Here is a 110,274-nt window from a genome sequence, read left to right on the forward strand (position 1 = left end):
AGTCCGGCAATTTAAATCCCCCCGCGTTTTATAAATGATTAACAGCCAGAGCTGAAAGCCAATTGTAACATCACTGCCGGACAGATAACAAAAATACGCCCGCCGCAGAGTGAACATTTTCAGCCCTTACTTCCCTTTAGGCCGCCAAGCAGTTAAAATGTAAGCTCATGGAAAATATAACTCCCCTGCGTAAACAATACCTGGATATAAAAAAGAACTACCCCGAAGCGATAGTCTTTTTCCGCTTGGGAGACTTTTACGAAACCTTTGAAGAAGACGCCCGCATAGCCGCCCGCGAGCTGGAAATAGTCCTTACCAGCCGCGAAATGGGCAAAGGGCTGAAAGTGCCGCTGGCCGGCATACCTTACCACGCCCTGGATAACTACCTTTCCCGCCTTATAAACCGCGGCTACAAGGTAGCCATTTGCGAACAGGTAACCAAACCGGGCGAAACCAAGGGCTTAGTGCAAAGGCAGGTGACCCGTCTGGTGACCCCCGGTACGGTAGTTGAGCCGAACCTGCTGGAGAGCAAACAGAACAATTTTCTGCTCAGCCTGTACCTGACCGAAGACAGCTGCGGGCTGGCCTTTGCGGATATATCCACCTCGGAGTTCGGCTGTACCCAGCTGGATATAAACGGGCTGGAAGCCGAAATAAACCGCCTGAACCCGGCGGAAATAATACTGCCTAAAAGCCAAAGCTTAAACCTGCCACTGCATCTGAAAGCCACTATAAGCAAGCTGGACGGATACTATTTTGAAGCAGACGTAGCCCGTGAACGTTTACTTAAGCATTTTGAGTGCCAGAACCTTTCCGCTTACGGCTGTGAAAACCTGCCGCTGGCTATTTCGGCGGCGGGTGCTCTGCTTAAATATCTGGAGGAAACCCAGAAATCATCCCTGAAGCAGCTGGAAAGGCTGGCCGCTTATACTATATCTGACTATATGCAGATAGACAGCCATACGCTTTCCAATCTGGAAATCTTCCGCTCAAGCGGCGGGAACTCCCTCAAAGGGTCTTTACTGGGGGTGCTTGACCAGACCAAAACAGCTATGGGCGGCAGGCTTCTCCGCAAGTTTTTAGGGCAGCCGCTGCTTCGGCAGGAAGATATTGAAAAGCGGCTTGCGGCGGTGGATTATTTTTTTGAAGAGAGTCTGGCACGCGCCAGCCTTGCCAAAGCACTGGGACAGATTGCCGATATGGAGCGGATAGCCAACCGTATCCGCCAGAAAACCATACTCCCCAAGGAGCTGATTTCACTTAAAAACAGCTTGGAAACTGTTTCCTCCATTCACCGCCAGTTCGGGCTTATGCCGCCGCCCCGTTTGGCATATTTTCTAAACGGGCTTAAACCCCTGCCCGAAATGCTGGACATTGTAAACGAAGCTATTACCGATGACCCGCCCTCCACCCTGGGTGAAGGCAAGGTAATACGAGCAGGTTTCAACCCCGAAATGGATAAACTCTGCTCTCTGGCCGGGGACGCCCGGACATTCCTTTCCCAGATGGAAGCCCGTGAACGCGAACAGACCGGCATAAAATCACTGAAGCTGGGGTATAACCGGGTTTTCGGGTATTACATAGAGGTGTCCAATGCCAATCTGGCTGACATACCCCAGAACTATATCCGCAAGCAAACACTGGTAAATGCCGAAAGGTTTATAACCCCCGAACTGAAAGAATACGAAAACCTTATCTTGAATGCTAAAGAACGCCTGCTGGAAATGGAAACCGGGCTTTACGAGCAGGTTTTAAACCAGCTGGGGGGCTTTTACTCCGCTTTGCTCTCAAACGCCGCCGCTTTGGCATCTTTAGACGTACTTTCAGCCTTTGCCGAAGTAGCGGTACGAAACGGCTATGTCCGCCCGCTCTTCCACTCTGAAAACAGCCTGGTTATCCATAGAGGCCGCCACCCCATGGTGGAACAGGGGCTGGGATACGGCAGTTTTGTAGCCAATGACATTTCCCTGTCCGCCGAAGACTGCCAGATAATTATCCTTACCGGCCCCAATATGGCCGGTAAATCCACTTATCTTAAGCAGACCGCCCTTATTGTGCTGATGGCCCAGATAGGTTCTTATGTTCCGGCAGAAACCGCCGAACTCTGCCTGACAGACCGTATTTTCAGCCGCATCGGGGCAAGAGAGGATTTGAGTGCCGGGCAGTCTACCTTCATGGTGGAAATGGTGGAAACAGCATCTATACTGAATACTGCCACCAGCCGCTCCCTGCTGATACTGGACGAAATAGGCCGCGGCACCAGCACCTATGACGGGCTGGCCATTGCCCAGGCGGTTGTGGAGTATATCCATTCCCAGCCTTCACTGCATGCCAAAACGCTCTTTGCCACCCACTATCACGAACTGGTGGAGCTGGCAAACTATCTGCCCAGGGTAAAAAACTACAATATTGCGGTCAGTGAAGACCGGGGGGAAGTGGTTTTCCTGCACAGGATAGTCCCCGGCGGAGTAGATAAAAGTTACGGTATTCACGTAGCTAAACTGGCCGGGCTGCCGGGGTGGGTTATAAAGCGGGCTTACGAAGTGCTTACAGAACTTGAAAATCCTGCTAAAAAAGAGCCGAAAACCCGCAACTGCCAGCCGCAGCTTCTGCTGCCCCTGACAGAGCAGACTTCGGCGCTGGCAGAGGAAATAAAAGGGCTGGAAATAGAATCTCTGACGCCGCTTGCAGCTCTTAACAAACTTTACGAACTGAAAAAGAAGGCCGAAGAACAGGGGCTTTAAAGGTTTACCGTACCGACAAATTCCGGAGAATTAACGTCAAATGTCCGGCTGATAATCTCTATACCATCATCTTTCTTGACAGCATAGCTTACAACCAGAATACCGTCTTTATACTTTTCCACCGTACAATCTTCAAGTGTCTCCAGTATAGCCTGACCGGACTGGTCCCACCCTACCCGGTAAGTAACCGAAACCATATCACCTTTACTAAGCATTCAATGCCCCCGGAATGTCCGCTATTTTTATTTCCGCAGCCAGAATACCGCCGGAAACAGGCGGGCTTTTCCTAAAAAACCGGTGCGGACTGCCCTAAACAGCCCAAACCGTGCATGATTATAGCACAATCGGTTTTGCTTTCAAGTTGACGTTCAGGCAGCACAAAAATATATTGACTAAGGGTTTTGAGGCATCTAATATAAACCGCAGGGTTAGTAAATATCTCGGTGGTTTTTGAGTATATGGGAAAACCTGACGGCATAATTATACTGGTAATCTGGCAGTTTTTTGCCGCTCTCTTCAGTCTGGCAGGCATACTGATAATGTTATTATTCTTTTTACCTGCAGTAGCCTGGTTATATGATTACGCCCGCACGGGAGCTATCTGGGGCTTAAGCATATTCCTCTTTTTCATCTGCACTTACTTTGCGGCCTCAATAGCGGGGGGGATAGGTCTGCTGAGCGGCCGTAAATACGGGCGGCTGGCCAGTTTATACCAGGCGGCGGTTTCGCTGATTTTATTCCCTTTGGGTACAGCCGCCGGCATATTCGGCCTTATATACCTCAACCGGCCAGATGCCAAACAGTATTTCCGGAAAACCTAAGCCGGGAAGATTTACTTTGAAGAGATACCCCGCCCTGAAAGCTTTATTTCAGAGCCAGGTGGTTTATCAAACTGCCTATACCTGAAATGCGTACTTCCACCCTGTCTCCGGGTTTCATCGGCCCTATGCCCGAAGGCGTGCCGGTGGCAATAATATCACCCGGCATCAGGGTCATTACCTCTGATACAAAGCTGACTATCAGGGGAATATCAAATATCATATCTGCCGTAAAAGCGCGCTGTTTAAGCCTGCCGTTCAGGTAGGTCTCCAGCAACTGGCCCTGGGGGTCAAGCTCGGTTTCTATCCACGGACCGCAGACCGCGAAGGTATCAAAGCCTTTAGCCCGTGACCACTGCCCGTCCGCCTTCTGCAAATCTCTGGCGGTTACATCATTAAAACAGCTGTATCCCAGTATATAATCAAAGGCAGTTTCGGGGCTTATATTGCGGGCTTTCTTTTTTATAATAACGGCCAGTTCCCCTTCATAATCCACCTGCCCGGATTGAGATGGTTTTATTATGTTATCTTCCGGGCCGATAATACCACCGGCATTTTTAAAAAAAATAAGGGGTATCCGGGGCAGATTTTCAGCCATCTCTCCGGCATGGGCTTTATAGTTTAAACCAATGGCCACTATTTTAGATGGGGCTGAGGGGGGAAGAAGCTTCACTGCCGAAAGGTCAAAAACCCGGCCTGAAAAAACAACTTTGCCGAAAGGATTGCCCTTTAGTTCCTTTAGCTGGGAACCTTCCAGCACGGCATACCCGGCCCGTCTGCCGGTAAGATTAAAACGCACTATTTTCATATGTACACTATTCTAGCCTGTAGCCCCGAAGGGTGCAATCAAAAGTTTTTACCCGCCTGCAAAGCCTGAGCCAAGCAGAAATACCCGGAGTTTGGCTTGACAGTCCCGTATGCCACTGTTAAACTTTATCTTCGGCGCTAGGCCGTATGTTGGGAGGATTTTTTTGGTAACAAACCATACCCCTTACCTTGAAAAAGGCCTTATATCCATATTCACCGGTGAAGGCAAGGGTAAGACCTCGGCGGCTGTCGGCACTGCTATCAGGGCTGCCGGTCACGGGCTGAGGGTTTGCCTCATTTTTTTTGCCAAGGGAAAACGTTTTGACCACGGTGAATTTAAAATATTGTCTTCCCTGCCGAATGTAACTTTGCAAAGCTTCGGCCAGGCCGGCTGGATACTCAAAAGCATATCCGAAGAAACCCGCACACAGGCGGAACGGGCTTTTGAGGCCGCCTCCGCAGCGGTAACCGGCGGGCAGTATGACCTGGTAGTCATGGACGAAATCATGATAGCCCTGACGGCCGGGCTGGTCACCACCGAACAGGTTATCCGGATGATAAACGCCAAACCGCCCTGCGTAGAGCTGATTATGACCGGGCGGGGCGCCCCGGCTGAACTTATAGAACTGGCTGACCTGGTTTCGGAAATAAAGGCAGTCAAACACCCGTATACTAGGGGCATCAAAGCCCGTAAAGGTATAGATTACTAATCTTCACCAAGGAGAAAATAATGAAAGTAACCCTTAGTGTTATTAAAGCAGATATCGGCGGTTTTGTAGGCCATTCGGACTCACACCCGCAGTGTCTGGTCAGGGCTGAAAAGCACCTGGCGGAGGCCAAAAAGAATGGCATGCTGATTGATTACCATATAACCAAGTGCGGCGACGACCTCCAGCTGGTTATGACCCACCAGAAAGGTATAAACAACAAAGTTATCCACGAAATGGCTTGGGATACCTTTGTAAGCTGCACCGAAGTTGCCAAAGAGCTGAAGCTTTACGGCGCCGGGCAGGATTTGCTGTGTGATGCCTTCTCCGGAAACGTAAAGGGCATGGGGCCCGGCGTAGCCGAAATGGAGCTTGAGGAACGGCCTTCCGAACCTATCATAATCTTCATGGCCGACAAGACCTCTTCCGGTGCCTGGAATCTGCCTCTTTACAAAATGTTTGCAGACCCCTTTAACACCATAGGTTTGGTCATAGCCGAAAATATGCATGACGGCTTCTCCTTTGAGGTTCATGACGTCAAGGAAAGCAAGGGCATTAGCTTTAACACCCCCGAAGAAATCTATGACATGCTGGTATTTATCGGCGCCCATTCCCGCTTCGCTATCAAGAGCGTTTCCACCCGCAAGGGCGAGATTGCGGCTGTTTCTTCCACCCAGAAACTGGCCTTTTTGGCTGACCGTTATGTAGGTAAAGACGACCCGGTTTGTATTGTCCGCGCTCAGGGGTCTTTCCCGGCTGTGGGTGAAATACTTGAACCCTTCGCCCAGCCTTATCTGGTAGAAGGCTGGATGCGCGGCTCACACAACGGCCCTATTATGCCTGTCTCAATAGAAGACAGCACCCCCACCCGCTTTGACGGCCCGCCCCGGGTAACCGCTCTGGGTTTCCAACTGTCAAACGGTATGCTTATCGGTCCGCGTGATATGTTTAAAGATAAGTCCTTTGACAATGCCCGCCAGAAATCACTGGATATGGCAGATATGATGCGCTCCCACGGCCCGTTTGAGCCCCATCGCCTGCCGCTGGAGGAAATGGAATACACCACCATGCCTCAGGTATCCAAGAAACTGGCCGGACGCTTTAAACCCCTGGAAGACTAGTTTATGCCCAAGCTCCTGCTGGCAAGCAACAACCGGGGCAAGCTGAGAGAATATGCTTCTCTCCTTAGCGATTCGGGTTTTGAGCTTGTCACACCGGCAGATATGGGTATAGATATAACAGTTGCCGAAACCGGCACTACATTTGAAGAGAATGCCCGCTTGAAAGCCGCCGCTCTGGCGGAAGCAAGCGGGCATCTTACTTTGGCAGATGACTCCGGTCTGGCAGTAGACGCTCTGGGGGGTGAACCCGGGGTCTATTCTGCCCGCTATGCCGGGGAAAACGCTACCGATACAGACCGGAATGCATATCTCCTGTCTAAAATGCACACTATCCCCGCTGAAAAACGCACCGCCCGTTTCCGCTGCGTAATCGCCATTGCCCAGCCGGGCCATATCATCGCCACCTTTGAGGGTACTTGCGAAGGATTTATAAGCACTGAGCCCCGCGGCACTAACGGATTTGGCTATGACCCCGTTTTTTACCTGCCGGAATACGGTAAAACTATGGCCGAACTCCCGCCTGAAATAAAAAACAGCATTTCCCACCGGTCTATAGCCGCCCAAAAAGCCAGCCGGTTTCTGGCCAAAATAGCCACTAATTAGTTAAGACACACCAAATAAACTTACACACTCTGCTCTTTTTTAATCCCGTTTTTATTCCTTGATAAACTATTTACTGCTTCATTTTGAGCACAAAAATATCTTGTTTAAGTGCTATTCTTGGGATATACTGAAAGACCAGTAAATAACCCCGGGGGGTAAATATGAAACTTACATGCTTACAGGAAAATCTGAACAAGGGTCTAAACATTGTGGGCAAAGCGGCTGCCGGCCGGACTACCCTGCCCATTACCAACAATGTCCTTATCTCAACTGATGACGGCCGTTTAAAACTGGCCGCCACCAACCTTGAAATGGCTATCAGCTGCTGGATAGGAGCCAAGATAGAGGAAGAAGGGAGCACCACCGTACCTGCCAAACTCCTGACCGAATTTGTCAGCTCTCTGCCCAATGATAAAATAGAATTAAACCTTAATGCCAAGTCAAAGGCACTCAATATTAAATGCGCCCGCTTTGAGGCACGCATAACAGGCGTTGACGCAAAAGACTTCCCGCCTGTACCCAAAGTGGAAAACGGCATCTCCACCAAGATTAACGTTGAGGCCTTCCGCCAGGCCGTAAGCGAAGTGGTATTTGCTTCGGCAACTGACGAATCCCGCCCGGTGCTCACTGGTGTCAACGCCGAATTTGAAGGCAGCACCCTGACTCTGGCTGCAGCTGACGGTTTCCGTCTGGCTGTTTATAAACTGCCTCTGCTGGAAGCGGTAAAAACTGCTACTAAAGTAATCATTCCAGCCCGTACACTGGGTGAGCTTTCCCGCCTGGCCAGTATGGACGAGGAAGAAGCCCTGATGATAAATGTAGATACTGCCAAGAGCCAGATACTTTTCAGGCTTAAAAATATTGAGCTGGTATCTCAGCTGGTACAGGGGAATTTCCCCCAGTACAACCAGATAATCCCCCAAAGCTTTACTACCAAAGTGGTAGTAGATGCCAACCAGTTCCTTATGGCCACCAGAACAGCTACAATCTTTGCCCGTGACGGCGGCGGCATAGTCCGGCTGATGATGAACCCCGGAAGCAATAATACCCCCGGTAAGCTCACCATCTCCGCCCGCTCTGAAGAAGTGGGTGACAATACCGGTGAACTTGATGCCGTAGTTCAGGGTGAGGAAGCTAAAATAGCCTTCAACGGCAAATACCTTCTGGACGTCCTGGGAGTACTTAAAGCCCAGCAGGTATCACTGGAAGTAACCAGCCCGTCAAGCCCCGGTGTGATAAAACCGGTGGGGGCGGACAACTACATCCACGTTATCATGCCCATGTTCGTGCAATGGTGAGTACGTTCAAATCAAGGTAACCTTTGATGCTTACACCTTCCGGAGTAGCTGAAATTTTCAAATCCAGATAGGTGTAAGCATCTTTCTTTTCATCACTTGAGCAGCTATCCAAACAAGGCACTACCTTTGCACATAATTCCTTTATGCTTTCCTGCATCTCCAAGGCCTTTACCAGGTTTTCTTTAGCCTGAAGAAGACCACTAAGACGTACCTGATCTGCTTCCCGTTCCTTCTTCATAAGGTTTATTTCGTCCAGAACAATATCCGGCGTTGCCAAATCCATTCTTAATACATTCATAAGCCGCCGTTCCTGCCCATCATATCCCTTAAGGCGGCGACTGAGATCTTTAATTTCTTTATCCATTGTGCCTGTTGAATAGTGAGCCTTTTCATTTTCTACTTGCTTGCCCACTTCAGCTAACAAAAGTTCAGGCTGGCTAAGAACGCTTTTTACCTTGTCCCAGACCACTTCTTCAAGCCAATCTGCCTTGATATAGTGAGCATCACATATCTTTGCCCGCGATGCAGTGGGATACGTTCCACGACAATGGTAATAACGATAATTCCCACGCAGACAACTACCAACTAGCGGACTACCACACTTTCCGCAAACAGCAAATCCAGTTAGTGGATATTCATGCTTAGCTTTTCCGCTGTGAAGTCCTCTCAATTTTGCAAGGGCAGATTGAGTCTGTTCAAATAATTCTTGACTGATTATGGCAGGCGTAACATCCGTAAGAACGTGCCAAGTATCTTCATTTGTTTTCTTATGATCTTTGCCCACAGTACGGCCAAAATAGGTTATACCTGTATAGGCTCTATTAGCTAAAAGCCGGCTTACAGTCCGGGCTTCCCATTTTTTACCCGTTTTAGTAGGCACACTGGAATCATTCAAAGTTCTGGCTATAGCAAAACAACTCTTCCCGCTAGCAGCCATTTCAAACATATGCTGGACAGCCCTTGATTCATGGGCAAGAGGAATCCGTTTCTTAGTGGCAGGATCCCATTTATAACCATATATACCAACACCTGTTCCCTGCGGCATCTGTCCATTTTTCAGTAAAGCTCTTTTACCACGCCCGGTAGCATCACGTCTTCTTTCAGCATCCAGCTTGGCGGCATAACCCTTTATATAGAACACCAGCTTACCTACTTCGGAGTTATCTACCGTTTCAGTTGCCGCTTCCAGAGCAACTTCATTCTTCTCTAACTCTTGCATCAGAATAACCCCATGCACCGGATCGCGAGAGAATCTATCTAGACTATAAACTACAACCACCTCAATTGCATGGGAACGCACTGCTTCACGCAGTTCCGCCAAACGAGGACGCTCCAGAGAAAGACCAGACCAGGCTTCACTGAACTGGTACTTAACCTCATAACCTTTAACCTGACAATAGTTTAAACAGGCTTCTAGCTGGGTTTGAAGACTAGTACCGTCTTGTTCCTGGCCTTCAGTAGATACACGGCAGTAGATTGCAGCTTTCATATTTCACCATCCCCTAAAAACAAAGAAATATTAAGGTAACCAAATTCCTAATAATCCAAATAGAACTGCGATCCCCAAACCTACTTTTGTTAATGCGTAACGTTCCGTTCTAGGCCATTGCCATTTAGGGAACAACTTCTCAAACATTTTGTTTGTCCATTTTTTCACCTTATTTTCCCATTGATTTTTATCGAAATGTTTTTTATCTAGCGGAACAAAACCGATCCAAGTTGCAAAAGCGAATATGAGCACACTAAAAGAAGCAAGAATCATGTTACATAAAGGTGTAGTCATAGCTCCATCCTCTCCATTAAAGAGACCTGTAAATCTCTTTGCGGTTTCCGATACGCACAATAATCACCAAGCTTTGTTTGTCATCGATGTTATAAACTATCCGGTAGTCACCCTGACGGACACGCCATAAACCTGAAACTTTCAGTTTTTCAATACCTTTTGGTCTGGGAGTATTTGTCAGTTCTTTAATCGTTTTTATAACAGCCTCAAAGTCCTTCTTAGGCAGCTTATCTAAATCCTGCTGGGCTTTACGCCTTAACTCTATCCGGTACATAACCTATGCCAGGTTACCGCTGTGTACCGCTTTACGTGTTTCCAGATAGCTCTCAAGTGACAGTGTACCCTCAGTATCAGTCAGTGCATTCAAACCTTCAGCCACATCAATTTCATCTTCCATTTTAGAAATTATGGCTTCAGTCAGCCATTCTCTCATGCTCTTACCCTGCAATGCCGCATAAGCTTTCATCCGGTTACGCAATGAAGGCTCTAAATCCAGAAAATATCTTGTTCGATTAGCAGATTCTACCATTCTATTCCCCCTACTTTGGCTATGTTTACTCCTATTATATCCCTTGTGAAAATTTCTAGCAATCACTTTAATTTATTCCTTCCACTCTATCCTTTCAATTTTAGCCCCCATTTTAAGGGCCACTTCCAGAAGATGATTACTGTGCTTATCTACATTAGAAACCAGTCCTTGGCGTTTGGCTACATCATCCTTGAATTCTTCAGAGGTAAGCATTTCATACAGATCTTGCTTGAGCTTTACCATCCCTGCAACTGAACCCATGCCAGAGTTTAAAGAAGCCACCGCAGAAACCATACAGCCCCTTATCTGTCTTATTAGGTGGTCATACCTCACCTGCTTGGCTTTCATCCGGATTACCCCATTAGCCTGACCGAAGAGCCCAAAGCTCTGTTGGATTATTTGCCAGTAGTCTTTGCTCTCCCACCGGGCTTGATTGGTTTCCGAGCCTTTATCACATATCCTTAACCAGCTGGAGGTGCAGTAACGCCAGATATCAGCCAGGGTATCCATTAAGTCAGCAAAGGTGGTTACTCCCATCTCTTTTAAAAAGTGACGGCGGCACTGGAATTCAAATCTTATCACACTGGCTTTACTATCCCAGTTATTCGACTTCCAGATCTCTCTCATCCATTCTTTTTGCTTAAGGGTAATCTCCAAAGTCTTATCATAAATCCGGGCAGATAAGTCCCCTTCTCCGAATTTGTATCCGGTATGCTTCCGGCAGTTCATATAGTGTTCTGATTTATTCGATTCCATATATTCTGCCTTTACCCTGGCACGGGCCACTACTTCTGTTTCCATATCTAGGACAGGAAAGGGCATTTGCATATCAAGACCCAGGTCTGCCCTGGATATCCGGTTATTTTTGGGTACAGCCCATCTAGTAAGCCACTGGATAAAGTCGTTGACAGCCTTTTCCGGGCCGTTTGCCCACAGGTTTTGACTGCTGAAGGTTACATATACTTCCGGCATTATTGAGCCACCTCTAGCTTCTCTGGCTATGCAGACAGTTACATCCGCATTTCTAAGTACCCATTCATAACCCTTAGACCCGCGAGCTGAAATACTGAATTCAACCCCAAACCATTCAATACCGTATCCTTTAGAGTTGAACATCTTCTCTCCGGCTTTCTCTTTGGCTTCGGTGAGCATCTCAAAGCATTCTGTATCAAGATATTCCTGTATCTCAAACCCTATCACCAGGGTGTCTATTCCGCTTGCTGCTACTTTTATTCTATCCATTTTCTCTTACTAGCCTTTACTATCCAGAACCCCCCTGTTAGTTAGTGAGGGGGATTTCAGGCAACTAGCTTTCTGCGTCTCACTGGCTCGCCTGCCCTGCATCTTGCCCGTCACTCCGGCCGGGCAATCTTGCAGTGCAAGACTCAGTATGCATTCCAGCCTGGCGAGCCCGGTCAATGAGACTGCTGAAAAACCGCTTACCTGCTGTCTGTTGAGCCATGGAAATCATACGCATTCCCATGCTTAACTTAATTTCAGGGTACTGCTTGTTTACTTCCATGCAAATATTTTCTCATTGGAAAGAAGGTCACAGAGTATATCTTTTTTGCACAACCACGTTTGAGGGAGTATATATTTTTTGTACAAAATAAAAGAGCCACCCTTTTCAGGATGGCTTATGTATTTAGCCCTAATCTTAAATCTAGAGTTTTATACTCCTCTTGGATACCCCATAGCTTCATCACAGGGTTTGATTTCAAGACTAACATTGGAAGGTATTAAATCAGCATTAGATACTTTATAACAAAACTCAGTCGGGCCTGAATATTTCACCCGTGAGTAATACCACCTGGTGGCAATTTGAACTATCTTTTCATCATGCCGGAGAATATAGCCAGATTCTTTATATTGTTTTGTTAAATTCCTATGAATCCTACTAGTACTCTCATCTGTAAATATCTTACTCAAATCATAGGTTTTGCCGCCGTATTGTAATACCTTCTTTTCTTCCCATTCCTTGATCATGATTTTGCTGTGTTCAGCATATGAACGCATAAATATAGCTAAAAATAGCCACTCAGAACTCCCTGTTATTTTGCAGGAACCCTTGTTAATATCATCTTTAGTATTAAAACCATATTTTATCAATTCCTGCATACTATCAAACCAGTACCCGAAATCCTTACTGCGGAATTTGTTTTTCTTGATGTCCAGCCATGGCTTAAAAAGCCGTAAATATTTGGGTGCAAGTTTTTTTGAAAGGCCGCTCCATATATTTTTACCATTCGAGGTATGCTTGTTTACCGTTTCAAGTAAAGCTTTACCCTGAGGCAGATGATACTACTAATTGTGACGAAGTCGCAGCATACCTTGAAAACAGCTATCCTGATTTAAAAGATACTGTATTGGTAATACACACAAAAAATAACGGCGAAATATCTGAATCCGCTTCTGGGAAAAGCAAAGAGGAACTGGATAAATTAAGAAAACAGGCAAATGAAATAGATAACCCCTCAAGCCCATACAAAGCGGTTGTCTCTGTAATGGTTCTAAAAGAAGGATGGGACGTGCGCAATGTAACAACAATCGTCGGACTCAGGCCTTATAAGGCAAAAAGTAATATCTTACCGGAGCAAACATTAGGACGGGGTCTGCGTAAAATGTATTTTGGTGAGGTCACCGAATACCTGAGTGTAGTGGGCACACCTGCATTTATGGAATTTGTGGAATCTATCCAGGCTGAAGGTGTAATACTTGATATGAGACCAATGGGTCCAGGAACTGCCCCTCAAGCTCCGTTGGTAATTGAAGTAGATAAAGACAATTTAAATAAAAATATTGAGGCGCTTGATATAGAAATTCCCGTTTTAACACCAAGAATATATCGTGAATATAAAAACCTCATGGACATAGATGAAAAATCATTCGCAGTTATAAAAATCCCCTACATGCAATTTTCAGAAGAACAGCAGCGTGAAATTGTCTTTAGAGACATAACTAATGGGGAAATAACCCACACCACAATATTAGATTCAACTTGCATGCCCGATTATCATGCCGCAATAGGATACTTCACCCAAACAATAATGAAGGAACTCAGGCTGGTAAGCGGTTATGAGATTTTGTATGGGAAGATTAAATCTTTTATCCAAGAGCAACTGTTTAATCAAAAAATAGCTTTAGACAATCTCAACACGTTACGAAATTTATCTGAACTAAGAGCCACAAAAACCATTATTGAAACCTTTAAAACTGCAATTAATAAACTCACTATTCACGATATCGGAGATTCCGAAATCAGGGATAGTATTAAGATAAGCCAAACGAGACCTTTTGTTGTCAAGGAGAAGTCATATTTAATCCCTAATAAGAGTGTTTTTAACAAAGTAATAGGTGATAGCCATTTTGAGTTAATGTTTGCCGGATTTCTTGAAAAATGTAGTGACGTAAAAGCCTACGCCAAGAATTATTTTGGTGTGCATTTTAAGATTGACTATGTTAATGCCGATGGGAATATATCCGATTACTACCCTGATTTTCTTGTAAAATTATCTAATAAAAATATTTACATAGTAGAAACTAAAGGTCAGGAAGACCTTGATGTGCCGCTTAAGATGAATAGGTTACGCCAATGGTGCCAGGATTTAAACCAAATCCAATCTGATACTAGTTATAACTTCGTCTTTGTGGACGTGGTTAATTTCGAGAAATATCACCCTGATTCTTTTGAAAAATTGGTAGACTGTTTTAAAGAGTATAAGGAATGATCCTAATCCAATTTGGAGGTTAGAATGATCTTAAATTTTCAAACAACATGGGCCCAAATTATCAATTTATCAAACTCAGTATTTAAAACAAAAACCGGATTACCATTCACATATACGGTAGACAATAAAACTGTTTGGATATATCGGAATAATCATCGAATCAATCAGAGTATCGATATTAGCAATTTTAAACAAGTATACAATCTGAAGCAATCAGGCAAGAATATAACCCCTGGGAATATCAATAAATACGCTGTTGCCGCCAACCAAAGCCAAGTTAGAGGCACGAGTTATGTTTGGGCAATACTAAATGACCATAGGATCTAATATATTAAAATAAATTATATTTAGAGGTAAAAATACATGAGTTGGAGTAATGGATTATCCTCCGAACAACAAAATAACGCCAAAGATATCCATGTGCATGTACGGTTATTAGCGGGGCCTGGAACAGGTAAAACTCGCACTATGACAGCTCGAATCGCCTATCTGATAGAAGAGGACCATGTCTCCGCCAACGAAATATTGGCTCTCACCTTTACTAGAGCAGCTGCAAGTGAGCTTAGAAAACGCCTTACCGAATTATTGACAGGATCTCTAATTCCTCAAGTTAGCACACTCCATTCTTTTGCATTAAAGTCAATTCTGCAACTGGGAGCAGGAGACCGTTTACCTAGGCCAATACGCATTGCAGACGATTATGAGGAAAAAAATATAATCGAAGAAGAATTACAGCAAAAGACTTAATACATCAAATATTGAACTATCTCACTACGAGATTGTTGATTTACTTAAAAAGAGCAACAAACCCGAGTTAATTCTGAAATGTCTCGTAATAAATCCTCTATCCTTTGAAGAAAAGCAATTAAAAAAAACCGAGAAAGAGGGCGTAGGCGGTGTTTTAAAAATGAGACACAAATATGAACTAAGACTCATTGTTCAAAACATCGGCAACGTATTGGCGGAACATGCCAGAATAGCTGTTTCCTTTGAGCGTATCTCCATTAATAAAGTACTTAGGGTACCAGATATAAGGATCGATTACATCAGAAATAATATTCCTAGCCTTCAATGGGATTTTCAAAGACCTATATTCCCATCCACATCTGAAGCCATTTGGGATTTACGGGTTAGCTTGCATAGGAAAATGATAGGTAAAATCTCATGGACAGCTCAGGCAGAAGGAACAAATTCCATAGAGGGTTCACTAGTTTTATTGGGGATGGAAACAGCGAAATGGGGAGAGGAGATTAACCCTTATTACCTACCCCAGTATGACGAATTTTGGAAGACACCGGCAAAAAACGACCTGGAACAATCAACAAACCATCCACTTACATAATTTTCATTCAATGTCATATGCTACCTCATGCTGACATACGCTTCAAAAGGCAGATATCCCCATGTTTGTCTAGTGGTGAGTACGTTCAAATCAAGGTAACCTTTGATGCTTACACCTTCCGGAGTGGCTGATATTTTCAGATCCAGATAGGTGTAAGCATCTTTCTTTTCAGCGTTTGAGCACCTATCCAAACAGGGTACTACTTTGGCACAAAGTTCCTTAATGCTCTCCTGCATCTCCAGAGCCTTTGCCAGGTTTTCTTTAGCCTGGATAAGAACGCTGAGTATATTATGTATATCTTACCTTATGTTAAGATACGCCTTCGTTAATTACGATACTCTTTCATATTTGAAATAGTAGTACCAAGCAGTTCCTGAATGAGTAAACAAGAGAACTTTAAACGCAATTGCCTCTTCGGGTTTTACTCCATCTATAGAGTAAATTACGGGATTAAGCCTGCCACAATCGTCCGGAGACAATAAGCTGCCAGTTGTATATTCAGCGGCAGTACTAGTTGCCGCATCATAAGTTCCTAAAGGATGTATATTAGTTAATACCTGCTGCTTAGCTACTAGTTTGCCTGTGTTAAGATATAAATGCCCCTGGTAACTTATTTCCGAAGGCACAGGGGTTGCCCCCCATAACGCTTCGTCACTATCGCACCCGGTAAAACTTAATGCGGAAAAAGTAAGTATACTAAGTATTCCCAATAAGATTATTCTGTTTTTCATTTTAATCCCGCCCGGCAATATAATATCGAGTAAACAAATAGCACCACTTCTGTATTGCCTGGATTATCCATGGCAAAAAACTGTCAGCAGCGCTGCATAATTCATTTACGCAGGATAAGATAAGCTATTGAACCCAGAGGGGGGAGCAAAAAGGTAAAGATACCCCAGAATAGGTATGAGGACATCTGATAGCCACGTTTTTTGGCATCCCGCACAACAAGTATAGTGAACAAAACACTCATAACCAGCCACAAGAAAATTGGCGGGCTCAGCAAAATAGACCATATTTCATGCCAACCGAATACCGGCATTTTTTGATTCCTCCTGTTTATTTTTCAGAATGTAAGGCAGTATCTTAAGATTAATTATCAGGCTTATCCCCTTTTACAGCAACCGATATAGTTTACAAACTCAATCTGAACTGAAAATGAATAACCCGGATAAACTTTCTACAAATGCAGACATTTTCGTTAATCTGCACCCGGACTGAATGCTATAATATATGCTGATGAAACTGCTGTTAATCGAAGATGATACCAATCTGGCAAAAGTAATTACTTCCGGTCTTGAAGAAAATGGGTATGTAGTCAACTGGGAGTCCAATGGCAAACTTGGAGCTGAAATGGCTTTGGCATATACCTTTGATGTCATCATTCTGGATATAATGCTGCCTGAACTTGATGGTTTCGCTGTATGCCATAAAATACGCTCCAATGGCAATCAAACCCCCATCATAATGCTGACCGCCAGGTATCAGGAAGCTGACAGAGTAAGGGGGCTTAACTGCGGAGCGGATGATTACCTGGTAAAACCTTTCAGCTTCCCCGAACTGCTTGCCCGCCTGAGAGCCTTGCTAAGACGAGCCAATAACCAGCATTCCCCCTCTATTAAGCTCAGGAAACTTACTTTAAACACAGTGGACAGAAGAGCTTTTTACGATGGCAGGGAAATAGAGCTTACGGCTAAAGAATACGGCATTCTTGAGTATTTGGTACTGAACAAGAACTGTATAATTACCAAAAATATGATTGAAGAGCATATTTGGGAATCTGAAAGTGACATTTTTTCCAATGTCATAGAAGTGTTAATCAGCCGTATCCGCAAGAAACTGGACAACAATAATAAAAATTCTCTTATAAAAACGGTAAAAGGGTTAGGGTATATTATTGAGGATAAATAGCCTGCGCACCAAGTCAGCCGTCATTTTCGCCGTTATCATTAGCTTCCGGTATAAATACCCTAATCTGATTTTTTAAATGGATTTGTTAATTCCCTGATTAAAAACCTTGCAGGCTTTTCCCCCACGGATTTTACCGGCTCTATTTTCAGCGAAATTGAACCCGGTTTTGCTGCAAGAATGCCCTTAGGAGTAGAGCTGTATCAGAAATTCAGCTGATAATAAGGGCTTTTCTATGCCGACTGCTTGGGCAAAAATACCTTAAAGACAGTGCCTTTGCCCGGTTCACTTTCCACCTCAACCCGCCCTTTGTATATCTCAGAGGTACTCTTTACTATAGATAAACCCAAGCCAGTACCTTCCGCACTCCAATCAGCCCGGTAAAACCTGTCAAATATACGGGGTAGGTGCTCCTTACTTATCCCGATTCCGGTATCTTTTATGGCAAGCACCATAAACCCGCTTTCGTCTCTAAGGGAAATCACTACCTGCCCTCCGTCAGGGGTATATTTGGCAGCATTGGAAAAAAGATTATCAAAGAGACGGCTGAACTGTTCGGGCTCTCCGTATATGTTTAAACCGGGCTGGATATCCCGAATCAGCTTAATCTTTTTCGTTTCAAAAGCGGTCTGCCATTTATCAGCACTGCTTTCAAGGGCAGCACCCAAATCTATTTTCAAGCTTAGGGCCGGACGCGGACCGGCATCCAGACTGGCCAGAGCCATCAAATCATCAATAATCAGCGCCATTTTCTCAACTTGCTTTACAATATTCTTAAAAGCCTGACGGTATTCCTCGGTATTCCGCTCTTTGCGAAGCGCCAACTCGGACTCCGCCCTAATCACCGTAAGCGGGGCTTTCAAATCATGGGAGGCATCAGAAGTAAAGCGGTGCTGGCTCTGAATAAACCCGTAAACCCGGTCAAAAAGTGAATTTAAGGTTGCCGAGAGCTGGCCTAATTCATCATTTTGTTTCACCGGAATACGGTCTTTCAGGTCAGACGGATTTATATTATTGGTGGTATGGGTGATTACCTGAACCTGTTTTAAACACCGGTAAGCCAAAAAATAGCCCAAGGCAGCGGCGATAATAAGGACAAAGGGAATAGCCATAAAGAGAATCTGTTTATACTGGTCCAGAGTTTTATAAATATACCCGGCATCACCCACAAGTATAAGGAGCTGGTTGGGCTTATAATCATTATCATACCAGGCTACATAAAACCTTAACTGGGAATCCGGAATTTCCAAGCGCATGGCGGGCATATACTCATTTATGGCGGTTATGTCGGCAATGGAATCCTGGATAACAGATTTGTACCTTTCACTCCCGGATATAAGACCGGTTTCAATATCATATATATAAACCACTTCCGCAAACACATCCCCCGCATAATACAGGTTATTACCCTCAGACCGGATAATTTCTCCGGCTGCTTTTTCAGCATCAGCCGCCAAAGAATCATTCAGGCTGCTGAATAAATGGTAAGACAAAAAGAAGTACGATATGAGACCAAAAAACCCAAGTACCGAGAGCAATACCAGGGCATTAATAATGGTCAGCTTTATCTTTACGCTCATCTATCCAGCCTGTATCCCGCCCCGCGCAAAGTTTTGATAGGGCCGCTTTTTGCATCCCAGCCCAGCTTTTGGCGCAACTTTTTTATCAGGGAATCAATAGTATTGGAGACAGATGTACTTTCCGCCCCCCAAAGATGCTCCTCCAGCATGGACCGGGTGATAAGAACACCGGGATTGGTAATAAAATATTCCAGTATTTTATATTCTGCCGCTGTAAGCTTTATCTCGGTTTTCCCGCCGCAAACCCGGTGGGATACATTGTCAAAAGAAATGCCGGCTGTTTCAACAACCGGCAATACCCTCAGGGGCGGCCTCCGCTGAAGTGCCCGTATCCGGGCAAACAGTTCATCACAGGCAAACGGCTTGCAAAGGTAATCATCCGCACCGGCATCCAAACCCTTTACCTTTGAATCAAGCGAATCTCTGGCGGTAAGCATGAGCACCGGTGTAACTATGCCGTCAGCCCTGAGCTTCCGGCAGACCTCAATACCATTTTTATCCGGCAAGCCGATATCCAGAATCAACAGGTCAAATTCAGAATTTGCGGCAAAGTATTCTCCCAAAGCCCCGTCACAGGCATATTCAACCACATGCCCGGCCTCACCAAGAGCCCGCTCCAGGGTTTGGCAGAGACACTTATCATCATCAAGTAATAAAATCCGCACGCCGCAAAGCCTTTTACCTGTTAATCATTCATAATTCCTATAATAGCACTATTTTGGCCTCAGCGGTCATCCAATAATCATCTTTTGGTCATTTATTGTTCATCTTTATATGCTAGGCTTGTACTAATCAGCTATGAGGAGTAATTATGATTAGAGTATTAGCCTCGGTATTACTCGGTGTCATGGTATCCGCCCTGCCGGTTGCAGCCAATGTATCAGCGGCAGAAATAGCAAGCAAGTATTATCCGAATCCCCAGGTCTTTGACAACACTTATGGCACTATCCTCAGCCCTTCGGAAATAGTGGCCCTGTACCCTATGTCCGCAGAAGATGAAGCCAAGCTTATTCAGGTTGTACCCCAATGCCCGGTAAATGTAGACGGAGTGTGGTATAAAGCAGAGGAAATCACCCTTTTTAACGGGCACCAGCTTCACTTCACCACAGATAAAAAGGGCGGGTTATACGCTTTTACTGATGCCAGAGCCATGGAAATATTCCTTGAAGCAGAATACGGGGATATATTCAATACTTCCACTGACAAAGCGATGCAGATGCTGCGGCTGGACCGAAGCGAACTATTTGCAGACTGGCTGTACTCAGGCAACCTTATGCTGCTTGACCCTTATGCCCAAATATCTAATCTGGCAAATCTGGGCTGGGATAACCAAATCTCCTCCGCCCAGATTTGCAGTTCCGCACCGGTTACACTTTGGGAATATTCCGGTTTTCAAGGCAGCAGCTTTACCATGCTGGCGGATTCAAGCCATGCGGCTTTGACTTTTGAAGGCTGGAACGACAGGGCATCAGCTATATCTTAATGATTACTTTAAAGCAGGTATCTGTTTTAAAGATTGGCTAGACCTGTTTCAGGTAAGGCACGGAAATTCAAGGTAAGGGTTTGCTGTAGATTTGATATCCGGCAGTCTAACCCTTACCTTGAAAATTTAAAAAAGCTAATGACTATTTAAAAAACCTCCTCAGAAACAACCGCAAATGCCGGGCGAACTAACAAACTCTCTGTCTAAACATCCCCAAAACCAAACAGGGGATTGAACCTGCCCTGATTTAACCTTAGAATAAGATGATAAATGTCTGGCTACTTTTAACCAAACAGGAATAAGAAATGCAAAACACACCTGACAAAAGTATAGATAAATATATCCAGGGGTTCCCGGAGAATGTTCAGGTTATTCTCAGGGAGTTACGGCAGGTTATCAGTGAGGAAGCGCCTCAGGCCGTTGAGACTATCAGCTACGGCATACCCACATTTAAGCTAAAAGGCAATCTGGTGCATTTCGGTGCTTTCAAAAACCACATAAGCTTTTTCCCCTCATCATCCGGCATCACCGCTTTTGAGCAAGAGCTGTCAGCTTACGAGATATCCAAAGGCACAGTCAGGTTTCCGCTGGATAAACCGCTGCCATTCCCGCTTATCAGAAAAATTGTGGCTTTCAGAGTAAACGAAAACTTAGCGGATAAAAAATAAGAGTGATACCTAAATAACCGGCAAGAATACTCCATCAAAAGGCCAAACTCCGGCTGGCTATTTGGCAAGCCATATCATTTTAGTTTATGATGCACCCGTCCGGCGCACCCTTCCCGCCTGCTAAATATATAAACGGTAAGGTAAAATGGCAAAACTGGTCTTGGATTTACATGATATTTACAATAAAAGCGGTCAGATTGAGGCTGAACTGCACCGGGTAATCAACCAGGCGGTTGAAAAGAAAATCAGCCCGGTGGAGATTATCCCCGGCAAGGGCTCAGGCCAGCTCAAGAAACATGTCCTCAGGTTTCTGGCCCAGCCTGATATTAAAAAACTCTACCACCGGCTGGAAAAAGATGATAAAAACTTCGGGCGGGTGTTTGTCCATTTCAAGTTTTAGCCGCCCCAAAATGCGTAGCTGAAAAGATTGTCTTGACGATAAATAACTGCTAGAGTATGTAATAACTTTTTTAAAGAGAAGAATATGCCCAGCGCTATACTTAAAATTCACTGCACAGATAAAAAAGGCATTATTTCCAGTATTTCCAGCTTTATCTGCCGCAATAACGGCAATATTATTACCCTGGACGAATTTGTAGACCACCCGTCCAATACTTTTTTTATGCGCCTGGAATGGGATATTTCCGCTTTTGCACTTAGCCGTGAACAGATGGAAGCCGAGATTGCACTAATGGGGCAGGAATACTGCTACGCAGACAACTGGCAGATATTTTACTCTGACCGCAAACCCCGGCTGGCAGTATTTGTATCTAAATATGACCACTGCCTGTGGGATATAATGCTGAGGTATAAAGCCGGGGAACTTAAATGTGATATTCCCCTGATTATCAGCAACCACCCAGACTTGAAACAAATAGCCGATTTATTCGGCATTGATTACAAAGTAGTCAAAGTCACCCCGGATAACAAGCTTGAAGCCGAAAATGAGCAGACCTGTCTGATTAATGAGTACAACATAGACTTCATGATACTGGCCAGATATATGCAGGTGCTTTCACCCGAATTTGTAGCCCGCTTTGAAAACAGGATAATAAATATCCACCATTCGTTCCTGCCGGCTTTTGAGGGAGCGCGCCCCTACCACCAGGCGATTGAACGCGGAGTAAAACTGGTGGGTGCTACCGCCCATTTCGTAAATAACAATCTGGACAAAGGCCCTATAATCTGCCAGTCCACCATGCCCATAAGCCATGAGGATAGCGTAGAAGACCTGATGGTAAAGGGCAGAGATATTGAAAAACTGGTGCTTTCACAGGCAATGAAGGTATTTTTAGACCACCGTATCTTCGTGCACAACAACCGCACTATTATCCTCTAGGGATTGCCAGCCGGAGAAAATCTGAAACCGGCTTAAGGTATACCCCAAAATGCCGCCTGATGCTTTATATTTATGGTAAGGTTTTGTTATACTTACTTAGGTTGGTTTGGCCAATTGACCCCAAGTGCCGTAAAGGTACTCTCCCGCATACATTCCAAACTGCCAATATTTTTTAAGAGGGATAGTTTGTGAAAAAAAGCCTCAGACGTATTGCCTTTATGAGCCTTGTTTGCCTGCTTTTGGTACTCTCCGCCTGTGGCGGAGGAAATGACCCTGACAGTAACGCATCTAATCCCCCCCCAGATGATAACTCCAACAATCCTTCCAATCCGCCGCCTGTATATGACCCCTATGCCCAGTATGAGGGATACCTGCTGCAAGGATACCCTGAGCAGATGTGGCCGCTTTATGAGAGCAAGGCCATAAGCTCCTGCAATCTAGATGTGTTTTTCCCCGGTTTTAATATGAACCCGGGATATGTATGTACGTACAATGTTGTTTACTACAGCGAAAAGCCCAAAGCCGAGATTGTAGCTTATTATGCCGGGCTTGCCGGAAGCCTGAACCCTTCCAGCTTTTATGACGTGGACACTGATATAAATAATTATCACTTTACCGCCAGAGTTGTAGAAGAAGGCAGCCGTAATCTGATTTACCTGGCGGCTGATATGCCTGATAACTTTTATACCGAACATCCTCTTTGGGGGGATTTCCCGTCAGATGTATTCCCCGTTTTTAACCTTACCCAGCAGCGGTACCATGACGTAGCCTGCCGGAGCAACGGAGACGGCGAACTTCAGTACACCAATCACTATAATTTCAGCGGCGGCAGACAGGCCGCAGTGGAATACTACCGCACCCGGCTGCAGAATATGGCTGAATATGCCGAAACTACAAATTCGGATAGTACCTGCACCACTCTTTCCGGCGTAGTACGCGGCTTTGACTTTCAGGTATTGATTTACGATGACAATATTGCAGTTTTCCTGGAAAAACCGTTTGACTAATACTCAGGCCTAAAACTAAAAGGGGCGGCGGTGATGCCGCCCTTTTCTATGCAGCCAGCCTGTTTTCAAATATAAAATACCAAACAGCAGTTGGAAAAACACAGCTTTTTCTGATACCATGAACAGGTACAAATTTCTCAATACAGCCCGAATATTTTAATTTATATCAGAAAGGTAGACTAATGAAATCCACTAAAGCCCTTATTTTGGCTACACTTTTTCCCGTAACCCTGTTTGCCAGCGGCTGCAACGGCGGAGATGCCGCCCCTGAAGTAACCCCCATGTCCTGGGATGCTGCCCCGGCCATGCAGATAGACCCTGCCAAGCAATATTTCGCCACGGTGGAAACCACTTTGGGCAGCTTCAAGATTGAGCTTTTTGCCTCCGAATCCCCCGTGACGGTTAATAATTTTGTATTTCTGGCTAAAGAAAACTACTACAACGGGGTAATCTTCCACCGCATAATGAAAGCTTTTATGATTCAGACCGGTGACCAGACCGGCACCGGCAGAGGCGGCCCGGGTTACCGCTTTGCTGATGAACTGCCGGTAAAACATTCGTATGACCCCGGTATAGTTGCCATGGCAAACGCCGGCCCCAATACCAACGGCAGCCAGTTCTTTATCTGTACCGGCGCACAGGCTAAGAACCTGGACTACCAGCCCAACTACACCCAGTTCGGCCGGGTGATTGAAGGAATGGATGTGATTACCAAGCTGGCGTCAGTACCGGTAGTAGCTAACAGTTATGGTGAGGTAAGCACCCCCTCCAATCCCCCCAAGATTATCAAGATAACTATAACCGAAGGCTAAAACAGCTTTAACTTAAACTGAATATAAACTAAAGGCGGCTCTTAAAAGAGCCGCCTTTTTATTAGTCCGGAAAAACCTATTTCTGCATACCGCCGAAGTGTTCTTTCAGTTTATCCAGCTTCGGCTGGATAACAAAGCGGCAGTAAGGCTGATCTGAATGTGAGGCATAATACTGGCGGTGATAATCTTCGGCCGGGTAAAACTTTTCAAGGGGCAATACCCCGGTCACTATCCGCCCGGGAAAGCCGGCGCTTTCGTCAAGTTTCTTTATAGTCTCCTCAGCCTGCACTTTCTGGGCAGGCGTAGTATAAAAAATAACCGAGCGGTACTGCGTGCCTATATCTTGCCCCTGGCGGTTTGGGGTAGTAGGGTCATGCATTTGAAAAAAGATATCCAGCAAATCAGTATATGAAACCAGAGCGGGGTCAAATTCCAGCTTTACAACTTCGGCATGCCCGGTATCTCCAGCGCAGACTTGCTGATAAGTGGGATTCGGCAAAGTCCCCCCCGCATATCCGGGTTCAACCTTGAGTACCCCCGAAAGACGGCTGAATACTGCTTCCATACACCAGAAACAGCCCCCGCCGAATACGGCTGTTTCAGTCATTTGCCGCCGCTCTCAGGCATAAACTTAATCGAAAGTGAATTTACACAGTGGCGGGTATTTTTGGGGGTAAAGCTTTCACCATTAAAGACATGACCCAGATGTCCGCCGCAGGCAGCACAGAGTATCTCAGTCCGCCGCCCGTCCGGGTCAGGCTGGCGTTTAACAGCTCCCGGCAGTTCATCATCAAAGCTTGGCCAGCCGCAGCCGGAGTGGAATTTGTCTTTGGCGGAATAAAGGGGCGCACCGCACCGGCGGCAAACATATGTGCCGTCTTTAAACAAATTCACATATTCGCCGCTGAAGGCCGGTTCAGTTCCTTTGCGGATTAACACCGCTTCTTCTTCGGGGCTTAATTTATTGTATTCCATATGTTTTATTCCTTTTGCTCCTTTATACTTTTAGCATAATAAGCCGCAGGACAAAACACAATACTTTTTTACTTAAAAAATTAACGGGGCTGACCATTCAAGTACAGCCCCGTAACCCCCAGATTCAGAAACCTAATTCAGTTTTTTAAGCAAATCCGCCATATTTTTACCGAGCTGGATAAAGGTATTTTTGCCCTCTTCGTCTTTTTCAATATCACCCGGCGCTCCGCCCAGAGTCATATTCCAGTAAATAGAGCCCGGAACTATCATCTGGTTAATACCAAAGAAAAAGTTGATAGCCGAATAAACAAAGGTAGCCCCCGCCCGTCTGGCAGCCACCAGCGGCGCACCGACCTTACCCTTAAGGGCATGGTCATTAGCCCTGGCTACCATGCCTGCCCGGTCAATCAAGGCTTTTACCTCGGCATTTACATTGCTGAAATAAGTGGGTGAACCTATAATGATGCCGTCTGCCTCAAACATTTTAGCTATAAAAGCATTCATATCGTCATCATTACGGGCACAACGGAGATTTTTATTTATTTTGCACTGGCCGCAGGCCAGACAACCGAATACCTTCTTGCCGCCCAGCTGAATAATCTCAGTCTGAATACCCTCTTTCTCCAGCTCAGCCAGTACCATTTCCAGCCCCCGGCGGGTATTACCCTGCGCCCGCGGACTGCCGTTAAACGCCACCACTTTCATGTCTTACCCCCCAAAATATTGATTACTATGTTAGCCCGGATACATTTAAACCTGTTATAGGCCCTTAAACGTATCCCATACTATCTACTATACCACTTAGCCTGAGACCGCTGTCAAAACCGGCAAATATAGCTCTAACTTTTTTCACCGGATATTTTTTCAGACGCCAAACTAAACCTTGATTTAAAAAGGAAACCTGCTCCCATGTATAAGAGAGTAAGCCTTTTAAGAGGAGGATTTTAGACTTCAGCCACTTTCACAGCTTGGCTTAACAGTTTTGGGAAATAGCTATTTTTTGGAAGCCTTTTTGGCAGCTGCCTGCCTGGCCTGTATAACCGAACGTTCTGCCCATTTAACAAACAGAACCTCATCTTCAAATACCTCCGGCGGCACTTCGTAATACGGCATAGGTTTGAACTGGCGGCTGCCGTATGAAAGATAATCAGCCAGGTTGGTTTCTCCGGCCTTAAAATACAGGCTATTTTCATCTGCCAGCAGCCCGAACATAAGCCCCTGGTAATAAATGCCATAGCCGCCAAACATAGCCCGGCTATCAACTCCGGGCAGGGCGGAAAGTTTATCCAAGACCAACTGGAGAAATTCTTTGGTGGCTCTCACCAGAGTATCCTTTCCGGCGGTCAGGCCTTTTCGTACAGCCCGCGAGCCTTGTTCTGCTGGACAATATTGTAATACTCCTGGTCTACACTGACCCCTTTTTCCCGCAGGACCCGCTCGGTCATCTCTACCGCATGATTCAAATCCAGAAACTGGTGCAGCCATTTCTGGTGGTCTTCGGGGTTAGCGGCATAGGCCTGGGCAAATTCGGCATACTCTTCAGATATTTTTTTATACTGGTGGTCCAGGGTGAAGTTGCCCTTTACCCGGGGAAACTTGAATATCTCTTTGACCCGGTTAAAATGCCGCTGAAATATATACTTATCTACGTACCAGAAAACACAGGCCAGCACAAACTGGTTTAAAAGGAAGGCAGGAATAGTGGCAATGCCCAGTTTATCTGCAAATACAAACTGGATAAGGGCACCGGCAATGCCGGAAAGCAGCAACCAGCGGCCGATTACATATACAAACCACTCTTTGGAAAACATCTAGATTTCCTCCTTGCGCACCTTTTACAAGCCAAAACCGGGTGATTTATTATAGCTCTAATCCGCAAAACTTACACTTAATCCCGGCGGATATTCCAGAATTTATACCTGCCAAAAAATGCCTTTCTCCCCCGCCGCTAAACCCCTTTCGGATACTTAAAATAAATGTCTGGCAGGTTTGGCTGTCTTTGACAAAAACCGGGCCTGATTATATACTATTTCGGTATATACCGAAATACTTTTTGGGAAGTGCAACCTTTGGACAATCTGGTCTTCAAAGCCCTGTCAGACCCGAACCGGCGGCAGATACTGAAGCTTCTCAAAGATACCCCTTTAAGTGCCGGTGAAATAAGCCGCCAGTTTGACCTGGCTTTATCCACCCTTTCGGGCCATTTTAAACTCCTCAAAGAAGCCGGGCTGATACGGGAGGAGAAAAAGGGCAACCATATATTTTACAGCCTGAATACTTCGGTGCTGGAAGAGGTACTGAACCTGATGATGGAAATATTCAAAAAGGACAAACCAAACCTTCGCAATATAAAACAGGAAGGCTTATAATGCATATAAACTGGAAAGAACACCGCCTGAGTCTTTTTATTATACTGTCCATGTTTGTAACCGGGCTGATTACCTGGCCTAATGCCCCGGACTTGCTGCCAGTACACTGGGGGATTGACGGAACAGTAGACCGCTACGGAGGCAAGTTTGAGGGCTTGCTTCTGATGCCCCTGATATGCCTTGGCATATTTCTGCTGCTTATATACCTGCCCTACCTTGACCCCCGCAAGGCCAACTACCTGAAGTTTGAAAAAGTATACAGCCTGCTTATCCGCCTGATAGTGGTCTTCTTCGGGGGCATTTATGGCATAACCATACTCTATTCTTACGGAGTAGTCGCCAATACCAGCACCTTTATTCTGATAATGGTAGGGCTGCTGCTGGCACTGCTGGGAAATATGTTCGGCAAGCTCCGGCCTACCTGGTTCGTGGGCATACGCACCGCCTGGACATTAAGCAGTGACCTGTCATGGGATAAAACCCACCGTCTGGGCGGCAGGGTGTTTGTGGGTGCGGGTTTGCTGATGATAGCCAGCCTGGCCGGTTTGTTACTGGGGATAATAGGCCTGTTTGTCTACTCTTACCTGGTATGGAAAAAAGACCCGAATGCCAGGTCTTCCCGCCTGTAAAACACCTTATTCTGCCGCGCTAAAGAATGCTTAAACTGAAAACAGGGCAACCGGAGATTGCGCTTATACGTATATCTACGTATTGCCCTTGGTGTTGCAAAGAGTAAAAATAGTTGCAAATACCGTCAAGGAGTGCGAATATGCCTAAAAACATGAGCAAAGCTGACCGTATTATACGCATTATTCTTGGCATCATTGCCCTGGCACTGGCTGTTTTTGTAACCACAGGCGGTTGGTCGGTATTACTTTATATAGTAGCGGCAGTGTTTATTGTCACTTCACTGGTGGGTACCTGCCTGCTGTACATACCCTTCAAAATAAACACCAACAAATAGCCCGGTAATCCGTCAGGAGGCACCTTTGAGTGTAGCCGCCAGCGTTTGCCCCATATCCCGGGCAAGGCTGATAAGTTCGGCGTTGTCTTTGGCGTCTCCTTCACGGGCGGCATAACCGGTCAAAACCACCAGTTCATGGGCTTTTACTTTAAAGCTGCTGTCCAGATACTGCACCAGGGTATTCAGGGTATCATCCAACCCCTGCTCTTCGGCCAGTATCACCACCCCTACAGCTTTAAATTCCAATGATATATCATGTTTATACAGAAAATAATGGCGGTCTATAAAGGCTTTCAGCTGGGCAGTTACGTTGTAATAATAGACCGGAGTAGCCACAATAAGGCCGTCGGCTTCTGACATGTCTTTAAAAATGGCATCCATATCATCGTGCTGGAGACACTTTTTGTATTCGGCGCAGTTATCGTGCCCCAGACAAGGCTTGATATTCGCCTTAGCAATGTCTATTCTCCCGGTCTCAATACCTGCCTTTTCCAGCTCGGAAAGAACTTCATCCAGCAGAAAGGCGGTGTTACCTTGCGGACGGGGACTACCCGATACGGCTAAAACCTTCATCTTAAACCCCTTATATAAAACAGATATATCATAATACCTTAAACTTTATAAACCGGCTATATATATTGACAAATAATCTGCTTCGGTTGATTATTATAGTGCCGTAGTTTACGAGGTGAATATGTATAGTAGTGTAGTTGAGCAGGCCTGGCAGAGGTGCGGCGGCAAATGCGAATGCAAAGACCAATCTCACGCCCACACTTATATCCGCTGTAACCGCAAGCTTGTTTATGAGAACAAAGACAAATCCCGTATTGACGGCTGGAAGGTAATTTACCTGACCGGCGCAGCCGCCGATACCGCTGAAAATATCCGCATTTACTGCCAGAGCTGTTTCAAACAGGACTAAGCTGACAAACCTGCCCTTTTGAAGTCAAAAGAGACCCCTGCTTTGCCCTGCCCGTTTTGGCCAAATTACGTACTCCCACTAATAGCAATCCTGCAGGATATAACATAAAATATATTTAGACACCCTGTCCTGCAAGGAGACTATTATGGGACACACCCATGAATGGGTAAAACAGGAAAGCGGGGTTTATACGTGCCTTTGGTGCAAGCGCTCTATGACTAAAGATGACCTGTACCTGTGGCTGACCGGACAACGCAGCAGCCTTTCCCGGATTTGGCTGGATTCGCCGGTCCGGGAAGAATTCTTGAACCTCCGCAAAGCTGTTAAGACCCATAACCATGATTAATCACTTAGTAACGCCCTGCCCCCGAACAGGGTAACTGACCCAAACTCGCCCTCATAACGGATTTGGCAAAGCGGATTTTGTGTATTTTGGCTTTCACTCTTCAGCCTAAACCTGCTTTAAAATCACTTCTCTTGACATATGTGTATTATAGGTTATTATACATATAATAATTTTAAATATTATCAGCCTGAGTAATATCTGTCTGCAGCTTGGGAGGTGCGACCTTGATAGAGGTATATGAACTGCTGAAACTGGTAGTAGACAACGACGCCTCAGATTTACATATCAAAGCCCCTACCGCACCGGTACTGCGCATAAACGGGGATTTAATACGCCAGATGCAATACCCGCCTATTACTCCGGAAGATGCCGAACAAATTTTCACCGCTATCACTACCCCCCACCAGCAGGAGATATTTGCCGCCGAAAATGAACTGGATTTCGTCTATTCGGTTACCAATCTGGCCCGCTTCCGGGTCAATGTACTCCGCCAGAGGGGCAGCCTGAGTCTGGCTTTCAGGGTAGTCCCCTTTGCTATCCGCAACATAGATGAACTTAAGCTGCCGGTTATCCTTAAAAACCTGATTATCCGCCCGCGCGGGTTGCTGCTGGTTACCGGCCCTACCGGCAGCGGCAAATCCACCACCCAGGCCGCCATGATAGAACACCTGAACAACTGCCGCCGATGCAACGTGATTACTATTGAAGACCCTATAGAGTACCTGTTCCATGACAACGAGTGTATCATATCCCAGCGTGAGCTTGGGGGAGATACCCATTCCTTTGCAACGGCCTTAAAACACGCCCTCCGCCATGACCCTAATGTGATAGTCATAGGCGAAATGAGAGATTTGGAAACCATATCCACCGCCATTGCCGCCGCCGAAACAGGCCATCTGGTAATAGGCACCCTCCACACTACCGATGCCCCCCAGACAGTTGACCGGCTGATAGATATGTTCCCGCCCTCCCAGCAGCAGCAGATACGCCTCCAGCTTTCCCAGGTGCTGGAAGCCATTATCTCCCAGACCCTTATTCCCAGACTGGATAATAAAGGCCGGGTGGCCGCTTTTGAAATACTGATTGCCACCAATGCCGCCCGCAACCTTATCCGCGAAGGTAAAACATTTGAACTGCTGACCATAATGCAACTGGGCAAAAATGAAGGTATGCAAACACTGGATAATGAACTGACCCGCCTGGCAAAAGACGGGGTAATAAGCACCGAAAACGCTGTTTTAAAAAGCAGTAACCCCGAAAGACTGCGTAAGACCCTGTGCGGTGTGAACCGGGGGACTTAGAAACCCTGCTGACAGGCGGGTAAATTTCACCTTGCCCAGGTGCCTTTTTAAATTGCCCTCCGGCTTGGGAAGTGGTATATTCTAGTGCTATGAAAAGCAGTATAGATATTTTGCCTGACGGCAGCATTACCACACCCAAAGGTTTCAAAACCGGCGCTATTTATGCGGGTATCAAAAAGAAGTCCAAGAACAATCTGGATTTAACTATTTTGTACTCGGATACACCCTGCGTGGCCGCAGGCATATTCACTACCAACAAATTCCGGGCTGCCCCGGTCTATATTTCAGAACACAATCTGGGTTTCCCGGATAACCGGGCTATTGTAGTCAACAGCGGCTGTGCCAATGCCGGAACAGGTGAAGCCGGTATGGCAGATGCCATTGAGATGGTAAAGACTACGGCTGAAACCCTGAATATGCAGCCCAAAGATGTGCTGATAGCGTCTACCGGGGTTATCGGCCACCGCCTGCCCATGGATAAAATCAAAGAGAGTATCCGCCTGATAGGTCTTTCCCAACGCAACGGGCATGATTTTGCCCGGGCGATAATGACTACCGACACCCGCAGCAAGGAGATTGCAGTCCGGGTAAATATAGAAGGTTTCCAGTTTTACATAGCCGGAGCGGCCAAAGGGGCGGGCATGATTCACCCCAATATGGCTACCCTGCTGGGTTTTATAACCACAGATGCCTCCGTAAGCAAGGATTTTTTGCAGTTTGCCCTTAAAGAAGCGGCGGATATCAGCTTCAATATGATAACGGTAGACGGTGATACCTCTACCAATGACAGCCTCTTCATGCTGGCAAACGGCCAAGCCGAAAACCCCACCTTTGCCGGAGATACCGAATATTCGCTGGTATTCCAGCAGGCACTTAACATTGTCTGCCAGTCTCTGGCTAAGAGTGTTGCCCGGGACGGTGAAGGCGCTAAACGGCTGATTGAAATACAGGTGGAAGGCGCAGCCAGCCTGGAAGACGCCAGACTGATTGCCCGCGCGGTAGCCGGCTCACCGCTGGTGAAGACCGCTGTCCACGGGGCTGACCCCAACTGGGGACGGATACTGGCGGCCGCCGGACGGTCCGGAGCTGATTTTGATATAGAACGGGTGGACTTGTACCTTGGCGAAAGCCGGGTACTCCAAAAAGGCCAGCGCACAGGTGCAGACGAAAAAGAACTGTCTTCGTGGCTTAAACAGGTAGAAGTTATTATAAAACTGAACCTGAACCTGGGCGAAGGCAAAGCCACCGCCTGGGGTTGTGACCTTTCAGCCGAATACGTAAAAATAAACGCGGACTACACCACTTAAACTGAAATGAATGTATCCCAAGTGAGTAACCATATAGTTGTAATAAAGCTGGGGGGTTCAGTCCTTAGTTCCAAGGACACCTCCCTGAAAGATATTGCCGCCCTAAAACAGATGGGGCTTAAACCGGTGCTTATCCACGGGGGTGCCAGCACCGTAAGTGACTGGTCTGCCAAGCTGGGGCTGGAAACACGCCTTGTTAACGGAGAACGGGTGACAGATGACCCTACTCTGGACGTAGTTGCCGCTGTTTTAACGGGGCTGGTGAATAAGGAAATTGTGGCCGCCCTGCTGGATATGGGCGTACAGGCCGCCGGTATATCCGGGGTGGACGGGGCTACCATAACCGGGCAAATGCGGGCAACCGAAACCGGCTATCTGGGAGATGTGACCGCAGTAAATACCGGGCTTATTAACGCCCTGCTGGATAAAGATATTACTCCGGTGATTTCACCGGTCAGCTTCCATCACACAAAACGCCCGTCCGGCAGCCGCCGTTTAATCAATATAAACGGAGACCCGGCCGCCGGAGAGATTGCAGCCGCCCTTCAGGCCGAACGGCTGGTCTTTATGACAGATGTACCGGCCGTAAAGGGCAAAAACGGAGAGGCACTGGGTGAGATAAGTGCAGAGCACGCCGCCGAACTGCTCTCTTCAGGCACGGCCTCAGGCGGGATGATACCCAAGCTCCGCTCATGCCTTAAGGCTACTTTGGCAGGTGCTTCCGCCTGTATAATAGACGGCAGAATACCCCATATGCTGGTGCGTGAGCTTACCGAAGGCAATTGCGGCACTACCATAATAGGCCAGCACCTTAGGCGCAGTTAGACATAGTAACCTGTTAACCCGGCAGATTGCCTTTTTAAAAAGGCGATAATACTATTAATAAAAGAGGTTAAAGTGGATAACTGGCAAGAGCTTGAACATAAATATTACATGCAGACTTTTTACCGCGCACCCATCACTATTGTGAAGGGGCAGGGAGCAAAGGTCTGGGATGATAAGGGCAAAGAATATCTGGATTTTGTAGCCGGCTGGGCGGTAAACAGCCTGGGGCACTGCCACCCGGCAGTAGTCAAAGCGGTTTCAGAGCAGGCTGGCACACTTATCCAAACTTCCAACAATTTTTATACCATTCCCCAGCTTAAACTGGCCAAACTGCTGGTTGATAACAGCGTACTGGACCGCATTTTCTTCTGTAACAGCGGCACCGAAGCTACCGAAGGGGCAGTTAAGCTTGCCCGCCGCTACGGCAAACTGAAACTCAAAGGGGCTTACGAAGTAATTACCGCCACCGGTTCTTTCCACGGGCGGACCCTGGCCATGGTTTCGGCCTCCGGCCAGAGTAAATACCAGGAGCCGTATACCCCCCTGCCAACCGGTTTTATAAACGTGGAGTACAATAACCCCCAGGCTATAAAAGCGGCCATTACAGACAAAACCTGTGCCGTTATGCTTGAACCCATACAGGGCGAAAGCGGGGTAAACGTACCTGATAAAGGCTACCTGAAAGCTGTCCGCCAAATATGTGATGAGGCCGGCATACTGCTGATACTGGATGAAATCCAGACCGGCATCGGCCGTACCGGCAAACTTTTTGCTTATGAATATTCCGGCATTGAGCCGGATATAATCACCCTGGCCAAAGGGCTGGCTGGCGGCATACCCATAGGTGCGTTTATGGCTAAGGAGAGCGCTTCAGTCTTTGCCAAGGGGGAACACGGCTCTACCTTCGGGGGTAACCCGCTGGCCTGTGCCGCCGGATATGCCGCTATGAAGTTTATTCTGGATAACCATATCTCCGAAAACGCCGGCAGCATGGGTAAATACCTTGCCGAAGGGCTTGAAAAACTTAAAATAAAACACAGCCTTATACAGGGCTGCCGAGGCTGCGGTCTACTGATGGCACTGGACTTTAAAACCAATATTGCCAAAGAAATAGTCGAAAGCTGCCTGGAAGAAGGGCTGCTGCTGAATGCGGTTAAGCCCAATGCCCTGCGTTTTATGCCCCCGCTGAATATCACCCAAGCAGATATAGATGCGGCACTTGCCAAGCTGGATAGTGTGCTTACCCGGCATGAAAGCTGCGGGGTCTAGGGGCAGATGGACTGGGACATACTGAAAATTATTTTGGGGGTAGCCGTACTGCTGGCGGCAGGCGCTTTTTTGATTTTGCTGGCTAACCCCCTGCCCATGCCGGGATTATTTCGCACCAGTGCAGGCGACAAACTCAAAGAAACTAATCTTTCGGAAGTACCTGAAAGTATAAGTGCCGAAGCCGCTAAGCTTGCCGCCCGGTTTTTTCCCAAAAACCTGTCCAAACAGGCAACCTTCAGAAATAACCTGCTGGCGGCCTATCTGGCAGTCAAAAACATTGATTTATTGCTGCTGTTTAATCCCGGCGGTTTCGGTTATGCCCGGATTTCCGCCTCAAAGGGCTGGGAGAGCATTACCCGGGGCATATACGAACTTACCACAGACTGGGGGTTTGAAACCCTGATAATGGACTATCAGCGGACTGCCCGCAGCCTAAGCGGAAAATTCAGTGAAGTGCTGGCCTCAAGCAGCCATTCGCTAAGCAAATCCAATGAGCTTTCAGCCAAACTGGGTTTCCTGCTGAAACACCTGCCGGATTTGAAAATAGTGCTGGGCAGCGAGAGCAACGGAGCGGTTTCAGCCAATAATACCCTGATGTTCCTCAGGGATATGCCTGAAGTATTCAGTATTGAAACCGGCCCGCCGGTCTGGCACAAAGGGTTTGACCATGAAAGGCGGCTGCTGATGCGAAGCAACGGGCTGGTGCCGGATTCGTTCAGTTACGGGGATATAAAAACCATACTCTCCGCCAATTTTATGGCACTCTTCGGGCGCTCACCTAAAAGCCCCGGCAACGTGCTTTTGTATATAGGCGCCCCCGGACATGAGTATTCGTGGGAACACGCGGAAGTAAAGAAACAGATAACTGATTTTTTAACAATAAACTTAAAAACGTAAAAAATGACTGGACTTCAAACCAAGGTTAGTAGATAATAAAACAATTGCTTAAGGAAGGTTTTTATGTCTGAAAAAGTTGTACTGGCATATTCCGGCGGGCTGGATACATCGGCCGCCGTCAAATGGCTTCAGGAAAAATACGGCATGGACGTTATTGCCGTTACCATAGACGTGGGTAATGAGAAAGACTTTACCCTGATAAAAGAAAAGGCCCTGAAGGTAGGGGCTAAAAAGGCCTACGTAAGGGACGTACGCAAGGAATTTGCCGAGGATTATATCTGGAAGGCTATCAAGGCCAATTCCATGTACGAGGGTGTCTATCCGCTGGCAACCGCCCTTGCCCGCCCCCTGATTGCCAAGGTTATGGTAGACATAGCCCTGGAAGAAGGGGCTACCGCCATTGCCCACGGCTGCACCGGCAAAGGCAATGACCAGGTACGTTTTGATGTGGGCATAAACACCCTTGCCCCCCATTTGAAGATTATTGCCCCCGCCCGCCAGTGGGGCATGACCCGTGAGCAAACTATGGAATACGCCCAGAAATGGGGTATTCCCGTACCTATTTCAGTCAAAAACCCTTTTTCCATAGATGAAAACCTGTGGGGGCGGAGTATAGAGTGCGGTCTGCTGGAAGACCCTTGGAACGAGCCTATTCCCGAAGTATTTGCCTGGACCCGCCCGGTGGAAGCAACCCCGGACGCACCTGAGTACCTGGAAGTAGAGTTTGAACAGGGTGTGCCGGTAGCCGTAAACGGGGAAAAGCTGTCTCCTTTGTCACTTATACAGAAAGTGCATGATATTGCCGGCCTGCATGGGGTAGGCCGTATTGACCACGTGGAAAACCGTCTGGTAGGCATTAAATCCCGCGAGATTTATGAAGCCCCGGCGGCGGTGGTGCTGATTGCCGCCCACCAGGCTCTGGAAGCCATGACCCTTTCCAAGAGCCAGTTGCGCTTTAAGCAGATGGTGGAAGCCACCTATTCGGATATTATTTATAACGGGCTGTGGTTCTCTGCCCTGCGGCAGGATTTGGACGCTTTTATAGAATCCAGCCAGCGCTTTGTCAGCGGCACAGTCCGCTTAAAGCTTTCCAAGGGCAGCTTCCGGGTAGTGGGACGCAAATCCCCCTATTCCCTGTACCACAAGGGCATGGCCACCTATGATAAGGGAGACCAGTTTGACCCGTCTTCGGCAGTGGGTTTCATAACTCTGTGGGGACTTCAGGCCAAACTGCAGGCCCAGCTCCAGCCTATTCTGGAAGAGGAAAAGGGGAATAAATCCTAGATGAGCCATATCCGCAGCCGCTTTTCAAAACCGGCAGATGAACTGGTGGTCAGATATACCACCTCGCTGCCGTTTGACTGGCGTTTATACCAGGAAGATATAAAATGCTCAACCGCCCATGCCCGCATGCTGGGTAAGCAGGGCATTATCTCCGCTGAGGACAGCCAGTCCATCATGAACGGGCTTTCGGATATCCTGACCGAGATTGAAACCGGCAGTTTTGTGTTTAAACCCGAAATGGAAGATATCCATATGACCATAGAGGGGCGTCTTTTTGAACTTATCGGCGAGGCGGCCGGCAGACTGCACACCGCCCGCAGCCGGAATGACCAGGTAGCCACCGATGTACACCTGTTTGTAAAAAACACCTGTACCAGCACTATCAATAAAATACGCACCCTTCAGGGAGCTTTGCTGAAACAGGCGGAAGCCCACCAGCAAACCGCTTTGCCCGGTTATACCCATTTGCAGGTAGCCCAGCCGGTGCTTCTTTCGCACCACCTGCTGGCTTACTTTGAAATGCTGGAGCGTGATTGCGGGCGTTTTACAGACGCAAAAAAACGCTCAGATGTGATGCCTCTGGGCAGCGGGGCTTTGGCTGGCGTACCTTATCCGCTTGACCGCGAAATGGTAGCCGAAGAGCTGGGTTTTACGGCTATAAGCCAGAACTCGCTGGATGCCGTTTCAGAGCGGGACTTTGTACTGGAATACCTTTCAGACGCCGCCATCTGCCAGATGCACCTCTCCAGACTGAGTGAGGAAATGGTGATATGGTCTTCGGCGGAATATGCCTTTGTAGAGCTTGATGATGCCTATACCACCGGCTCAAGCATCATGCCCCAGAAGAAAAACCCTGACGTAGCCGAGCTTTGCCGCGGCAAGACCGGGCGGGTATACGGTTCGCTAAATACCATGCTGACTGTCATGAAAGGCCTGCCCCTTTCCTATAACCGTGACCTTCAGGAAGACAAAGAACCCCTGTTTGAATGCGCAGATACTCTGGGTGACAGTCTGGAGGTATTTGCCGGCATGATAAAAACCGCCACGTTCAAACCTGAACGTATGCTCCGGGCTTTGGAAAAAGGATACGTGCTGGCAACCGATATTGCCGACTATCTGGTGGGCAAAGGTGAAAGTTTCCGTAATTCCCACGGCATAGTAGCCCGTCTGGTGAGCTACGCCATCTCCCAAAATAAAACCTTTGGCGAGCTGAGCCTTGAGGAATACCGCCAGTTTTCAAACCTGTTTGGAAACGATATTTATGCAGTGGATATAAAGTCTGCTTTAAACGCCCGCAACCTGACCGGCGGAACTGCCCCAAAACAAATAGCCCAGGCAATTGCCCGGGCTAAGAAAATACTGGCTGAAGCTGGAGTTAAAAACTAAATGTCTGTATTAGGCAGTTTTAGCAAGCTTGGCCTGAGAGCGGATGCAACGGGTGCAGAGCTTCATGCGAACCTCAGCGCCGTTGACTGTAACCTTGGCGGAATGGATATTAGGCATCCAGACGCGGTTAGTGCGCCTCTTGGAATGGCTTACATTATGCCCATATGTAGGGGTCTTGCCACACATTTCACACTTCATAGTTTTAAAAGATTTACTCCTTTGACTGAACCACTAAATTCATATAAAATCCGACAAGTAAATATATCATAGCAGATTGGCCTTTACAAGTTTGCCCACTTAGAATTGCTATAAGCAAAGGTGAAAAAATGACACAGAACGGAAATATCAGCGGCGACCAGTTTAGAGATATGGTGGCTGCTGCTACAGACTGGCTTGAAAAAAGCTCCCAGGATATAGACGCTTTAAACGTGTTCCCTGTCCCGGACGGGGATACCGGTACAAATATGTTACTGACCATGCGCTCGGCAGTAGACGAAACATTCAAATACAACGAACCTAATGTTTCAACCGTAGCCTTAGCTATAGCCAAGGGTGCCTTGATGGGTGCCCGCGGCAACAGCGGCGTTATCCTCTCCCAGATATGGCGGGGTGTTTCCATTGCCCTTAAAGATAAAACTGACATTTGCGCCTCTGACTGGGCGGCAGCCATGAAACAGGCCTCTGAGACAGCCTACCAGGGGCTGAATAACCCGGTAGAAGGCACTATCCTGACCGTACTAAGAGACGTAGCCACCACCAGCCAGCAAGAACTGGAGAACGGTGTCCAGAGCGTAAGTGAACTGGTGGAAAAAGGCATGAATGCGGCCGGTGAATCTGTAGCCAATACCCCCAGCCTGCTGCCTGCCCTGCGTGAAGCCGGGGTGGTAGATGCCGGCGGACAGGGTTTTTATACCATACTGGAGGGGGCTCTCCATTTCCTGCGGGGCGAAATTGAGGACATGCAGTTCCGCAAATCACGGGTTATTACCGGAAACATACCCACCGGCAACCTTGCCGGACAATACGTGGTAGATGACGAAGAAGCCTTTGGCTACTGTACTGAGTTCTTGCTCAAAGGCGAAAATATGGATATTGACAAGATACGTGAGCGGCTGAAGAAAAAGGGCGTTTCGCTTATAGTAGTGGGTGACCCCACCACCGTAAGGGTGCATATACATACCCTCAAACCGGGCAGTGTTATGAACTACGTGTGTGACCTGGGTACTATGCACAAGGTCAGCGTACGCAATATGGACGAACAGCACGAAGACTTTTTAGCCCTGCAAAAGGAACGCATGCCGGCAGTGGATACCGCTATTGTGGCCGTAGTTGCCGGTGACGGGCTGAAAGAGGTTTTTAAAAGTCTGGGCGCCCAGAGCATTATCTCCGGCGGGCAGACCATGAACCCGTCTACCAAAGACATTTTACAGGCAGTGGAAGCCGCCCCTTCGGACAAGGTAATAATACTGCCTAACAATAAAAACATTATCCTGACAGCTATTCAGGTGGAAAACCTGACCAAGAAAAAGATAAAGGTTATACCCAGCATCACCATACCCCAGGGCGTAGCCGCCCTGTTGGCCTTTGACTATGAGGCAGACTTTGAAACCAACTTTAACCTGATGAAGGAAGCCAAAGAAAACGTTAAAACCATTGAGATAACCAGGGCAGTCCGCTCTACCAAGCTGAATGACCTTAATATAAAGAAAAAACAGGCTATCGGCCTGCTGGATGACGAACTGTGTGCGGTGGGTGATGAACCCAAAGCGGTGCTTGACGACATAATATCCAAACTGGACCTTTCCAAGTCAGAGGTTATCACCGTCTATTACGGAGCGGATACAACCGAAGACGAGGCTAAAATACTGGAGACTGAGCTTATAGAAAAGTATCCGTCGCTTCAGGTTGAGATGGTGAATGGGGGACAGCCCCATTATAACTACACCGTTTCTATTGAATAGAGGGAAAATATGGCAGTCAAAATAGTAACCGACAGCACTTCGGATATCAGCCAGAAGCTGGCCGCTGAACTGGGCATAACCGTAGTTCCGCTGACAGTTTCGTTTGACAATGAACACTTTAAAGACGGCCTAAGCATAACACCTGACCAGTTTTTCAGCCGCCTTACTTCCCAGGATGTATTCCCCACTACCACCCAGCCTTCACCGGGAGTGTTTCTGGAAACATTTGAAAAGCTGTGTGAAGAAACAGATGAGATACTGGTTATCACCCTTTCCTCAAAACTTTCCGGTACTTACTCGTCTGCTAAAAATGCCGCCGAGATGATACACGGCCGCTGCCAGGTGGAAGTGATAGACTCCGAAAGGGTTATCATGGGGACAGGGCTGCTGACTATTTATGCCGCCGAACTGGCTAAAACCGGGCTCGGCCTTAAGGAACTCAGCCAGACTATCCGCCAAAAAATGGCGGACTGCCACCCTATTATGTATTTTGACACCCTGACTTACCTCCACAAAGGCGGGCGAATGGGCAAAGCCCAAAGTCTGGTGGGGTCGCTGCTTTCTATCAAACCTATCTTGAAAATGGAAGATGGGATTATCTGCCCCCTTTCCAAAGTACGTTCCCGCAGGGCCGGCATGGAATACCTGTATAAATTTATTACCGCTTTCCCCAAGATAAAATATCTGGCGGTAGAGTACGCCACCAGCCCGGAAGACGCCGATGAACTGGCAGCCAAGCTGATGGAGATATTGCCCAAAGTAAAGATATACCGGTCACAGATTGGGCCGGTGGTAGGCGCCTATACCGGAGCGAATGCGGTAGCTGTTACCGTTCTGGAAGATAAATAATTTTAAGGAGCTGGATATGGCGGTAAAAATAATAACCGACAGCACTTCGGATATTCCGCCCGAAATGGCTACAAATATGGGGATTACAGTAATCCCCTTAACTGTCTCTTTTGGCAGTGAACACTTTCTGGATAATGTGACCCTTAAACCGGATGAATTTTACCGCCGCCTTTCCCAAAGCGGTATTTACCCCCAGACTACTCAGCCGTCACCGGCCGTATTTAAAGACAACTATGAAAAACTGATGCCGGAAGCCGAAGGCATACTGGTTATTACTATCTCATCCAAGCTCTCCGGCACTTACCAGTCTGCTTTAAGCGCCGTAAATATGCTGGAAAACCCCACCTGCCCCGTAGAAGTAATAGATTCGCAGACAGTCAGCCTGGCACTGGGACTGCTGGCGGTAAAAGCAAGTGAACTGGCCAGAAGCGGAAAATCCCTGGCAGAGATAAAAGAAGCCATAACCCAAAGCCTGCCTGATGCCCAGCCGCTTATGTTTTTTGATACCCTGACCTATTTGCAAAAGGGCGGACGCATAGGCCGCGCCCAGAGTATGCTGGGTTCGCTCCTTTCAGTAAAGCCCCTGCTGACTGTACGGGACGGGGTGGTAACCCCCTTGACCAGAGTGCGCTCACTTCAAGCCGGCATGGACCAGCTTTATAACTTTGCCGCCCAGCACAGCACCCTTGAATATGTAGGTATCGGTTATGCCACCTCTACTACCGATGCCCTGAAACTGAAGGAACGCCTCGCTCCCCTGTTCCCGCCTGAAAAGATATATATTACTCAGGTGGGGCCGGTAGTAGGCACATACACAGGGCCTAATACCCTGTGTTTAAACATCATCGGGAAAAGCCGGTAACAGGATTTTGGAGGCTTTAATTTGAATGTCCAGATTGTGATTGACAGTACTTCGGATATAACCCCCCAGATGGCCAAAGCCATGGGCAATGTGCATATAATGCCGCTCACTGTATCCTTCGGGAACGAACACTTTCAGGACGGCATAGATATAACCCCGGAAACATTTTATACCCGTCTGGTTCATGACAGTAACGTTCCCACTACTACTCAGCCCCTGCCCGGATATGTGATGGAACTGGTAAGCCGTCTTTCAAAAGAAACCGACCAGATACTTATTCTTACTCTGTCCCAGAAACTCAGCGGCACTTATCAGTCTGCACTTTACACTAAAAAAACGCTGGAAAGCCCTAGCTGCCGCATAGAGGTGCTGGATACCCAGCTGACTACCCTCGGACACGGGCTCAGGGCAGTTCGGGCATCGGATATGGCCAAAGAAGGGGCTAATCTGGACCAGATACTGGAAGAACTCAGAAAACCTCATAACTATCTGGCGGGGGTTATGTACTTTGACACCCTGAAATACCTGGCCAGAGGCGGGCGGATTGGCAAAGCCCAGAGCCTGCTGGGGGCCATGCTTTCATTCAAGCCCATTATAACCGTTCAGGACGGAGAGGTCAGCCCGGTAACCAGAGTGCGTTCCCATCAGGCGGGTATGGATTACCTTTACAACTATGCCGCCAGCCGCAAGAATATCCGCTATCTGGGGGTTGAACACGCCAACACACCCGAAGTAGCCGAAAGTCTGATAGACCGTTTGGGTAACATTTTCCCCAAAGAAAAGATAATCCGTTCACGGATAGGCCCGGTCATCGGCACATCTATCGGCCCTAATGCTGTCTGCGTGGTAGCCTGGGCAGATGCCTAGATAAAAATCTGATTTAAAGGTATGAATAATTGAGCGTAAAAATAGTCACTGACAGCACCGTGGATTTACTACCGGAAACTATAAAAGAACTGGGCATAACGGTAGTGCCGGTATATGTAATGTCCGGCAACAAGACCTACCGGGACGGGCTGGATATCAGCCAAACCGAAATCTACAACCGTATGCTTGAGGGCGAACAGTTCACCACCTCCCAGCCCACCCCGGCTGATTTTGCCAATGCTTATAAAACGCTTTCAAAGGAAACTGACCAGATAGTCTCCCTGATTATGGGTGCCAAACTATCAGGCACTTATAATTCGGCGTTGCAGGGGCGTGAACTGGCACAAAGCAGCAGCAATATAGAGCTGATAGATACCAAGGCTACTTCCGGGGCTTTGGGTTTGCTGGCTACCCAGGCGGCTGAAATGGCAAAAATGGGTGAAAGCGCCGGGAATATAATAAACAGCATCAAGAGCTATATCCCCCAGGTACATATCTGGGCTTTGCTGGATACCATAAAATATGTGCTGAAGAGCGGGCGTCTCAGCAGCGCCTCCAACCTTATCAGCGGGGTTTTGAGTATCCGCCCCATGCTTACCCTTAGAGACGGCTCTCTCTGGCCGGCCAGTATCCACCGCACCCGCAATAAAGGTATTGAAAAACTGACCGAACTGGTAAAAAATAACCGCAATCTGGAAGCAGTCCAGATTGTCCAGAGCGTAGATTTGGCAGAAGCCCATGGTATAAAGGAAAAGCTGGCTGATTTTATTGACCAGAGCAAAATCCATATCTCACAGCTTGGGCCTGCTTTGGGTGTCCACGGCGGCCCCGGCACTTTGGTTGTGGCTATCAGGGAAAAGCTTAGCGGTATAGGCACAGCGTCTCCAGACGAAACGGAAGACAAGAAATCATTTAAGCTGCCTTCTATCCACCTGCCCAAGCTGGGCTTTTCCAGCCTGCACTAGTTTTTCAAAACATATTAGGCTTTAAGCCCTCCCCTTTTAAGGAGGGCTTTTTTATGCAGGGATAGTGTGGACAAGTAAGGGTATATGGTCTATCATTTTTAAAAACCAAAGGCGGAGTATAAATTTGGGAGCAGATACCGGCGCCTTTAAAAAAATACTTCAGCTGGAAGTCCAAAAAGGATTTGCTGATAACGCCGTGATGGGCGGGCTGGACCACTTCCTGTCCCGCTGGGCCAAGGAAGCCGCAACGGGTATAAATAACCCTGATGACCTGCTTATTTTTCACAAACTGAAACTCTCTGACCCGGGTTATGCCCGAATGACAGAAGATAAACGCCGTAAGTGGGTAACCGAGGTGCTGGCATTTCTGCCCAAGCTGGAAAACCAACCTGCCGGTATACCTGCACCCCGCAAAACAGTCAAGGCAAAGCCCGCCGCTAAAGCACCTGCCAGGCCGAAAACAGACGGCTGCCCGCCAGCCCTTGACGGGGATATTTCCTTAGTAAAAGGCATAAGTGCCGCTACCGCCCCCAAATTTCACAAAATGGGCATCAACACAGTACGTGACCTGCTTTATTATTTCCCTAACCGCCATCTGGATTACAGCCGCCTGAAAAAAATATCCCAGCTGGAAGCAGGGTCTGAACAGACCATAATTGCCAATGTCTGGCAGTCCAAAGTGAACTATATGGGAGGACGCCGCTCAACCGAGGCGGTACTGGGGGACGATACCGGCAATATGCGGGCGGTCTGGTTTAACAACCCCTATATGGTGCGTAACCTGAAACCAAATGCCAGAGTAGTCCTTTCGGGGCGGGTTTCCATATTTAATGGCAGACCTGTATTTGAATCCCCCGAATGGGAGGAACTGCCTGACGAAGCTGACCTTATCCATACCGGGCGTTTAGTGCCGGTTTACCCCCTGACCGCCGGTCTTCACCAGCGAAGCCTGCGCCGCCTGATGAAAAACTTTATAGATATTTCCACCCCCGGTATTTCAGATTTTCTGCCGGAAGATACCCTTAAAAGAAACCGCCTGCTGCCGCTTGCCGAAGCTATCCGGCAGGCACATTTTCCTGATACCGAAGAATTGAAAGACGCCGCCCGCAACAGGCTGGCATTTGATGAGCTGTTTATCCTCCAGCTGGGAGTGCTGGCCAAGAAAAAACGCTGGCAAGAACAAACCGGACGGGCTTTAAAGGTAAACCTGCCCGCTATAGACCATTTTATTTCACAGTTGCCGTTTAAACTGACTGATGCCCAGACCAAATGTCTGGCTGATATAAAAGCCGATATTTCCAAGAGTGTGCCCATGTCCCGCCTGCTTCAGGGGGAAGTGGGTTCGGGAAAGACCATAGTCGCCGTTATTTCCCTGTTTACTGCCGCTGCCAACGGGCTTCAGGGAGCATTTATGGCACCTACCGAGATACTGGCTGAACAGCATTTTAAAAGTGTCACCCGCCTGTTTGCCTCTATTGCCAAAGTGAGCACCCTTCTGGACGGAGTGTATACCTTTGAAGGGTTGCTAGACCGCCCGCTCAGAGTAGCTTTGATGATAAGCGATATGAAATCCAGCCAGAAAGATATCCTGAAGGAAAAGATTAAAAAAGGCGAGATTGATATAGCCATTGGCACTCATGCCCTTATCCAGAAGGAAATCCGCTTCAAGTCCCTGGGGCTGGCTGTTATAGACGAGCAGCACCGCTTCGGGGTGGAACAACGCTCTGCCCTTAGGAGCAAGGGGCTAAACCCCCACATACTTATCATGACCGCCACCCCCATACCCCGCACTTTGGCTTTAACCCTGTACGGAGAGCTTGACCTTTCAGTCATAGATGAGCTGCCGCCCGGACGCCAGAGCATAAAAACCCGCTGGCTGAAACCCGAACAGCGTAACAGCGCTTATAACTTTATACGCAAACAGATTGAGGCAGGACGGCAGGCATTTATAATCTGCCCTTTGGTAGAAGAATCTGAGGCGATACAGGCCAAAGCCGCCACCGCCGAATATGAAACCCTGTCTTCAGAGGTGTTTCCGGAATCCAAAGTAGCTTTGCTGCACGGGAGGATGAATGCCGCTGAAAAAGAAAGTATCATGAAGCACTTTAACGAAGGCAAAATGGACATACTGGTTTCCACCCCGGTTGTGGAGGTGGGTATAGACATACCCAACGCCACCGTAATGCTGGTGGAAAGCGCTGACCGTTTCGGCCTTTCCCAGCTGCACCAGTTCCGGGGGCGGGTGGGCAGAGGAACAGAGCAGAGCTACTGCATGTTTCTGGCCGAAAATCCGTCTCTGCTGGGGCAGGAACGCCTGTCTATCATAGAAAGCACCCAGGACGGCTTTAAGCTGGCGGAGGAAGACCTGCGGCTGCGGGGGCCGGGTGAATTTTTCGGCACCCGCCAGAGCGGCCTGCCTGACCTGCGCATGGCCAGTATATCTGACGTGGGGTTGCTGGAACAGGCACGCAGGGAAGCTACCCGTTTGTTTGAGTCTGACCCTGAACTAAACCTGCCTGAAAACAAGGCTTTGGAAGAGGAAATAAGGCGGGTATGGCCCAAAAAGAGCGAGTGGAGCTAAGGCTTCATTACCCGGCATATTAAGCCTTAGGTAATTTATTTCCTTTTACCTGGGCGCTCTATAAACGGACTTACACCATCTCCTGACCTATCCGGACGGAATCCGCCGCTGGTTTTAACAGGCCTTGCAATATTGCCTTGCTTCTGAGTCGGAATGCCTTTCATCTTCATCTCCTGTGGTATTTTCATTTGTACTATTATTAATCTTAACACCCCTTACAAATCCGTATCATTATACCCCCCTCCAGACATTATCATCTTCCCATTATGTGATATAATCTACTTTCCAGTTTAAGCTGCAATAATAAATACTCGGAGTTTAGTCTTGAACAGTATCTTAGCTATCAAAAATATTATTATAGAGTCTCTCAGCCAGGCTCTGGAAAAAGCCCGTCAGGAAGGGCAGATTCCGGCGCTCAGCGTAGATATAAGTATAGAGCATCCCCAAAAAACCAATTATGGTGACTATGCCACCAGCCTGCCTTTGCGGCTGGCCAAGGCTACCGGCAAACGCCCCATGGAGCTGGCTGAAATACTGGCCGGCTATATTGAACCCGGCGAAGGCATTGCCAAAATAAGCGTAGCCCCTCCCGGCTTTATAAACTTCACTTTTTCCAAAGAGTGGCTGTGCAGTCTAGTGAATACTGTTCTTGGCGAAGCTGAAAGCTATGGCAATATAAATATGGGCGGCGGCAGCCGCGTTCAAATAGAGTTTGTCAGCGCCAACCCCACCGGGCCTATTCATATAGGGCATGGGCGGGGGGCAGTGCTGGGCAGCACCCTTTCAAACGTGCTTAAAGCGGCCGGTTATTATGTTGAAGAGGAATTTTATATCAATGATGCCGGCAGCCAGATAGACGCTTTCAAGCGTACTCTGTTCGCCCGCTACCAGCAGGCTCTGGGTAAGGAGGCGGCTGTTCCTCAGGATGGTTATCACGGACAGTACATGGTAGAACTAGCAGCCGAAATGGTAGCCAAATACGGGGATAAATACCTGCAAATGCCGCTTGAAATAGCCCAAAATGACCTGGGGGAGATAGGCATGGCACGTATGCTCTGCCTTATAAGTGATGACCTGAAGTCCCTCAAAGTGGATTTTGACGTCTGGTTTTCAGAGAGGTCTTTATATAGCGGCGGGCAGTATAAAACCGCCATGGATATACTTTCGTCCAACAACTATATTGCCGAAAGGGACAATGCCACCTGGTTCAGCTCCACCCTGCTGGGAGACAGCAAGGACAACGTAATAGTCCGCAGTGACGGCACACCCACCTATTTTGCGTCTGATATCGCTTACCACTACAACAAGTTTATTGAACGCAAATTTGACCGGGTTATAAATATCTGGGGGGCAGACCATCAGGGGCATGTATCCCGCATGAAGGCCATGCTAAGCGCTCTGGGTATCAACCCCGAACGGCTTACTACCCTGCTTTTCCAGATGATTACCCTGAAACGGGGCGGTGAGCTGGTACGCCTTTCCAAACGCACCGGCGAAATGATAAGCCTGAGTGAGGTTATTGAGGAAGTGGGAGCAGACGCCTGCCGTTTCTTCTTCCTGTCCCGCTCCACCGAAAGCCAGATGGATTTTGATTTGGAACTGGCCAAAAAGGAATCAGCTGAAAACCCGGTATATTATGTCCAGTATGCCCATGCCCGTATTTGCAGTATTTTGTCTCTGGCAAAAGAAAAAGGGCTTTCTTACAGCGGCGGGGATACCGCCCTGCTTGGGGAAGAAGCCGAGCTTGAGCTTATTCGCAAGATGGCCGAACTGCCTGAGATTGTGGAGACTGTGGCCCGCACCCTTGAACCCCACCACCTGACCTATTACGCCCAGGAACTGGCCAATGCTTTCCACCAGTTTTACAAAGACTGCCGGGTAATTTCAGATAATACTGAACTAAGCTCAGCCCGCCTGAAACTGGTAGACGCCAGCCGTATTGTGCTGGCCAGAACCTTGCACCTTATGGGTATGACCTCACCCCAAAGCATGTAAAGAGCGAAGCCTTTCAAGTTGCAATCAGGGCAGACCATAAATGGTCTGCCCTTTTTAAGTGCCTACTCCGCCGAAATACCTTAGAGAACTAGACAGGTAACGGTGCGGGTAATACCCTCTGCCGCCTGTATCTTTGAGGTGATAAAATCACCTATTCCGGCAAGGGTGTCCCGCTCTACCACGGCAATAATATCATACGGGCCGGTAACCGCATCTATACTGCATATACCGCTAATCTCCCTGAGGTTGTCAGCTATTTTCCCCGCCTGGGCAGGAGCGGCCTCAATAAGGACAAAGGCTTTGGCAGACATATTTATCCTCCCTGCATCTATTCCCCGGACTTTTTTAGGCTATAATAAAGGCATACCTGATATTTGAATACGGCAGGCGGTATGGACTATAATATAACACACTTTTTATGCATTTTTTATTTTTGTGATAAATTTATAAAATATTTTGACGGGAGATATTATGACTCAAACGTCTTACGGATTGCTCAAGGGTAAAAAAGGAATTATATTCGGCCCCTTAAACGAGCAAAGTCTGGGCTGGAAAATAGCCCTGGCCTGCCACCGCGAAGGAGCTAAACTGGCTATTTCCAACATAGCTACCGCCCTTAAAATGGGAAACACCGCCGAACTGGCCCGTATTTGCGGCCAAGCCCCACTGCTGGTTGCAGATGCCACCAGCGATGATGAGCTGAAAGCCCTGTTTGCCGAACTAAAAAACAGCCTGGGGGAGATAGATTTTATAGTCCATTCGGTAGGTATGAGCGCCAATATCCGCAAGAAAATATCGTATGAATCTACCAACTATATTTTTTATAACAAAGGGCTGGAGATTTCAGCCATATCCCTGCACAAAATAATCCGTTATGCCCTTGAAGCCGGGGTATTAAAAGACAACGGCAGCATAGTGGCACTGTCTTATATAGGGGCGCAAAGGGTATTTTCCCAGTACAACGATATGAACGATGCCAAAGCCCTGCTGGAAGCTATTGCCCGAAATTTCGGTTCCCGCCTGGCAGACCGGGGAATAAGGGTAAATACCGTTTCCCAGTCACCTACCCGCACCTCCGCCGGTTCGGGAATAAGCAATTTTGATGCCATGTACGAATATGCAAATCTGCTTGCCCCCTTAGGTAACGCCAGCGGGGAAGAATGCGCTGATTATGTGGTAACCCTGCTTTCAGACCTCAGCCGCAAGGTTACCATGCAAAACCTTTATCATGACGGGGGGTTTTCCAGTGCAGGTATTTCCGAAAAACTGCTTGGCCTGCTGGAACGCAGCCAGCCCGAAGCAGGTGTATAATAGCTTAATCCTTTGAAAGAGAGGGCGTGATGGCCAAAAACTTCAGCCGCCTTATGTTTATATCTGTTTTAGTGTTTCTGGTCAGCTTCTTTATCCACCTTATGCTGGTCAGGCTGTTTGAGATTGATGACACTTTTTGGGTAATTCTGGGCATGGTAGCAGCACCGGCCGGTTTTGCTGTCGGCGCCATAGGGCATCTGGTGCTGCGTTTTTTAAAACCTGATGTCAAGTAAAACTGCCCACAGGCTCTTAACTTGCATGTGGTATAACCTTAATCTATAATAAACTCTGTTTTGTACGAGGACGATAGTGCTGCAATATAATGTAGCCCAGCTGCTGAAGTCACCCATCGGTGCCACCCGCACCTACCAGCTGGACGATGAAATAAATCTGGAGGGCAGCCCTGTCAGGGTATCCGGGGAAGTTACCTTTACCCGTATTGACCGAGGCCTTTTGGTTACCGGACTGCTGGATACCCATATGAACCTTAGCTGTGTCCGCTGTCTAAAGGACTTCAGCTGCCCGGTCAGTATCCGCCTTGAAGAGCGGTTTCTGCCCACCGTAGATGTAGTCCACGGGTTTGAAGTGGATAATTCCGAAGAGCTGGACGCTTTTTTTATTGACGAGCACCATATATTGGATTTGAGCGAGATTATCCGCGAAGGTGCTATAATGGCAACGCCCATGAAACCCCTGTGCTCCGGTGAGTGCCGCGGTTTTGAATATAAAACGAATACTAATTTAACGGAGTAAAATAATGGCTCTACCTAAAAGAAGACTTTCCCATGCCCGCCAGGGTAACCGCCGCGCCCATGTCGCCCTGAGTGCCCCGGCTGTAATGGAATGCCCCCAGTGCAACAGCCCCAAGCTTTCCCATCAGGCCTGTTCCGTCTGCGGTACTTATAACGGCCGGACAGTGGTTGATGTGGACGCCATAGCCAAGAAAAAAGCTGACAAATCCAAGGGTCAGCAGTAATTTCTGTTGGCCGGTTTTAAGGCATGACTGATATTAAAACAGCTTATGTCTTCCCCGGTCAGGGTGCCCAATTCGTGGGCATGGGCCGGGACTTGTATTCGGAGTTTCATTCCGCCAGAGAGCTTTTTGACCTGGCGGATAAAGCTTTGGGATTTTCACTGTCAAAACTGTGTTTTGAAGGGCCGGAAGAAGACCTTAAGGACACCCGCAACTCCCAAAGCGCCATTGTATGCCACAGCCTGTGCGCCCTTGCCGCTTTTATAGAGAGCGGCAAGTCAAAGCTCCTGCCAGAGCCTTCTTTTGTAGCCGGGCATTCGCTGGGTGAATATTCGGCTTTGGGAGCAGGCGGCATACTCCCCTACCCGCAAGCCATTTTGCTTGCCCGCAAACGGGGGGAACTGATGGCGGAAGCAGCCGCCAAAACACCCGGTGCTATGGCGGCCGTTCTCGGCCTTTCGGAAGAAATACTGGCGGATATCTGCCTTAAAACAGGCTGTTACATAGCGAATTACAACTCCCCCGGACAGCTGGTTATCAGCGGCCTGAAAGAGGCTGTAGAAAAAGCTTCTGCCCAAGCCGCAGAGAGCGGTGCTATGAAGGTGGTACCCCTGCAGGTAAGCGGAGGGTTTCATACCCCGCTTATGTCACCGGCTTCTTCCGGTTTAAAAGCAGTACTGGATTCTACCGGGTTTGATACGGCCAGAATACCCCTGGTAGCCAATACCAATGCCAGCCCGCTTACCAATCCGCAGGATATAAAAAGCGAACTGGTCAGCCAGCTGACCGGCGGTGTCCAGTGGCAAAAAAGCATAGAAAACATGATTGCTGCCGGGGTAAATACCTTTGTTGAGATTGGGCCGGGCAAAGTGCTGGCCGGTCTGATTAAAAGAATTAACCGCAGTGTCAGTATCTACAATATAAACGATGCCGCTTCTATCCAAAATTTTAGCGTATAATGGGTAAGATGCTGAGTTTAGACGGCAAAACAGCCCTGATTACCGGCTCCGGCAGGGGCATAGGCAAAGCTATAGCCTTGCACTTTGCCGAAGCGGGGGCAAAAGTGGTGGTAAACAGTCTTTCGCCCGCCGGTGAAGAAGTGGCCGCCCACATACGTTCCAATGGCGGTCAGGCCGTATTTGTTCAGGCAGATGTAAGCCAGAGCAGCGGAGTAGATGCCCTCTTCAAAGCCGCCCAGGAAGCCTTCGGCGGGGTGGATATACTGGTAAACAATGCCGGCATAACCCGTGACCAGCTGACCATGCGTTTATCCGAAGAAGACTGGGACAGTGTAATCCAGACCAACCTGAAAAGTGTATTTTTGTGTTCTAAAGCAGCCCTACGCCAGATGCTGAAAAACCGCTGGGGACGAATAATAAACCTTAGTTCCATAGTGGGTTTAAAGGGCAACCCCGGCCAGGCCAACTATGCCGCAGCCAAAGCCGGCATTCTGGGATTCAGCTGCTCTCTGGCTAAAGAAGTGGCCAGCCGCAATATAACTGTGAATTCCATTGCCCCCGGTTTTATAGAAACCGATATGACCGCCGCTTTGTCTGAAGAGCAAAGGCAGGCCATAGCAGAGCGTATACCCATGCAAAAACTGGGCACAGTGGAAGATGTAGCCGCTTGTGCATTATACTTGGCGAAAGAAGATGCCAAATACATTACCGGACAGGTAATCAGCCTGGACGGCGGTATGTCTATAATATAAGAGAGTAAAGAGTGACAACCAGCAGACGCAAAGCACGTGAAATAGTACTTCAAGCCCTGTACGAACAGGATTTGGCAGGGCATAATGCCGAAGATGTTTTAAAACGCCTTTTGACCGAAACACCCCAGACCGAGGAAAACGCCGAGTTTATTTTCAGGCTGACCAATGCCGTAGTCAAGCACAAGGACCTGCTGGATGAGAATATCCGCCAGTTTGCTTCTGCCTGGCCGGTGGAGCAGCTTTCCTATATTGACAGGAACGTACTTCGTCTGGCCATTTTTGAAATAATCCACGAAAATGATGTACCCATTAAAGTAGCTATTAACGAAGCAGTTGAGCTTGCCAAATCATTTGGGGGCAACTCGTCTGCCAGATTTATAAACGGGGTTCTAAGTTCTGTCAGCAAAGCGCTGGCGGACACAGCAAAGCAACGGGAGGAGTGAAGGAGTGGCAACGGTTTTTGAAAGAGTAAAAAAAGTTAGTGTTGAGCAGCTGGGCGCTGAAGAAAAAGATGTAGTGCCTGCTGCCAGTTTTGCAGATGATTTGGGTGCAGATTCCCTGGATCAGGTAGAGCTTATTATGGCACTGGAAACCGAATTCGGTACACCCGATGCCAAGTTTGAAATACCTGATACTGACGCCGAAAAGTTAAAGACAGTACAGGCTGTGGTGGACTACCTTAAGTCCAAAGGCATAAAAGACAGCTAATACCGCCTTTAAAACCACCATATTCAAAAGGGTTTTAAAACATCTGAAATCCGGCCCGGGCATTTTAGTGCCTTTTAATCCGTTATTTTTATATCTCGGACAGCAAAAAGGTATATACCCTGAAATTCCGGATAGACAGTCTGCAGTGCTGTTGTCTTGAAAAAAATGCAAAACAAAAGGCTAACCCCTGCCCGGCCGCATGGCCAAGACAGGGGTACCCTTAAATAATCCGCTTTACTGGCTAGATTCGGGTTAAGACCGCTCTCAGGCGGTATCCTGCCCGAACTTACACCCTGTATAGCGTTCCACTACCTTGCGGAAATGGTATCCGTAAATAGACAGGGTAACGGCCAGAGGAAATGCCTTGGGGTTTTTTATCAGGGTAGAACCCAGAAGCTTCCAGTAATACTTCCGGCTGTTATCCACAATACCCAGATGCCACACAGACCGCATAAATGCCCGCAGGCGCTGGGCGGATACCGGTTTGACCCTCCCTTTGGGCTTAGGATGATACCTGGATATAAGCACAGCTACCCGCTGATAATATTCGCGGGGGGCGTAGATAACTGAAAGCACCCGGTTATAGCCATTTATAAGGACCTCGGTCTTCATGCGGGGTATAAAGTTCAGGCTGCAGTCTGTATTGTCTCCCCGGAAATCTTCCAGCAGGCGTTTTTCTTTCTTAAGACGGTTCCACAAACGGGTGCCTCTGGGGGCATTCAAAAGCCCGACCATAGCGGTCACAATACCGCTCTGCTGAATGAAATTTATCTGGGCACGGAAGATAGAGGCCGGGTCACTGTCAAAACCCAATATGAAACCGCCTTGCACCTGAATACCGGCCTGCTGAATTTTTTCAATTGAACTCAGCATATCCCTGTTGGTATTCTGGTGTTTGGAACACTCCGCCAGACTTTCCGGGTTGGGTGTTTCCACCCCCACAAATACAGTATCAAAGCCAGCTTCTACCATAAGATGCAGCAGTTCTGCATCATCTGCCAGATTGATAGATACCTCGGTATTAAATGAAAAAGGATAACCCTTCCGTTTCTGCCAGGCTATGACTGCCGGCAGTATATCAGACTTGAGTTTATTTTTGTTGCCGATAAAGTTGTCATCTACAAAGAAAACCCCCGAACGCCAGCCGGACTTGTAGAGAGCATCCAGCTCTGCCAGAACCTGCCCCCGGCTTTTGGAACGGGGAAGCCGGCCGTTTAAAACTACAATATCACAAAACTCGCAATTAAACGGACAGCCCCGCGAATACTGAAGGCTCATGGAAGAGTACTCTTTTGACTTGACCAGATTCCAGAGGGGAATAGGTGTATCGGCAAGGTCAGATTTCTCTTTTTCAGGGTAGACTGCCGCCGCTTTTCCCGCCTCCAAATCAGCCACAAAATCCGCCAGAGAGTTTTCCACTTCACCCAGAATCAGGTGGTCTATATCTTTAAGTGTTTCCGCCTCAGCCGTAAAATACGGCCCGCCGGCCACCACTTTTCTACCAAGGGCATGGCAACGGTCTATACATTCGTGGGCAGATTTTTGCTGGACGGCCATGGCGCTTATAAAAACATAATCTGCCGCCAGTATATCTTTATCCGCCAGGTTTTCAATGTTAAGGTCTACCAGCTTTTTCTGCCAGTTCTCCGGCAGCATGGCGGCCAGAGTCAAAAGACCCAAAGGCGGAAAAGAGGCTTTTTTAGAGATGAATTTCAAGGCATGCTTGAAACTCCAGAAGGTGTCCGGGTAGCGGGGATAAAGGAGTAAAATTTTCATTTGAATCTCCTGGGGTAGGATATTTGAATATTTTGAATAATATCATAAATACTCTTCATTTTAAACTCCGCCTAGCCCAGCCGCCAGACAACCTCTTCCAGCGCTTCTTTCCAGCTGTCACCCAGCTTTTTATACTGGACAGACACCTGATTACGCCCTACCAGCACCCCTGCTCTCAGCGGCTCAAGCACGGTTTTGTTTATTATCAGCCCGCCCAGCATCCGCACCACTATCTGGCTGCCTTCGGTCACTATGGTATCCACGTGGGCTTTTTTGGCCAGCAAACGCAGGCGGAGGGAGTAAAGCAGGTTTTCAAGCTCCGGCGGTATTTGTCCAAACCGGTCTGCCAGCTCTTTTCCCTTTTCCAACACTCCCGCCAGATTGGTAATGGCTGATAACTGCTGGTAAATAGATAAACGTAAATCCAAATCCTGAATATAATATTCGGGTATAAAGGCATCTAAAGGTAAATCCAGCTTGGGGGCGGGCATATTCTGGATACGTATTTCCTCTTTGGAAAGCCCGCTGCCCTTGGCCTTCAGCCCGGCCACAGCCTCTGACAGCATCTGGGTATACAGGTTGAAACCGACCGAATTTATATAGCCGGACTGTTTTACCCCCAGCAAAGTCCCCGCACCCCGTATTTCCAAATCTTTCATGGCAATACCGTAGCCTGCCCCAAGCTCGGCTGCCTCGTAAATAGTTTTCAGGCGTTTTTCGGCATCAGATGTCAGGCGTTTATCTTTTTCATACAGGAAATAAGCATAAGCCAGCTGGGAGCTGCGTCCCACCCGCCCCCGCAGTTGGTAAAGCTGGGTAAGCCCGAAGCGGTCTGCCCGGTTTATGATAAGGGTATTGGCATTAGGCACATCCACCCCGGACTCTATAATGGTGGTGCATACCAGCACATCCAGCTCGTGCCGCACAAAATCAGCCATGACAGCGGCCAGTTTTTCTTCGGCCATCTGCCCGTGGGCAATGCCGATACGGGCTTCGGGGACAAGCTGCTGAATACGCTCTGCCAGCAGATTTATGCCCATCACCCGGTTATTTACAAAAAATACCTGCCCGTTCCTTTCCATCTCCCGCAGTATGGCCTCACGTATCAGCCTCTCATCAAAAGCGGCTACTACTGTTTTGATGGGCAGGCGTTCACCGGGCGGGGTTTCTATAATACTCATATCCCGCACCCCCACCAAAGACATGTGCAAAGTGCGGGGGATGGGGGTAGCGCTGAGGGTAAGCACATCTACCTGAGCCCGCAGCTTCTTAAAAAACTCCTTGTGAGCTACCCCAAAACGCTGTTCTTCGTCTATTATGACCAGCCCCAAATCTTTAAACTTTATATCAGCCTGAATCAGGCGGTGAGTACCTATGCAGATATCCACCTCACCCCTTTCCAGATTTTCAACCGTGGTTTTCTGTTCAGAGGGGCTGCAAAAACGGCTAAGCACCTCTATTTTGACGGGGAAAGTAGCCAGCCGCTCACGGAAAGTGGTGTAATGCTGCTGGGCAAGCACGGTAGTAGGCACTAAGACTGCCACCTGCTTGCCGTCCATAACCGCCTTGAAGGCTGCCCGTATGGCTACTTCGGTTTTACCATAACCCACGTCCCCCAGTATAAGCCTGTCCATAGGGCGGGGGTTTTCCATATCTGCCTTGATATCATACAGGGCTTTCAGCTGGTCAGGCGTTTCCAGATACGGGAAAGATGCCTCCATTTCCTGCTGCCAGACGGTATCCGTGGAAAACGGGTATCCGCTGGCCATTTCACGTTTGGCATAAATATCAAGGAGTTCACGGGCGGTTTCCTCCGCAGATTCGCTGGCCTTTTCTTTAGCCCTTTGCCATTCCTGAGTACCCAAACGGTGCAAAGACGGCGGTTCATCCCCGCTGCCTATAAAACGGTTTACCCTGTCCATCTGGTCTGTGGGGACGTAGAGTTTGTCACCGCCGGCATAATTGAGTATCAGGTACTCTTTATCCATGCCGTCACGGTTCAAGTGGCTGACCCCGCTGAACAAGGCCACCCCGTGGTCTATATGAACCACAAATTCCCCCGGTTTTATATCCAGCACCACGCTCTTGCGGGCAGACGGGCGTTTGGAAGGCAGACGCCGCTCTTTTACAAAGCCGAACAGTTCGGCATCAGTTAGTACGTGAACATTGCCGCTGAGATTCCAGCCGCCGCCCAGTATTCCCTGAACCAGACTAAGGCTGGAGGGGGGAGGGGGTTTCAAAATATCTGTTTGGACAGATGCTGAAATACCATGCTCTTTTAGAAGCTCTGCCAGACGGGCAGCCTGATGGCTGATGATAACTACCCGGCCTGTATGCCCTTTCAGTTCCCCCAGTTTTTCATACAAAGCGGATAAACGCCCCACGTAGTTATCTTGAGAGGCAAAATCCAGCTTTAAAGACTCACTTTCCCGCCCGAAAGAGGCCATAATAAGACGTTTTTTGGTTTTCAGCTTGGCAGATATCTCTTCCCAACTGAAATAGGGGCGGGGATAAACCGAAGGCAGCTCACCCTGTGACAAACGGTCAGAGCGCAGCTCTTCGGCTTCTTTATCCAGATGGGAGGCCGCCTGCTCTATGGAGGCTGGCTCATCCAGCACCACCAGCGCATCTGCCGGCAGGTAATCAAATATGCTTGAGGTGTTAAACAGGGGGGCAAAAAAATCAGGGTATTCGGGCTTAAGCCCTTCCTTAAGGCGGGCTATATCTGCGGACAAAGTGCGGTTGAATTCGGGATTAAGGTTATCAGTAAGCAAAGCCTCCAGCCTGGCGTTAAGTTCCTTAGCGGGCAGCTGCCCCAGATGAAACAACTCGCTTGCCGGGCTTATGGTAAGTTCATTCAGACTTTTGCCCGAACGCTGGCTTTGGGGGTCAAAAACACGCAGGCTTTCCAGCGTATTGCCGAAAAACTCCAGCCGTACCGGGTTATCTTCGGTATAGGGGAAAATATCCAGTATGCCGCCCCGGCGGGAATATGTACCCGGTATTTCCACAATATTTTCCTGGCGGTAGCCCAGCTGCTGAAAACGGCGTATCAGCTCCTGGGGTTCTGTTTCCAAACCAGTCCAGACCTGCAAAAATGACTGCTTGAATATTTCCGGCGATACATAACGCTGAAGAAGAGCCGGTACGGCACTGACTATTATCTGGGCGTCTTGGCTGCGGATAAACCCGCCCAGAATACCTGCCAGACGCATCTTTTCCAGTGAGGTATTGCGGTCAGAAACAGCCCGCTGGTACGGCAGCAAACTGGGGTCAGGCAAAAACCCCGGCTCTCCCCCGGTATAAGCAGCTATCTGCACCAGCAATTCCCTGGCCCGCTCCGGCTGTGAGGTAATAATAAGCATGGGGCATTTGAGTTTACGGTATACAGCTGCCAGACTGAAACCCCGCCCCGCATCCAAAACAGAAATATCAGCCTCACCTTTGTCCAGAGCTTCAAACAAGCTGTTAAATGACGGGCTTTGGTCTATAAGGGGCAGCAAACCGCTAAGATTCAATATCTTCTCCAAACACATCTAGGGGCTTGCCGTAAAAGGCAGCCCCATTTGAAAATTGTATCACCGGGAAGAGCCTTCCCTCAAGTCTGGCGGCAACTTATACGGGGGAATTCTTGTTCTGGCTTAACTTGCTTGCTATAATGACTTATTTATGAACGGAAATTGTTACAAACGGATTGTAATAAAGCTAGGGACAAGCCTGCTGACCGGAGGCACAGGCAAGCTTGACCATGAGCGCATGGCGGATTTATGCCGCCAGATAGCTGACCTGACCCGTTTAGGTACGGAGATAATTATTGTTTCCTCCGGGGCAATTGCCGCCGGACGGGCTAAAATGGGTCTCAGGCATATCCCGAAAGATGTGCCTTTCAAGCAGGTGCTGGCGGCTATAGGCCAGAGCCAGCTTATGAATTATTATGACCAGCTGTTCAGCCCCCACGGGCTGACTGTTGCCCAGGGTCTGCTGACCAAGAGCGATTTGTCTGACCGTTCCGGTTATTTAAACGCCAGAAATACCCTGCTGGCTTTAATGGAGCTGGGAGTTATAACTATTGTCAATGAAAATGACGTGGTGGCAGTAGATGAAATCCAGCAGGCCAAATTCGGGGATAATGACAACCTGTCTGCCATGGTAGCCAACCTGATAGAGGCTGATTTGCTGCTGATACTGACTAATATCCGCGGGCTTTATACGGCTGACCCCACCCTCCACCCGGATGCCCGGCTGATAACCGAAGTTAAAGAGATTACCGAAGAGCTGGAGAAACTGGCTGCCGGCAGTTCCAACAAGCTGGGTACCGGCGGCATGGTTACCAAGCTGGAGGCCGCCAGGCTGGCAACATCTTCGGGGGTAAATGTCATCATAGCAGACGGGCATATACCTGATATTATCCTTAAACTGGCCAGCGGGGAAACCGAAGGTACCCGCTTTATGCCTTCACTCCACAAACCGGACAGCCGCCAGCGCTGGATGATGAGCGGGCTTTGCACCCGCGGCAATATCTGCATAGATGACGGGGCGGTCAAAGCTATAAAGGAAAACCAGAAAAGCCTGCTTGCCGCCGGGGTGCAACAATCCGAGGGCAAATTCGGGCGGGGGGATATTGTAAAACTGAGCGACAGCCGCGGCAAACGGCTGGGCTATGGCATAACCAACTATTCTTCAGATGATGTTTCAAAGATAAAAGGGCTGCATACTGACGAAATAAACACAGTTCTGGCAGGCAATCAAGGCCCGGAAATAATTCACCGCAATAACCTGGTGGTAATTTAACGGAGGTAGGTCATGGCACTGGGCAGTATATACCTGGGAGACCAGCTGATAGGGGAGGTAGAGTATACCCTTCAGGATAGTTCTGATTCCCGCTGGTGGGGCGAACTGGTCTTCACCGAATACCACAAGGTAGCTGACGGCGGCGGTTATTCCATCCGCACCGAAGACGGAAAACAAGGGCGCTGTACCCTTAAAAAGAAACTGAACAAAGCCGTTTACGGTATGCCTTCACGCCATTTTTATCTCTTTCAGGGTATGAGCCCGCTTAAAACCCCGTGAGTATCAAATATACAAACGGCTCAGGCCATATTTACCTGAAGGACGTGGACAAACCGCTGGCGGATGTCCAGTATAATCTGATGGAAACCAACCCCAGCCAGTATACATCCGCCAAGTGGTGGGGAGAAATAACATCCTCAAAAGAGCTGAAACCCTCTGAATACATTTTTGAAACGGAAGACGGGCGCAGGGGCAGTGTGGTTATCAGCCTTATTACCCCGCCGGGACGTAAACTTCAGAAGTACCGTTATCTGGTAAACGGCAGGGGTACGCTGGGAAACCTGTACAGCAAATACGGACAAAAAAAGCCCGGCACGCTTTAAAGGAGCACCGGGCTTTTTAATAAACTGCTATTTATAAACTAAATGTAATATGAAGATAACGGGCGTTCATCCAGGGTTATGGTGATAGTCCGCTCAATGCCGTTACGCTTAGTTTCAAGCACCACTGTATCTCCGGCATTCATCCTCCAGAGAAAGCGCAGCAGGTCTGAGAAAGATGTTACAGCCTGTCCGTTAAACTGGTAAATAACATCTCCATCCCTCAAACCGGCCAGGGCGGCTACACTGCCGGACTCAACATCCAGCACTTCAACCCCAGTTGAGGCTTCAGCACCGGGAAAGCCGGATATATCATCATAATAGTCGTCAATATCTATACCCAGATAGGGTTGACTGTAACTGCCGTCTGCCACCAGGCTTTCATAAATATGCCTGGCAGTAGCCACACTTATTGCAAAACCCATATTCTGGGCATCCAGAATACCGGCACTGTTTATACCTATGATTTGCCCCTGAAGGTTTATCATAGGGCCGCCGGAGTTACCCGGGTTTATAGCCGCATCTGTCTGGATTACATCAAAATAAGGCGTTTCATCTATGAAAAACCAGTTTTCCAGATTACTTACAATACCGGCGGTTACCGTCATGCCCCCATCAAGGGGAGATATGCTCAAAGGATAACCCAAAGCCACCACCGCATCACCCACTTTAAGGTTAGCGGGGTCACCGAAAGATGCCGCCTGCAGGCCGTCTGCATCTATTTTGACTACGGCTACATCCATAAAATCATCAGTCCAGAAATCATCGGCATCGTAAATCTGCTTATTGGGCAGGACTACGGTAACGTGGGTGGCATTTTCCACCACATGGCGGTTGGTAAGTATATAGCCGCGGCTGTCCATGATAGTCCCCGAACCGGAAACAGTACCTCTTTCACCGGTAGACGGGTCATAATAATCCACTTCTATATACACCACCGAAGCCATTACCGAAGCAATGGCATCCACCTGAGCTGTAGAAAGTTTCAACAGTTCGTCAACTTGCCCATCCAGAGTAGCCAAATGGCCATCTACAGCAGTCAGCTGGCTTTTAAGGGAACTTATATCAGTCCCGGCCTGACTAAGCTGGCTTTGCAAAGACGAAATTTGCCCCTGAGCTGTCTCAAGCTGGTCTTTCTGGTCAAGCAGGAGCACCGTGTTAAACGCACTTACCCCTACCAGTACCAGGCTGAGTAATACTCCTATCCATTTCTGGGCGGTAGTCATACCTCATCCTCCTTTAGATTATGCACATCTTATAATACCCTTTTGGGGTATATTTAGGAAAGGGATGCACAGCTATATTTTTTTAGCCCGGCAGATACAAGGCAAGAAAACTTAGAATATCATCTACCGGTATAACCAGATTTATATCTTCTATATCCTCGCCATAAGGTACTATCCCGGCAGAGGGTATACCTATCATAAGCCCAGCCATATTCACCATGCAACCGCCCGAATTGCCGGGGTTTATGGCCGCATCTGTCTGCACGTACAGATAACCTTCATAGGTGCGCATAGCCGAAACAATGCCCTTGGTGAAAGTAGCCGGCCCGGCCAGGTCAGTCCCCAGGGGAAACCCGGCTGCCACCACATCCATACCCACTTTTATATCCGCCATGGTTGCCAGAGTAACGGCAGGAAATTCCTGCCCGCCGGTGGCACTCATCCGCAGCAAAGCTATATCCCGGCCGGCGTCACTGCCTACCACACTGGCTGAGTATATAGCCCCTTCCATCAGGGTTACCCTGATAGTAGTTGCCCCTTCAATAACATGGTAATTGGTCAGTATAAAGCCCCGCTTATCAATAATAGTGCCGGAACCGGAAGCACTGAAATTGCGTCCGCTCACGTCTACCCGCACTATTGACGGTTCAATCAGGCTGACCACGTCAGCAACAGCACATACATGGCAGGTCAGGTCTGTATTTATCTGCTGAAGCTGGCTTTGCAGGTCAGAGAAATCCTGCTGCAGGCTGGAAATATCTCCGCCCAGGCTGTTTAGTGAAGCCAGGCTCTGGGTCAAAGAATTTATTTGGGTTTCAGCCTGGCTAAGCTGGTCGGATTTTTGAAAAAGCATCAGGGTATTAAACCCGGTAACCACCACCAGAAGGGCAATAACTGAAATACTTACCCAGCGAAATCTGGCACTTTCCACAGCTACCTCCGTTAGTATAAATTCAAACCGGATACTCTATAATAACTCTTTCAAATGCCGAAATGTTAAAACGCCGGAAAATAATTTCCCGGCAGTGTTCAAAACTTACTCTCTGGAAATAAAACAGGGGGCTGAAGAACAGCCCCCACCCCCCAACTCCTGCGATATTTTGCAGATTATCACACTGACTTTTTAAAATACACCTCGGCTGCATCTGCAATAAAAGCAGCCAGTCCGGGATGAATTTTGTCAAAAAAGGCCTTGAACTCAGGGTCATCCCGGTAACCTCTGGCCAGGCCAAGCAAGCCTTCGTCAGTATACCGGGCAAAGTTTTCAAGCCATTTCTGCCATTTGGATATCAGCTCCTGAGCGATAGGATGGGCAGGGCCACCCGGTATATTCTCAGCCAGTTCTTCAAATATAGACTGCCCCTGTGCCTGAAGCTCTGCCATTTTGGTTTTACCCATTTTTACCACCATCTCTTCGGAACGCTGCACTGTCTCTTCGCCATAACGGCGGCGGGCTTCACGGCGGTAATAATCAATCTTCTCCTGAGGCAGACCCCGATAATATTCATTTATTTCCATTTCTATTTTCCCTTCCAGACTGGATATAGTTTTCTGAATTGTATTTTGCAAATCTAAGAGCTGTTTTTCCCTGTCCTTTAGCAGACGGCTCTGGCGGCGCAGGTTTTCAAGCAGGCTGACAGCCGGGTCATCAACCAGCTTTTTTACCTCTTCCAGCGAAAACCCCAGCTCACGGTAAAAGAGTATCTGCTGAAGGCGCAAAGCCTCATCCCGGCCATACTGCCTGTAGCCGGCAGCAGTATAACTGCGGGGTTTCAGCAGTCCGTGCACATCATAAAAGCGCAGAGTGCGTATACTCACTCCGGCCATTTTGGCAAGTTCGCCCACTGTCAGCAGTTTTTCCATAACACTATCATAAAGCATTACCTAAGGTAATGGTCAAGAGCCAAGACTAGTCTAACTTTAACCTTGCCATTTTCCGGCCCAGAGTTTAATATTTGTGTATCACCGCGGCTTAGAGGAGAGACAATGGAAAAAGCACTGCTGGAAATAGAAGAAAAAGCCCGTCTGGCCAAAGCCGCTTCCCGCCCTTTAAGCTATGCTTCATCAGCTAAAAAAGACGCCGCCCTTAAAAATATTGCCGCCTGCCTGCTTAATAACGCCCCGGCCATACTGGAAGCTAATTTGAAAGACCAGACCGAAGCTAAAGCGGCGGGTATGGCTGCTGCCATGCTGGACCGTCTGGTTATTACCCAGAGCCGTCTGGAAGGGATTGCCAGAGATACTCTGGCTATTGCCGCCCTGCCTGACCCGGTGGGTGAAATATTTGATATGAACACCATGCCAAACGGACTGGTGATAGGTAAAAAAAGAGTGCCGCTGGGTGTTATTGCGGCTATTTATGAAAGCCGCCCCAATGTCACGGTGGATATTGCCGCTTTGTGCCTGAAAGCCGGAAATGCGGTTATCCTGCGCGGCGGCAAGGAAACTATCCATTCAAACACCATTCTGGCAAGGCTGATACGCCAGGCGGTTGAAGAGGCAGGCCTGCCCAAAGAAGCTGTCCAGTTTATAGAAAATACTGAGCATAGTCTGGTAAACCACCTGCTCAAGCTTTCAGGCCAGATAGATTTGGTCATACCCAGAGGCGGCGCCGGGCTGATTAGTTATGTTAAACAAAACTCGTTTATACCGGTGGTTGCCGGCGGCATAGGGGTAGTACATGTATACGTGGATGCAGATGCCAATATAGCTGATGCGGTAAACATAGCTTACAATTCCAAAGTACAGCGCCCCACCGTCTGCAACGCCATGGATACCCTGCTGGTACACAAAGATATAGCCGCCGCTTTCCTGCCGGTGGTTGCCGCCGAATGGAGCAAAGCCGGAGTGGAAATACGGGCAGATAAAACGGCTATGGAAATACTGGAAAATACCTCCGGCTGCAAGCTGGTACCCGCCACCGCAGATGACTGGGGCAAGGAATTTCTGGGGCTGGTTGCCGCCGTAAAGGTAGTAGACAGCTTGGACGAAGCTCTTTCGCATATTGCCAGATACGGCTCAGGGCATACCGAAAGCATAGTCACCCAGAACTATACCTCTTCACAGCGTTTTCTGAACGAAGTGGACGCAGCTGCCGTTATGGTAAATGCCTCCACCCGTTTTACAGACGGCTCACAGTTCGGGCTGGGAGCGGAACTGGGCATAAGCACCCAGAAGATGCACGCCCGCGGCCCCATGGGGCTTAAGGAGATAACCAGCTACAAATGGATAGTCTACGGGAACGGCCAGATACGGGGATAGCTTATTACGCTACTTTCGTAACTGAATATAATCTAAGGGGGGCTTTAAAGCCCCCCTTTTAAATATCTGCCACACGGCTGACTAAAGCTACGGCCGGGTAATACTATTCTGAATATCAAAAAGCTGCCGGATACCGGCTTCGCCCAGTTTAAGTACCTGGTCAAGGGTATCACGGGAAAAGGTTTTACCCTCAGCCGTACCCTGTATTTCCACAAACTCAGCCCGGTCATTCATAACCAGGTTAAAATCCACTTCGGCCTGAAAATCCTCATCGTAACAGGGGTCAAGCACGATATTGCCTTTAAAAATACTGACGCTGACCGCCGCCACCTGAGAAGTAAAGGGCATTTTGGAGAGGATACCCATATCTACCATCTTTTTAAACGCCAGATACAAGGCTATATAGGAACCGGTTATGGAAGCGGTGCGGGTACCGGCATCTGCCTGAATAACATCACAGTCTATAATAAAAGACCGCTCACCCAGAGCCGCTAAATCCACGCAGGAACGCAGGGAGCGGCCTATAAGACGCTGGATTTCCTGGCTCCGGCCGGATATTTTGCCGGCAGATGAATCCCTCTGGGTGCGGGTAACGGTGGAGCGGGGCAGCATGGAATATTCAGCCGTCACCCAGCCCGTACCGCTGTTACGCAGAAACTGGGGGACTTTATCTTCCATACTGACCGAGCAGATTACCCGGGTCTTACCCTGCTCTATCAAAACCGAACCCTCGGCAAAGCTCTGGAAACCGGGAGTAATTGTTATCGGCCTTAGCTGGTTGAAGTTGCGGCCATCACCTCTTTGCATGAATACAGACTCCATTTCTAAACTAGTTTATACCCGCAAGTATAACACCCTGAAGTAAACGGGGACAACGCAGCCGTTTATCCGCTCAGGCTTTCAAACGCCTCTTTAAGCAGGGGAACAGTAGCAAGGGAAGCTATTTCAGACGGCAAAACCCAGCGGAAATCAGTATGCTCCCAGTCTATCTTAGGCGGCCTGTCAATTTTCAGGTGAAAAGGGAAGGGGTGTATCTGCCAGCGGATACCCAGCGCAGTATCATGGTACTCAAATACCTGCCCTTCTTTGAGCAGCACCAGTTCTTCGGGAGTGTAACCGGTTTCCTCGGATATTTCAGTGTAAACCTGTGCAAGGGGTGAGGTATCCATATGCCCGGATACAGCCGCCCAGCACCCCCGGTAGCTTCCCACCCGCTGGCTGCGTTTAAATAAAAGCACTTTGCCATTTTTTATAAGAAAAGCGGTTACCACCGGCTGGATACGGGGCATGTTATTCACCAAAGGTATCTTCCAGGTATTCCTTCAGTATCTCTAAAACAGCCATAGCCGCCTGATATTTTATTTCCTCACGGCTGCCCGTAAAACGGCGTTCAAATGCTTTGATACCCTCCGGGGTGGCTAAACCCAAATAAAAAAGCCCCACCGGCTTGGACGGGGTTTCACCCCCCGGCCCGGCAATGCCGGTATCCGACAAACAAATATCGGCACCCAGCAACTGCCTGCCCCCCGAAGCCATCTGGCAGGCGGTTTCGGCACTCACCGCACCCTGGCTTTCCAGCGTTCGGGTGGATACACCTAGAAGTTTTTGCTTGATACTGTTAGAGTAACTGGTGACCGAGCCCAGATAATAAGCCGAACAGCCGGGGATATTGGTAATGGCGTGTGAAACCAGCCCGCCGGTTGCGGATTCCGTAACGCCCAAACTGAGCTTGCACTTATTAAGCAGCCGGCCTATTTCCCCTGCCAGAAGAGTTAGTTTATAATCTGGGTTATCAATCATAGTATTATATTACCTTTTAGAGGGTTTAATATGCCAGCCAAAGAAAGCCCGTTTAGGGTAAATTTAAAAATATTGCCTTCTGCCCAGAGGAATGAGCTGACCGGGTATGAAAATGGTCTGCTGAAAATCAGGATAGCTGCCCAACCGGAAAAGGGCAAGGCCAACAAAGCCCTGGTAGACTACCTGAGCAACCTTTTAGATACCCCGAAATCAGAAATAGAAATATGCCGCGGGCTTAGCGGCAGAAACAAAGTGGTAGCCTTTTACTCACTTAGTCAGGCAGATTTTGAGGCAAAGATTTCGGCAATTTTGCGGGGGTCTTAGCGTTCACCTTCACCACCACTACTTCGGCGGCCTTTTTCCGGGATATCCGGCTGTTTTTAACAGGCAAATCTATAATAAACCGCGTTCCCTGCCCCAGCTTGCTTTCAAGCTGTATCTTGCCGTCATGTTCCATAATAATACCGTAACACACACTCAGTCCCAGCCCCGTACCCCGGCTGTCTTCCTTAGTGGTGAAAAACGGGTCAAATACCTTTTCCGCAATTTCAGGTGAAATACCCGGCCCGTTATCTTCTATTATCATGCGGATATAATTGCCCATATTCTGGGTCTTAATAAGCAGTCTGCCCCGCCCGTGAGCCTGATACATGGCCTGTTCGGCATTAAGTATCATATTAATCAACACCTGCTGTATCTTGTAAAAATCCAGCAAAGTAGCCGGCAGATTTTCCGCCAGTTCCAGTTCCACCACTATATTCTGCACAACCAGCTCGTATTCACGCAGTTCCACAGATTTACGGATAATTTCATTAAGTCCGCACAGCTTCTTTTCCTGCTGGTAGCTGCGGGCAAATGTGCGCAGGTTATCTATTACCTTGGCCGCCCTCAGTGCTTCCGTATGGATACGCTCAATATCCCGGTGCTGTTCTTCGCTGGTACATTTACGGGCCAGTCTTTCCGAAAAACCGAGGATACTGGTAAGCGGGCTGTTTATTTCATGAGCTACTCCGGCTGTGAGCGCACCCACCGAGGCTAAGCGGCTGGAAAGATTAAGGTCTTTTTCTAATCTGCGTTGCTTCTCTTCAGCCTTTTTGCGTTCAGAAATATCCCGGATAGTTAAAAATACCAGATTTCTTTCATCCAGCTGGAATAAATGATAATGTATTTCTATAGGTACAGACCTGTTGTCTTTGGTCTTATACAGGTATTCTATTGAAAGGTAACGGCTTTCCAGCAGGTCCAGCCATACAGTCCGGTTTATATTGAAACACTCAAAACTGACATCCGCAGGCTGTATCCTTAAAAACTCTTCATGGGTATGGCCGAGGTAACGGCACATTTGCCCGTTGGCCTCCAGGAATTTGAGCGGCCTTCCTTCCCCGGAGGCTTCATAAACCGCCACCGCATCCAGCATATTATCTAAAAATAAATGAAAAAGTTCGGCTTTTTCCATCAGTAATTCCTACAAAATATACGGTATTCCCCGCCAAATCTGAGTAGCCCCGGAAGCAGTATCAATAGCGGCCTTCCCAGATACAGCCGGACTTTCTGACACCGCTTAATTTGCTCGGATATGTTTTACCCAGCTATACAGATTATTACGTCTTTTATTATACATGTTTAAAAATGCCTAATAAAGTACAGAGTTGAAAAGAAAAAGACCAGCCTGAGGCTGGTCTTCTTTTAGAGTAAAAAATTAAAACTATTTAAGCTTCGGGAGAAATGCGGAGAAAATTCTTGGTGGCGTTTATGATATCCATCTCACCGAAGGGCTTGTTCATAACACCAAAGGGACCTTGTGCCAATACTTTGGCCATAGTGTCGCTGTCAGGATAACCGGTTATGATAGTAACCGGCAGTTTAGGTTTGATGGCCCGAATCTTCTGGTAAAGTTCCGCCCCATTTAAACCGGGCATTTTGAGGTCAAGGAATACCAGGTCAAAGTCTTTACTTTGCAGCTGTTCCAGCGCTTCATCCCCGTTTTTGGCCATGCTGACCGCATGCCCCTGGTCTTCCAAAGTCTCTTTGAAAAGACTGCGCACTGTACCCTCATCATCAATAACCAGGACACTTGCCCTTACGCCAACCGCACTCTTGCGTAACCATTCGTCAATAGATGACTTGTCAAAACGCCAGCTATGGCTGACCTTCAACGCCGGAATAGCATTACGCTGGAGAAGACGGTAAATTGTTTTCTGGGTAACTCTGAGATATTCGGCTACTTCGCGAACAGTCATTAAATCAGCCATGATATTCTCCTAATCCTTTGTAACAATATATTTATACTCTTACAAGACTCTTTTTACATTATAGCAACTCGCTATGCAAAGGACAAATAGGGACAAAATCTTGAACATATTATATACACACTATGATAATCTGGTTACTATATCTTTACAGCCTGTTCTCAGCCCCAAATCACCCGAATCCCCGGAATAGCCTAATAATCCAGAAGTATCCGCCCAAACAGCCATGCTGTATCTTTAATCATGCCAAAGCTGATGTTACGTTTTTTAGGGTCAGTGTGTTATTATTGTAATCCAGTAAGGTATTTTAAAATAATATCCACCTGAGATACAAGTTAGATACACTGATAAAGGCAGGGTTTAGTTAGGGTGATTCGTAATATTACAATAAGCCAGACTACTAAAACTATTTTCCGCTGGGGAATTGTACTCGCAAGCATAGCCCTGCTCGGGTTGCCCATGATAATCAGCGCCGCCATTGTCCCGTACGTAAATTCAAGCCTGATAGCCCAGTATCAGGTAGGCAACATTCAGGGGCAGATAACTTTTAATCAGGCGGGCAAAGACCCTGAGGTTCTGGATATTTCAATCTGGTATCCCACCACCGGCCAGGGTTCTTTCTCTTTTGAGGGATTTGACGGCACACTGGCAGATTTCAGCGGCGGGCCGTATCCGCTTATTATTTTCAATCACGGACTGAACGCTAATGACATTGACCCCCTTTATCTTAAGGAGAGTCTGGTGGGACAGGGATATGTGGTGGCATCAGTAGAGTTTAATGACATGCCGTCAATAATTTTTTCAGATTATATCTCCACTACTCCCAGAACAGACTGGGATAACCGTACTGATAACCTTTTTTCAGCAGTAGACAATTTTTTCCGTGATAATTACCTTAACTACCTGGAAAATTACCGCATAAACCAGTCCCGTTTCAGTCTGGATTATGTACTGAATATGAATGAAAATCAGTCTTCGCCTTTTTACGGGCTGATAGATGCCGATAAAATAGGCATGGCCGGGCACTCACTGGGGGGGCTGACTACGCTCTCTCTTAGCGGTGCCCACCCTGACCCGGCGGTGGCTGATCCGCGGATAAAAGCCATAATCCTGCTGGCCACACCGGCTTATCCCTTTGAGAACAATCTGGACAATGTGAATATTCCGGTTATGGTTATGCGGGGGGATTATGACCTGATGATGACCAGTGCCGAAGATGACCTCTGGGTAACTGACCAGGGGCTTAGCGCACCTAAATTCTTTCTGGTGGTCAGCCAGTCCCATCACTTTACCTTCAGCCAGTCACCTTACAGCATTTCAGACCCGCTGCCGCATGTAAACCATGACGGGCGGATTGAAGTCATTATGACTTACAGTCTGGCTTTTATGAACTACTATCTGAAAGGTGATGCAGATGCCCTTAAGGTACTGGAAAACCAGGACCCCATGCTGGCCCAGTATTATTACGAACTGGAATAGGTTTTCTATCCCTGCCTTTTAAAAAACCTCCGGGGGTAAATAAAAAGCCCTGCTTTTAAAAGCAGGGCTTTGTTTAGTTTCTTAAACTAGTGCCTATCTGCCGCCTTTTACGCGATTGTAGCAATTGCTGCAATACACGGGGCGACCTTGGCGGGGTTCAAAGGGAACCTCGGTGTCCTGACCGCACTGAGCGCAGACAGCCTGGAACATCTGGCGAGCAGGACCTCTGCTCATACCCCCGAAACCACCGGTCGAACCGCCTCTTTCAGCCTTGCGGGCCTGGCGGCAGCTAACGCAGCGCTTGGGATCATTGGTGTAGCCGCGGGAAGCATAAAGCTCCTGCTCTGAAGCTGTAAAGGTGAATGAAGCGCCACAATCAGCACACTGGATTTCTTTATCCTGGTAAGCCAATCTGGATGACCTCCTCTCTGAAAATAGTTGGCTAGAGTTGCGGTCATCCAAAGTGAAGGGTTAACCGATGAGACAACCTGTGTTCTAAACCACCGAAGGTAATTATACAATTGTGCCTGGCTATTTACAAATACCAATTTGACCTTTTTGCCATATTTTCCTGAAAAGAGTAAAATATTTCTCTAAGCAGTGAATAATAAAGCAGTAAAGACAAATTTGAATAACCTTTTTATCCATATCCCCTACGGCTTACGCCAGCGTTACCGACTGGTTTCTTCCGTTTAATTCCCGCTTGTTCATTCTTTTGTGATTTGCAGGGCGAAGTATGCCCTGGTAACCAGGCTATTTTCAGGAGAAAGATTTTGGAAAACTACCAGAGAACCGATATCCGTAATATTGCTATTATTGCCCACGTAGACCACGGCAAAACCAGCCTAGTAGACGTGATGCTTAAACAAAGCCGCATTTTCCGTGAAAACCAGCACGTTGGCGAGCTTATTATGGACCGAAACACCCTTGAACGGGAAAAAGGCATCACTATTCTGGCCAAAAACACCGCCATAACCTACCGCGGAGTAAAGATAAACATCATTGATACTCCCGGACACGCTGACTTTTCGGGTGAGGTTGAGCGGGTACTGAATATGGCAGACGGCTGTCTCTTGGTGATTGACAGTATAGACGGCCCTATGCCCCAAACCCGTTTTGTGCTTAAGGAAGCCATGCAGAAAAAGCTGAAGCCTATTGTAGTTATAAACAAGATAGACCGCGAAAATGCCCGCCCTGAAATAGTGCTGGGGCTGGTACAGGACTTGTTTCTGGAGCTGGCTACCACCGAGGAACAGCTGGACTTCCCGGTAGTTTATACCTCTGCCCGCGAAGGGTATGCCGTAAATACCCCCGGTACAAAAAGCACTGACCTTATCCCCCTGTTTGAGTGCATACTGGATAAAATCCCCCCGCCCAGCATCGCCCAGGGTGAATTCCAAATGCTTATTTCCAACCTGGATTATGATACCCACAAAGGGCGGATAGCTATCGGACGCATTCAGCGGGGTAAAATATGCTCCCATGACCGGGTAGTTAATATAGATTCCCAAAATAAAGCTCACCCTTTTGAAGTGGGTCAGGTATTTACCTTTATGGGATTGGGCAAACAGGAAGTGGAATGTGCCGAAGCGGGTGAGATAGTGGCCATTACCGGGCTGGAAAACGCCTCAATAGGTGATACCGTCACCAGTCCTCTCCAGCCTGAGGCCCTGCCCCGCATTGAAATAGGCGAACCTACTGTCAGAATGACTTTCGGGGTCAATACCTCACCTTTCGGGGGGCGGGAAGGTAAATTCTGCACCTCACGCCAGCTTCGGGAAAGGCTTTTCCGTGAACTGGAGACCAATATAGGGTTGAGGGTTGAGGAAACGGATTCGCCGGACTCATTCTTGATTTCCGGGCGGGGCGAACTCCACCTGTCCATCCTGGTAGAGACCATGCGCCGCGAAGGGTACGAATTTGAAATATCCAAACCCGAAGCCATCACGAAAGATATAAACGGCAAAGTCTATGAGCCGGTGGAAACGCTGACGATAGATGTCCGCGAGGATTTTGTGGGAGAGGTCACCGAACTTCTGGGTAAACGCCAGGCCCGCATGACTGATATGCACAATGACGGCGAAGGAAACGTAAGGCTGGAATACAATATACCCACCCGCGGTCTTATCGGCTTCCGCAACTCGTTCCTGACAGCTACCAGAGGCACAGGCGTACTGAACAGCCAGTTTCTGGATTTTCAACCCTGGTGCGGTGAAATAGAGCAAAGCCGGACCGGCGCATTGGTGGCAGCCGAAGCAGGCTTGTCCTGCACTTACGGGCTTAATAACTCGCAGGAACGGGGCATACTGATGATAGATGCCAATGTACCTGTTTACGAGGGCATGATAGTCGGCCTGCATGCCAGAGGGCTTGACCTGGCGGTAAATGTCTGCAAGCAGAAAAAGATGACTAATATCCGTTCGTCAACCTCGGACATTGCCATAAAACTGGTGCCGCCTATGAAACTCAGCCTTGAGCAGTCTATGGATTTTATCGCCGAAGATGAGCTGGTTGAGGTAACTCCCAAAAGTATCCGCCTGCGGAAGAAGATACTGGATACCGAAATGCGGCTTAGGGCTCGCAAACGCACTGAAAATAATTAGCCGTATTTGGGCTGATAGCCTTTACCAGGGGGCAATCTAAAGTTGCCCCTTTTGTATGAAACGAGGTGGTTTTAAGCAGGGTAGACAGCTATCCGATACAGGTCTTTTAAGCTTCTTTTGCCATATAAAACCGTCCGCCCCTCTTTGTGGAGGGGCGGCACTCATTTACCCGGCTTGTACTGTTAAATCTTAGAGAGTACTAGCTTATACCTGAAAAAATTTTATTTATCCAGTGCCCGTTGGTCAGATTCATGTTTAACCGAAATTGAGGTGGAAGCATCGGATATATCTACCTTGTTGGTTTCTTTAATAAACATGAAACCAACTACCATACAGATACCGGCAATAGCCATCGGCCACCACAATCCGGCAAAGTCATTTCCGGTGGCATTGATAAGTATCAAACCTATCATAGGCACCAGACCACCAAAGACGCCGTTACCCAGATGGTAAGGCAAAGACATAGAGGTGTAACGTATCTTGGTGGGGAACAGCTCTACCAGGAAGGCGGCAATAGGCCCGTAAACCATAGTCACGTAAATTACCTGGATAAATACCAGGATACCCAGCATGACAGGGTTATAGCCTATATAACCGAACAGGAAGTGCTGGCCGGGGTCTGTAGGCGCAAAGGCCGCCATCAGGCCGTAAATGGGATAGTAAGTCAGCACCGCCAGAAGCATACCGGTAAGCATTACCTTTTTCCGGCCTATCCGGTCTGAGAGAGACCCGAAGAAGACAAAAAACGGCATGGATAGCAGCAGCGCCGCACCGACTATCAGGTTGGAATCAATCAGAGGTGTATCAAATATTTTCTGCAGATAGAACAGCGCATAGAATTGACCTGTGTACCAGACCACGCCCTGACCCATGGTAGCCCCGAACAGGGCTATCAGAACCCAGCGCAGGTTATAAGGATTAGCAAAGCTTTCCTTGAGCGGGTTTTTGGAAACAGCTTTGGTATCCTTCAGCTGCTGGAACAGAGGAGATTCTTTTAAAGCACTGCGTATCCAGAGTGACAGCGCCACCAGTAATATGGAAGCCATGAACGGCAGACGCCAGCCCCATTCGTTGAAGTCTGCTTCTCCCAGACCCATACGGGTGACTAAGATGACACCCAGGGAGATAAGCAAACCCAGTGTAGCTGTAGTCTGAATCCAGCTGGTGTAATAACCACGCTTTCCCTGCGGAGCATGTTCAGCCACAAAGGTAGCCGCACCGCCGTACTGACCACCCAAGGCCAGACCTTGCAGAATACGCATGGTAATAAGGATTATACCTGCCCAGGCACCCAGCACGTCCTGAGTGGGCAATAAACCAATGAGGAAGGTGCACGAGCCCATGATGGTAATTGTAATAAGATAAGTAAATTTGCGGCCAACCAGGTCACCTATCCGGCCGAAAACTATAGCACCGAACGGGCGAACCAGAAAACCGACAGCAAACGTGCCCAGCCAAGCGATAATATCGCCGATGGGGGTACCGGTATTATAGAATTTGCTGGCAATGGTAGTTGCCAAAGCACCGAAGATATAGAAGTCATACCATTCTATAACCGTACCGGCAGAGGAAGCGAATATTACCTTCCATATGCCTTTTGGAGTGGGGGGGCTAGATGTTTGCATCATATGTCCCTCCTATACAGTTCTCTTTTAATTTATTTGTTAATTGCCTTGCCGCCCAGGACAAGCAGATTATTCGCTTGAGCGGATAAGCATAATGGGAATATTGGAGTGGCGGACAACCCGTTCGGCTACGCTTCCCAGTAACCAGCGGGCAGCACCGCTTCTTCCGTGCGTGGACATGGCAATCACGTCCACCTTCTCTTCCTCTGCTGTTTTCAGTATAACTTCAGCTGCTCCGCCTTCCCTTAACAGAACCCTGACGTCATACCCTTCGCTTTTAAGTTTGTTTCCAATACTGGCCATATATTCTTTGCCGGTATCTACCTGTTCGTTTACCGAAATAGCGGCAATGGCAGGGTCAGAAAATGCAAACTCCATAGCGGGGTTGGAGACCACATTTATAAGCAGAATCTGGCTACCCTCGGAAAAGGCTAAGGCCTTAGCATGAGGTAATACTCCTTCAGCAACCTTTGAACCGTCCAACGGAACCAGGATCTTTTTGTACATTCATTACCTCCTGATATTACTGGTCTTTGTATATATTAGCGGAAAAGACCTGCTTTTGCGGTTTCCAAATCCGACTGGATTTTACCTGTTTCTGCCGTTTATATTCCTTTAAACCATAAAATGAGAGAATACTACTCCCCTTCTATTTGTCGGAATTTTTCGGCAAACCAGAAATATACTACCAATCAGTCAAGTGCTGTGATTACAGCAGACAGAGGCACCCTGCGTATACTGAAAAGTTATCAGTACCCGCAGAATAGAATAAGAGAAAAGTTGCTCATGCTTTCCGACCTCCTTAAGATTTACTCAGACAGTTAATGGATAACTATGCCGGGGTAAATTCGGGAACCTTCTCCTATTGGAGAACCAGGGAAGCAGAGAAATAAGAAGTGCCAACAGAATAACCCAATTCAATAAATAATGTCAAATTTAGCCTGCAAACAGGCTTTTTAAAGCAATTTCACAGCTAAAACAGATGTAAAATACGGCACGTCGGCCAAAAAAACGGCCTTTCAAAGCGGATTATATAATTTCAGGCAAATATATAGCGCATTAAAAAAGGACGGCAGTCACCCCCTCCGGATTAACTGCCGTCTGTTCTGCCTCAATCCGGGTTACGTATGCACCCGGTAAGGCCCGAACAACTATATTATTTGGGCGGAAGTAACACTTTGTCAATAACGTGTATCAAACCATTTGAGGTTTCTATATCTTTGGTGATAACGTGAGAGGTATTTACAGCCAGCGTTTTGCCCGAAATCCAAATCTCCACCGGCTTATCCAGAGCCGTATTGGTGGAATAGAGTTTACTCAAATCTTCTACCGTATGCCGGCCGGGTATGATGTGATAAAGCAGCACAGACTTTAATTCAGACTCATTTTCCATCAGGTAATCCAGCATACCCTCAGGCATTTGGGTAAAAGCATCGTTGTCAGGTGCCAGTATGGTGAAAGGCCCTCCCCGAAGAATATCTATAAGCCCAACCTGGGTAACTGCTTTGCACAAGGACGAAAGGCGCACATTTGCCGCTGCGGTATCAACCAGATCCATCATAGCTCTATCCTTTCAGGTTATTTTACCCCTCCACCCTAAGTTTAAGCACCGGACTGACAGAAAGTAAATACCCTTTAACCCGTCAAATATATTTTTTATTATGTAAGTTATTCCGGCAGACTGTGCCTGCCCTAAGCAGATTACGGGAATACGCACCAATATTTTGCCTTTATTATTTAGAGCTAAAATGAGAAAATATGGCGTTCATCAAAAGACTGGAGTAATAAATTGGATAACAAGACAAAACTGAAACTTTGCCTGCTGGCTGGTGCAGCTGATGAGTTAAACCTGAAATGGGCAAATTATTTTGCCAAACGCGGACATGAAGTACATATATTCAGCCATGACCAAGTAAAAGACGGGACGGCACTGGATAAGGGAATCCGTTTTCACCATCTGCTATTCCCGGTGAAATACCCGCTTACTTATCTGACATTTTTTCAGGCTCAGCTTTCGCTGATGTCTCTCAAGCCGGATATTATTCATGCTATAAATATGTCTGATTACGGCATACTGGCCGGTCTGGTCTGCCGTATAGGCCGCTTAAAGCCTATTACCCTGACAGCAGTCGGTACTGATATACTGCATGACGCCCATACCAACCATGGCTGGGCTATCAAACACGTACTGCCGCTCTCAAAAGTGGTCACCTGTGATACAGACGAAATAGCCCTGGATATGGTCAAGCTGGGTATGAAAGAAGACCATATATTCCTTATGTCCCGCAGCGGGGAACTGGATTTATCCCGTCTGGAAGCTACCTACCTTGCTATGCGGAAAACCCGCCGATAGTACTTCTGACGGTCAGAAACAAGCGCTTTACCCCGCAGATATAAAAGAGGGCGGCAGTACGTACTGCCGCCCTCTTAAGTACTACAAAACCGGATTACTTAACCGAATCTTTAAACTCAAGCCCCAGGTGGAAACCCTTGTTCTTTTCCTCATAACCCTTGATACCCAATAATTTTTCCAGCCAGAGCTTGGTTTCCACATAAGCTTCCTGGGCTATTTCGTGGCGGGGCTGGCTGAAAGTGCCGGATTCTTTTTTGGCTGAGTGAATTTCCTTTAGTTTAGCTTCAATCTCATTCAGCCATTTAGCTTTGTCAGCTGCAGTATCCGGATTAAATGTTTCACCGTTTTTCAGATGAAATGCATCTGTATACATGCCTGCAGCCACTTTAGCATACTGCTCATTTAAAACGTAGCGTGTAGCTTCTCCAAGTGTGAGTTCCATGTATCCTCCTAGAAATCTTTGTATTAAATAACAGCCGCCAAACGGAAACCCGCCAACACCCCGGAGTAACTGCCTGTCTTATATAAGCAAACACTCCGCCGGCAGACTGTCACCCATTTTTGAACGTTATATTATATGCCATACAGTACAATCTCTCAAGACATAAATTAAATATCCGCCGAAGGAATAAGACCAAACCGAAGCCAATACGCATACTGCCAGACTGAACTCAGGATATAACGGTTATCCCCGGAAAAGCTACTTAGGTACCATCAGACTCTAAAATAAGTACTTACACTTATTTATTCACCAATATTTATTTGTTTATAATGGTTTAAATAAATAACTCTGAGGAGGCATTTATGGCATCTAAATTTGAGCTTTTCACAGACAAAAAAGGTGAATTCCGCTGGAGGTTAATAGCCAGCAACGGGCAGACGATTGCGGATTCCGGTGAAGGTTACACTACCCGTGCCAATGCCCTTAACGGGGTTGAATCCGTCAAGAAAAATGCACCTACCGCCCCGATTGTAGACATCAGCCAGTCATAAACCGTTATATATTCACCAAAGAAAGCGGCGGGTCTATAGCCCGCCGCTAATTTTTGATTTACGTATAACCCGCCAAAATGTTTAAAGGTCAAAGACCGTTTTGCCCTAAAAACTCCCGCAGCAGGCTGTTAAACTCCGCCGGTTTTTCCAAAGCTGGCAAATGCCCGGCCTGCTTTATTTCCTGGAAAGACGCCCGCGGAATGGACTTAACAAATCTGTCCCCGATGGTATGCATATCAGGGACATCATGTTCACCTACCAGTACCAGCGTAGGTATTTTAAGGCTAAGGTAATCTTCGGCCTCAGGGCGTTTTAACCTTTGTTCCCGTTTACCGCCAACTACTGCCTGATAGTTTTCTTCCAGCATTTTCTTGCACAACCGGTAGACACCCTTGTCTATATCTGCGTCTGTCCGGCTGTTACCGACCAGCCAAATTTGCAGATAAAGCTCTATGGCTTGGGTTTTCTGTCCAAGCGAAATCAGCTCTTCCAGCTGGCGGTCAAGGTCTAAAAATTTTTCATCTGTATTGCGGTAACCGCGCATACACGGGTCTACCAGCACCAGGGCGGAAACCATATCCGGGTGGAGCAGAGCCAAATCCAGAGCATACGTACCCCCTACCGAGTTACCCGCAAGCACCGCTTTATCTATCCGCAAAAGATGAAGCAACTCCAGCACGTCACGGTAGTAGTTAAAAATATCATCGGTAATAACACTCTGACCGTAACCGCGCATATCCGGCGCAATTACATGATAGTCTTTGGCAAATTCGCGAAGCTGGTTATGCCAAGAACGGCTGTCAGTAATACCGGCGTGCATAAAAACCAGCGCCGGGCCGCTGCCTGCTTCCCAGTAGGATAAATCTACCCCCGGCAAACGGGCTATCTGAGGTGCAAATTCATTTTCAGCTGTCATCCTGTTTTTCTCCTGTAGTTGTATCAGCTTTAGCATTTCCCCACCAGGCACGCAGCCTGTTTACAATATTAAGTTCATAACCCAGTTTACCCGGAAAATAAAAACGGCTGTTCTTGATAGCTTCGGGCAGATTTTGCTGCTTTACAAAGTGGTTTTGATAGTTATGGGCATATTTATAATCTTTGCCATAACCCAGGTCCTTCATAAGGCCGGTTGGGGCATTGCGAAGGTGGAGCGGCACATCTGCCTGAGGGTTTCGGGCTATTTCCTTCTGGACACTGGAATAAGCCGTATATACGGAATTGCTTTTGGGTGAGGCAGCCAGATAAATAACCGCTTCGGCCAGTGCCAGTTTGCCTTCGGGCATACCCAAGAAATGGACTGCCTGCTGGGCGGCCATAGCTACCACCAGCCCTTGCGGGTCAGCCAGACCCACGTCTTCGGTGGCAAAACGGATTACCCGGCGGGCAATATATAAAGGGTCTTCTCCCGCTTCCAGCATCCTGCCCAGCCAGTAAACAGCCGCATCCGGGTCAGAGCCTCTCATAGTTTTGTGCAGGGCTGAAATCAAATCGTAGTGCTGTTCACCGCTTTTATCATACCGCAGGCTTTTCTTCTGGGCGGCATCTTCAACCTGGGGCAAGCCTACCACCCTCCAGCCGTCTTTGTCAGGCGGGGTGGTCATAACCGCCAATTCCAGTATATTTAAAGCAATACGGGCATCACCCTGAGCAAAACTGCTGATATGCTTTTCGGCCTCCTCAAGCAGTCTGGCATGGTAATTCCCCAAACCGCTTGGGTCTTCCAAAGAACGCTTGAGGATAAGCGATATTTCTTTCTCCGAAAGGGGATTTAAGACATATACCTGAGCGCGGGAAAGCAGGGCGGAATTCACCTCAAACGAGGGGTTTTCAGTAGTGGCACCGATAAGCACCACTGTGCCATCCTCTACATAGGGCAGAATGGCATCCTGCTGGGATTTGTTGAAACGGTGGATTTCATCTATAAAAAGGATAGTCCGCCTGCGTTCAAATTTCAGGCGTTCACGGGCTTCCTCTACTACCCGCCGCAAGTCCGCCACCCCAGCTGAAACGGCACTCAGGGCCGAAAAATGGGCATCTAGACGGCGGGCAATTATATTCGCCAGGGTAGTTTTACCTGAACCCGGCGGCCCCCAGAAAATGAGCGAGGGTATTTTGTCACCCTCTATGGCCAGTCTGAGGGCGCGGCCTTCACCTATAAGGTGGTCCTGCCCCACAAATTCAGACAGCCCCTCCGGGCGCATTCTGGCAGCCAGCGGAGACTGGCTTTTTTTCAGTTTTTCAGCCCCGGCATCAAAAAGATCCATAATTCTTTCCGGCATGTTTACTGGCTATCAAAAGCACCTCATCCGGACGGTTGGTAGAAATAACCAGTTTGCGGTATTTGCTGTTTACCAGGTTTATGGAAACTGTAGGCGTTTTGGGAGTGATACAAACCAGTATCCGCCCCTTTTTATCCCAGGTCATACGCACGCCATAACCGCCGTAAAAATCACGGTTACGGCCGTTTATTTCAGCCGATTCCACATCCAGCCAGGGGAAAAAGCGCTTGAAATAACCGAAACGTATATAAATACCTTCGGTAGAAAGGCTGATAAACATTTTGCGCATATTGTAGACCAGCAGTGTCACACCCAGCATGACCAGAGCCATAAGCATTATCAGCCAGTAAGGCACCCTATCAGTTGGGGTAGGCGGGTTGATAGCTAAATACCCCAGCAATGATACCACCCCCAAACCCACAGCCGCCTCAATAATGGCCATAATCTCCATAACCTTGAAACGCAGTTCTTCCGAATATATCTCACTGGCGTAAAGAAGCCGGTTATCTACCTTTGACATAAGTCTCCTGCTATTAGGGTATCCAAATACTCTGGGCGGTGATTATATCTGCCATGCCGGGCAGCACCAACGGAGAAGAAGATTTTGTATAAAAAGCCAGCCCCTTGAAACTGGTAAGGTACTGGTGTCCAGATGCCGGCCAGCCGGACTTAGCAGTAACTATGAGCGGGTCTTTTATCCGGTTAAGCACAGCCAAAAATTCCTGCGGCTCCAGGCGGACTATAACCCCTGAGGCCTTGGTTGCCTGAGCGATAGCCGCGTATGCCCCGGCACCACTTCCGTATGCCATGTTAGTCTGCCTCCAGCTTATAAGCTAAACCAAGAATAAACCAAAGGAAATTGTACCACAAGGCAGGCAAATTTACTTGCACCCGCCCGGCAAATATCCCCCGCCGTACTAAAATGCTAATGATACCTTTGCACCTCAAAACGGTAAAGCCTGACCGGGGCGTCCGGGGCTATGCCAGCCTTCTGGCGGCAAATGGCTATCTGTTCTGACGGGGTATCAACCCCCTCCAAATCAGGCAGCAGCAGCCCCCTTAGGTGGCCGCTTTCCACTATCACCCCGTACTTTTTAGCATCCAGACTGTTTATATCCTCTACCGCCTGGGGCGGGGTAAGCACATCAACACTGTAACTTAAAAACGGCAGCTCCCACTCTGACACAGGTTCAAAGCGGGGGTCTTTGCTTGAGGAACTTACGGCATTAGAGACAATCTCATCTGCAATATTATCAAAACGGGGTTCAAAAGTGCCTATGCAGCCCCGGAGTTCTCCCAGTTTCTTAAGTGAAACAAAGACACCGGCTTCTCCGGTAAGCTCAGCGGATATTTCGGCTGACGGGGTAATAACCTTTTTCTCTCTGACAAAAGTCTCCACCGCCGCTCTGGCCAGTGCTACCTGGGGGGATTCTTCAGTTTGTTCAACAACCAGCCCGGCATACCCCACTACCTGGTCCAGATGATGGGTGACATCACCGCTGGTCTGGTAAGCCACCACTCTGGCCCGCTTAGCCCCCATTTCCTTTACGGCGGTAAGCATGGCCGCTACCGGGGCAAAACCGCACATAGTTATGTGGTTTTGCTGTATTATTTCCAGCATCTGGGCGGCATCCAGCTTTATAATAGCATCCAGCGCCAGGCTGTCTTTTTGGTGGGCATCTGCCTGGGATTCATAGTGGGTCATATCTGAGGAGGCAATAATAATTGCCTCACGCCCGGTTTCCCTGAGGGCACTGGCAATGCCATGCCCTATTTCAGCCAGCGTTTCAGCCTTGCCGAAAGAAACAGTCAGGGGAACTATTTTTATATTAGGCTTGAAGTACTGGAGTATCGGCAGCTGTACTTCTATAGAGTGTTCATACTGGTGGGCAGACGGGTCTGCCTTTATATGGCGGCAGTATTTCATAATAGAGTGGGCCAGAGGGGAGTCTATTTCCACCTCTCCCATAGGCGTCTGCCAGATGCCAGATGCCATTATGGCATATTCCGCCCCTATGCCCGTATGGCTGGGGCCAAGTATAACAGCTGTCTCAGGCAAGTCTAAGCGGGAGGCTACCGCCATGGCTACCCCTCCCGAATACGGATAACCGGCATGGGGCATTACCGCCCCCAAATACCGTTCCTTGGCCACCCCTTTTACTTCCATAGGGGCAATAACTGAACGGATTTTCTCTTTGCTGGCCGGATAATAACGCCCGGCTGCAGACGCTGGTCTTAACATTATTCACCTTCCGCCGGGGAAGAGAGCCGGATATAAAGCTTTGACTGGCAACGGCGGCATCGGTCATTATCCAGACCGCATATTTCGCTGTTATAACCTTTGCGGCGGATAAGTGCCTGTCCGCACTCAGGGCAGCAGGTGGTCTCGCTTTTATGTCCGGGGACATTCCCCAGATATATGTATTTCAGCCCTTCGCCCTTACCTATTTCAACCGCCTTTTCCAGAGTCTCAAGCGGCGTAGAGGGCGTGTTCTGCATATCCCGGCAGGGATAAAAGCGGGTAACGTGCCAGGGAGTAAGCTCTCCCAGGCGGGTTTTTATCCAGCGGGCTATGCCGGTAAGCTGTTCAGAGTCATCATTATATGCGGGAATAATATTTGTTACCACTTCCACGTGCATACCCCACTGGGCTTTTGCCCTCTCGGTAGTAGTCAATATTTTTTCCCAATGCTGTATTTTGGATAATTTCTGATAAGTACCAGCCTTAAAACCCTTTATATCCACCCGGAAAGCATCCAGATAAGGGCCGATAGTATCCAGTGCCTGGGTAGACATATAACCATTGGTCACATATACGGTATACAAGCCGCTGTTTTTGGCCAGACGGGCACAGTCCAGGGTATATTCAAACCAGACAGTGGGTTCGTTATAGGTAAAAGCTATTCCCTGGCAATGGTACTCTTTAGCCATATTTACCGCCTGTTCGGGTAAAAGGGTGCGGGAGTTAAACAGCCTTTCATAGGTATCCGGGCAGGCAATCTCCCAGTTCTGGCAGCCGGAACAGTGGAAATTGCACCCCCAGCTGCCCAGCGAAAACACCTGACTGCCGGGATAAAAATGATAGAGCGGCTTCTTTTCTATGGGGTCTACCGCCACCGAGGAAGTACGCCCGTAATTAAGGCTGAACAGAGAACCGCTTATATTCTGGTAGACCTGGCAAACACCCAGGTGATTGGGGTTTATACGGCAGCTCCACTGGCAGGTATGACAGCGGGTTATGTTGTGGGGCATTTTCTGGTAGAGCAGGGCTTCGTGCATAATTGCTCCTCCAACTAGATTATAACACCACCCCCGGTAAAAAACACAGCTTCACACCAGTCTTAACAGGGGTTAATCAAAAAGATTCATGGCGGCAATACCACCCACCGTTAAAACCACCCCGCATATCTGGAGTATCCGCAGCCTTCTGCCGGCAGGCCATTCCAAAAGGAAACCCGGTATCAGGCGTAACAACACAAAGGCATATACCAGCACGAACAGGGGACGGGTACTGGAAATAGCCGAAACCAGCGAAATAGGGCCGTGCTGGATAGCCCAAAGAAGGAGCAGCATTCCCCCGAACAGAAAGAGTTCATCTAAAACTATCAGCGAGTAACAAAGCAGCGGCTTTGCAAGACCCTTCAGTTCGGCGAAAACACTCCTGCGGAAAGATACTGCCAGCAGAAACAGCGCCAGACATACGCCGCTTATCCAGTAGCTGTTCCAGAAGGTAATCACTTCCAGCACGTGCTTGTTTATTACATCAGACCCGGATATAAGCAGCCCGGCCAGTATCAGCAAAACCGTAGTTCTGCCCAGACGGAACGGCCTGCCATTACCGTTTTTGCGGGCAGATACCAGTATGACACCCCCCACCACCGCCAGTATGGCCAGCCACCTGAGCAAGCCTATGCTTTCGCCCAGCAAAGGTACGGCCATAAGGCTTACAAAAATGGGGTACGAATAATAGATGGGTATCACCCGTGAGACTTCTTCAGTCTTAAGGGCAAACAACATTATGTAAACAGAAAAGGCACGCAGAAGACCAGCCGTAACCGCCAGAAGGATAATGTCCGGGGGAGTGCCTTCGGCAAAGGGGAATACCAAAGCCAGAGGAAGATTGTAGCTTACCATCAGAAGCCCTACCGGCAGGATAAAAGCTTTTAGACTGGGAAATCTTTTTTGGAGAAGATGCCCGTCCAGAATATTCACCACGCTCAAAAGGGCAGTGGCCAGTAGAGCTGCAAAAAACCAAGACATATCCGAATGACTTAGTCTACACTATAACAGCATATTTTTAAATGCCTCAGGCATCTTCAAAAACCTTGCCAACCCTTTGCTGCGTTTGACTTTGGCGGGTATTATAACTATACTATCAGGGCATATTGACGCGGGGTGGAGCAGTGGTAGCTCGTCGGGCTCATAACCCGAAGGCCATAGGTTCGAATCCTATCCCCGCTACCAATTCTAAAGCTAAAAGCCTTCCGGAATAAGACCGGGGGGCTTTTTCTATAGGAGGAGAAAAGTGCTTAAAATAGACGGTACCAAAAAAGAAGTGTCCTACATTACGGTAAACTACAAAGACGGCACCAGAGAAACTCTGGATGACTATGCCCTGGTGGGATTAAGCGGGGAGACCTGGTTCAGCCTGCTCCATGCCGAGCTGTCTGCAGATGACATGGTGGAAATGAATAACCACGTAGCTGACCTGACCTATAAGATACGGGATTTTCTGGATAAGAAAAAGTAAGCTTTCAGCTTAAACACTTCCTGAAACAGGCCTATATAAATTATGAAGCCCGCTTTTAAGGCGGGCTTTTCTTGTTTATGGGTATAAAAGCCTAACGCTTCATGTTTACATATTGCAGGGGTACGTCAAAGTCCTGCCCGTTAAGCAGCTGCATTATCTCCTGCAAATCATCAATCTGCTTGCCGGTTATACGTATCTGTTCACCCTGTATGGCAGAATCCAGCTTGAGCTTGGTTGATTTTATAAACTTGGTTATCTTAGAAGCGGTTTCTTTGGTCAGGCCATCTTTTATTTTTATCTCGGTTTTGGCAGCCCCCAGCGAAACGGTATGGGCATCTGCAACATCCAGGCACTTGCTGTCCAGCTTGAACCGGACACACTGCTGAATCAAAGTTTCAATAATAGCCTTAAGTTTAAACTCATCTTCGGCAACTATTTCTATTTTCTTGTCTTTGCGGTTTAAAACCAGCTCGTACTTGGCGTTCTTAAAATCATATCGGTTTCCAAGGTCACGCTTGGCATTATTTACGGCATTGTCCATGGCTTGCATGTCTACTACGCTTACCACATCTAGAGACGGCATATTCCCTCCCATACTGCTTGTATAATACCCGCTATTGTAACACGTACCGGATTAAATTTCCGCAAAGAAAAACGCTAACGGAGGCTATGCCCGTATATAAATATAAAAATACCCAAGCATAACCTGGGCTGCAAAAATAAGCAGACGGCAAACCCTCTTAAAACAAAAAAAGAGGTCTTCAAACCTCTTTAAAAAATAAGCTGGTCCTGCCGCTAGCCCGATTACGCTCAGGGCTCCGCCCACGGGAGGGGACCTGGATGATAATTAAGCCGCTCGGCGCCTCAACCGACAGCACCCTGATTTCCCCCGGCAGGACCAACAAAGGTTATCAACTTTTTAATTTTCAACCGTTGTTTATAAGTATGGGTAAATTATGCCAGAATTATTTTATTTTGGCAATACTGTTTAAGCGGCAAATATGTATGACTTCTAAATTTAACAAACACACCTGAGCCGGATATCCCATACAGGCTTACTGCTCAAAGAAGGGCGCGGGGTTATTCAGAAAATCACGGTATATACGATAGTACTGGGTATCGTAATACCCTATAGAGGAAACAGGTGAGGTATCAAAAGTATATATGGCCGCATTCGGGCAGGCCAGCAGAATAGGCGAATGGCTGACAATGATAAACTGGTTATGGTCTGAGGCGGAGGCCTGACTTAAGAGCTTCAACAGCATAAGCTGGCTTTTGGGTGATAAAGCCGTTTCGGGCTCATCCATGAAATACAGGCCTTTTATCCTGTAACGGGATTCAAAATACTGCATCAGTGACTGGCCGTGAGAACGGTTGGCAAGGGAATCCCCGCCGAAGTATTTCAGGATATCCGGCGAAGCCGCTGCCCATTCATCCAGAAAACGGGTGAAGTCCTGAAAAGTGCGCGAATCAAAAAAGGAACCTTTTACCCCGCCTTGGGGCAAACCGAGTTCCAGATAGTCTGAAAGGCGGTCTGCATAGGGGTTATTATCCAGCGTCAGGCGGCTGGTATCTTCCCAGATATGCACACCGACCCTGCGGCAGATTGCCCTGAGCAAAGTGGACTTGCCGCTGCCGTTCTCTCCAATAAAAAAAGTAACCGGCTTACTAAAAGTTATTTCGGAGGTTTTATGCAGCACATCCAGATTAAAAGGGTAAAGGCTGTTATCCGGAAATCTGTCTGACCTGATTATTACCCTGTCCAGAAACATCAGCGCTGCCTCGTTGCCATAAACAATTTGCTGCCATTGTATGACGCAGGGATAAAGCTGTCAACGCATACTGCCAAATAAGGCAGGAAATCCGGCTGGCAAAGTGGTATTTAAATAACATCTTAAAGGCGGATAGGAATATAAGGGAACTACGGGACAAAAGACTCAAAGAAGCCAAGTGAAAATACTTTCCTGCCGGAAATAGCGGCGGATTTTGCCGCTTTACTCCCTCAGGGCTGGAGGAACAGCGCCCGGCTGTAGGCCAGTTCAAAACCAGCCCGGCGGGCATTGCGCTCAGATGAAGTACCCGGAGCAGCCACAAAAACCATCTGGCGGACGCCCATTTTGCGGGCAGCTTTCAGGCGGTGCTGGATAAGGGCAGTCTGAACTCCCCGGCGGCGGAAATCCGGTAAAGTGGCGTCTCCCCCCAGTTCAGCCATATGCCCCCGGACATATAAAACCCCGCCCCCGGCCGGTTTGCCGTCCAGATAGGCCAGATAGGCAGAAGAATTGCGGCTGTGATAGTTCGGCTCGCAGATAGACTGCATAGAGGGCAGGTCTGCCTCTGCAGCGGAAAAACCCCGGCTGACCACATCCAGCCAGGTAAGGTAGTTATTTTTGTTTACCGGCCAGATAACTATACCCGGCGGCTCTTTTATCTCAAGGCGGAAACTGCTTACTTCATGTACCAGCACACTGTCAAACTGATAAACCGTATAACCCCGTTTGCCCAGCAGATAAATCATATCTTCTTCGGCCAGCGGACAGACGTCCAGCATAGCCTTAAGACCATGTCCGTTATAAAACTCCTCCAGACCGGTCAGGTCTTCTTCAAGTATGCTTTCTTTTAGTCCCAGGCACATTACCCGGTTTATAGGGGACGCTTCTCCGTCATAGATAATAAACGCACCCTTAAACTCACGGACACAGCTGTCTAAATCAGGGTGCAAACGGACTCTGGCTGCCACATAGTCAGCCCGGCGCTGAGCCTGAAGCTCTTCCAGAGAAACCGCCAAATGTAGGTTAAGGTTCATATACCTAATACTTTAGCCGCTCTGCCCTGTTTCCACAATAACCCGACCCAAATATTTCCGCCTCACGCCCGTATCAAGTCCAAATGGCGGGCAATTCCGGCTGCTAACGGAAATACCGGACTGATAGCCTATTTGCCCTAAGGCAGTTCAGGAAGCTTTGTTCCCCAGCGGAGACCCGGGTTTACCTTCGCCTGCAGCCAACTCCAGCTTACGAAGTATGCCGAGCAAAATCTTCTCCCGGGCATGCAGGGCTTTTTTGTAAGTACCCGTTTCAGTATGGATTATCTCTACCCGAAGCTCACCGATATAGTTTTTGAGTATACCCGCCAGCATCTCATTTTCAGGCACGGTTAAGCTTTTAGTACTCATAAATCACCTCCCGGCGGCAATTCCGCCCTTCATTTAGGAAGTGCCAACCTCTATTTCAACTATCCCACAGGGGCTTGCACCTAACAATTAGTATGCATACGTATTTAAAGATAAAGAGTGTATTAGTTTTGGCAAGAAGATACGTAGGCAAAACCTGCCTGCCAGCGAAATATGAAAATCTGTTCAGGACATCTAAAAGTATTTGAAGCCGGAATTTACTTGACCTGATTTTTTTAAAAGACTAGACTAATCCAATGAAAATTGTAGGCATTACCGGTGGTATCGGCAGTGGCAAGACTACCGTTTGCCGTTATTTAAAGGAACTAGGGGTTAATATCATTGACGCCGACGAGATTGGCCACCGTGTACTCCAGAATAAAGGTATCCGCACCAGGATAACCGACGTTTTCGGCAATGAGGTTATGAACCCTGACGGGAGTATCAACCGCAAGATACTGGGCGAACTGGTCTTCGGATATCCCGAAAGGCTGGAGCACCTGAATAAAATCACCCACCCCCTGATAGAACAGGCCATTGCTTCCCTGCTGGAAGAATACCGTCAAAAAGGCATAAAGGCCGTAGCCATAGAAGCCCCTCTGCTGGTAGAGGCCGGCTGGTTAAAACTGGTAAATGAAGTCTGGCTTATTACCGCTCCCAAAGAAAGCATTTTCAAACGGCTACGCAACCGCATGGGTCTGAGCCGCGAGCAGGTTATGGCCCGTATCCAGTCCCAAGCCACCGATAATGAACGCCTCAAATACGCAAGTATTGTCATAAACAACAACTGCCGCTTTGAAGACCTGAAAAGCTGTGTGCAGCTGCTGGCTAAGGAACGGCTGGAGCTAGCTTAAGGTAATCAAGCCCTTCCGAAAGAGGCTTGGGGTCAAAGCCGAACTCTGTCTTTACGGCATCTTCGGCAGTTATATTGTCTACCGACAAAGCTTTCAACTCCGGCAGAGTAATGGGCGGGTTGGAACTGGTGCGTTCCATCAGCCAGACCAGCGGACGCATTAAACCCACCGGTACATGCAAACGGGGCTTTTTTACCCCCATAGCCTGCATCACCGCCGAAAGAACCTCATCATAAGTAAATATCCGGGGTCCGCCAATCTGTACGCTCTGATGTATCTTTTCCCCGTCCAGCATTTTCAGCAGGCAGCTGACCACGTCCTCCACCCAAATGGGCTGAAGGCGGGTTTTGCCGTTTCCGGCAACCGGGGCAAGTAAGGGATAGGGCTTAAATGAACGGATAAGGGCAGTTATAAAACCTGCTCCCTGCCCGAACATGACCGAAGGCTTTAAAATACTGTAATCCAGACCGGACTTACTGACCGCTTCTTCAGCCAGATACTTGGAATGGAGGTAAGTAAAACGGGGGTCGGCACTGGCACCCAGTATCCCCATGTGGATAAATCTTTTCACCCCGTTTTGGTCAGCCGCCGCCAGCATGTTTTTTGTGCCCTCTATATTTACCTTATCAAAGGTAATATCTTTATTTTCACGCAGTATGGCCACCAGATGGATTACGGCAAAGATATCTTTCATACTCTCCATAAGCACCGGCAGGTCATTTACCGTACCATACACAAACTCCACTCCGGGGGTTTTTACCCGCTTGGCTTCGGCCTCATTCATAACCAGCAGACGGATTTTAAAACCGTTTTCAGCCAGCCTGGGCAGCAAATGCCCGCCTACAAAACCGCTGCCGCCGCTGACAAATACTCTGTTAGTCATTTTGCCCCTCCTTCGCCGGATACTCTGAGTATAACTCCACAGGCCAACCGAAATGTATATCCCCCCAAAAGAAATTTTTGCTAATTTGGCGGTTTTAAGCTAAATTATAGGGGTAAATATGGCAGAGGTTCTTGACAAGAGCCGCTCTAACATATTATTTTTAGAAGGTTTTGTTTAAAAGCCAGGTGGCTTTGCGTTTTAATATATTCTACTGTATAATATTGCTTTGCTTTTGGGAGGTGTCAACATTTACGCCATAATTGAATCCGGTGGAAAACAATACAAGGTAACACCCGGCCAGCTGGTTGAAGTGGATTTGCTTGACCTGGCTGAGGGTGACAGCATTGAACTGGACAAGGTTCTGATGCTTAATGACGGTGAAACCGTTACTATAGGCTCCCCCACTGTTCCGGGTGCCAAGGTAACTGCCACTGTTGCCGGCCATATCAAGGGTGACAAGGTCTTTGCTTACCGTTTCAAGGCTAAATCCCGCAATCACAAGAAAACGGGACATCGCCAGCTGTACACTGTACTGACTATAGGTGAGATTCTGACCGGCGGGGCTGCCGAAAAGCCTGCCCGCAAGCCCAGAGCCAAGAAAACTAACGAGGTAACTACAGATGGCGCATAAAAAAGGTGCGGGTTCTACAAAGAACGGACGTGATAGCAAGCCCAAAATGCTGGGCGTAAAACGTTTTGCCGGTGAAAAAGTGCACTCAGGGACAATTATTGTCCGCCAGAGAGGCACCCGCATTCACCCCGGTGAAAATGTGGGGCTGGGGCGTGACTATACCATCTTCGCCACCTGCGAGGGTGTGGTGAAGTTTGAGCCCACCACTAATGACAGGAGGAAAGTCAGCGTAGTTGCTGACTAAGGCCGTATGAAGGAAAAAATACACCCTAAATATAATACCGCCACCAACGTAAGCTGTGCCTGCGGCAACACTTTTACAGTGGGTTCTACCAAAGACAGCATCAAGGTAGAGCTTTGTGCCCAGTGCCACCCCTTCTACACCGGTGAGAAAAGAATGGTTGACACCGCCGGACGGGTGGAGAAATTCCGCCAGCGTTACGGCAACAAAACCTAAGCATTTACCATTTAAAAATGCGATAATAAAAGGAGCGGTACTAAAAGCCGCTCCTTTTTGTTTATGACGGAGTAGTATATTGGCAGAAAAATTTTATTACGGCGGACAGGCGGTACTTGAAGGGGTAATGATGCGCGGCCAGAAAAACCTGGTCACTGCGGTACGCAACCCCGGCGGTGAAATCACCACCGAAGTAAGACCCCTGCATTCGCTTTATACCAGCAAATGGCGCAAAATGCCCGTGATACGGGGGGCTATTGTACTTATTGAGAGCATGATTCTGGGCATTCAGAGCCTTATATATTCGGCCAATATAGCCCTTAAGGAAGAGGAAGAAGAACTTTCGGGCGGGCTTTTGTGGCTGATGCTTTTGGTGTCACTGGGTTCCAGCGTAGCCCTTTTCTTTCTGGCGCCCTTGTTCATCACTAACCTTATGAGTTCCTTTTTGGAATCAGCCGTTTTGTTTAACCTGATTGAGGGTATAGTAAGGCTGGTGATATTTGTCATTTATATAAAACTGGTCACCCTGACACCGGATATCAAACGGGTTTTCGGCTACCACGGGGCGGAACATGCCACCATAAACGCCTTTGAGGCCGGTGTGCCGCTTGAACTGGAAAGGGCTGCCGAAATAAAAACTTACTCTACCGCCCACCTCCGCTGCGGCACCAGCTTTCTGCTGGCGGTAATGGTAATAGCCATACTGGTATTCAGCCTGATAGGCAAGCCTGCCTTTGCGGTTATGTTTGCTTCCCGGATAATACTGGTGCCGGTAATTGCAGCCTTAAGTTATGAATTTACCCGTTTCAGCGCCGGACACTGCCACAACCCGGTAGTCCGCTTTTTGATTAAACCGGGCCTGGCTTTGCAGTCACTGACTACCCGCCAGCCGGATATAAAACAAATCGAGGTTGCCATCACCGCCCTTAAAAAGACAGTAGAGATGGACAACCCCGATTATATTCCCCAAAAAGCCTGCCCTGAGTGCGAAGCGGCTACTTAAGCTCTACCGGTGTGAAAAAGCAGCTGCGGTTGCCGGTGTGGCAGGTGGGGCCCATAGGTTCAGCCTTTACCAGCACAGCATCCTTGTCACAGTCAAGGTACATTTCCTTGACAATAAGCTTGTTGCCGGAGGTAGCGCCTTTGTTCCAAAGCTCCTGGCGGCTGCGGCTGTAAAACCAGACACTGCCGGTTTCCTGAGTGAGCTTGAAGGATTCGGGGTTCATATAGCCCAGCATCAGCACCGTGCCATCCTTCACATCCTGTACTATGGCGGCTATAAGCCCTTTGTCGTCCAGTTTGAGTTCCATTTGAATACATTATCTCCCGTTTTTATTTTTGCGTAGAAAATGTTATTTTATCAGGAATTGGTTTAAAGTGCATCTTGTAAGTGATATTAAACGTACAAGATAAGTATACATCAAAACACAGGGGGTATGTTTTGGAGAAGTCACTTTGCATCCGCCGGGCAGACAGCCGTGATACAAATACGATTGCCGGTTTTAATGCATCTATGGCCCTGGAAACTGAAGACAAGGCACTGGATAAAGACGTTACTATGAAAGGGGCAGCCTATCTTTTTGAAAACCCCGGATACGGCTTTTACCTGATAGCCGAGTGTAACGGGGAAACCGCCGGTTCGCTTATGGTTACCTACGAATGGAGTGACTGGCGGAATAAATTTTACTGGTGGATTCAGAGTGTATATATAAAGCCCGAATTCCGCCGCCAGGGTATCTTCCGGGCTATGTATGAAAATCTGACCGCACAGGCTAAAGAAGCAGGCAATGTCTGCGGCCTGCGTTTATATGTGGAGAAAGAAAACAAACGCGCCCAAGCCACCTATGCCGAACTGGGCATGACCCCCAGCCACTACCTGATGTATGAAACAGATTTCTAAGCTAATCTAGGACAACTCTTCAAAGGCCCGTTTAAGGTTCAGGTCACCGGTATAAATGGCCTTGCCCACAATAGCCCCCTCCGCACCGATATCTTTCAAAAGGCGCAAATGGCTCAGGCTGGAAACACCCCCTGAAGCTATAACCGGCATATTTATAGCCGAAATAAGGTCTCGTATAGCCGCGAAGTTAGGCTCACTCAGAGTGCCGTCACGGCTTATATCAGTGTAAATAAAACGCTTCACACCCAGTTTTTTCATACTGCGGGCCAGTTCCAAAGCATCCACTTCGGTACTGTTTACCCAGCCGCGAGTGGCCACCTTGCCATTCCTGGCGTCTATACTGACGGCTACCGAGTCAGCGTATCTGGCACATATTTCCCTGACCAGCTCCGGGTTTTCCACCGCTGCCGTACCCAGTATTACCCGGTCAACCCCGGCCGTAAGCAGTTTCCTTACTGTATCCATACTGCGGATACCGCCACCCACTTCCACCGGTATAAGGGCGGAATTGGCTATTTCTTTTATAAGCTCAAAGTTAACACTTTCCCCGTCAGCAGCACCGTCCAAATCCACCACGTGCAGGCGGGGAGCGCCCAGAGACTGCCAGCGCATAGCCGTACCCACCGGGTCCGGAGAGTATACCGTTTCCTGAGCATAATCACCCTGAAGAAGGCGGACACACCTGCCGCCTAAAATATCTATTGCCGGTATTATTTCTATTTTGACACCTCTCTTGAAACTACCGCCTAAATACGGGATAACGGGGCAGCGCCGCTGCTGCAGTAATATGTCTCCGCAAAATGGTTCAGCTTCCATACCCGGCACTGGGGGCAAAGACAGCTTGTTTTGCTGATTACATACGGGCTTTTTGCCCGCTCACAGTAGACCACTTTATCCTTATGCCCCGGGTAACTGGGGCATTTTTTACACAGACAGAGCTTACTGTTAAACCCAAGTATCAGCTTTTTAACCGGATTATTGTTATTCACGCTTAAGCCCCCTTTTACCGAGACCTGCCTGAGATTGCCGCCATTATAACATCTTGGCGGTTTTTAGCGAAAGAACGGCTCTATTTGGGTTTTACCCTAAGACGCATTTTATCCCGCCCTATTACCACCACTTCCTGCCCGCTGGATATGACGGCTTCAGAAGTGACTGCCTCCCAAAGCTCCCCGTCCAGTCGTACCATCCCCTGCGGGTTTAAGTTTTCCACCACTACCGCACTGCTGCCGATAATAGTTTCCGCACCGGTAAGCGGTTTCTGGTCAAGCGTAACTGTACCCACATGGTAAAAATACACCGCTAGTACCAGCAAAACCCCTTCGGCAAGCAGCACCACCCAAAGCGGCAGGGGGAAATCCGCTTTCGGCAGCAGCCATAAACCCAGCAGGGCAATGCCTGCCCCTTCTAAAAGCGTAGTAAATACAGTCCAGACCAGGCGGATATTCATAGCGTTATTATACCAACAACCCCCTCACCTTAATACAACCAAAAGGGGGCTTTGTTGCCCGTATTTGGCGGCGGTGTTATAATCTGGGGACTTGTAAACGGGGGATATTATGAAGCTAAACCGCGAAGATGTACTCCACATTGCCCGCCTGGCTAAACTGGGGCTGGAGGAAGATGAAATAAACCGCTTGAGTAAAGAGCTTTCGGCCTTGCTGGAGCATTTTGAGGTACTGCAGCAGGTGGATACCACCGGCGTAGAGCCGACCGCCCAGTCCACCCCGATTAAAAGCGTACTCAAAGAGGATATTATAAAGCCCTCTTATGACCGTGAGGAAATACTTTCAAATGCCCCCAGACGCGAGGGTGCTTATGTGCGGATACGGGCGGTGATGGAATAATGACAGATTTAATCAAGCTGACCATTGCCCAGTCCCACAAACTGCTGAAAGAACGGAAACTGTCATCCGCCGAGCTTACCCAAGCCCATCTGGACAGGATAGAAAAACTTGAGCCTGAGATAAAGGCTTTTATGACTGTCTGCCCTGAGAGTGCTTTAGCCCAGGCTAAAGCGGCTGACGAAGCTATAAAACAGGGGCATATCCGCCCGCTAACCGGTATCCCCATGGCCCTTAAAGATGTATTATGCACCAAAGGTATCCGCACCACCTGTTCCTCCAAGATGCTGGAAAACTTTGTGCCGCCGTATAATGCCCACGTGGTGGACAAACTGGCCGAAGAAGGGGCGGTGCTGCTGGGTAAAACCAACATGGACGAATTTGCCATGGGTTCTTCCACCGAAAACTCGGCCTTCTTTACCACCCATAATCCCTGGAATACCGCCAAAGTTCCCGGCGGCTCTTCCGGCGGTTCGGCTGCCTGTGTGGCTGCTTCGGAAGCAGTATTCTCGCTGGGTTCGGATACCGGCGGTTCTATCCGCCAACCGGCCAGCTTCTGCAGTGTTACCGGACTGAAACCCAGCTACGGTATGGTAAGCCGCTACGGGCTGGTAGCCTTTGCCAGTTCGCTTGACCAGATAGGCCCTTTTACCAAAGATGTTTTGGACTGTGCTCTGGTAATGAATGCCATTGCCGGCTTTGATGACCGTGACTCCACCTCCGTCCCCCAGACAGTGCCTGATTTCAGCAGCTGCCTTGACGGGGATATAAAGGGGTTTAAACTGGGTGTACCCAAAGAATATTTCAGCCAGAATATGCGGGCAGATATAGCCGAGAAGATAAATGACGCCCTGGGAGTACTTTCGGGTCTGGGTGCAAGCGTAGACCGGGAGGTATCCCTGCCCCATACCCCATACGCACTGGCGGTTTATTACATACTGGCACCCTCCGAGGCTTCGGCCAATTTGTCACGGTATGACGGGGTAAAATACGGTTATTCTTACAACCAGACCGAAAACATGTGGGAAGCTATGGAAAAGACCCGCGCCAAGGGATTCGGGCCGGAAGTAAAACGGCGTATCATGATAGGTACTTACGCCCTTTCAGCCGGCTATTATGACGCCTGGTATGTCAAAGCCCAGAAGGTGCGCACTCTGATAAGCCAGGAGTTTAACAACGCCTTTGAAAAATATGACGCCCTTATAACCCCCACCACCCCCAACTTGCCTTTCAGTATCGGCGAAAAGCTGAGTGACCCCTTTGAGATGTATATGTGTGACACCTGCACTATCCCCATAAATATTGCCGGATTGCCCGCCATAAGCATACCGGCCGGGTTTGTAGATGGTTTACCAGTGGGTTTACAAATTATAGGCAAGCCCTTTGCTGACCAGACTATTATGCGCATAGCCCATGCTTTCCAGTGCGCTACCGCCTGGCACAAGGAAACTCCCCGGTTATAGAGAGGTGTGGAAAATCCATGATTAAGCAGCCAAGTGATTGGTATCAGGCCAGTATTGAAACTGTTACCAACCTGGAAACGACCCTTAGCCCCAAAGAGGTCAAAAAATACCGTCTGAAATGGCTTGAGACCGTCCTTTACCAGATGGATAACTTCGGACAGAACTGCGAAGATTGCAGTATGTTCCGCCATGCCCTGACCGCCTGCCTGAAAACCCTGGGCAATAAACCTGTTGCCAAGGCAGATGAAGAGTCATACTTCAACACCTTAAACGGGGTTGTTATCCACCTGCAGAGTAAGCACAAGCTGACACCCCCCGGCGAAAATATAGGTATCTGGCTGGCACTAGGGCTGGCTCTGGGTGCCGGGCTGGGTTTTGTGCTGAGCAATATGGCCACCGGTATTGCCATAGGGCTGGTTACCGGGCTGGTCATAGGCGCTATTCTGGATATTGCCGCCCGCAAGCAGGGGCGCGGCATTTAAAAAACCTGATTCTTTAAGTCAAAGAACAGGGCGGCTGGCAAACAGCCGCCTTTCGTTTATGTGATAGTTTCTAAAATGTATATATACCTTGACATTTTGTAAATATAGCTTTACAATACCAATCTATGAATATCAAAATTTACCGCTATATAGTTATTTTGCTATCGGTAATACTGGGTATCGGCATAGGCTGGGCTGCAGCCAACGGATTGTACCTGTTCGGGCTGCTGGTAGTGCCTATCTTTATAGGTATGAATATATTTTTAAGAAGCCAGGTCAAGGGCATACTGGCAGACGAACGCCAGTACCGTATTCAGGAAAAGGCTGCCAGTTTCACCATCCGCATTTTCGGCCCGGTAATAGGTCTTGCCCCTCTGGTTTACATGGTGATTAATGAAGACGCCGCCTCTTCTCCCGAATACTGGCTGCTGGTAGGCATGGCCTTATTCTTTATTTTGCTGTATGACCTGGCTAATCTGTATTACCGGAATAAAATGTAAATATTATGCAAAATAAACTCCGGGTTTTAAGAGCCATACACAACCTTACTCAGGAGGAACTGGCGGACAAACTGGGTATAACCCGCCAGACCGTTATCGCTATAGAGCGGGGAAAGTACTCCCCCTCCCTGGAGCTGGCTTTCAAGATAGCTTCCCTTTTCAAAGCACCAATAGAAGAAATATTTATATACAATACTGAACAGGAAAGGCAATGATAGAAGTAAACAACCTTAGCAAAAGCTTCAAGGGCAAAACAGTACTGGATAATATCAGTTTCAGTGTAGCTCAGGGGGAAATATTCGGTTTTCTGGGGCCAAACGGCGCCGGCAAAACCACCACCATGAGAATTATTTTAGGTCTTTTAAACCCCAGCAGCGGCCAGGCCACCCTGAACGGCAAAAATCTGGCTAAAGATGATGCCGCCAGAAGCAAAGTGGGGGTTCTGCTGGAAGTGGACGGCATTTATGACCGCCTGAGCGCCTATGAAAACCTGCGGTATTTTGCAGATATCTACCGGATACCTAACCGCGAAGCCCGGATAAACGAACTGCTGGAATTTTTTGACCTGAACGGATGCCGGAATGACCCGGCAGGCAAATTTTCAAAAGGCATGAAACGCAAACTGGCGCTGGCCAAGGCTATTATGCACAAACCGGAGGTTCTTTTTCTGGACGAACCGGCCTCCGGGCTTGACCCCGAAGCCCAGAAAAACTTCCGTGACCTTATCCTGTCCCTCTCACGCGAGGGCAATATGACTATTTTTCTGAATTCGCATGACCTGGACGAAGTCCAGCGTATCTGCAATAAAGTGGCCATTATCAAGGGCGGCAAACTGCTGGCCTGGGACAGTCTGGCCAACCTGGGCAGGAAAAACCGCCAGCCCGGCATGGAACTTTCCTTTGGCAATACGGCTGATATTGAGCAAGCCGAAAAACTGCTCACCTCAGCCAAACTGGCAATTGATATTCACCGTACCCAGGAGGGCCTGACCCTGACCCCGGCTGAAGGTGCGGACACCTCCCAGATAATCACTTATCTAGCCGGTCATGATATTAAGCTGGAAGAAGTGCGCAAACTAAAACGGTCTCTGGAGGAAATATATCTGGAGACTATGAAACAGGAGACCAGGTAATGCAAAATATATTTACGGTAGCTAAAAAGGAAATCCGGGATAACTTCAGCAACAGGGGTATGCTTATTCAGGCGCTCATTATGCCCGTGCTGTTCGGTTTTCTGTATTCCAATAACCTGTCCAGTCAGGCGGGTATGAATTTATCCATTAACGGCATAGTCTTTTACCTGTCCATTATGATAAGTGCCTTTATGTCTTATATGTTCCTCAGCCAGGCATTCGTAATGGAAAAATACACCCGCACCATTGAAAGCCTGATGTGCACCCCGCTCAGCCTGCGGGATATTCTGCTGGGCAAAGTGCTGGGGGTAAGCGTCTCCACCTACCCGTTTGTCCTGCTGGCCGTCTTGATACCCATTATCCGTACCGGTCTTGAAAACGGGGAGTTTATACTGCCCTCGCTGGCGATATTTGTTCAAGTGCTGTTTGTGACCCCGCTGGTTATCCTGGGCTTTGTAAACCTGATGGGCTTTTTAAACCTGTATGTGGGGCTGAAAGAGTACCGCATTCTAAACCTGATAGTCTTCGTACCCCTGTTCGGCCTGATGGGTGCGGGTATAGGTCTGGCCAGCAATATAGATGCCCAATGGGCTCTGGTAGGCATAGTAGCCGGTGTGGCGGTATTGCTGCTGGCTATTTCTACTTACCTGACCCGCTTTCTCAGCCGGGAAAGGATAGTAACCACTCTGCCCTAAAATATTTTTATCAGCCTGTTTGCCCCCTGCGTACATAATACTCAGGGGGCATTTCTTTGACAGCGGCAAGTAAAGAGGAGTATTTTTTAGATTTAAATATATCTGTTATAATAGCTCTACCACAAACAGGAGAAAATAATGCTTAGTGACATTTTAAAAATCCTGGAAAATGACTCCCGTATTACACCTGACAGACTGGCCTGCATGACCGGCCTTGCCGAAGAGGATATCAGCCGTGAGATAAAGCAAGCCGAAGCTGACAAGACTATCCTCAAATATAAAACCGTCATAAACTGGGAGAAATTGGGACACGAACAGGTTTTCGCCCTGATTGAGGTCAAGGTCAGCCCCCAGAGAGATGTGGGTTTTGATGCCATTGCCGAAAGGATTTACCGCTACCCGGAGGTGCGCTCCTGCTATCTGCTTTCAGGCACTTATGACCTGCTGGTAATGGTAGGCGGCAAGACTATGCAGATGGTGGCTAATTTCGTAGCCCAAAAACTGGCTCCGATAGAAGGCGTACAGGGAGCGGTCACCCATTTTCTGCTTAAGCGGTTCAAAGAAGACGACGAAATAATTGACGGCAACGATGATATCAAACGCGAACCGGTAGTCCTTTAATAAATATTCAGAGGTTTAGGCCATGACATCACAGGTGGAAACGGACAAAGGTTTTATCTCAGACAGAGCCAAAGAGCTCAAGCCTTCCGGCATACGCAAATTCTTTGACCTGGCCGCCAAGATGGGCAGCGGAGCTATATCTCTGGGTGTGGGTGAACCTGACTTTACAACCCCGTGGCATATTCGCGAATCTGCCATTTACGCTCTGGAAAAGGGCTATACCATGTATACCTCTAACGCCGGACTTTTGGAACTCCGCCAGGAGATAGCCAAATACCTGTACCAAACCTACAAACTGGAGTACAACCCCGAAACCGAAATCTTAATAACCGTAGGCTCAAGTGAGGCTTTGGACCTGGTTATGCGGGCTACCCTAAACCCCGGTGACGAAGTGCTTATGACTGATCCGGCTTATGTGGCTTATCCCTCATGTGTCTTTATGGCATACGGCAACCCGGTCCAGATACCCACTTTTGAAGCTAATAATTTTGAAATAAGTGCGGCAGATATTGCCCCCAGAATTACCCCCAAGACCCGTTCAATTTTGCTGGGGTATCCTTCAAACCCCACCGGGGCGGTTATGCCCAAGGCCAAACTGGCCGAGATTGCCAAGCTGGTGTGCGAGAAGAACCTGTTGGTGGTATCTGACGAAATATATGACAAGATTATCTACTCCGGTTTTGAACATACCTGCTTTGCCACTTTGCCGGGTATGCGCGAACGGAGTGTAATTATCAACGGCTTTTCCAAAACATATGCCATGACCGGCTGGCGGATTGGTTATGCGGCCGGTCCGGCGGATATTATTCAGGCTATGACCAAAATACATCAACATACCATGCTGTGTGCTCCCATTGCCGCCCAGAAAGCCGCCCTGGAAGCCCTGAAGAATGGTCAGGATGACGTGCGGCTGATGGTAGAGGAATATGACCGCCGCCGCCGGTTTATAGTAAAAAGCTTCAACGATATGGGGCTGTCCTGCTTTGAGCCCAAAGGCGCTTTTTACACCTTTCCTTCAGTCAAAAAAACCGGACTGAGTTCAGCCGAATTTGCCGAAAAGCTGCTCCTGGAAGAAAAGGTGGCCGCCGTACCCGGCACTGCCTTTGGTGACAGCGGCGAGGGTTACCTGCGCTGCTGTTACGCTACCTCCATGAAAGATATAGAAGAAGCCATGAAACGTTTCCGCCACTTTTTAAAGCACAACTGCCCCGGAATGTAAGCCGCTTATTTACTGTAAAACTAAAGCCCCGCCAAAAGCGGGGCTTATTTTATAACCATAAATTTGCCAGTGATTGGAATCAGCGGAGATTCATTTTCCGGCGGACTTCATCAATAGTCTCCCGGGCTATCGCCCCGGCCCGTTCCGCCCCGTCTGCCATAATGCGGTAAATCTCATCAGGGTTTTCAGCCAGCTTGCTTCTTTTTGCCCGGATGGGGCGCAAGTAGACGTTAATAGCTTCGGCCAGAGCCCGTTTGCACTGAACACAGCCTATGCGGGCGTTCCGGCAGTCATCTGCAATCTGGGCTACCGCCTGGGGGCTGAAATAATTGTGCAGTTTGTACACGTTGCAGATATCCGGGTGGCCGGGGTCGGTCTTATACTGGCGGGCAGGGTCAGTAACCGCACTCATTACTTTTTTGGCAGTCTCTTCCTCTGACAGAGCCAGCTCAATATGATTGTTGAGCGACTTGCTCATTTTGTCCTTGCCGTCCAGACCGACCACTGTGGGAAAATTGGTCAGGCGTGCCTGCGCCTCAGGGAAGGTATCACCGAATTTTTCATTGAACCGGCGGACTATCTCACGGGTAAGCTCCAGATGAGGCAGCTGGTCAACCCCCACCGGCACTAAGTCAGCCTTGTAAAGGGATATATCTGCCGCCTGAAGCACCGGATAGCCTACCAGACCATAGTTAACATTGTCAGGGTGCATCCTGACCTTTTCCTTGAAGGTAGGCACCCGAAGCAGCCAGCTTAGAGGGGTAATCATACCGAACAGGGTAAAGAGTTCGTTTATTTCCGGCACCTGAGACTGAACAAACAGGATACACTTTTTGGGGTCCAGACCAGATGCCAGCAAATCCAGCATCATTTCATATATGTTTTCTTTTAAGGCATCCGTTTCTTCCAGAGTGGTCAGGGCGTGAATGTCTACTACGCAGTAAATACATTCGTAATCATCTTGCAAGGCCACATAGTTTTTAACCGCTCCAAGGTAGTTGCCCAGATGGAGACGGCCTGTGGGACGGACACCGGAAAAAACCCGTTTCATTTGCTCCTCCTAAATAACAGGTGGATTGTAACATAAGCTAAAGCTAATTTAAAGCTAAGTTCCGGCTGAAAGGCTGCCCAGATACGAACAGACTTCGGATATAGTGGTTTCGTCAGTGGAAGCCCCGGAGGTAATGCCAATGCGGTTTACCCCCCTAAGCCATCCGGTTTGCAGTTCCGAAGCAGTCTCTATCAGATAAGTATTGGATACGGTCTTGCACAAATCCAGCAGGTGGCGGGTATTGGCGCTGTTATGCCCGCCGATAACCAGCATCAGGTCTACCCTGCCTGCCAGTTCCAAAGCGGCTGTCTGCCGCTCACGTATGTCGTGGCAGAGAGTATCCGCTATACGGATTTCAGCATCTTTCACCAGAGCCTGGTCTATCACATTTTTTACAAACGAGGTGAAACCGGTGGGTATCTGGGTGGTTTGGGAAAGCACCCCTATATAACGGGATACATCTGGCACGTCAACCAGTCCCTGGGGATTAAGGGTAGCCAGCCCGTCCCCGCCTGCCCAACCCATAATGCCCTTAACCTCCGGGTGGTTTACATCACCGTAGATTACGGTAAAAAACCCGGCATCATGAAAGCGTTTGGCAGCTACCTGAGCCCTTTTTACAAACGGACAGGTGGTATCCACTACCTCCAGCCCCTTAGATTTCAGTTCATCTAAAACTAAAGGCCCCACCCCGTGGGAGGAAATGGCTACCGTCCGGCCGGAAATGTCTTCTATATTTTTTACTACCCTGACACCCATGCCCGAAAGGCGGTTTAAGACCTGCTGGTTATGCACTAAAGCCCCCAGCGTCTCCACCCCGCCCTTTTCGGCGGCAGTTTTCTCCAGTATGTTTATGGCACGCCGTACCCCAAAACAAAAACCGATATTAGATGCGCATTCCACTTTCATAGCTAAAAGCCATTATATCCCGTATATCCTGCCAAAACAAATAGTTCTTGATTTAGATGCTTTAATGCTACATAATGGCTTAAGATGACTATCAGCGCCGGTAAACTGCTTAACCTGACTGCTCTGGCCAGCCAGAGAGGTTTATTTGAGATTGCGGCTATGGACCACCGCGGCTCCATAAAAAAGCACCTCTGCCCGAAAACCACCGAAGAAGAATGCTACCACAGCCTGGCTGATTTCAAACTGAGCCTTTGCCGGGCTTTTTCAGGACAGGCCAGCGCCGTACTCCTTGACCCCATTTACGGGTTACCTGAGTGCCTGGCCCAAAACGCCATTGCACCCGGCTGCGGCTTGCTTGTCAGCCTGGAATCAAGCGGCTACGGCGGAGAGGCCGAGTACCGGACTACCGAACTTCTTAAAAACTGGGGGGTAAACAAGATAAAACTGCTGGGGGCAAACGCCGTCAAGCTGCTGCTTTATTACCGCCCGGATATCAAAGATTTAGCCAAGACCCAGCAGCTTCTGGTAAAGACCGTGGCTGACGAATGCCGCAAACTGGATATCCCCTTTGTGCTTGAGCCTGTCACCTACCCCACCGGGCAGGAACTGAAAAATGCCGGGCTTTTTGCCAAAAACAAACCGAGTTTAGTCCTTTCCACCGTAGAAGACTTGGCAGGACTGGGTATAGATATACTCAAAGTGGAGTTCCCTGCCGACCTCCGCTTCAGCCTGACCGAAGATGAGGCCTTTATATCCGCCCGAAAACTGGACTCCATCTGTCCCGTTCCCTGGGCTATACTCTCCGCCGGGGCGGATTTTAACCTGTACGTGCGTGAACTGGAGATAGCCTGCCAGTGCGGGGCATCCGGTTTTCTGGCCGGCAGAGCCGTCTGGCAGGAAGCTTTGGAGATAACCAACCCGGTAAACCGCCAGGATTTTATAAACCGCGTGGCCGCCGAAAGGTTTAAACGCCTGTGTCAGATAGCCGAAAATACGGGACGCCCCTGGCATGAAAAACTGGGACTTAAAGCGGGTAATTTTATAAACCCCGGCCCCACCTGGTATGCCAACTACCAGCCGGGAGAAAACCCATGATTACCACCGTTACCCTAAACCCCTGTCTGGACAAACATATAGACGTGCATGGTCTGGTACTGTACGAAACTAACCGCTGGCATCTTATGTCCAAATATGCCGGCGGCAAAGGCATAGATGTATCACGGGCGATACATGAAATGGGAAATGATACCATTGCCTGCGGTTTTCTGGGCGGTGAAGAGGGACGGGAGATAGAAACCCTACTTGCAAAACAGGGGCTTAAATACCGCTTCACTCCCATCAGCCAGCCTACCCGAAGCTGTTTTATAATATACGACACTAAAACCCGCCGCCAGACTAACCTTAACGCCCCCGGCCCGCGGATAACGCCGTCTGAACTGAAACTTTTTCACGAAGACCTGCACAGGGAAAGCGCTTCGTCAAACATTATTGTTATGTCAGGCAGCGTACCGCCGGGAGTACCTGCAAACGTCTATTTCACCCTTATCAAGAGTGCCCATAAACTGGGCAAGCAAACCATACTGGATACCACCGGCAAATACCTGCGGGCAGGGCTCAAGGCTAAACCCTGTCTGGTAAAGCCCAATATCCGCGAAGCGGAAGAGCTGCTGGGCAGGAAACTGGAAACCGAGGCTGAAATAATACTAGGGGCTAAGGAAATAGTCCAAATGGGAGCAGGCATAGCGGTAATCTCCATGGGCAAAAAAGGGCTGATAGCCAGTGACGGCAAGCAGGTGATAAAAGCCAGCTCTCCCTATGTGCGGGTAAAAAGCGCGGTGGGGGCGGGTGATTCAACGGTGGCCGGCTTGGCCATATCCCTCTGCCAAGGGGACAGCCTGGAAGAAGCCTGCCGTTTAGGTGTAGCCATGGGGACAGCCGCCGTGATGACGCCGGGCACCGAACTCTGCCACCGCGAAGACGTTTTGTACTGGCTGCCCCGTATTAAAATCCGCCGTTTAGCTTAGTTATCAGGGGATATCCATAACATTTAATAGCCGCTGGTAAGCCGCAATGGCATTGGCAATTACCCAGGCCATATCCTCACGCACATCATCGGAAGCCCTTTCCAGCGCCAGATTAAGCGCATCCTGATTGGCAATGGCGGAAAGGAAGATATAATACTGGCTAGTCCCAACACTGCCGCTTGGAGTTTCAGGCATCCCCGGGGTTTTATCAGGTGCTTCTACTGAGGGCAAACCCAATATTTCAGTATCATCTCTGCCCTGGGAATTATCAGCGGACATCATACTGCTTTCAGCCCATATCAGGTTTGCCATAACAGACAGAGCGGAATTCAGCTTGTCATTAGTCTGTCTTAACAGGCTGACCTGATTAGTATCCGACAGATAAATTATCTCGGCAACCCTTCTGTCGGCAATCTGGTTCATGGTATTTAGCTTACCCTCATCACTAAAGGAAACGTTCAGCCAGAGTTCTTCGGTTGCCAGCTTTACACTGTAAAGGGGGCTGTCAGGCATACTGCCGGAAGCCGCCACCGCTACCCCTCCGCCTGAAACAAACAGGAACATCAGAGCGCCGACAAGGCCGCTTGCCCAGTTAAGACGCCACCGGAAAAAGCCTTTCTTATGCTTGCTTTCATTCAGGGCAGACATAAATTCGTAACGGGCTTTGGCTTTGAACGACTCCGAAGGCTTGCAGCCTGAAGCAAGGGCATCAATACCGATAGCTGTTTTCAGTAAAGGAGCCAGCTCCACCGCCTGGTCGGGATATAAGCGGAGACAGCTTTCCAAATCCTGCCCGTCTATAATGATACGGTCCAGGCATTCACTCAGGATATTATCAAATTCGGGGTTATTTTTTACATTCATTTTATTCACGCTCCAGAGAGCATTCGGCGGAGTGATGACACTGCACTGTGCTGCAGCGCCTTGACCGCACCCGGAGTTTTATTCATTATTTTGGCCACTTCGGCAATAGGCAAATCCGAAGAAAACCGCAGGGAAATGACCTCCTGCTGGGCGGGTGTAAGTTTACCGGATACCTCCACAAACTTTTCGTAATCTATATTTACTTCGGTAGTTTCCACCGGGTCATCGGCACAGGCCAGCGGGGTGACTACTTCTATATCCAGCACAGGCTGGCGGCTTCTCTTCCGCAGATAGTCCACTATCTGGTTATGGGCAATACGGTAGAGCCAGGCAGAGAAAGGGGTATTATCCTGCCACTTGAAGGAAGATATAGACCGGAGCATGTTCATAAAGACCTGCTGGGTCAAATCTTCGGCCTCCATTTTATTACCGATTTTCAAGGCAATATAGCGATAAATCTTATCGAAATATTCCTCATATAATCTGGCAAAGGCATGCTCGTCTTTTTGTTGAGCAAGCTCAACCAGGCGTTTCTCTGTCTGCACCAGTAAGATCCCCTTTTTTGGCCGGCCTCTTTTTGAGGACTCCCGGCCGGTCAAACCCGGTTATTTACCCGTGCACAAATTATAACGAAGCAGTTTTTAAAAAGATAGCAACCCGAATTCGCCAAATCCCAGCCAGCAGCAAATATTTTTTATAAAATCCGCTTTATTTAGACCCGGGGGTTGCAATCCTGAGCGGTTTCCGTCATTATAGGAAATATATCCCTTTTGGCTTCCTCAAGTTATCTTAACTCATATTACTATTTTCCTATAACGGTTAGTACATTCGGGGGATTGGATAGTACAGTTTATATCATGTATAGTTCTGAATAGTTAGGTTAAGATACTTTAAGAAAGGACTGCCATGTCAAATCATGAAGATACTACAGTTTCCCCGATGCTGACTACCAGTGAAGTCGCCCATATGCTGAATGTACACATAAATACCGTCCGCCGCTGGAGCAACCAGATGGTGCTGAAATCCTACCGGATAGGGGCACGCGGTGACCGGCGTTTCCGCAAGGAAGATGTGGAACAATTTTTGGAGCGGGAAGGCAAGACCAAATCCCTCAAAGAAACTTAAAGCTAAAAAAAGAGGCGGGCAATGGAAGACAACAGTAAGATCAGGGTAATGGTCATAGATGAGCAACCTTTTTTCAGGGCGGGTGTTGCCCAGGCCTTATCCGACAACAACTTTGAGATACTCCCAACCGATACCCACAGAGACCCTATGGAACAGATTGAGAGCAGCCTGCCGGATGTGGTACTTTTGGGTTCAGACTTGGTGGCGTACAGCGGGCTGGATTTGGGCAGGCGGATTGTGCGCACCTTCCCCAATACCAAGGTTATTATCCTTTCCCCGAACCCGAATGATACCGAACTGTTTGAATGCATCAGGACAGCGGCTGTGGCCTGTTTGAAAAAAAGCAGCACGGCTGATGAGCTTATTGAGACTATCCGCCGGGCCAACCGGGGAGAATACCCTATCAATGAAAGCCTGATGACCAGCCCCAACCTGGCCAAACAGGTACTGGCCCAGTTTCAAGACATATCCCTGCTGGGCAAAGACGCTTCCAATTTCGTTACCCCTTTAACCAACCGCGAAAAACAGATACTGACCCTTATTGCCAATGGCAATACCAACAAACAGATTGCCAACAATCTGGAAATAAGTGAACAGACCATAAAGAACCACGTCAGCGCCATTTTACGCAAATTGAACGCTAATGACCGGGCACACGCTGTTGTAGTGGCCATCCGCTGCGGCTTGATAAATATATAAATTTGGCTTATTTTTGACAAATAGTTGCACCTTTAGGTGAATTATGCGTAAGATATGATAAGTAACTGGATAAAAAGCCAATAAACAAGCTGGAATGTAGTAAGAAATGTTGCAGAACAAAGTTAAAGATACAGAACTCCGCAAACTGGTTAGTAAACGGGTGGCAGATTATCTGTCCAGCCACAGCTATCAGGTGGAAACTGATGTCAAAATAACCGGTCAGTCCGGTGTGGAGCACGTCTTTGATATAGTAGCCCGCCGGAATGACGGTTTTACTACCAGAACAATGGCGGTTTGCATAACTCTGGGTTCAAACCAGGAAGAAGAAAGCAGCGCTATTTTTAACTTTGCCAATAAGGCTTTTGATACCGGTATAAATGAACGTATTCTTATTGCCATACCCAAACTCACCCCCGAAACACGCAATCTGGCTGAAAAACAGCGGATAAAAGTCTTTGACGAAGACCGTCTGGAAGACCTGCTGGTAAGCAATACCAAACACCCCAGCCGGCTGGAGAGTATAGGCAACATCTCCACCCGCGAAGACCTTATTAACGCTCTGACCGGCCTGGGCTATACCATAAGGGAAAATGCCCGTATCAAAGGGCGTTCCGGCATTTCACACGTGTTTGACATAGTGGCTAATGATATCAATACTGACAACTATACCCTGGGGATAGACATTATCAAAAAACAGCCCTCCCTTGAGCTTCAGGATGTGGCTCTGTTTGACGCTAAAGCCTTTGATTGCGGCATAGTTGACAAGCTGATAGCTACCGCCTCCCAGATAACCGCTGATGCCCAGCAGTTTGCTGATGCCCAGAAGGTCAAGCTTATAAAATTTAAACCCGTTACTATAGCTACCGAAGAGGGGGCTGCGGTAAATACAGCCGAAGAAGTTATAAAGACCTCAGCCAAAACCGACACTAAAAACGGCAAAACTGCCATAACCGACCTGCGCCAGTCACCCCGCCCCGAAGCGCTCAAGCTCATCCCGGAGGTGCTTGCCCGGCGTTACACTGCTATACCCCTGAATGTAGTGGGTAATACCCTTGAGATGGCCATGGCAGACCCGTCTGACATACTGGCACTTGAAGCCTTTTCCGCCCATTCCAAACGCCGCATCAAGCCCATACCGGCAGACGCCCGCGAAATACGCGAAGCTATAGACTTTAACTACAAAGGTTACGGGGATATTGAAAAATACCTTTCCCGCATGTCAATACCCAGCGAAGTTACAGATGACCGTCTGGCTATTGATGCCGCTATTGACGCACCTTTAGCCCAAGCCCTGAACCTTATTATTGAAGAAGCGGTAAAAGCCCGCTCGTCAGACGTACATATTGAGCCCAATGAAGACCGCCTGCGGGTGCGTTTCCGTATTGACGGCACACTGCAGGATATGATGTCTTTGCCCATCACCGCCCACCGGGCTATTATCTCCAGAATAAAAATCCTGGGCGATATGAATATTGCAGACCATTTCCACGCACTTGACGGCCAGTTTACGGTAAATGCCGGCGGACGGGAAATAGATATCCGGGCGGCAACCGCTCCTACCGTAAACGGGGAAATGGCGGTGCTGCGGCTGCTGGATAAAAGCCGGGCTACCATAGAACTTTCCCAGCTGGGCTTTTTGCCGGACAGCCTGGAAAAATACAACAAGATGCTCAAAGTGCCCTACGGCATGATACTTATCAGCGGCCCTACCGGCGCCGGTAAGACCACCACCCTTTATGCATCTATAAACTCGCTTGATATCATGCGGCAAAATATTATTACCATAGAAGACCCGGCGGAATACCGCTTTAAAGATATAAACCAGATACAGGTAAACACTCAGGCCGGCATTACCTTTGCCAGCGGCCTGCGTTCTATCCTCCGCCTTGACCCTGATGTAATCCTGGTAGGTGAAATACGTGATGCTGAAACAGCCAATATAGCCGTTCAGGCAGCCCTTACCGGCCACCTGATGCTTTCATCTATACACGCCAATGACACTACCGGTGTTCTTTACCGCTTGATAGACCTGGGAGTAGAACCCTTCCTGATTGCTTCAGCTGTGGTAGGGGTAGTAGCCCAGCGTATGGTCAGGCGGATTTGCCCGTACTGCCAGCATACCATTGAAGTACCGGTTATTGAGCAGGTGGCTTACGAACGGGAAATCGGGGAGAAACGGACCAAATTTGTATATGGCAGCGGCTGTAAATCATGTGCCTTCACCGGCTATCTGGGCCGGGTAGGCCTGTTTGAGATTATGACTATAAGTGATGAAATCAGACGGCTGATGCTAAGCGGGGCTTCCCCGTCCGAAATACACGCCCAATCCATTAAAGACGGCATGATTACCATGATGAAAGATGGTATGCTGAAGGTAAAAGACAATATAACCACCCCCTCCGAAGTACTACGCAGTGCCTATTCTCCGGAGGAGCAGTATTGAGGTAAGTAGATGGACTTTAATTACGTAGCTTACGGTCAGGATAAAAGGCTTGTAAAGGGGAAAATCCCGGCGACCTCTCTGGAGGCAGCCCAAAGGCTGCTGAGCCACAGCGGTTACCAGATTTTAAGCATAAAACCCATTACGCCTTTTTTCAGCACCAGCGGTTCATTTAACTTCTCCAAGGTAAAACCCAGAGAAGTTATTCTGTTTTCCCGCCAGCTGGCTCTGCTGCTTGAATCCGGTACGGATATTGTCACTTCACTGGAACTGCTCCAGGAACAGACAACCAATAAACTTTTCCGTGAGATTATAGGCGAGATTGTAAATGATATCCGGGGAGGCAGTTCGCTCTCTCTGGCTATGAGCAAACACCCCAAGGCTTTCCCGCCCCTGTATCACCGGGTAATTGCCGCCGGCGAACAGGGAGGCAGCCTGGAAGTAGTACTGCGTAATCTGGCTAACTTTGTCCAGCGGAACGTGGAAACTGAAAAGAAGATAAAGAGCGCCCTGACTTACCCCAGCGTAGTAGCGGTGGTAGGTATTCTGGTGCTGCTGCTCATGGTAACCTTCGTATTACCGGCCTTCACCAGTTTATACTCCCAAATGGGCTCTGAACT

Annotated in this window: 129 protein-coding genes, 1 tRNA gene and 1 pseudogene (2 of these 131 only partly in view); 75 read left to right on the top strand and 56 right to left on the bottom strand. The window is 48.3% G+C overall.

Annotation, left to right across the window (positions count from 1 at the left end; translation table 11 throughout):
• Positions 1-10, bottom strand: the 5' portion of a protein-coding gene (locus ACE6F3_RS00565; RefSeq protein WP_278532725.1) for a Cof-type HAD-IIB family hydrolase. Its footprint begins 806 nt before the window's first position; 10 of the gene's 816 nt are visible here — the first part of the coding sequence; it begins with the start codon at positions 8-10; its stop codon lies beyond the left edge, outside the window.
• 157 nt (positions 11-167) lie between these two features.
• Here ACE6F3_RS00565 and mutS point away from each other — a divergent pair, with 157 nt between their 5' ends.
• The gene (gene mutS, locus ACE6F3_RS00570) at positions 168-2,744 is read left to right on the top strand and encodes a DNA mismatch repair protein MutS (protein ID WP_279115431.1); all 2,577 of its coding nucleotides are present in this window, start codon (positions 168-170) and stop codon (positions 2,742-2,744) included.
• Here the strand turns inward: mutS and ACE6F3_RS00575 are convergent.
• Positions 2,741-2,959, bottom strand: a complete 219-nt coding sequence (locus ACE6F3_RS00575) for a hypothetical protein (protein ID WP_010936910.1) — start codon at positions 2,957-2,959, stop codon at positions 2,741-2,743. The two genes, mutS and ACE6F3_RS00575, sit on opposite strands and share 4 nt — an antisense overlap.
• A 243-nt stretch (positions 2,960-3,202) precedes the next feature.
• Here ACE6F3_RS00575 and ACE6F3_RS00580 point away from each other — a divergent pair, with 243 nt between their 5' ends.
• Positions 3,203-3,565 (top strand): hypothetical protein, encoded by a 363-nt coding sequence (locus ACE6F3_RS00580; RefSeq protein ID WP_010936912.1) that lies wholly within the window; start codon positions 3,203-3,205, stop codon positions 3,563-3,565.
• A 43-nt stretch (positions 3,566-3,608) separates the two neighbouring features.
• Here the strand turns inward: ACE6F3_RS00580 and ACE6F3_RS00585 are convergent, their stop codons facing one another.
• On the bottom strand, positions 3,609-4,370 hold the full coding sequence (locus tag ACE6F3_RS00585) for a fumarylacetoacetate hydrolase family protein (RefSeq protein WP_279115430.1): 762 nt from the start codon (positions 4,368-4,370) through the stop codon (positions 3,609-3,611).
• Positions 4,371-4,533: 163 nt separating this feature from the next.
• Between ACE6F3_RS00585 and ACE6F3_RS00590 the strand changes: the two genes are divergently transcribed.
• The 4 genes from ACE6F3_RS00590 (at position 4,534) to dnaN (ending at position 8,098) form a co-directional block, all read left to right on the top strand.
• Positions 4,534-5,079, top strand: a complete 546-nt coding sequence (locus ACE6F3_RS00590; protein WP_279115429.1) for a cob(I)yrinic acid a,c-diamide adenosyltransferase — start codon at positions 4,534-4,536, stop codon at positions 5,077-5,079.
• 20 nt (positions 5,080-5,099) lie between these two features.
• The gene (fbp, locus tag ACE6F3_RS00595) at positions 5,100-6,197 is read left to right on the top strand and encodes a fructose-1,6-bisphosphate aldolase/phosphatase (protein WP_010936915.1); all 1,098 of its coding nucleotides are present in this window, start codon (positions 5,100-5,102) and stop codon (positions 6,195-6,197) included.
• 3 nt (positions 6,198-6,200) lie between these two features.
• The gene (locus ACE6F3_RS00600; protein WP_332445482.1) at positions 6,201-6,800 is read left to right on the top strand and encodes an XTP/dITP diphosphatase; all 600 of its coding nucleotides are present in this window, start codon (positions 6,201-6,203) and stop codon (positions 6,798-6,800) included.
• A gap of 161 nt (positions 6,801-6,961) precedes the next feature.
• Positions 6,962-8,098 carry a DNA polymerase III subunit beta gene (gene dnaN / locus ACE6F3_RS00605; protein WP_332445481.1) on the top strand — a complete coding sequence of 379 codons (1,137 nt, stop codon included), beginning with the start codon at positions 6,962-6,964 and terminating at the stop codon, positions 8,096-8,098.
• Here dnaN and ACE6F3_RS00610 read toward each other — a convergent pair.
• From ACE6F3_RS00610 to ACE6F3_RS00635, 6 genes are all read right to left on the bottom strand, one after another.
• Positions 8,073-9,587, bottom strand: a complete 1,515-nt coding sequence (locus tag ACE6F3_RS00610; protein WP_392654728.1) for a recombinase family protein — start codon at positions 9,585-9,587, stop codon at positions 8,073-8,075. The genes dnaN and ACE6F3_RS00610 overlap by 26 nt on opposite strands.
• Before the next feature lie 30 nt (positions 9,588-9,617).
• Positions 9,618-9,881: a hypothetical protein gene (locus ACE6F3_RS00615; RefSeq protein ID WP_324664451.1), complete on the bottom strand. Its 264-nt coding sequence runs from the start codon at positions 9,879-9,881 to the stop codon at positions 9,618-9,620.
• A 16-nt stretch (positions 9,882-9,897) separates the two neighbouring features.
• A complete protein-coding gene (locus ACE6F3_RS00620) occupies positions 9,898-10,155 on the bottom strand; it encodes a type II toxin-antitoxin system RelE/ParE family toxin (protein ID WP_303678273.1) in 258 nt (85 codons plus the stop codon).
• Between the two features lie 3 nt (positions 10,156-10,158).
• Positions 10,159-10,410 (bottom strand): hypothetical protein, encoded by a 252-nt coding sequence (locus ACE6F3_RS00625; protein ID WP_324664454.1) that lies wholly within the window; start codon positions 10,408-10,410, stop codon positions 10,159-10,161.
• A gap of 72 nt (positions 10,411-10,482) precedes the next feature.
• Positions 10,483-11,652, bottom strand: a complete 1,170-nt coding sequence (locus ACE6F3_RS00630; RefSeq protein WP_324664456.1) for a hypothetical protein — start codon at positions 11,650-11,652, stop codon at positions 10,483-10,485.
• A gap of 429 nt (positions 11,653-12,081) precedes the next feature.
• Positions 12,082-12,528 carry a hypothetical protein gene (locus tag ACE6F3_RS00635; RefSeq protein WP_324664458.1) on the bottom strand — a complete coding sequence of 149 codons (447 nt, stop codon included), beginning with the start codon at positions 12,526-12,528 and terminating at the stop codon, positions 12,082-12,084.
• Positions 12,529-12,689: 161 nt separating this feature from the next.
• On the opposite strand from ACE6F3_RS00635, the pseudogene ACE6F3_RS00640 reads away from it, so the two are divergent.
• From ACE6F3_RS00640 to ACE6F3_RS00650, 3 genes and pseudogenes are all read left to right on the top strand, one after another.
• Positions 12,690-14,138: pseudogene (locus ACE6F3_RS00640) on the top strand (type III restriction endonuclease subunit R); the annotation flags it as partial.
• A 363-nt stretch (positions 14,139-14,501) separates the two neighbouring features.
• Positions 14,502-14,885 carry a UvrD-helicase domain-containing protein gene (locus ACE6F3_RS00645; RefSeq protein ID WP_392654729.1) on the top strand — a complete coding sequence of 128 codons (384 nt, stop codon included), beginning with the start codon at positions 14,502-14,504 and terminating at the stop codon, positions 14,883-14,885.
• 160 nt (positions 14,886-15,045) lie between these two features.
• Positions 15,046-15,480 (top strand): hypothetical protein, encoded by a 435-nt coding sequence (locus ACE6F3_RS00650; RefSeq protein WP_392654730.1) that lies wholly within the window; start codon positions 15,046-15,048, stop codon positions 15,478-15,480.
• A gap of 20 nt (positions 15,481-15,500) precedes the next feature.
• Here the strand turns inward: ACE6F3_RS00650 and ACE6F3_RS00655 are convergent, their stop codons facing one another.
• Both ACE6F3_RS00655 and ACE6F3_RS00660 read right to left on the bottom strand, forming a co-directional pair.
• Positions 15,501-15,716: a hypothetical protein gene (locus ACE6F3_RS00655; RefSeq protein WP_324664466.1), complete on the bottom strand. Its 216-nt coding sequence runs from the start codon at positions 15,714-15,716 to the stop codon at positions 15,501-15,503.
• 93 nt (positions 15,717-15,809) lie between these two features.
• Entirely contained in the window at positions 15,810-16,211 is a 402-nt protein-coding gene (locus ACE6F3_RS00660; protein ID WP_279115413.1) for a hypothetical protein, read from the bottom strand.
• Between the two features lie 508 nt (positions 16,212-16,719).
• Between ACE6F3_RS00660 and ACE6F3_RS00665 the strand changes: the two genes are divergently transcribed.
• Entirely contained in the window at positions 16,720-17,391 is a 672-nt protein-coding gene (locus ACE6F3_RS00665) for a response regulator transcription factor (RefSeq protein ID WP_279115411.1), read from the top strand.
• Positions 17,392-17,621: 230 nt separating this feature from the next.
• Here ACE6F3_RS00665 and ACE6F3_RS00670 read toward each other — a convergent pair whose 3' ends face one another.
• Together ACE6F3_RS00670 and ACE6F3_RS00675 are read right to left on the bottom strand one after the other, a co-directional pair.
• Positions 17,622-18,968, bottom strand: coding sequence for an ATP-binding protein (locus tag ACE6F3_RS00670; RefSeq protein WP_279115410.1), 1,347 nt, complete (start codon positions 18,966-18,968; stop codon positions 17,622-17,624).
• A complete protein-coding gene (locus tag ACE6F3_RS00675) occupies positions 18,965-19,633 on the bottom strand; it encodes a response regulator transcription factor (protein ID WP_279115409.1) in 669 nt (222 codons plus the stop codon). Before ACE6F3_RS00675 ends, ACE6F3_RS00670 begins: the two co-directional genes overlap by 4 nt.
• Before the next feature lie 146 nt (positions 19,634-19,779).
• On the opposite strand from ACE6F3_RS00675, the gene ACE6F3_RS00680 reads away from it, so the two are divergent.
• The 6 genes from ACE6F3_RS00680 (at position 19,780) to ACE6F3_RS00705 (ending at position 24,277) form a co-directional block, all read left to right on the top strand.
• Positions 19,780-20,451, top strand: coding sequence for a hypothetical protein (locus ACE6F3_RS00680; RefSeq protein WP_279115406.1), 672 nt, complete (start codon positions 19,780-19,782; stop codon positions 20,449-20,451).
• A gap of 305 nt (positions 20,452-20,756) precedes the next feature.
• On the top strand, positions 20,757-21,119 hold the full coding sequence (locus ACE6F3_RS00685; protein ID WP_279115404.1) for an iron chaperone: 363 nt from the start codon (positions 20,757-20,759) through the stop codon (positions 21,117-21,119).
• Between the two features lie 145 nt (positions 21,120-21,264).
• The gene (locus ACE6F3_RS00690; RefSeq protein WP_041342685.1) at positions 21,265-21,519 is read left to right on the top strand and encodes a Smr/MutS family protein; all 255 of its coding nucleotides are present in this window, start codon (positions 21,265-21,267) and stop codon (positions 21,517-21,519) included.
• A gap of 84 nt (positions 21,520-21,603) precedes the next feature.
• Positions 21,604-22,458 carry a formyltetrahydrofolate deformylase gene (gene purU / locus ACE6F3_RS00695; protein ID WP_041342688.1) on the top strand — a complete coding sequence of 285 codons (855 nt, stop codon included), beginning with the start codon at positions 21,604-21,606 and terminating at the stop codon, positions 22,456-22,458.
• Positions 22,459-22,646: 188 nt separating this feature from the next.
• Complete coding sequence (locus tag ACE6F3_RS00700; RefSeq protein WP_041342691.1) at positions 22,647-23,465, top strand: hypothetical protein; 819 nt, start codon at positions 22,647-22,649, stop codon at positions 23,463-23,465.
• A 182-nt stretch (positions 23,466-23,647) separates the two neighbouring features.
• A complete protein-coding gene (locus ACE6F3_RS00705) occupies positions 23,648-24,277 on the top strand; it encodes a peptidylprolyl isomerase (protein ID WP_010936930.1) in 630 nt (209 codons plus the stop codon).
• A 76-nt stretch (positions 24,278-24,353) separates the two neighbouring features.
• On the opposite strand, the gene msrA is transcribed toward ACE6F3_RS00705, so the two are convergent.
• The 5 genes from msrA to ACE6F3_RS00730 form a co-directional block, all read right to left on the bottom strand.
• On the bottom strand, positions 24,354-24,884 hold the full coding sequence (gene msrA, locus ACE6F3_RS00710; protein ID WP_058292538.1) for a peptide-methionine (S)-S-oxide reductase MsrA: 531 nt from the start codon (positions 24,882-24,884) through the stop codon (positions 24,354-24,356).
• Positions 24,881-25,252 (bottom strand): methionine-R-sulfoxide reductase, encoded by a 372-nt coding sequence (locus ACE6F3_RS00715; protein WP_041223394.1) that lies wholly within the window; start codon positions 25,250-25,252, stop codon positions 24,881-24,883. Before ACE6F3_RS00715 ends, msrA begins: the two co-directional genes overlap by 4 nt.
• A gap of 132 nt (positions 25,253-25,384) precedes the next feature.
• Positions 25,385-25,957, bottom strand: coding sequence for a flavodoxin family protein (locus tag ACE6F3_RS00720; protein WP_058292537.1), 573 nt, complete (start codon positions 25,955-25,957; stop codon positions 25,385-25,387).
• 288 nt (positions 25,958-26,245) lie between these two features.
• On the bottom strand, positions 26,246-26,575 hold the full coding sequence (locus ACE6F3_RS00725; protein WP_279115399.1) for a TfoX/Sxy family protein: 330 nt from the start codon (positions 26,573-26,575) through the stop codon (positions 26,246-26,248).
• 20 nt (positions 26,576-26,595) lie between these two features.
• Positions 26,596-27,063 carry a hypothetical protein gene (locus tag ACE6F3_RS00730; RefSeq protein WP_041342701.1) on the bottom strand — a complete coding sequence of 156 codons (468 nt, stop codon included), beginning with the start codon at positions 27,061-27,063 and terminating at the stop codon, positions 26,596-26,598.
• 267 nt (positions 27,064-27,330) lie between these two features.
• On the opposite strand from ACE6F3_RS00730, the gene ACE6F3_RS00735 reads away from it, so the two are divergent.
• The 3 genes from ACE6F3_RS00735 (at position 27,331) to ACE6F3_RS00745 (ending at position 28,585) form a co-directional block, all read left to right on the top strand.
• Positions 27,331-27,621, top strand: coding sequence for an autorepressor SdpR family transcription factor (locus ACE6F3_RS00735; protein ID WP_324665720.1), 291 nt, complete (start codon positions 27,331-27,333; stop codon positions 27,619-27,621).
• A complete protein-coding gene (locus tag ACE6F3_RS00740) occupies positions 27,621-28,250 on the top strand; it encodes an SdpI family protein (protein ID WP_279115393.1) in 630 nt (209 codons plus the stop codon). The genes ACE6F3_RS00735 and ACE6F3_RS00740 overlap by 1 nt, the downstream gene beginning before the upstream one ends.
• A 140-nt stretch (positions 28,251-28,390) precedes the next feature.
• Positions 28,391-28,585 carry a DUF2892 domain-containing protein gene (locus tag ACE6F3_RS00745; RefSeq protein ID WP_010936939.1) on the top strand — a complete coding sequence of 65 codons (195 nt, stop codon included), beginning with the start codon at positions 28,391-28,393 and terminating at the stop codon, positions 28,583-28,585.
• Positions 28,586-28,597: 12 nt separating this feature from the next.
• Here the strand turns inward: ACE6F3_RS00745 and ACE6F3_RS00750 are convergent, their stop codons facing one another.
• Positions 28,598-29,158, bottom strand: coding sequence for a flavodoxin family protein (locus ACE6F3_RS00750; protein WP_058292535.1), 561 nt, complete (start codon positions 29,156-29,158; stop codon positions 28,598-28,600).
• Positions 29,159-29,279: 121 nt separating this feature from the next.
• On the opposite strand from ACE6F3_RS00750, the gene ACE6F3_RS00755 reads away from it, so the two are divergent.
• The 9 genes from ACE6F3_RS00755 to argH all read left to right on the top strand — a co-directional run bounded on the left by ACE6F3_RS00755 (position 29,280) and on the right by argH (position 38,122).
• Entirely contained in the window at positions 29,280-29,507 is a 228-nt protein-coding gene (locus ACE6F3_RS00755; RefSeq protein ID WP_041223395.1) for a hypothetical protein, read from the top strand.
• 145 nt (positions 29,508-29,652) lie between these two features.
• Positions 29,653-29,853 carry a hypothetical protein gene (locus ACE6F3_RS00760; protein WP_010936942.1) on the top strand — a complete coding sequence of 67 codons (201 nt, stop codon included), beginning with the start codon at positions 29,653-29,655 and terminating at the stop codon, positions 29,851-29,853.
• A 224-nt stretch (positions 29,854-30,077) separates the two neighbouring features.
• Positions 30,078-31,154, top strand: coding sequence for a type IV pilus twitching motility protein PilT (locus ACE6F3_RS00765; protein WP_010936944.1), 1,077 nt, complete (start codon positions 30,078-30,080; stop codon positions 31,152-31,154).
• 89 nt (positions 31,155-31,243) lie between these two features.
• Positions 31,244-32,461 carry a bifunctional glutamate N-acetyltransferase/amino-acid acetyltransferase ArgJ gene (argJ, locus tag ACE6F3_RS00770; RefSeq protein WP_041342714.1) on the top strand — a complete coding sequence of 406 codons (1,218 nt, stop codon included), beginning with the start codon at positions 31,244-31,246 and terminating at the stop codon, positions 32,459-32,461.
• Between the two features lie 6 nt (positions 32,462-32,467).
• Positions 32,468-33,286, top strand: coding sequence for an acetylglutamate kinase (gene argB, locus ACE6F3_RS00775; RefSeq protein ID WP_041342717.1), 819 nt, complete (start codon positions 32,468-32,470; stop codon positions 33,284-33,286).
• A gap of 72 nt (positions 33,287-33,358) precedes the next feature.
• Positions 33,359-34,555, top strand: a complete 1,197-nt coding sequence (locus tag ACE6F3_RS00780; RefSeq protein ID WP_279115386.1) for an acetylornithine transaminase — start codon at positions 33,359-33,361, stop codon at positions 34,553-34,555.
• A 6-nt stretch (positions 34,556-34,561) separates the two neighbouring features.
• On the top strand, positions 34,562-35,452 hold the full coding sequence (locus tag ACE6F3_RS00785) for a hypothetical protein (protein WP_077975499.1): 891 nt from the start codon (positions 34,562-34,564) through the stop codon (positions 35,450-35,452).
• Positions 35,453-35,515: 63 nt separating this feature from the next.
• Entirely contained in the window at positions 35,516-36,736 is a 1,221-nt protein-coding gene (locus tag ACE6F3_RS00790; protein ID WP_279115382.1) for an argininosuccinate synthase, read from the top strand.
• Positions 36,737-38,122: an argininosuccinate lyase gene (argH, locus tag ACE6F3_RS00795; protein WP_279115379.1), complete on the top strand. Its 1,386-nt coding sequence runs from the start codon at positions 36,737-36,739 to the stop codon at positions 38,120-38,122.
• A 9-nt stretch (positions 38,123-38,131) separates the two neighbouring features.
• On the opposite strand, the gene rpmB is transcribed toward argH, so the two are convergent.
• Positions 38,132-38,320, bottom strand: a complete 189-nt coding sequence (gene rpmB, locus ACE6F3_RS00800) for a 50S ribosomal protein L28 (RefSeq protein WP_010936951.1) — start codon at positions 38,318-38,320, stop codon at positions 38,132-38,134.
• Positions 38,321-38,448: 128 nt separating this feature from the next.
• On the opposite strand from rpmB, the gene ACE6F3_RS00805 reads away from it, so the two are divergent.
• The 7 genes from ACE6F3_RS00805 (at position 38,449) to argS (ending at position 48,202) form a co-directional block, all read left to right on the top strand.
• Entirely contained in the window at positions 38,449-40,083 is a 1,635-nt protein-coding gene (locus ACE6F3_RS00805; RefSeq protein WP_278532496.1) for a DAK2 domain-containing protein, read from the top strand.
• 9 nt (positions 40,084-40,092) lie between these two features.
• Entirely contained in the window at positions 40,093-40,932 is an 840-nt protein-coding gene (locus ACE6F3_RS00810; RefSeq protein WP_010936953.1) for a DegV family protein, read from the top strand.
• Positions 40,933-40,948: 16 nt separating this feature from the next.
• Positions 40,949-41,794 (top strand): DegV family protein, encoded by an 846-nt coding sequence (locus ACE6F3_RS00815; RefSeq protein WP_058292527.1) that lies wholly within the window; start codon positions 40,949-40,951, stop codon positions 41,792-41,794.
• A 21-nt stretch (positions 41,795-41,815) separates the two neighbouring features.
• On the top strand, positions 41,816-42,661 hold the full coding sequence (locus tag ACE6F3_RS00820; RefSeq protein ID WP_278532495.1) for a DegV family protein: 846 nt from the start codon (positions 41,816-41,818) through the stop codon (positions 42,659-42,661).
• A gap of 29 nt (positions 42,662-42,690) precedes the next feature.
• Positions 42,691-43,626 (top strand): DegV family protein, encoded by a 936-nt coding sequence (locus tag ACE6F3_RS00825; protein ID WP_096476852.1) that lies wholly within the window; start codon positions 42,691-42,693, stop codon positions 43,624-43,626.
• A 124-nt stretch (positions 43,627-43,750) separates the two neighbouring features.
• Positions 43,751-46,207 (top strand): ATP-dependent DNA helicase RecG, encoded by a 2,457-nt coding sequence (gene recG, locus ACE6F3_RS00830; RefSeq protein ID WP_332445771.1) that lies wholly within the window; start codon positions 43,751-43,753, stop codon positions 46,205-46,207.
• A 324-nt stretch (positions 46,208-46,531) separates the two neighbouring features.
• Complete coding sequence (argS, locus tag ACE6F3_RS00835; protein ID WP_278532493.1) at positions 46,532-48,202, top strand: arginine--tRNA ligase; 1,671 nt, start codon at positions 46,532-46,534, stop codon at positions 48,200-48,202.
• An 80-nt stretch (positions 48,203-48,282) separates the two neighbouring features.
• On the opposite strand, the gene ACE6F3_RS00840 is transcribed toward argS, so the two are convergent.
• The gene (locus tag ACE6F3_RS00840) at positions 48,283-48,513 is read right to left on the bottom strand and encodes an Lrp/AsnC ligand binding domain-containing protein (protein WP_041342752.1); all 231 of its coding nucleotides are present in this window, start codon (positions 48,511-48,513) and stop codon (positions 48,283-48,285) included.
• Between the two features lie 160 nt (positions 48,514-48,673).
• Between ACE6F3_RS00840 and ACE6F3_RS00845 the strand changes: the two genes are divergently transcribed.
• From ACE6F3_RS00845 to acpP, 8 genes are all read left to right on the top strand, one after another.
• Positions 48,674-49,513: an enoyl-ACP reductase gene (locus ACE6F3_RS00845; RefSeq protein WP_279115373.1), complete on the top strand. Its 840-nt coding sequence runs from the start codon at positions 48,674-48,676 to the stop codon at positions 49,511-49,513.
• Positions 49,514-49,542: 29 nt separating this feature from the next.
• Positions 49,543-49,746 (top strand): hypothetical protein, encoded by a 204-nt coding sequence (locus ACE6F3_RS00850; protein WP_278532491.1) that lies wholly within the window; start codon positions 49,543-49,545, stop codon positions 49,744-49,746.
• Positions 49,747-49,822: 76 nt separating this feature from the next.
• Entirely contained in the window at positions 49,823-50,266 is a 444-nt protein-coding gene (locus tag ACE6F3_RS00855) for a DUF177 domain-containing protein (protein ID WP_041342761.1), read from the top strand.
• A 4-nt stretch (positions 50,267-50,270) separates the two neighbouring features.
• Positions 50,271-50,489, top strand: coding sequence for a 50S ribosomal protein L32 (rpmF, locus tag ACE6F3_RS00860; RefSeq protein WP_010936964.1), 219 nt, complete (start codon positions 50,271-50,273; stop codon positions 50,487-50,489).
• 23 nt (positions 50,490-50,512) lie between these two features.
• The gene (fabD, locus tag ACE6F3_RS00865; protein WP_278532490.1) at positions 50,513-51,445 is read left to right on the top strand and encodes an ACP S-malonyltransferase; all 933 of its coding nucleotides are present in this window, start codon (positions 50,513-50,515) and stop codon (positions 51,443-51,445) included.
• Positions 51,445-52,197: a 3-oxoacyl-[acyl-carrier-protein] reductase gene (gene fabG, locus ACE6F3_RS00870; protein ID WP_278532489.1), complete on the top strand. Its 753-nt coding sequence runs from the start codon at positions 51,445-51,447 to the stop codon at positions 52,195-52,197. Before fabD ends, fabG begins: the two co-directional genes overlap by 1 nt.
• An 11-nt stretch (positions 52,198-52,208) precedes the next feature.
• Entirely contained in the window at positions 52,209-52,640 is a 432-nt protein-coding gene (gene nusB / locus ACE6F3_RS00875) for a transcription antitermination factor NusB (protein WP_041342771.1), read from the top strand.
• A gap of 4 nt (positions 52,641-52,644) precedes the next feature.
• Positions 52,645-52,905: an acyl carrier protein gene (gene acpP, locus ACE6F3_RS00880; protein ID WP_010936968.1), complete on the top strand. Its 261-nt coding sequence runs from the start codon at positions 52,645-52,647 to the stop codon at positions 52,903-52,905.
• A 264-nt stretch (positions 52,906-53,169) separates the two neighbouring features.
• Here the strand turns inward: acpP and ACE6F3_RS00885 are convergent, their stop codons facing one another.
• On the bottom strand, positions 53,170-54,681 hold the full coding sequence (locus ACE6F3_RS00885; RefSeq protein WP_278532488.1) for a B12-binding domain-containing radical SAM protein: 1,512 nt from the start codon (positions 54,679-54,681) through the stop codon (positions 53,170-53,172).
• Positions 54,682-54,752: 71 nt separating this feature from the next.
• The gene (gene mfd / locus ACE6F3_RS00890; RefSeq protein WP_279115369.1) at positions 54,753-58,199 is read right to left on the bottom strand and encodes a transcription-repair coupling factor; all 3,447 of its coding nucleotides are present in this window, start codon (positions 58,197-58,199) and stop codon (positions 54,753-54,755) included.
• Positions 58,200-58,350: 151 nt separating this feature from the next.
• On the opposite strand from mfd, the gene proB reads away from it, so the two are divergent.
• Genes proB through ACE6F3_RS00905 form a run of 3 tightly spaced genes read left to right on the top strand, consistent with a single transcriptional unit; the run spans position 58,351 to position 60,074 of the window.
• Positions 58,351-59,472 carry a glutamate 5-kinase gene (proB, locus tag ACE6F3_RS00895; RefSeq protein ID WP_096476859.1) on the top strand — a complete coding sequence of 374 codons (1,122 nt, stop codon included), beginning with the start codon at positions 58,351-58,353 and terminating at the stop codon, positions 59,470-59,472.
• Positions 59,473-59,484: 12 nt separating this feature from the next.
• Positions 59,485-59,751 (top strand): hypothetical protein, encoded by a 267-nt coding sequence (locus tag ACE6F3_RS00900; RefSeq protein WP_010936972.1) that lies wholly within the window; start codon positions 59,485-59,487, stop codon positions 59,749-59,751.
• The gene (locus ACE6F3_RS00905) at positions 59,748-60,074 is read left to right on the top strand and encodes a hypothetical protein (RefSeq protein WP_096476860.1); all 327 of its coding nucleotides are present in this window, start codon (positions 59,748-59,750) and stop codon (positions 60,072-60,074) included. Before ACE6F3_RS00900 ends, ACE6F3_RS00905 begins: the two co-directional genes overlap by 4 nt.
• 38 nt (positions 60,075-60,112) lie before the next feature.
• On the opposite strand, the gene ACE6F3_RS00910 is transcribed toward ACE6F3_RS00905, so the two are convergent.
• The 3 genes from ACE6F3_RS00910 to ACE6F3_RS00920 all read right to left on the bottom strand — a co-directional run bounded on the left by ACE6F3_RS00910 (position 60,113) and on the right by ACE6F3_RS00920 (position 63,178).
• Positions 60,113-61,297, bottom strand: coding sequence for a trypsin-like peptidase domain-containing protein (locus ACE6F3_RS00910; RefSeq protein ID WP_332445452.1), 1,185 nt, complete (start codon positions 61,295-61,297; stop codon positions 60,113-60,115).
• A gap of 82 nt (positions 61,298-61,379) precedes the next feature.
• Positions 61,380-62,228 carry a trypsin-like peptidase domain-containing protein gene (locus ACE6F3_RS00915; protein WP_332445451.1) on the bottom strand — a complete coding sequence of 283 codons (849 nt, stop codon included), beginning with the start codon at positions 62,226-62,228 and terminating at the stop codon, positions 61,380-61,382.
• 179 nt (positions 62,229-62,407) lie between these two features.
• Entirely contained in the window at positions 62,408-63,178 is a 771-nt protein-coding gene (locus tag ACE6F3_RS00920; RefSeq protein ID WP_332445450.1) for a MerR family transcriptional regulator, read from the bottom strand.
• Positions 63,179-63,283: 105 nt separating this feature from the next.
• Here ACE6F3_RS00920 and ACE6F3_RS00925 point away from each other — a divergent pair, with 105 nt between their 5' ends.
• The gene (locus tag ACE6F3_RS00925) at positions 63,284-64,558 is read left to right on the top strand and encodes a glutamate-5-semialdehyde dehydrogenase (RefSeq protein WP_332445449.1); all 1,275 of its coding nucleotides are present in this window, start codon (positions 63,284-63,286) and stop codon (positions 64,556-64,558) included.
• Positions 64,559-64,645: 87 nt separating this feature from the next.
• Here ACE6F3_RS00925 and rph read toward each other — a convergent pair whose 3' ends face one another.
• The 3 genes from rph to ACE6F3_RS00940 form a co-directional block, all read right to left on the bottom strand.
• Positions 64,646-65,365 (bottom strand): ribonuclease PH, encoded by a 720-nt coding sequence (gene rph / locus ACE6F3_RS00930; protein ID WP_077975519.1) that lies wholly within the window; start codon positions 65,363-65,365, stop codon positions 64,646-64,648.
• A gap of 77 nt (positions 65,366-65,442) precedes the next feature.
• Positions 65,443-65,847 (bottom strand): NUDIX pyrophosphatase, encoded by a 405-nt coding sequence (locus tag ACE6F3_RS00935; protein ID WP_279116067.1) that lies wholly within the window; start codon positions 65,845-65,847, stop codon positions 65,443-65,445.
• Position 65,848: 1 nt separating this feature from the next.
• Positions 65,849-66,358, bottom strand: coding sequence for a CinA family protein (locus ACE6F3_RS00940; protein WP_279115362.1), 510 nt, complete (start codon positions 66,356-66,358; stop codon positions 65,849-65,851).
• 30 nt (positions 66,359-66,388) lie between these two features.
• Between ACE6F3_RS00940 and ACE6F3_RS00945 the strand changes: the two genes are divergently transcribed.
• Positions 66,389-66,682 carry a DUF167 domain-containing protein gene (locus tag ACE6F3_RS00945; protein WP_278532479.1) on the top strand — a complete coding sequence of 98 codons (294 nt, stop codon included), beginning with the start codon at positions 66,389-66,391 and terminating at the stop codon, positions 66,680-66,682.
• Here the strand turns inward: ACE6F3_RS00945 and ACE6F3_RS00950 are convergent.
• Together ACE6F3_RS00950 and ACE6F3_RS00955 are read right to left on the bottom strand one after the other, a co-directional pair.
• Positions 66,630-67,814: a nitrogen regulation protein NR(II) gene (locus tag ACE6F3_RS00950; RefSeq protein WP_279115360.1), complete on the bottom strand. Its 1,185-nt coding sequence runs from the start codon at positions 67,812-67,814 to the stop codon at positions 66,630-66,632. The genes ACE6F3_RS00945 and ACE6F3_RS00950 overlap by 53 nt on opposite strands.
• Positions 67,815-68,067: 253 nt before the next feature.
• A complete protein-coding gene (locus ACE6F3_RS00955; RefSeq protein ID WP_279115358.1) occupies positions 68,068-68,610 on the bottom strand; it encodes a response regulator in 543 nt (180 codons plus the stop codon).
• Positions 68,611-68,976: 366 nt separating this feature from the next.
• Between ACE6F3_RS00955 and ACE6F3_RS00960 the strand changes: the two genes are divergently transcribed.
• Positions 68,977-70,086, top strand: a complete 1,110-nt coding sequence (locus tag ACE6F3_RS00960) for a dienelactone hydrolase (protein ID WP_324664505.1) — start codon at positions 68,977-68,979, stop codon at positions 70,084-70,086.
• A 93-nt stretch (positions 70,087-70,179) separates the two neighbouring features.
• Here the strand turns inward: ACE6F3_RS00960 and ACE6F3_RS00965 are convergent, their stop codons facing one another.
• The gene (locus tag ACE6F3_RS00965; protein ID WP_010936985.1) at positions 70,180-70,497 is read right to left on the bottom strand and encodes a zinc-ribbon domain containing protein; all 318 of its coding nucleotides are present in this window, start codon (positions 70,495-70,497) and stop codon (positions 70,180-70,182) included.
• 362 nt (positions 70,498-70,859) lie between these two features.
• Between ACE6F3_RS00965 and typA the strand changes: the two genes are divergently transcribed.
• Positions 70,860-72,689 (top strand): translational GTPase TypA, encoded by a 1,830-nt coding sequence (gene typA / locus ACE6F3_RS00970; RefSeq protein WP_278532477.1) that lies wholly within the window; start codon positions 70,860-70,862, stop codon positions 72,687-72,689.
• Positions 72,690-72,910: 221 nt separating this feature from the next.
• Here the strand turns inward: typA and ACE6F3_RS00975 are convergent, their stop codons facing one another.
• The 3 genes from ACE6F3_RS00975 to ACE6F3_RS00985 all read right to left on the bottom strand — a co-directional run bounded on the left by ACE6F3_RS00975 (position 72,911) and on the right by ACE6F3_RS00985 (position 75,875).
• The gene (locus ACE6F3_RS00975; RefSeq protein WP_052470946.1) at positions 72,911-74,317 is read right to left on the bottom strand and encodes an MFS transporter; all 1,407 of its coding nucleotides are present in this window, start codon (positions 74,315-74,317) and stop codon (positions 72,911-72,913) included.
• A gap of 66 nt (positions 74,318-74,383) precedes the next feature.
• Positions 74,384-74,821 (bottom strand): universal stress protein, encoded by a 438-nt coding sequence (locus ACE6F3_RS00980; protein WP_041342814.1) that lies wholly within the window; start codon positions 74,819-74,821, stop codon positions 74,384-74,386.
• Between the two features lie 649 nt (positions 74,822-75,470).
• The gene (locus ACE6F3_RS00985; RefSeq protein WP_278532475.1) at positions 75,471-75,875 is read right to left on the bottom strand and encodes a fasciclin domain-containing protein; all 405 of its coding nucleotides are present in this window, start codon (positions 75,873-75,875) and stop codon (positions 75,471-75,473) included.
• A gap of 228 nt (positions 75,876-76,103) precedes the next feature.
• Here ACE6F3_RS00985 and ACE6F3_RS00990 point away from each other — a divergent pair, with 228 nt between their 5' ends.
• Entirely contained in the window at positions 76,104-76,667 is a 564-nt protein-coding gene (locus tag ACE6F3_RS00990) for a glycosyltransferase (protein WP_279115341.1), read from the top strand.
• Between the two features lie 94 nt (positions 76,668-76,761).
• Here the strand turns inward: ACE6F3_RS00990 and ACE6F3_RS00995 are convergent, their stop codons facing one another.
• Positions 76,762-77,109: a hypothetical protein gene (locus ACE6F3_RS00995; protein WP_010936995.1), complete on the bottom strand. Its 348-nt coding sequence runs from the start codon at positions 77,107-77,109 to the stop codon at positions 76,762-76,764.
• A 362-nt stretch (positions 77,110-77,471) separates the two neighbouring features.
• On the opposite strand from ACE6F3_RS00995, the gene ACE6F3_RS01000 reads away from it, so the two are divergent.
• Positions 77,472-77,660, top strand: coding sequence for a YegP family protein (locus ACE6F3_RS01000; RefSeq protein ID WP_279115338.1), 189 nt, complete (start codon positions 77,472-77,474; stop codon positions 77,658-77,660).
• An 88-nt stretch (positions 77,661-77,748) separates the two neighbouring features.
• On the opposite strand, the gene ACE6F3_RS01005 is transcribed toward ACE6F3_RS01000, so the two are convergent.
• From ACE6F3_RS01005 to ACE6F3_RS01035, 7 genes are all read right to left on the bottom strand, one after another.
• Positions 77,749-78,576 (bottom strand): alpha/beta fold hydrolase, encoded by an 828-nt coding sequence (locus ACE6F3_RS01005; protein WP_279115336.1) that lies wholly within the window; start codon positions 78,574-78,576, stop codon positions 77,749-77,751.
• Complete coding sequence (locus ACE6F3_RS01010; RefSeq protein ID WP_010936998.1) at positions 78,566-79,939, bottom strand: replication-associated recombination protein A; 1,374 nt, start codon at positions 79,937-79,939, stop codon at positions 78,566-78,568. Before ACE6F3_RS01010 ends, ACE6F3_RS01005 begins: the two co-directional genes overlap by 11 nt.
• A complete protein-coding gene (locus tag ACE6F3_RS01015) occupies positions 79,911-80,459 on the bottom strand; it encodes a hypothetical protein (RefSeq protein WP_010936999.1) in 549 nt (182 codons plus the stop codon). The genes ACE6F3_RS01010 and ACE6F3_RS01015 overlap by 29 nt, the downstream gene beginning before the upstream one ends.
• Before the next feature lie 13 nt (positions 80,460-80,472).
• Positions 80,473-80,748, bottom strand: a complete 276-nt coding sequence (locus tag ACE6F3_RS01020; RefSeq protein ID WP_279115333.1) for a hypothetical protein — start codon at positions 80,746-80,748, stop codon at positions 80,473-80,475.
• A gap of 116 nt (positions 80,749-80,864) precedes the next feature.
• A complete protein-coding gene (gene amrB / locus ACE6F3_RS01025) occupies positions 80,865-82,181 on the bottom strand; it encodes an AmmeMemoRadiSam system protein B (protein WP_279115330.1) in 1,317 nt (438 codons plus the stop codon).
• Entirely contained in the window at positions 82,181-83,218 is a 1,038-nt protein-coding gene (gene amrS / locus ACE6F3_RS01030; protein WP_279115328.1) for an AmmeMemoRadiSam system radical SAM enzyme, read from the bottom strand. Before amrS ends, amrB begins: the two co-directional genes overlap by 1 nt.
• 72 nt (positions 83,219-83,290) lie before the next feature.
• On the bottom strand, positions 83,291-84,199 hold the full coding sequence (locus ACE6F3_RS01035) for an EamA family transporter (protein WP_279115325.1): 909 nt from the start codon (positions 84,197-84,199) through the stop codon (positions 83,291-83,293).
• A 129-nt stretch (positions 84,200-84,328) separates the two neighbouring features.
• Between ACE6F3_RS01035 and ACE6F3_RS01040 the strand changes: the two genes are divergently transcribed.
• A tRNA-Met gene (locus ACE6F3_RS01040) sits at positions 84,329-84,403 on the top strand.
• 61 nt (positions 84,404-84,464) lie between these two features.
• Positions 84,465-84,689, top strand: coding sequence for a hypothetical protein (locus ACE6F3_RS01045; RefSeq protein WP_010937005.1), 225 nt, complete (start codon positions 84,465-84,467; stop codon positions 84,687-84,689).
• 91 nt (positions 84,690-84,780) lie between these two features.
• Here the strand turns inward: ACE6F3_RS01045 and ACE6F3_RS01050 are convergent, their stop codons facing one another.
• The 4 genes from ACE6F3_RS01050 to ACE6F3_RS01065 form a co-directional block, all read right to left on the bottom strand.
• Positions 84,781-85,272: a YajQ family cyclic di-GMP-binding protein gene (locus ACE6F3_RS01050; protein WP_010937006.1), complete on the bottom strand. Its 492-nt coding sequence runs from the start codon at positions 85,270-85,272 to the stop codon at positions 84,781-84,783.
• 472 nt (positions 85,273-85,744) lie between these two features.
• Positions 85,745-86,461 carry an AAA family ATPase gene (locus tag ACE6F3_RS01055; RefSeq protein ID WP_279115322.1) on the bottom strand — a complete coding sequence of 239 codons (717 nt, stop codon included), beginning with the start codon at positions 86,459-86,461 and terminating at the stop codon, positions 85,745-85,747.
• 230 nt (positions 86,462-86,691) lie between these two features.
• Entirely contained in the window at positions 86,692-87,495 is an 804-nt protein-coding gene (locus ACE6F3_RS01060; protein WP_279115321.1) for a GNAT family N-acetyltransferase, read from the bottom strand.
• 147 nt (positions 87,496-87,642) lie between these two features.
• Positions 87,643-87,864 carry a hypothetical protein gene (locus ACE6F3_RS01065; protein WP_279115318.1) on the bottom strand — a complete coding sequence of 74 codons (222 nt, stop codon included), beginning with the start codon at positions 87,862-87,864 and terminating at the stop codon, positions 87,643-87,645.
• Positions 87,865-88,118: 254 nt separating this feature from the next.
• Here ACE6F3_RS01065 and coaE point away from each other — a divergent pair, with 254 nt between their 5' ends.
• Positions 88,119-88,715 (top strand): dephospho-CoA kinase, encoded by a 597-nt coding sequence (coaE, locus tag ACE6F3_RS01070; protein ID WP_010937011.1) that lies wholly within the window; start codon positions 88,119-88,121, stop codon positions 88,713-88,715.
• Here the strand turns inward: coaE and ACE6F3_RS01075 are convergent.
• A complete protein-coding gene (locus ACE6F3_RS01075) occupies positions 88,690-89,598 on the bottom strand; it encodes an NAD-dependent epimerase/dehydratase family protein (RefSeq protein ID WP_324664518.1) in 909 nt (302 codons plus the stop codon). The genes coaE and ACE6F3_RS01075 overlap by 26 nt on opposite strands.
• Before the next feature lie 232 nt (positions 89,599-89,830).
• Between ACE6F3_RS01075 and rplU the strand changes: the two genes are divergently transcribed.
• The 4 genes from rplU to ACE6F3_RS01095 all read left to right on the top strand — a co-directional run bounded on the left by rplU (position 89,831) and on the right by ACE6F3_RS01095 (position 91,689).
• On the top strand, positions 89,831-90,229 hold the full coding sequence (gene rplU / locus ACE6F3_RS01080; RefSeq protein ID WP_171973454.1) for a 50S ribosomal protein L21: 399 nt from the start codon (positions 89,831-89,833) through the stop codon (positions 90,227-90,229).
• Complete coding sequence (rpmA, locus tag ACE6F3_RS01085) at positions 90,219-90,473, top strand: 50S ribosomal protein L27 (RefSeq protein ID WP_010937014.1); 255 nt, start codon at positions 90,219-90,221, stop codon at positions 90,471-90,473. The genes rplU and rpmA overlap by 11 nt, the downstream gene beginning before the upstream one ends.
• Before the next feature lie 6 nt (positions 90,474-90,479).
• On the top strand, positions 90,480-90,686 hold the full coding sequence (gene rpmE / locus ACE6F3_RS01090; protein ID WP_010937015.1) for a 50S ribosomal protein L31: 207 nt from the start codon (positions 90,480-90,482) through the stop codon (positions 90,684-90,686).
• A 79-nt stretch (positions 90,687-90,765) separates the two neighbouring features.
• Positions 90,766-91,689 carry a DUF1385 domain-containing protein gene (locus ACE6F3_RS01095; RefSeq protein WP_010937016.1) on the top strand — a complete coding sequence of 308 codons (924 nt, stop codon included), beginning with the start codon at positions 90,766-90,768 and terminating at the stop codon, positions 91,687-91,689.
• On the opposite strand, the gene hisI is transcribed toward ACE6F3_RS01095, so the two are convergent.
• Positions 91,682-91,996 carry a phosphoribosyl-AMP cyclohydrolase gene (gene hisI / locus ACE6F3_RS01100; RefSeq protein ID WP_077975536.1) on the bottom strand — a complete coding sequence of 105 codons (315 nt, stop codon included), beginning with the start codon at positions 91,994-91,996 and terminating at the stop codon, positions 91,682-91,684. The genes ACE6F3_RS01095 and hisI overlap by 8 nt on opposite strands.
• 131 nt (positions 91,997-92,127) lie before the next feature.
• On the opposite strand from hisI, the gene ACE6F3_RS01105 reads away from it, so the two are divergent.
• Positions 92,128-92,586 (top strand): GNAT family N-acetyltransferase, encoded by a 459-nt coding sequence (locus tag ACE6F3_RS01105; RefSeq protein ID WP_279115309.1) that lies wholly within the window; start codon positions 92,128-92,130, stop codon positions 92,584-92,586.
• A gap of 6 nt (positions 92,587-92,592) precedes the next feature.
• Here the strand turns inward: ACE6F3_RS01105 and hisA are convergent, their stop codons facing one another.
• From hisA to ACE6F3_RS01120, 3 genes are all read right to left on the bottom strand, one after another.
• A complete protein-coding gene (gene hisA, locus ACE6F3_RS01110; RefSeq protein WP_324664524.1) occupies positions 92,593-93,402 on the bottom strand; it encodes a 1-(5-phosphoribosyl)-5-[(5-phosphoribosylamino)methylideneamino]imidazole-4-carboxamide isomerase in 810 nt (269 codons plus the stop codon).
• On the bottom strand, positions 93,333-93,575 hold the full coding sequence (locus ACE6F3_RS01115) for a DUF2769 domain-containing protein (protein WP_096476879.1): 243 nt from the start codon (positions 93,573-93,575) through the stop codon (positions 93,333-93,335). Before ACE6F3_RS01115 ends, hisA begins: the two co-directional genes overlap by 70 nt.
• A gap of 80 nt (positions 93,576-93,655) precedes the next feature.
• A complete protein-coding gene (locus tag ACE6F3_RS01120) occupies positions 93,656-94,036 on the bottom strand; it encodes an NfeD family protein (protein WP_279115306.1) in 381 nt (126 codons plus the stop codon).
• A 109-nt stretch (positions 94,037-94,145) separates the two neighbouring features.
• Between ACE6F3_RS01120 and gatC the strand changes: the two genes are divergently transcribed.
• From gatC to ACE6F3_RS01165, 9 genes are all read left to right on the top strand, one after another.
• A complete protein-coding gene (gene gatC / locus ACE6F3_RS01125) occupies positions 94,146-94,433 on the top strand; it encodes an Asp-tRNA(Asn)/Glu-tRNA(Gln) amidotransferase subunit GatC (protein ID WP_279115304.1) in 288 nt (95 codons plus the stop codon).
• Positions 94,433-95,893 carry an Asp-tRNA(Asn)/Glu-tRNA(Gln) amidotransferase subunit GatA gene (gatA, locus tag ACE6F3_RS01130; RefSeq protein WP_279115302.1) on the top strand — a complete coding sequence of 487 codons (1,461 nt, stop codon included), beginning with the start codon at positions 94,433-94,435 and terminating at the stop codon, positions 95,891-95,893. The genes gatC and gatA overlap by 1 nt, the downstream gene beginning before the upstream one ends.
• Before the next feature lie 17 nt (positions 95,894-95,910).
• Entirely contained in the window at positions 95,911-96,375 is a 465-nt protein-coding gene (locus tag ACE6F3_RS01135) for a glycine zipper family protein (protein WP_279115300.1), read from the top strand.
• Positions 96,376-96,500: 125 nt separating this feature from the next.
• Positions 96,501-96,875, top strand: a complete 375-nt coding sequence (locus tag ACE6F3_RS01140; protein WP_279115297.1) for a DUF2178 domain-containing protein — start codon at positions 96,501-96,503, stop codon at positions 96,873-96,875.
• 5 nt (positions 96,876-96,880) lie between these two features.
• Positions 96,881-97,090, top strand: coding sequence for a helix-turn-helix transcriptional regulator (locus ACE6F3_RS01145; protein ID WP_279115295.1), 210 nt, complete (start codon positions 96,881-96,883; stop codon positions 97,088-97,090).
• A complete protein-coding gene (locus ACE6F3_RS01150) occupies positions 97,087-98,007 on the top strand; it encodes an ABC transporter ATP-binding protein (RefSeq protein ID WP_279115293.1) in 921 nt (306 codons plus the stop codon). Before ACE6F3_RS01145 ends, ACE6F3_RS01150 begins: the two co-directional genes overlap by 4 nt.
• Positions 98,007-98,702, top strand: coding sequence for an ABC transporter permease (locus ACE6F3_RS01155; RefSeq protein ID WP_041342884.1), 696 nt, complete (start codon positions 98,007-98,009; stop codon positions 98,700-98,702). The genes ACE6F3_RS01150 and ACE6F3_RS01155 overlap by 1 nt, the downstream gene beginning before the upstream one ends.
• Before the next feature lie 138 nt (positions 98,703-98,840).
• The gene (locus tag ACE6F3_RS01160; protein ID WP_041342887.1) at positions 98,841-99,323 is read left to right on the top strand and encodes an Lrp/AsnC family transcriptional regulator; all 483 of its coding nucleotides are present in this window, start codon (positions 98,841-98,843) and stop codon (positions 99,321-99,323) included.
• Between the two features lie 22 nt (positions 99,324-99,345).
• Positions 99,346-100,542: an aminotransferase class I/II-fold pyridoxal phosphate-dependent enzyme gene (locus tag ACE6F3_RS01165; RefSeq protein ID WP_041342890.1), complete on the top strand. Its 1,197-nt coding sequence runs from the start codon at positions 99,346-99,348 to the stop codon at positions 100,540-100,542.
• Between the two features lie 79 nt (positions 100,543-100,621).
• Here the strand turns inward: ACE6F3_RS01165 and trpS are convergent, their stop codons facing one another.
• Both trpS and ispH read right to left on the bottom strand, forming a co-directional pair.
• Positions 100,622-101,593 carry a tryptophan--tRNA ligase gene (gene trpS / locus ACE6F3_RS01170; protein WP_010937031.1) on the bottom strand — a complete coding sequence of 324 codons (972 nt, stop codon included), beginning with the start codon at positions 101,591-101,593 and terminating at the stop codon, positions 100,622-100,624.
• 54 nt (positions 101,594-101,647) lie between these two features.
• Positions 101,648-102,502 (bottom strand): 4-hydroxy-3-methylbut-2-enyl diphosphate reductase, encoded by an 855-nt coding sequence (ispH, locus tag ACE6F3_RS01175; RefSeq protein ID WP_010937032.1) that lies wholly within the window; start codon positions 102,500-102,502, stop codon positions 101,648-101,650.
• Positions 102,503-102,586: 84 nt separating this feature from the next.
• On the opposite strand from ispH, the gene ACE6F3_RS01180 reads away from it, so the two are divergent.
• Together ACE6F3_RS01180 and pfkB are read left to right on the top strand one after the other, a co-directional pair.
• Entirely contained in the window at positions 102,587-103,597 is a 1,011-nt protein-coding gene (locus ACE6F3_RS01180; protein ID WP_279115287.1) for a tagatose 1,6-diphosphate aldolase, read from the top strand.
• Positions 103,594-104,526: a 1-phosphofructokinase gene (pfkB, locus tag ACE6F3_RS01185; RefSeq protein ID WP_096476884.1), complete on the top strand. Its 933-nt coding sequence runs from the start codon at positions 103,594-103,596 to the stop codon at positions 104,524-104,526. The genes ACE6F3_RS01180 and pfkB overlap by 4 nt, the downstream gene beginning before the upstream one ends.
• A gap of 3 nt (positions 104,527-104,529) precedes the next feature.
• Here the strand turns inward: pfkB and ACE6F3_RS01190 are convergent, their stop codons facing one another.
• Together ACE6F3_RS01190 and ACE6F3_RS01195 are read right to left on the bottom strand one after the other, a co-directional pair.
• Complete coding sequence (locus tag ACE6F3_RS01190) at positions 104,530-105,390, bottom strand: DUF5667 domain-containing protein (RefSeq protein WP_392654765.1); 861 nt, start codon at positions 105,388-105,390, stop codon at positions 104,530-104,532.
• Between the two features lie 5 nt (positions 105,391-105,395).
• Positions 105,396-105,935: an ECF subfamily RNA polymerase sigma factor, BldN family gene (locus tag ACE6F3_RS01195; RefSeq protein WP_010937036.1), complete on the bottom strand. Its 540-nt coding sequence runs from the start codon at positions 105,933-105,935 to the stop codon at positions 105,396-105,398.
• Positions 105,936-106,296: 361 nt separating this feature from the next.
• Between ACE6F3_RS01195 and ACE6F3_RS01200 the strand changes: the two genes are divergently transcribed.
• The 4 genes from ACE6F3_RS01200 to ACE6F3_RS01215 all read left to right on the top strand — a co-directional run.
• Positions 106,297-106,515, top strand: coding sequence for a helix-turn-helix domain-containing protein (locus tag ACE6F3_RS01200; protein ID WP_010937037.1), 219 nt, complete (start codon positions 106,297-106,299; stop codon positions 106,513-106,515).
• A gap of 21 nt (positions 106,516-106,536) precedes the next feature.
• Positions 106,537-107,214 carry a response regulator transcription factor gene (locus tag ACE6F3_RS01205; protein WP_279115279.1) on the top strand — a complete coding sequence of 226 codons (678 nt, stop codon included), beginning with the start codon at positions 106,537-106,539 and terminating at the stop codon, positions 107,212-107,214.
• A 106-nt stretch (positions 107,215-107,320) separates the two neighbouring features.
• Positions 107,321-109,657 carry a GspE/PulE family protein gene (locus tag ACE6F3_RS01210; protein WP_077975546.1) on the top strand — a complete coding sequence of 779 codons (2,337 nt, stop codon included), beginning with the start codon at positions 107,321-107,323 and terminating at the stop codon, positions 109,655-109,657.
• 9 nt (positions 109,658-109,666) lie between these two features.
• Positions 109,667-110,274: the 5' portion of a type II secretion system F family protein gene (locus tag ACE6F3_RS01215; protein WP_041342911.1), read on the top strand. It continues 598 nt past the right edge of the window; the window shows 608 of its 1,206 coding nt (coding positions 1-608); it begins with the start codon at positions 109,667-109,669; its stop codon lies beyond the right edge, outside the window.

It is taken from the genome of Dehalococcoides sp. THU4 (genome assembly GCF_043231265.1).
GTDB classification, from domain to species: domain Bacteria; phylum Chloroflexota; class Dehalococcoidia; order Dehalococcoidales; family Dehalococcoidaceae; genus Dehalococcoides; species Dehalococcoides mccartyi.

Excerpts from the sequence above, each read along its gene's own strand:
- mutS (WP_279115431.1), top strand. The coding sequence starts at position 168 with ATGGAAAATATAACTCCCCTGCGTAAACAATACCTGGATATAAAAAAG.
- ACE6F3_RS00575 (WP_010936910.1), bottom strand. The coding sequence starts at position 2,959 with ATGCTTAGTAAAGGTGATATGGTTTCGGTTACTTACCGGGTAGGGTGG.
- ACE6F3_RS00580 (WP_010936912.1), top strand. The coding sequence starts at position 3,203 with ATGGGAAAACCTGACGGCATAATTATACTGGTAATCTGGCAGTTTTTT.
- ACE6F3_RS00585 (WP_279115430.1), bottom strand. The coding sequence starts at position 4,370 with ATGAAAATAGTGCGTTTTAATCTTACCGGCAGACGGGCCGGGTATGCC.
- fbp (WP_010936915.1), top strand. The coding sequence starts at position 5,100 with ATGAAAGTAACCCTTAGTGTTATTAAAGCAGATATCGGCGGTTTTGTA.
- ACE6F3_RS00600 (WP_332445482.1), top strand. The coding sequence starts at position 6,201 with ATGCCCAAGCTCCTGCTGGCAAGCAACAACCGGGGCAAGCTGAGAGAA.
- dnaN (WP_332445481.1), top strand. The coding sequence starts at position 6,962 with ATGAAACTTACATGCTTACAGGAAAATCTGAACAAGGGTCTAAACATT.
- ACE6F3_RS00610 (WP_392654728.1), bottom strand. The coding sequence starts at position 9,587 with ATGAAAGCTGCAATCTACTGCCGTGTATCTACTGAAGGCCAGGAACAA.
- ACE6F3_RS00615 (WP_324664451.1), bottom strand. The coding sequence starts at position 9,881 with ATGACTACACCTTTATGTAACATGATTCTTGCTTCTTTTAGTGTGCTC.
- ACE6F3_RS00620 (WP_303678273.1), bottom strand. The coding sequence starts at position 10,155 with ATGTACCGGATAGAGTTAAGGCGTAAAGCCCAGCAGGATTTAGATAAG.
- ACE6F3_RS00625 (WP_324664454.1), bottom strand. The coding sequence starts at position 10,410 with ATGGTAGAATCTGCTAATCGAACAAGATATTTTCTGGATTTAGAGCCT.
- ACE6F3_RS00630 (WP_324664456.1), bottom strand. The coding sequence starts at position 11,652 with ATGGATAGAATAAAAGTAGCAGCAAGCGGAATAGACACCCTGGTGATA.
- ACE6F3_RS00635 (WP_324664458.1), bottom strand. The coding sequence starts at position 12,528 with ATGCAGGAATTGATAAAATATGGTTTTAATACTAAAGATGATATTAAC.
- ACE6F3_RS00645 (WP_392654729.1), top strand. The coding sequence starts at position 14,502 with ATGAGTTGGAGTAATGGATTATCCTCCGAACAACAAAATAACGCCAAA.
- ACE6F3_RS00650 (WP_392654730.1), top strand. The coding sequence starts at position 15,046 with ATGAGACACAAATATGAACTAAGACTCATTGTTCAAAACATCGGCAAC.
- ACE6F3_RS00655 (WP_324664466.1), bottom strand. The coding sequence starts at position 15,716 with ATGCAGGAGAGCATTAAGGAACTTTGTGCCAAAGTAGTACCCTGTTTG.
- ACE6F3_RS00660 (WP_279115413.1), bottom strand. The coding sequence starts at position 16,211 with ATGAAAAACAGAATAATCTTATTGGGAATACTTAGTATACTTACTTTT.
- ACE6F3_RS00665 (WP_279115411.1), top strand. The coding sequence starts at position 16,720 with ATGAAACTGCTGTTAATCGAAGATGATACCAATCTGGCAAAAGTAATT.
- ACE6F3_RS00670 (WP_279115410.1), bottom strand. The coding sequence starts at position 18,968 with ATGAGCGTAAAGATAAAGCTGACCATTATTAATGCCCTGGTATTGCTC.
- ACE6F3_RS00680 (WP_279115406.1), top strand. The coding sequence starts at position 19,780 with ATGATTAGAGTATTAGCCTCGGTATTACTCGGTGTCATGGTATCCGCC.
- ACE6F3_RS00685 (WP_279115404.1), top strand. The coding sequence starts at position 20,757 with ATGCAAAACACACCTGACAAAAGTATAGATAAATATATCCAGGGGTTC.
- ACE6F3_RS00690 (WP_041342685.1), top strand. The coding sequence starts at position 21,265 with ATGGCAAAACTGGTCTTGGATTTACATGATATTTACAATAAAAGCGGT.
- purU (WP_041342688.1), top strand. The coding sequence starts at position 21,604 with ATGCCCAGCGCTATACTTAAAATTCACTGCACAGATAAAAAAGGCATT.
- ACE6F3_RS00705 (WP_010936930.1), top strand. The coding sequence starts at position 23,648 with ATGAAATCCACTAAAGCCCTTATTTTGGCTACACTTTTTCCCGTAACC.
- msrA (WP_058292538.1), bottom strand. The coding sequence starts at position 24,884 with ATGACTGAAACAGCCGTATTCGGCGGGGGCTGTTTCTGGTGTATGGAA.
- ACE6F3_RS00715 (WP_041223394.1), bottom strand. The coding sequence starts at position 25,252 with ATGGAATACAATAAATTAAGCCCCGAAGAAGAAGCGGTGTTAATCCGC.
- ACE6F3_RS00720 (WP_058292537.1), bottom strand. The coding sequence starts at position 25,957 with ATGAAAGTGGTGGCGTTTAACGGCAGTCCGCGGGCGCAGGGTAATACC.
- ACE6F3_RS00730 (WP_041342701.1), bottom strand. The coding sequence starts at position 27,063 with ATGTTTTCCAAAGAGTGGTTTGTATATGTAATCGGCCGCTGGTTGCTG.
- ACE6F3_RS00740 (WP_279115393.1), top strand. The coding sequence starts at position 27,621 with ATGCATATAAACTGGAAAGAACACCGCCTGAGTCTTTTTATTATACTG.
- ACE6F3_RS00745 (WP_010936939.1), top strand. The coding sequence starts at position 28,391 with ATGCCTAAAAACATGAGCAAAGCTGACCGTATTATACGCATTATTCTT.
- ACE6F3_RS00750 (WP_058292535.1), bottom strand. The coding sequence starts at position 29,158 with ATGAAGGTTTTAGCCGTATCGGGTAGTCCCCGTCCGCAAGGTAACACC.
- ACE6F3_RS00755 (WP_041223395.1), top strand. The coding sequence starts at position 29,280 with ATGTATAGTAGTGTAGTTGAGCAGGCCTGGCAGAGGTGCGGCGGCAAA.
- ACE6F3_RS00760 (WP_010936942.1), top strand. The coding sequence starts at position 29,653 with ATGGGACACACCCATGAATGGGTAAAACAGGAAAGCGGGGTTTATACG.
- argJ (WP_041342714.1), top strand. The coding sequence starts at position 31,244 with ATGAAAAGCAGTATAGATATTTTGCCTGACGGCAGCATTACCACACCC.
- argB (WP_041342717.1), top strand. The coding sequence starts at position 32,468 with ATGAATGTATCCCAAGTGAGTAACCATATAGTTGTAATAAAGCTGGGG.
- ACE6F3_RS00785 (WP_077975499.1), top strand. The coding sequence starts at position 34,562 with ATGGACTGGGACATACTGAAAATTATTTTGGGGGTAGCCGTACTGCTG.
- ACE6F3_RS00790 (WP_279115382.1), top strand. The coding sequence starts at position 35,516 with ATGTCTGAAAAAGTTGTACTGGCATATTCCGGCGGGCTGGATACATCG.
- argH (WP_279115379.1), top strand. The coding sequence starts at position 36,737 with ATGAGCCATATCCGCAGCCGCTTTTCAAAACCGGCAGATGAACTGGTG.
- rpmB (WP_010936951.1), bottom strand. The coding sequence starts at position 38,320 with ATGAAGTGTGAAATGTGTGGCAAGACCCCTACATATGGGCATAATGTA.
- ACE6F3_RS00805 (WP_278532496.1), top strand. The coding sequence starts at position 38,449 with ATGACACAGAACGGAAATATCAGCGGCGACCAGTTTAGAGATATGGTG.
- ACE6F3_RS00810 (WP_010936953.1), top strand. The coding sequence starts at position 40,093 with ATGGCAGTCAAAATAGTAACCGACAGCACTTCGGATATCAGCCAGAAG.
- ACE6F3_RS00815 (WP_058292527.1), top strand. The coding sequence starts at position 40,949 with ATGGCGGTAAAAATAATAACCGACAGCACTTCGGATATTCCGCCCGAA.
- ACE6F3_RS00840 (WP_041342752.1), bottom strand. The coding sequence starts at position 48,513 with ATGTCTGCCAAAGCCTTTGTCCTTATTGAGGCCGCTCCTGCCCAGGCG.
- ACE6F3_RS00845 (WP_279115373.1), top strand. The coding sequence starts at position 48,674 with ATGACTCAAACGTCTTACGGATTGCTCAAGGGTAAAAAAGGAATTATA.
- ACE6F3_RS00850 (WP_278532491.1), top strand. The coding sequence starts at position 49,543 with ATGGCCAAAAACTTCAGCCGCCTTATGTTTATATCTGTTTTAGTGTTT.
- rpmF (WP_010936964.1), top strand. The coding sequence starts at position 50,271 with ATGGCTCTACCTAAAAGAAGACTTTCCCATGCCCGCCAGGGTAACCGC.
- fabD (WP_278532490.1), top strand. The coding sequence starts at position 50,513 with ATGACTGATATTAAAACAGCTTATGTCTTCCCCGGTCAGGGTGCCCAA.
- fabG (WP_278532489.1), top strand. The coding sequence starts at position 51,445 with ATGGGTAAGATGCTGAGTTTAGACGGCAAAACAGCCCTGATTACCGGC.
- ACE6F3_RS00885 (WP_278532488.1), bottom strand. The coding sequence starts at position 54,681 with ATGAAAATTTTACTCCTTTATCCCCGCTACCCGGACACCTTCTGGAGT.
- proB (WP_096476859.1), top strand. The coding sequence starts at position 58,351 with ATGAACGGAAATTGTTACAAACGGATTGTAATAAAGCTAGGGACAAGC.
- ACE6F3_RS00900 (WP_010936972.1), top strand. The coding sequence starts at position 59,485 with ATGGCACTGGGCAGTATATACCTGGGAGACCAGCTGATAGGGGAGGTA.
- ACE6F3_RS00910 (WP_332445452.1), bottom strand. The coding sequence starts at position 61,297 with ATGACTACCGCCCAGAAATGGATAGGAGTATTACTCAGCCTGGTACTG.
- ACE6F3_RS00920 (WP_332445450.1), bottom strand. The coding sequence starts at position 63,178 with ATGCTTTATGATAGTGTTATGGAAAAACTGCTGACAGTGGGCGAACTT.
- ACE6F3_RS00925 (WP_332445449.1), top strand. The coding sequence starts at position 63,284 with ATGGAAAAAGCACTGCTGGAAATAGAAGAAAAAGCCCGTCTGGCCAAA.
- rph (WP_077975519.1), bottom strand. The coding sequence starts at position 65,365 with ATGCAAAGAGGTGATGGCCGCAACTTCAACCAGCTAAGGCCGATAACA.
- ACE6F3_RS00935 (WP_279116067.1), bottom strand. The coding sequence starts at position 65,847 with ATGCCCCGTATCCAGCCGGTGGTAACCGCTTTTCTTATAAAAAATGGC.
- ACE6F3_RS00940 (WP_279115362.1), bottom strand. The coding sequence starts at position 66,358 with ATGATTGATAACCCAGATTATAAACTAACTCTTCTGGCAGGGGAAATA.
- ACE6F3_RS00945 (WP_278532479.1), top strand. The coding sequence starts at position 66,389 with ATGCCAGCCAAAGAAAGCCCGTTTAGGGTAAATTTAAAAATATTGCCT.
- ACE6F3_RS00950 (WP_279115360.1), bottom strand. The coding sequence starts at position 67,814 with ATGGAAAAAGCCGAACTTTTTCATTTATTTTTAGATAATATGCTGGAT.
- ACE6F3_RS00955 (WP_279115358.1), bottom strand. The coding sequence starts at position 68,610 with ATGGCTGATTTAATGACTGTTCGCGAAGTAGCCGAATATCTCAGAGTT.
- ACE6F3_RS00975 (WP_052470946.1), bottom strand. The coding sequence starts at position 74,317 with ATGATGCAAACATCTAGCCCCCCCACTCCAAAAGGCATATGGAAGGTA.
- ACE6F3_RS00980 (WP_041342814.1), bottom strand. The coding sequence starts at position 74,821 with ATGTACAAAAAGATCCTGGTTCCGTTGGACGGTTCAAAGGTTGCTGAA.
- ACE6F3_RS00985 (WP_278532475.1), bottom strand. The coding sequence starts at position 75,875 with ATGATGGATCTGGTTGATACCGCAGCGGCAAATGTGCGCCTTTCGTCC.
- ACE6F3_RS00995 (WP_010936995.1), bottom strand. The coding sequence starts at position 77,109 with ATGGAACTCACACTTGGAGAAGCTACACGCTACGTTTTAAATGAGCAG.
- ACE6F3_RS01000 (WP_279115338.1), top strand. The coding sequence starts at position 77,472 with ATGGCATCTAAATTTGAGCTTTTCACAGACAAAAAAGGTGAATTCCGC.
- ACE6F3_RS01005 (WP_279115336.1), bottom strand. The coding sequence starts at position 78,576 with ATGACAGCTGAAAATGAATTTGCACCTCAGATAGCCCGTTTGCCGGGG.
- ACE6F3_RS01010 (WP_010936998.1), bottom strand. The coding sequence starts at position 79,939 with ATGCCGGAAAGAATTATGGATCTTTTTGATGCCGGGGCTGAAAAACTG.
- ACE6F3_RS01015 (WP_010936999.1), bottom strand. The coding sequence starts at position 80,459 with ATGTCAAAGGTAGATAACCGGCTTCTTTACGCCAGTGAGATATATTCG.
- ACE6F3_RS01020 (WP_279115333.1), bottom strand. The coding sequence starts at position 80,748 with ATGGCATACGGAAGTGGTGCCGGGGCATACGCGGCTATCGCTCAGGCA.
- amrB (WP_279115330.1), bottom strand. The coding sequence starts at position 82,181 with ATGTTAAGACCAGCGTCTGCAGCCGGGCGTTATTATCCGGCCAGCAAA.
- amrS (WP_279115328.1), bottom strand. The coding sequence starts at position 83,218 with ATGCACGAAGCCCTGCTCTACCAGAAAATGCCCCACAACATAACCCGC.
- ACE6F3_RS01035 (WP_279115325.1), bottom strand. The coding sequence starts at position 84,199 with ATGTCTTGGTTTTTTGCAGCTCTACTGGCCACTGCCCTTTTGAGCGTG.
- ACE6F3_RS01050 (WP_010937006.1), bottom strand. The coding sequence starts at position 85,272 with ATGCCGTCTCTAGATGTGGTAAGCGTAGTAGACATGCAAGCCATGGAC.
- ACE6F3_RS01055 (WP_279115322.1), bottom strand. The coding sequence starts at position 86,461 with ATGTTTCTGGACAGGGTAATAATCAGGTCAGACAGATTTCCGGATAAC.
- ACE6F3_RS01060 (WP_279115321.1), bottom strand. The coding sequence starts at position 87,495 with ATGAACCTTAACCTACATTTGGCGGTTTCTCTGGAAGAGCTTCAGGCT.
- ACE6F3_RS01065 (WP_279115318.1), bottom strand. The coding sequence starts at position 87,864 with ATGAGTACTAAAAGCTTAACCGTGCCTGAAAATGAGATGCTGGCGGGT.
- coaE (WP_010937011.1), top strand. The coding sequence starts at position 88,119 with ATGAAAATTGTAGGCATTACCGGTGGTATCGGCAGTGGCAAGACTACC.
- ACE6F3_RS01075 (WP_324664518.1), bottom strand. The coding sequence starts at position 89,598 with ATGACTAACAGAGTATTTGTCAGCGGCGGCAGCGGTTTTGTAGGCGGG.
- rpmA (WP_010937014.1), top strand. The coding sequence starts at position 90,219 with ATGGCGCATAAAAAAGGTGCGGGTTCTACAAAGAACGGACGTGATAGC.
- rpmE (WP_010937015.1), top strand. The coding sequence starts at position 90,480 with ATGAAGGAAAAAATACACCCTAAATATAATACCGCCACCAACGTAAGC.
- hisI (WP_077975536.1), bottom strand. The coding sequence starts at position 91,996 with ATGGAACTCAAACTGGACGACAAAGGGCTTATAGCCGCCATAGTACAG.
- hisA (WP_324664524.1), bottom strand. The coding sequence starts at position 93,402 with ATGGAAGCTGAACCATTTTGCGGAGACATATTACTGCAGCAGCGGCGC.
- ACE6F3_RS01120 (WP_279115306.1), bottom strand. The coding sequence starts at position 94,036 with ATGAATATCCGCCTGGTCTGGACTGTATTTACTACGCTTTTAGAAGGG.
- gatC (WP_279115304.1), top strand. The coding sequence starts at position 94,146 with ATGAAGCTAAACCGCGAAGATGTACTCCACATTGCCCGCCTGGCTAAA.
- gatA (WP_279115302.1), top strand. The coding sequence starts at position 94,433 with ATGACAGATTTAATCAAGCTGACCATTGCCCAGTCCCACAAACTGCTG.
- ACE6F3_RS01135 (WP_279115300.1), top strand. The coding sequence starts at position 95,911 with ATGATTAAGCAGCCAAGTGATTGGTATCAGGCCAGTATTGAAACTGTT.
- ACE6F3_RS01140 (WP_279115297.1), top strand. The coding sequence starts at position 96,501 with ATGAATATCAAAATTTACCGCTATATAGTTATTTTGCTATCGGTAATA.
- ACE6F3_RS01145 (WP_279115295.1), top strand. The coding sequence starts at position 96,881 with ATGCAAAATAAACTCCGGGTTTTAAGAGCCATACACAACCTTACTCAG.
- ACE6F3_RS01150 (WP_279115293.1), top strand. The coding sequence starts at position 97,087 with ATGATAGAAGTAAACAACCTTAGCAAAAGCTTCAAGGGCAAAACAGTA.
- ACE6F3_RS01155 (WP_041342884.1), top strand. The coding sequence starts at position 98,007 with ATGCAAAATATATTTACGGTAGCTAAAAAGGAAATCCGGGATAACTTC.
- ACE6F3_RS01160 (WP_041342887.1), top strand. The coding sequence starts at position 98,841 with ATGCTTAGTGACATTTTAAAAATCCTGGAAAATGACTCCCGTATTACA.
- ACE6F3_RS01165 (WP_041342890.1), top strand. The coding sequence starts at position 99,346 with ATGACATCACAGGTGGAAACGGACAAAGGTTTTATCTCAGACAGAGCC.
- trpS (WP_010937031.1), bottom strand. The coding sequence starts at position 101,593 with ATGAAACGGGTTTTTTCCGGTGTCCGTCCCACAGGCCGTCTCCATCTG.
- ispH (WP_010937032.1), bottom strand. The coding sequence starts at position 102,502 with ATGAAAGTGGAATGCGCATCTAATATCGGTTTTTGTTTTGGGGTACGG.
- ACE6F3_RS01180 (WP_279115287.1), top strand. The coding sequence starts at position 102,587 with ATGACTATCAGCGCCGGTAAACTGCTTAACCTGACTGCTCTGGCCAGC.
- pfkB (WP_096476884.1), top strand. The coding sequence starts at position 103,594 with ATGATTACCACCGTTACCCTAAACCCCTGTCTGGACAAACATATAGAC.
- ACE6F3_RS01190 (WP_392654765.1), bottom strand. The coding sequence starts at position 105,390 with ATGAATGTAAAAAATAACCCCGAATTTGATAATATCCTGAGTGAATGC.
- ACE6F3_RS01200 (WP_010937037.1), top strand. The coding sequence starts at position 106,297 with ATGTCAAATCATGAAGATACTACAGTTTCCCCGATGCTGACTACCAGT.
- ACE6F3_RS01205 (WP_279115279.1), top strand. The coding sequence starts at position 106,537 with ATGGAAGACAACAGTAAGATCAGGGTAATGGTCATAGATGAGCAACCT.
- ACE6F3_RS01210 (WP_077975546.1), top strand. The coding sequence starts at position 107,321 with ATGTTGCAGAACAAAGTTAAAGATACAGAACTCCGCAAACTGGTTAGT.